The 87,950-nt window shown below is 59.2% G+C and carries 76 protein-coding genes and 1 tRNA gene; 52 read left to right on the top strand and 25 right to left on the bottom strand.

Features of this window, described 5'->3' with window-relative positions; translation table 11 throughout:
- Nucleotides 1-5,245, bottom strand: a 5,245-nt coding sequence (locus tag H7698_RS14770) for a retention module-containing protein (RefSeq protein WP_194691858.1), incomplete at its 3' end; no start/stop codon positions are given.
- Nucleotides 5,246-5,984: 739 nt separating this feature from the next.
- Between H7698_RS14770 and H7698_RS14765 the strand changes: the two genes are divergently transcribed.
- The 10 genes from H7698_RS14765 (at nt 5,985) to H7698_RS14720 (ending at nt 19,810) form a co-directional block, all read left to right on the top strand.
- Nucleotides 5,985-8,141, top strand: coding sequence for a type I secretion system permease/ATPase (locus H7698_RS14765; RefSeq protein WP_162440960.1), 2,157 nt, complete (start codon nt 5,985-5,987; stop codon nt 8,139-8,141).
- The gene (locus tag H7698_RS14760; protein WP_162440961.1) at nt 8,131-9,498 is read left to right on the top strand and encodes an HlyD family type I secretion periplasmic adaptor subunit; all 1,368 of its coding nucleotides are present in this window, start codon (nt 8,131-8,133) and stop codon (nt 9,496-9,498) included. The genes H7698_RS14765 and H7698_RS14760 overlap by 11 nt, the downstream gene beginning before the upstream one ends.
- Before the next feature lie 239 nt (nt 9,499-9,737).
- The gene (locus tag H7698_RS14755; protein WP_194691857.1) at nt 9,738-10,658 is read left to right on the top strand and encodes a LysR family transcriptional regulator; all 921 of its coding nucleotides are present in this window, start codon (nt 9,738-9,740) and stop codon (nt 10,656-10,658) included.
- Between the two features lie 231 nt (nt 10,659-10,889).
- The gene (locus H7698_RS14750) at nt 10,890-12,416 is read left to right on the top strand and encodes an MFS transporter (RefSeq protein WP_194691856.1); all 1,527 of its coding nucleotides are present in this window, start codon (nt 10,890-10,892) and stop codon (nt 12,414-12,416) included.
- 26 nt (nt 12,417-12,442) lie between these two features.
- Complete coding sequence (locus H7698_RS14745; protein WP_194691855.1) at nt 12,443-13,507, top strand: HlyD family secretion protein; 1,065 nt, start codon at nt 12,443-12,445, stop codon at nt 13,505-13,507.
- Nucleotides 13,504-14,982 carry an efflux transporter outer membrane subunit gene (locus H7698_RS14740; protein WP_235992848.1) on the top strand — a complete coding sequence of 493 codons (1,479 nt, stop codon included), beginning with the start codon at nt 13,504-13,506 and terminating at the stop codon, nt 14,980-14,982. The genes H7698_RS14745 and H7698_RS14740 overlap by 4 nt, the downstream gene beginning before the upstream one ends.
- A 48-nt stretch (nt 14,983-15,030) precedes the next feature.
- Nucleotides 15,031-15,657, top strand: a complete 627-nt coding sequence (locus tag H7698_RS14735; protein WP_162440855.1) for a hypothetical protein — start codon at nt 15,031-15,033, stop codon at nt 15,655-15,657.
- A 124-nt stretch (nt 15,658-15,781) separates the two neighbouring features.
- Nucleotides 15,782-16,291: a sigma-70 family RNA polymerase sigma factor gene (locus H7698_RS14730; protein ID WP_194691854.1), complete on the top strand. Its 510-nt coding sequence runs from the start codon at nt 15,782-15,784 to the stop codon at nt 16,289-16,291.
- Nucleotides 16,288-17,244 carry a FecR domain-containing protein gene (locus tag H7698_RS14725; RefSeq protein ID WP_194691853.1) on the top strand — a complete coding sequence of 319 codons (957 nt, stop codon included), beginning with the start codon at nt 16,288-16,290 and terminating at the stop codon, nt 17,242-17,244. The genes H7698_RS14730 and H7698_RS14725 overlap by 4 nt, the downstream gene beginning before the upstream one ends.
- Before the next feature lie 100 nt (nt 17,245-17,344).
- Nucleotides 17,345-19,810 (top strand): TonB-dependent siderophore receptor, encoded by a 2,466-nt coding sequence (locus H7698_RS14720; RefSeq protein WP_194691851.1) that lies wholly within the window; start codon nt 17,345-17,347, stop codon nt 19,808-19,810.
- A 59-nt stretch (nt 19,811-19,869) separates the two neighbouring features.
- Here H7698_RS14720 and H7698_RS14715 read toward each other — a convergent pair whose 3' ends face one another.
- Nucleotides 19,870-20,628 carry a slipin family protein gene (locus H7698_RS14715; RefSeq protein WP_162440859.1) on the bottom strand — a complete coding sequence of 253 codons (759 nt, stop codon included), beginning with the start codon at nt 20,626-20,628 and terminating at the stop codon, nt 19,870-19,872.
- A 2-nt stretch (nt 20,629-20,630) separates the two neighbouring features.
- Nucleotides 20,631-21,164, bottom strand: a complete 534-nt coding sequence (locus H7698_RS14710; protein ID WP_194691850.1) for an NfeD family protein — start codon at nt 21,162-21,164, stop codon at nt 20,631-20,633.
- A gap of 198 nt (nt 21,165-21,362) precedes the next feature.
- Between H7698_RS14710 and H7698_RS14705 the strand changes: the two genes are divergently transcribed.
- The 9 genes from H7698_RS14705 (at nt 21,363) to H7698_RS14665 (ending at nt 30,164) form a co-directional block, all read left to right on the top strand.
- Entirely contained in the window at nt 21,363-21,824 is a 462-nt protein-coding gene (locus tag H7698_RS14705; RefSeq protein WP_162440861.1) for an aminoacyl-tRNA deacylase, read from the top strand.
- Nucleotides 21,825-21,977: 153 nt separating this feature from the next.
- Nucleotides 21,978-22,223: a DUF2789 domain-containing protein gene (locus H7698_RS14700; protein ID WP_194691849.1), complete on the top strand. Its 246-nt coding sequence runs from the start codon at nt 21,978-21,980 to the stop codon at nt 22,221-22,223.
- A 366-nt stretch (nt 22,224-22,589) separates the two neighbouring features.
- Entirely contained in the window at nt 22,590-23,018 is a 429-nt protein-coding gene (locus tag H7698_RS14695) for a MarR family winged helix-turn-helix transcriptional regulator (RefSeq protein WP_194691848.1), read from the top strand.
- On the top strand, nt 23,015-25,087 hold the full coding sequence (locus tag H7698_RS14690; protein ID WP_194691846.1) for an FUSC family protein: 2,073 nt from the start codon (nt 23,015-23,017) through the stop codon (nt 25,085-25,087). The genes H7698_RS14695 and H7698_RS14690 overlap by 4 nt, the downstream gene beginning before the upstream one ends.
- Complete coding sequence (locus H7698_RS14685) at nt 25,084-25,293, top strand: DUF1656 domain-containing protein (RefSeq protein ID WP_045059488.1); 210 nt, start codon at nt 25,084-25,086, stop codon at nt 25,291-25,293. Before H7698_RS14690 ends, H7698_RS14685 begins: the two co-directional genes overlap by 4 nt.
- Nucleotides 25,290-26,174, top strand: a complete 885-nt coding sequence (locus H7698_RS14680) for an efflux RND transporter periplasmic adaptor subunit (protein WP_162440865.1) — start codon at nt 25,290-25,292, stop codon at nt 26,172-26,174. The genes H7698_RS14685 and H7698_RS14680 overlap by 4 nt, the downstream gene beginning before the upstream one ends.
- Entirely contained in the window at nt 26,171-27,619 is a 1,449-nt protein-coding gene (locus H7698_RS14675) for an efflux transporter outer membrane subunit (protein ID WP_194691844.1), read from the top strand. Before H7698_RS14680 ends, H7698_RS14675 begins: the two co-directional genes overlap by 4 nt.
- Before the next feature lie 93 nt (nt 27,620-27,712).
- Nucleotides 27,713-28,348 carry an NADH:ubiquinone oxidoreductase subunit N gene (locus tag H7698_RS14670; RefSeq protein ID WP_162440362.1) on the top strand — a complete coding sequence of 212 codons (636 nt, stop codon included), beginning with the start codon at nt 27,713-27,715 and terminating at the stop codon, nt 28,346-28,348.
- Nucleotides 28,349-28,652: 304 nt separating this feature from the next.
- On the top strand, nt 28,653-30,164 hold the full coding sequence (locus tag H7698_RS14665) for a YdgA family protein (RefSeq protein ID WP_194691843.1): 1,512 nt from the start codon (nt 28,653-28,655) through the stop codon (nt 30,162-30,164).
- 82 nt (nt 30,165-30,246) lie between these two features.
- On the opposite strand, the gene H7698_RS14660 is transcribed toward H7698_RS14665, so the two are convergent.
- A complete protein-coding gene (locus tag H7698_RS14660) occupies nt 30,247-30,600 on the bottom strand; it encodes a DUF6124 family protein (protein WP_194691842.1) in 354 nt (117 codons plus the stop codon).
- Between the two features lie 769 nt (nt 30,601-31,369).
- Between H7698_RS14660 and H7698_RS31360 the strand changes: the two genes are divergently transcribed.
- Entirely contained in the window at nt 31,370-32,485 is a 1,116-nt protein-coding gene (locus H7698_RS31360) for an RHS repeat-associated core domain-containing protein (RefSeq protein ID WP_235992846.1), read from the top strand.
- Between the two features lie 154 nt (nt 32,486-32,639).
- Here H7698_RS31360 and H7698_RS14650 read toward each other — a convergent pair whose 3' ends face one another.
- On the bottom strand, nt 32,640-34,169 hold the full coding sequence (locus H7698_RS14650; RefSeq protein ID WP_194691840.1) for an FAD-dependent oxidoreductase: 1,530 nt from the start codon (nt 34,167-34,169) through the stop codon (nt 32,640-32,642).
- 139 nt (nt 34,170-34,308) lie between these two features.
- Between H7698_RS14650 and H7698_RS14645 the strand changes: the two genes are divergently transcribed.
- The 6 genes from H7698_RS14645 to H7698_RS14620 all read left to right on the top strand — a co-directional run bounded on the left by H7698_RS14645 (nt 34,309) and on the right by H7698_RS14620 (nt 38,351).
- A complete protein-coding gene (locus tag H7698_RS14645) occupies nt 34,309-34,869 on the top strand; it encodes a YbhB/YbcL family Raf kinase inhibitor-like protein (RefSeq protein WP_194691838.1) in 561 nt (186 codons plus the stop codon).
- An 87-nt stretch (nt 34,870-34,956) separates the two neighbouring features.
- On the top strand, nt 34,957-36,645 hold the full coding sequence (locus H7698_RS14640; RefSeq protein WP_194691837.1) for a vWA domain-containing protein: 1,689 nt from the start codon (nt 34,957-34,959) through the stop codon (nt 36,643-36,645).
- A gap of 1 nt (nt 36,646) precedes the next feature.
- Entirely contained in the window at nt 36,647-37,213 is a 567-nt protein-coding gene (locus H7698_RS14635; RefSeq protein WP_194691835.1) for an RNA polymerase sigma factor, read from the top strand.
- Nucleotides 37,210-37,842 carry a hypothetical protein gene (locus H7698_RS14630; protein ID WP_194691834.1) on the top strand — a complete coding sequence of 211 codons (633 nt, stop codon included), beginning with the start codon at nt 37,210-37,212 and terminating at the stop codon, nt 37,840-37,842. Before H7698_RS14635 ends, H7698_RS14630 begins: the two co-directional genes overlap by 4 nt.
- A gap of 21 nt (nt 37,843-37,863) precedes the next feature.
- Complete coding sequence (locus H7698_RS14625; RefSeq protein ID WP_235992873.1) at nt 37,864-38,136, top strand: hypothetical protein; 273 nt, start codon at nt 37,864-37,866, stop codon at nt 38,134-38,136.
- A complete protein-coding gene (locus H7698_RS14620; protein ID WP_194691833.1) occupies nt 38,133-38,351 on the top strand; it encodes a prevent-host-death protein in 219 nt (72 codons plus the stop codon). The genes H7698_RS14625 and H7698_RS14620 overlap by 4 nt, the downstream gene beginning before the upstream one ends.
- A 107-nt stretch (nt 38,352-38,458) precedes the next feature.
- Here the strand turns inward: H7698_RS14620 and H7698_RS14615 are convergent.
- Nucleotides 38,459-38,535 (bottom strand) — tRNA-Arg (locus tag H7698_RS14615).
- A gap of 348 nt (nt 38,536-38,883) precedes the next feature.
- Here H7698_RS14615 and gabD point away from each other — a divergent pair.
- From gabD to H7698_RS14600, 3 genes are all read left to right on the top strand, one after another.
- On the top strand, nt 38,884-40,326 hold the full coding sequence (gene gabD, locus H7698_RS14610) for an NADP-dependent succinate-semialdehyde dehydrogenase (protein ID WP_162440352.1): 1,443 nt from the start codon (nt 38,884-38,886) through the stop codon (nt 40,324-40,326).
- A 186-nt stretch (nt 40,327-40,512) separates the two neighbouring features.
- Nucleotides 40,513-41,790 carry a 4-aminobutyrate--2-oxoglutarate transaminase gene (gene gabT, locus H7698_RS14605; protein ID WP_162440351.1) on the top strand — a complete coding sequence of 426 codons (1,278 nt, stop codon included), beginning with the start codon at nt 40,513-40,515 and terminating at the stop codon, nt 41,788-41,790.
- 142 nt (nt 41,791-41,932) lie between these two features.
- On the top strand, nt 41,933-43,147 hold the full coding sequence (locus H7698_RS14600; RefSeq protein WP_162440350.1) for an HDOD domain-containing protein: 1,215 nt from the start codon (nt 41,933-41,935) through the stop codon (nt 43,145-43,147).
- A 28-nt stretch (nt 43,148-43,175) separates the two neighbouring features.
- Here the strand turns inward: H7698_RS14600 and H7698_RS14595 are convergent, their stop codons facing one another.
- Together H7698_RS14595 and desA are read right to left on the bottom strand one after the other, a co-directional pair.
- Nucleotides 43,176-44,165, bottom strand: coding sequence for a GGDEF domain-containing protein (locus tag H7698_RS14595; RefSeq protein WP_194691831.1), 990 nt, complete (start codon nt 44,163-44,165; stop codon nt 43,176-43,178).
- Between the two features lie 187 nt (nt 44,166-44,352).
- A complete protein-coding gene (desA, locus tag H7698_RS14590) occupies nt 44,353-45,537 on the bottom strand; it encodes a delta-9 fatty acid desaturase DesA (protein WP_162440348.1) in 1,185 nt (394 codons plus the stop codon).
- Nucleotides 45,538-45,684: 147 nt separating this feature from the next.
- Between desA and dibA the strand changes: the two genes are divergently transcribed.
- The 6 genes from dibA to H7698_RS14560 all read left to right on the top strand — a co-directional run bounded on the left by dibA (nt 45,685) and on the right by H7698_RS14560 (nt 51,955).
- Nucleotides 45,685-47,604 carry a phosphodiesterase DibA gene (gene dibA, locus H7698_RS14585; protein ID WP_194691829.1) on the top strand — a complete coding sequence of 640 codons (1,920 nt, stop codon included), beginning with the start codon at nt 45,685-45,687 and terminating at the stop codon, nt 47,602-47,604.
- A gap of 233 nt (nt 47,605-47,837) precedes the next feature.
- Nucleotides 47,838-48,020, top strand: a complete 183-nt coding sequence (gene oscA / locus H7698_RS14580) for a sulfur starvation response protein OscA (RefSeq protein ID WP_022643503.1) — start codon at nt 47,838-47,840, stop codon at nt 48,018-48,020.
- A gap of 157 nt (nt 48,021-48,177) precedes the next feature.
- Nucleotides 48,178-49,191: a sulfate ABC transporter substrate-binding protein gene (locus H7698_RS14575; protein WP_194691828.1), complete on the top strand. Its 1,014-nt coding sequence runs from the start codon at nt 48,178-48,180 to the stop codon at nt 49,189-49,191.
- Nucleotides 49,192-49,261: 70 nt separating this feature from the next.
- Nucleotides 49,262-50,080, top strand: a complete 819-nt coding sequence (gene cysT, locus H7698_RS14570; RefSeq protein WP_162440345.1) for a sulfate ABC transporter permease subunit CysT — start codon at nt 49,262-49,264, stop codon at nt 50,078-50,080.
- Nucleotides 50,081-50,092: 12 nt separating this feature from the next.
- Nucleotides 50,093-50,962 (top strand): sulfate ABC transporter permease subunit CysW, encoded by an 870-nt coding sequence (gene cysW / locus H7698_RS14565; protein WP_162440344.1) that lies wholly within the window; start codon nt 50,093-50,095, stop codon nt 50,960-50,962.
- Nucleotides 50,963-50,965: 3 nt separating this feature from the next.
- Nucleotides 50,966-51,955 (top strand): sulfate/molybdate ABC transporter ATP-binding protein, encoded by a 990-nt coding sequence (locus H7698_RS14560; protein ID WP_162440343.1) that lies wholly within the window; start codon nt 50,966-50,968, stop codon nt 51,953-51,955.
- Nucleotides 51,956-52,071: 116 nt separating this feature from the next.
- Here the strand turns inward: H7698_RS14560 and H7698_RS14555 are convergent, their stop codons facing one another.
- Nucleotides 52,072-52,593, bottom strand: a complete 522-nt coding sequence (locus tag H7698_RS14555) for an Mpo1 family 2-hydroxy fatty acid dioxygenase (RefSeq protein WP_162440342.1) — start codon at nt 52,591-52,593, stop codon at nt 52,072-52,074.
- An 84-nt stretch (nt 52,594-52,677) separates the two neighbouring features.
- Between H7698_RS14555 and H7698_RS14550 the strand changes: the two genes are divergently transcribed.
- Both H7698_RS14550 and H7698_RS14545 read left to right on the top strand, forming a co-directional pair.
- Nucleotides 52,678-53,364: a Crp/Fnr family transcriptional regulator gene (locus H7698_RS14550; RefSeq protein ID WP_194691825.1), complete on the top strand. Its 687-nt coding sequence runs from the start codon at nt 52,678-52,680 to the stop codon at nt 53,362-53,364.
- 57 nt (nt 53,365-53,421) lie between these two features.
- Nucleotides 53,422-53,787: a response regulator gene (locus H7698_RS14545; protein ID WP_162440340.1), complete on the top strand. Its 366-nt coding sequence runs from the start codon at nt 53,422-53,424 to the stop codon at nt 53,785-53,787.
- A gap of 154 nt (nt 53,788-53,941) precedes the next feature.
- Here the strand turns inward: H7698_RS14545 and H7698_RS14540 are convergent, their stop codons facing one another.
- Nucleotides 53,942-54,946 (bottom strand): AraC family transcriptional regulator, encoded by a 1,005-nt coding sequence (locus H7698_RS14540; protein ID WP_194691824.1) that lies wholly within the window; start codon nt 54,944-54,946, stop codon nt 53,942-53,944.
- Between the two features lie 100 nt (nt 54,947-55,046).
- Here H7698_RS14540 and H7698_RS14535 point away from each other — a divergent pair, with 100 nt between their 5' ends.
- Nucleotides 55,047-56,120: a fatty acid desaturase gene (locus H7698_RS14535; RefSeq protein ID WP_194691823.1), complete on the top strand. Its 1,074-nt coding sequence runs from the start codon at nt 55,047-55,049 to the stop codon at nt 56,118-56,120.
- A gap of 107 nt (nt 56,121-56,227) precedes the next feature.
- Here H7698_RS14535 and H7698_RS14530 read toward each other — a convergent pair whose 3' ends face one another.
- Nucleotides 56,228-57,148 (bottom strand): LysR family transcriptional regulator, encoded by a 921-nt coding sequence (locus tag H7698_RS14530; RefSeq protein WP_194691822.1) that lies wholly within the window; start codon nt 57,146-57,148, stop codon nt 56,228-56,230.
- A gap of 461 nt (nt 57,149-57,609) precedes the next feature.
- Here H7698_RS14530 and H7698_RS14525 point away from each other — a divergent pair, with 461 nt between their 5' ends.
- The 3 genes from H7698_RS14525 to H7698_RS14515 are packed head-to-tail and all read left to right on the top strand — an operon-like array spanning nt 57,610 to nt 59,592.
- Complete coding sequence (locus H7698_RS14525; RefSeq protein WP_194691819.1) at nt 57,610-58,419, top strand: energy transducer TonB; 810 nt, start codon at nt 57,610-57,612, stop codon at nt 58,417-58,419.
- Between the two features lie 44 nt (nt 58,420-58,463).
- A complete protein-coding gene (locus tag H7698_RS14520) occupies nt 58,464-59,189 on the top strand; it encodes a MotA/TolQ/ExbB proton channel family protein (protein WP_194691818.1) in 726 nt (241 codons plus the stop codon).
- Nucleotide 59,190: 1 nt separating this feature from the next.
- Nucleotides 59,191-59,592 (top strand): ExbD/TolR family protein, encoded by a 402-nt coding sequence (locus tag H7698_RS14515; protein WP_162441151.1) that lies wholly within the window; start codon nt 59,191-59,193, stop codon nt 59,590-59,592.
- Nucleotides 59,593-59,681: 89 nt separating this feature from the next.
- Here H7698_RS14515 and H7698_RS14510 read toward each other — a convergent pair whose 3' ends face one another.
- Nucleotides 59,682-60,500: an IclR family transcriptional regulator gene (locus H7698_RS14510; protein WP_194691817.1), complete on the bottom strand. Its 819-nt coding sequence runs from the start codon at nt 60,498-60,500 to the stop codon at nt 59,682-59,684.
- A gap of 370 nt (nt 60,501-60,870) precedes the next feature.
- Here H7698_RS14510 and H7698_RS14505 point away from each other — a divergent pair, with 370 nt between their 5' ends.
- The 8 genes from H7698_RS14505 to H7698_RS14470 all read left to right on the top strand — a co-directional run bounded on the left by H7698_RS14505 (nt 60,871) and on the right by H7698_RS14470 (nt 68,985).
- The gene (locus H7698_RS14505; RefSeq protein WP_194691816.1) at nt 60,871-61,629 is read left to right on the top strand and encodes an ABC transporter substrate-binding protein; all 759 of its coding nucleotides are present in this window, start codon (nt 60,871-60,873) and stop codon (nt 61,627-61,629) included.
- A gap of 72 nt (nt 61,630-61,701) precedes the next feature.
- The gene (locus tag H7698_RS14500) at nt 61,702-62,361 is read left to right on the top strand and encodes an amino acid ABC transporter permease (RefSeq protein ID WP_162441148.1); all 660 of its coding nucleotides are present in this window, start codon (nt 61,702-61,704) and stop codon (nt 62,359-62,361) included.
- The gene (locus H7698_RS14495) at nt 62,358-63,089 is read left to right on the top strand and encodes an amino acid ABC transporter ATP-binding protein (RefSeq protein WP_162441147.1); all 732 of its coding nucleotides are present in this window, start codon (nt 62,358-62,360) and stop codon (nt 63,087-63,089) included. Before H7698_RS14500 ends, H7698_RS14495 begins: the two co-directional genes overlap by 4 nt.
- Nucleotides 63,090-63,155: 66 nt before the next feature.
- Nucleotides 63,156-64,439 (top strand): NAD(P)/FAD-dependent oxidoreductase, encoded by a 1,284-nt coding sequence (locus tag H7698_RS14490; RefSeq protein WP_194691815.1) that lies wholly within the window; start codon nt 63,156-63,158, stop codon nt 64,437-64,439.
- Nucleotides 64,440-64,608: 169 nt separating this feature from the next.
- Complete coding sequence (locus tag H7698_RS14485) at nt 64,609-65,190, top strand: alpha/beta hydrolase (RefSeq protein WP_194691814.1); 582 nt, start codon at nt 64,609-64,611, stop codon at nt 65,188-65,190.
- A gap of 68 nt (nt 65,191-65,258) precedes the next feature.
- Nucleotides 65,259-66,191 carry a sigma 54-interacting transcriptional regulator gene (locus H7698_RS14480; protein WP_194691813.1) on the top strand — a complete coding sequence of 311 codons (933 nt, stop codon included), beginning with the start codon at nt 65,259-65,261 and terminating at the stop codon, nt 66,189-66,191.
- A gap of 296 nt (nt 66,192-66,487) precedes the next feature.
- Nucleotides 66,488-67,270 carry a MetQ/NlpA family ABC transporter substrate-binding protein gene (locus H7698_RS14475; protein WP_162437060.1) on the top strand — a complete coding sequence of 261 codons (783 nt, stop codon included), beginning with the start codon at nt 66,488-66,490 and terminating at the stop codon, nt 67,268-67,270.
- Nucleotides 67,271-67,902: 632 nt separating this feature from the next.
- Nucleotides 67,903-68,985 carry an RHS repeat-associated core domain-containing protein gene (locus tag H7698_RS14470; protein ID WP_194691812.1) on the top strand — a complete coding sequence of 361 codons (1,083 nt, stop codon included), beginning with the start codon at nt 67,903-67,905 and terminating at the stop codon, nt 68,983-68,985.
- Between the two features lie 17 nt (nt 68,986-69,002).
- On the opposite strand, the gene H7698_RS14465 is transcribed toward H7698_RS14470, so the two are convergent.
- Nucleotides 69,003-70,163, bottom strand: coding sequence for an AAA family ATPase (locus tag H7698_RS14465; RefSeq protein ID WP_194691811.1), 1,161 nt, complete (start codon nt 70,161-70,163; stop codon nt 69,003-69,005).
- A gap of 329 nt (nt 70,164-70,492) precedes the next feature.
- On the opposite strand from H7698_RS14465, the gene H7698_RS14460 reads away from it, so the two are divergent.
- Genes H7698_RS14460 through H7698_RS14450 form a run of 3 tightly spaced genes read left to right on the top strand, consistent with a single transcriptional unit; the run spans nt 70,493 to nt 75,710 of the window.
- The gene (locus H7698_RS14460) at nt 70,493-71,596 is read left to right on the top strand and encodes an efflux RND transporter periplasmic adaptor subunit (protein WP_194691810.1); all 1,104 of its coding nucleotides are present in this window, start codon (nt 70,493-70,495) and stop codon (nt 71,594-71,596) included.
- Nucleotides 71,593-72,660, top strand: a complete 1,068-nt coding sequence (locus H7698_RS14455; RefSeq protein WP_194691809.1) for an efflux RND transporter periplasmic adaptor subunit — start codon at nt 71,593-71,595, stop codon at nt 72,658-72,660. The genes H7698_RS14460 and H7698_RS14455 overlap by 4 nt, the downstream gene beginning before the upstream one ends.
- A complete protein-coding gene (locus tag H7698_RS14450; protein ID WP_162437055.1) occupies nt 72,657-75,710 on the top strand; it encodes an efflux RND transporter permease subunit in 3,054 nt (1,017 codons plus the stop codon). Before H7698_RS14455 ends, H7698_RS14450 begins: the two co-directional genes overlap by 4 nt.
- Before the next feature lie 114 nt (nt 75,711-75,824).
- On the opposite strand, the gene H7698_RS14445 is transcribed toward H7698_RS14450, so the two are convergent.
- The 12 genes from H7698_RS14445 to tcyJ form a co-directional block, all read right to left on the bottom strand.
- Nucleotides 75,825-76,454: a class I SAM-dependent methyltransferase gene (locus H7698_RS14445; RefSeq protein ID WP_162437054.1), complete on the bottom strand. Its 630-nt coding sequence runs from the start codon at nt 76,452-76,454 to the stop codon at nt 75,825-75,827.
- Nucleotides 76,455-76,644: 190 nt separating this feature from the next.
- The gene (locus tag H7698_RS14440) at nt 76,645-76,995 is read right to left on the bottom strand and encodes a DUF6124 family protein (RefSeq protein ID WP_194691808.1); all 351 of its coding nucleotides are present in this window, start codon (nt 76,993-76,995) and stop codon (nt 76,645-76,647) included.
- A gap of 458 nt (nt 76,996-77,453) precedes the next feature.
- Nucleotides 77,454-78,098 (bottom strand): methionine ABC transporter permease, encoded by a 645-nt coding sequence (locus H7698_RS14435; protein WP_154852881.1) that lies wholly within the window; start codon nt 78,096-78,098, stop codon nt 77,454-77,456.
- Nucleotides 78,088-79,209, bottom strand: a complete 1,122-nt coding sequence (locus H7698_RS14430) for a methionine ABC transporter ATP-binding protein (protein WP_194691807.1) — start codon at nt 79,207-79,209, stop codon at nt 78,088-78,090. Before H7698_RS14430 ends, H7698_RS14435 begins: the two co-directional genes overlap by 11 nt.
- Nucleotides 79,210-79,211: 2 nt before the next feature.
- Nucleotides 79,212-80,021, bottom strand: a complete 810-nt coding sequence (locus H7698_RS14425) for a MetQ/NlpA family ABC transporter substrate-binding protein (protein ID WP_194691806.1) — start codon at nt 80,019-80,021, stop codon at nt 79,212-79,214.
- Between the two features lie 128 nt (nt 80,022-80,149).
- On the bottom strand, nt 80,150-81,508 hold the full coding sequence (locus H7698_RS14420) for an LLM class flavin-dependent oxidoreductase (RefSeq protein WP_194691805.1): 1,359 nt from the start codon (nt 81,506-81,508) through the stop codon (nt 80,150-80,152).
- Complete coding sequence (locus H7698_RS14415; RefSeq protein ID WP_194691804.1) at nt 81,508-82,701, bottom strand: SfnB family sulfur acquisition oxidoreductase; 1,194 nt, start codon at nt 82,699-82,701, stop codon at nt 81,508-81,510. Before H7698_RS14415 ends, H7698_RS14420 begins: the two co-directional genes overlap by 1 nt.
- 37 nt (nt 82,702-82,738) lie before the next feature.
- Nucleotides 82,739-83,980, bottom strand: coding sequence for an SfnB family sulfur acquisition oxidoreductase (locus tag H7698_RS14410; protein WP_194691803.1), 1,242 nt, complete (start codon nt 83,978-83,980; stop codon nt 82,739-82,741).
- Nucleotides 83,981-84,365: 385 nt separating this feature from the next.
- Complete coding sequence (locus tag H7698_RS14405; RefSeq protein ID WP_194691802.1) at nt 84,366-85,109, bottom strand: hypothetical protein; 744 nt, start codon at nt 85,107-85,109, stop codon at nt 84,366-84,368.
- Nucleotides 85,110-85,587: 478 nt separating this feature from the next.
- Nucleotides 85,588-86,343: an L-cystine ABC transporter ATP-binding protein TcyN gene (tcyN, locus tag H7698_RS14400; RefSeq protein WP_194691801.1), complete on the bottom strand. Its 756-nt coding sequence runs from the start codon at nt 86,341-86,343 to the stop codon at nt 85,588-85,590.
- 3 nt (nt 86,344-86,346) lie between these two features.
- Nucleotides 86,347-87,012, bottom strand: a complete 666-nt coding sequence (gene tcyL, locus H7698_RS14395) for a cystine ABC transporter permease (protein WP_010464804.1) — start codon at nt 87,010-87,012, stop codon at nt 86,347-86,349.
- On the bottom strand, nt 87,012-87,806 hold the full coding sequence (gene tcyJ, locus H7698_RS14390; protein WP_194691800.1) for a cystine ABC transporter substrate-binding protein: 795 nt from the start codon (nt 87,804-87,806) through the stop codon (nt 87,012-87,014). Before tcyJ ends, tcyL begins: the two co-directional genes overlap by 1 nt.
- Between the last annotated feature and the right edge of the window lie 144 nt (nt 87,807-87,950).

Genomic DNA, 87,950 nt, shown 5'->3' with positions numbered 1-87,950 from the left:
GAACGGTGACAACCGTGCCGTCAGTCAGGGTGAACGACAGTTCACCGTGATTGTTGATCGGCAAGCCGGCGGCGTTGGTCAGGGTCACGGTGTAAGTGATCTGACCGCCTTCCGCGACGGTGGTTTTATCGGCGGTCAGGGTCGCAACCACTTCGCTCGGGGTGTCACTAACGACTACCGAACCTGGGTTACCAATCACCAGATTTTCCAGCGCGGTGCCACCGGAGGTGACATTGCTAACGCCCAGCACAACGGTTTCGCCGTCTTTGTAGACGTCATCACCTTGTGCGGTCAGCGAGTGCACTTTCGAGGTTTCGCCGGCGGCGAAGGTCACGGTCTGGCCGTTGCTCAACGTCACGGTCAGCGGCACCAACTGTGCCTTGTCCAGCGTGATGGTGAAGCTCGGTGCCTGGTTTTCCAGGACCGGACCATTGCCAACAATGCTGATGTTGACCGGATCATTTTGACCCGATGGTTCGTCAGTAACGGTGGTTTTCAGCGAGTTCTGACCCAAGGTCAGTTGCTCGAAGTTGCCCGCACCTTCGACACTTTCCAGTTTGTTAACGATCGTCGGTTGACCACCGACCAGGATGTCATCCGGGGCGGTAATGGTGAACGAACCGGAAGTACCGTTAGCTGGGACGGTGACAACCGTGCCGTCAGTCAGGGTGAACGACAGTTCACCGTGGTTATTGATCGGCAAGCCGGCGGCGTTGGTCAGGGTCACGGTGTAAGTGATCTGCCCACCTTCATTCACGGTGGTTTTATCCGCCGTCAGGGTCGCAACCACTTCGCTGAGCGTATCGCCGATAACCACAGTCGCCGGATTACCCAGGACCAGATTCTCCAGCGCCTTGCCATTGGCAGTCGCGCCGCTAACGCCCAGCTCAACGCTGCTGCCGTCTTTATAAACGTCGTCGCCTTGAGCAGGCAGGGCGTAAGTGGTCTGCAATGCACCCGCAGAGATGACCACGGTTTGGCCATTGCTCAAGGTCACGGTCAAGTCGTGATCAAGTTTTTGATCGACCTTGATGGTGAAGGTCGGTGCTGCGTTTTCCAGCACGTCGCCAGCGCTTTCGATGGTGACGGTGACCTTGTCGCCTTCACCAGCCGGTTGATCAGTGACGGTGGTGGTCAGGGTTTGCTGATCAAGCGTCAGCTGTTCAAACTTCTCACCGCCGGTAACAGACTCCAGCTTGTTGACCAGCGAAGGCTGGCCGCCAGTGAATATGTCGTTGACCGTTGCGATGGTGGCCGAGCCGCTGGTGCCATTGGCTGGAACCGTGATAGTCGTGCCATCGGTGAGCTTGAAGGTCAGCTCGCCGTGGTTGTTGATCGGCAAGCCTGCAGTGTTGGTCAGGGTCACGGTATAGGTGACCTGGCCACCCTCAACGACCGAGGTCTTGTCGACGGTCAGTGTCGCGATCACCTCGCTGGTGGTATCGCCAATGGTCACTTCGGCTTCTTTGCCGATCACCAGGTTCTCGAAGGATTTCCCTTCTACCGCTGCATCCGTGATGCCCAGCTTGATGGTCTCGCCATCTTTGTAAACGTCGTCGCCCTGAGCAGGCAGCGTGTAATTGGTTTCTGTAGCACCTGCCGCGATGGTTACCGTCTGGCCGTTGCTCAGCGTTACCGTCAGATCGTGATCGAGTTTCTGATCAACTTTGATGGTAAAGGTCGGTGCTGCGTTTTCCAGTACGTCGCCAGCGCTTTCGATGGTCACGGTGACAGTATCGATGCGGTCGGTAATGGTCGTAACAGCAGGCGTGGTGCTCGGCACCAGGTTCTCAAAATTGCCGCCAGTCGCGCCGGTGATCGTGGTGCTGACAGTGCTGCCGTTCACATAAACGTCATTCGCCGGGGTCTCGACCACGACAGTGCCAGTGGTCTGGCCAGCGCCAATGGTAATGACCGAGCCGTTGCTCAAGGTCACGGTCACCGGCGTGCCGGCTGGGTTGGTCAAAGTCGCGGTGTAAGTGATCGGACCGCCTTCAACCACGGTTCCGGTTGAGGTAAGGGTCAGGCCGGTCGTGTCCTGCGAATCGGTGATGGTTGTTACTGCAGGCGTAGTGCTCGGCACCAGATTTTCAAAATTGCCGCCAGTCGCGCCGGTGATCGTGGTGCTGACAGTGCTGCCGTTCACATAAACGTCATTCGCCGGAGTCTCGACCACGACGGTGCCAGTGGTCTGGCCAGCGCCGATGGTGATGACTGAGCCATTGCTCAAGGTCACGGTCACCGGAGTGCCGGCAGGGTTGGTCAGGGTCGCGGTGTAGGTGATCGGGCCGCCTTCAACGACAGTACCGGTCGACGTAAGGGTCAGGCCCGTTGCGTCCTGCGAATCGGTAATGGTCGTAACAGCAGGCGTGGTGCTCGGCACCAGATTCTCAAAATTGCCGCCAGTCGCGCCCGTAATCGTGGTGCTGACGGTGCTGCCATTTACATAAACGTCATTCGCCGGCGTCTCGACCACGACGGTGCCAGTGGTCTGGCCAGCGCCGATGGTGATGACCGAGCCGTTGCTCAAGGTCACAGTCACCGGAGTGCCAGCAGGGTTGGTCAGGGTTGCGGTGTAGGTGATCGGACCGCCTTCAACCACGGTTCCGGTCGAAGTAAGCGTCAGGCCCGTTGCGTCCTGCGAATCGGTAATGGTCGTAACAGCAGGCGTGGTGCTCGGCACCAGATTCTCAAAATTGCCGCCAGTCGCACCGGTGATCGTGGTGCTGACAGTGCTGCCGTTTACATAAACATCATTGGCCGGAGTCTCGACCACGACGGTGCCGGTGGTCTGGCCAGCGCCGATGGTGATGACTGAGCCATTGCTCAAGGTCACGGTCACCGGCGTGCCGGCAGGGTTGGTCAGGGTCGCGGTGTAAGTGATCGGGCCGCCCTCAACCACAGTACCGGTCGAAGTGAGGGTCAGGCCCGTTGCGTCCTGCGAATCGGTAATGGTCGTAACAGCAGGCGTGGTGCTCGGCACCAGATTCTCAAAATTGCCGCCAGTCGCACCAGTGATCGTGGTGCTGACAGTGCTGCCATTTACATAAACGTCATTGGCCGGGGTCTCGACCACGACGGTGCCAGTGGTCTGGCCAGCGCCGATGGTGATGACCGAGCCGTTGCTCAAGGTCACAGTCACCGGAGTGCCAGCAGGGTTGGTCAGGGTTGCGGTGTAAGTGATCGGACCGCCTTCAACCACGGTTCCGGTCGACGTAAGGGTCAGGCCCGTTGCGTCCTGCGAATCGGTAATGGTCGTAACAGCAGGCGTGGTGCTCGGCACCAGGTTTTCAAAGTTGCCGCCAGTCGCACCGGTGATCGTGGTGCTGACGGTGCTGCCATTTACATAAACGTCATTGGCCGGCGTCTCGACCACGACGGTGCCAGTGGTCTGGCCAGCGCCGATGGTGATGACCGAGCCGTTGCTCAAGGTCACAGTCACCGGAGTGCCAGCAGGGTTGGTCAGGGTCGCGGTGTAGGTGATCGGGCCGCCTTCAACGACAGTCGAACCTGCAGTGAGTGTGACGGTAGTGGTATCGACCGAGTCGGTGATCGTGGTAACAGCAGGCGTAGTGCTCGGCACCAGATTTTCAAAATTGCCGCCAGTCGCACCGGTGATCGTGGTGCTGACGGTGCTGCCATTTACATAAACGTCATTGGCCGGCGTCTCGACCACGACGGTGCCAGTGGTCTGGCCAGCGCCGATGGTGATGACCGAGCCGTTGCTCAAGGTCACAGTCACCGGAGTGCCAGCAGGGTTGGTCAGGGTCGCGGTGTAAGTGATCGGTCCGCCTTCAACCACGGTTCCGGTCGAAGTAAGCGTCAGGCCGGTTGTGTCCTGCGAATCGGTAATGGTCGTAACAGCAGGCGTGGTGCTCGGCACCAGGTTCTCAAAATTGCCGCCAGTCGCGCCGGTGATCGTGGTGCTGACAGTGCTGCCGTTCACATAAACGTCATTCGCCGGGGTCTCGACCACGACGGTGCCAGTGGTCTGGCCAGCGCCAATGGTAATGACCGAGCCGTTGCTCAAGGTCACAGTCACCGGAGTGCCAGCAGGGTTGGTCAGGGTCGCGGTGTAGGTGATCGGGCCGCCTTCAACCACAGTGCCGGTTGAAGTGAGAGTCAGGCCGGTCGTGTCTTGCGAATCGGTGATCGTGGTGACCGCTGGCGTGGTGCTCGGCACCAGATTTTCAAAATTGCCGCCAGTCGCGCCGGTGATCGTGGTGCTGACAGTGCTGCCGTTCACATAAACGTCATTCGCCGGAGTCTCGACCACGACGGTGCCGGTGGTCTGGCCAGCGCCGATGGTGATGACCGAGCCGTTGCTCAAGGTCACGGTCACCGGCGTCTGGGCCGGGTTGGTCAGGGACGCGGTGTAGGTAATCGGGCCGCCTTCAACAACAGTCGGGCCGGCGGTCAGCGTGACGGTGGTGGTATCGACGGTGTCAGTGACCTGGGTTACCGCTGGAGCGGTCGGAGGTACCACTGTCATCCCGCCGCCGGTAGTGCCGGTGACGGTGACTTCGATTTGGCTCGGGTCGTTATAAACAGTGTCGTTGGGCGCGAGTGGCACATTTACGGTGCCAGTGGTTTGTCCCGCAGCAACGATGATGACCGCACCATTGGACAGCGTAATGGTCAGGTCACTCAGAGGCGCCTGGCTCAGGTTCGCGGTGTAGACCAGTACGCCGCCAGCCTCGGTAATGGTCGGGGTTGCGCTGAGGCTCAGCGTCGAGGTGAGGGGGGCGTCGACAATCGCGTTGTTGTTCGTGTTCTGGGTGTTAGTGGTCAGGGGCACAGCGCCGAAACCCGCGGTTGGGAAGCCAACGGTCGGGTCGACCCGGCCAGCCGTTGCATCGAGCATCACGAAGCTATGACCACCGCCCGCTGCGCCGCCTTGGCCTGAGGCTGTCGGGCCGGCTGCGGTGGCTTCGAGGTCTTTAGTCGGGTCAGCGCCGGCGACGATGGCCTGCTGCAGTTCTTCAACCGATGGCGCTGCTTGTGCGGTGGCTTCTGCCAGGTCGGTGCTGGAGTCCGGAGCGCTGCCGCTCCATTGAGTGTCGCGGCCCAGGTCCAGGGTCCGGCCGTCGGCCAGTTCGAGCGTGACAGCGCCTGCCACACCTGTGTCTACCTGGTCGCCAACAAACAGCCGGTCGCCTTCAACGAGTACACGACGGATGCCCTCTGGGGACACCACGAAAACTTGACCAACAATGCTTTTGACGATGGCAACAACACTGCTCATTGAAGACTCTCCGGGTGTCACGTTCAGTAGACTTCCATGGACCTGAAGGCATTGTTGCCAATCAGTCTGGACGCTCTTTCCTACAATAATAGTTACTACTTTGACGCTTTTTTGCGTCAATATTCTGGCTATATTTTTTGGCTATAAACTATATGCCAAACTATTGACCATGTGGCTGCCATCCTAAACAATCGCCCCAGTAATGTCACATTGATATTCGGCAGTCGAAGGGGGTCGAACCGTGTGATCCAGTACCCATTTTGTACTTTCCGACAAACGGTCGTTTGTCTGCTCAGGATTCGCTGTGGTTGCAGGTTTTGCAGTGATTCAGGACAACAAAATGGCAAATATTCAAACTGCGGATTTCCGTGGATCCGGTCCCGGGCATTTTCCCCGGTCGCACGTTTCGCATCATTTTGATCGGGGATGGACGTTGACGATTGCACGCAGATTCTCAGTCGCGGCGCATGTCGTTCATGTGCGCTGAACGAAGTTTTCGCCGGGTATGCGGCGTGTCTCGCAGCCATGTGTCAACAAACCGTGATCTGCGTGGATCAGAAACATTCAGTTATTTACTCAATACCGAATCAAGGCGACCATGGGCGAGTTGCTCAAGAGCCAGGGAGTGGTCGCACCGTTGGCATCCGTCGTGCAGAACGACGTGAAGCCAAAGGTCTAACTGCCCGGTATGAATTGAGCAGAACCTTTATTGTTCAATCGTCAGCCAAGAGTGCCGAGCGTGGAATCAGAAGTCAGTCGAGTTCATCTCATCCATGATCCACGCGCGTTGCATGACGATCCGCTGCTGGACGGTCTGCTAGCCCTTTGCACGCTGCATCAAAAGCCAGCCAGCGCTGCGATGTTGACCACCGGTTTGCCATTGCCAAAGCAGCGGCTGAGCGTCGAGTTGCTGCCACGTGCCGCCGCTCGCGCAGGTCTGCAAGGGCGGGTACTGGTGCGCAAACTCGAGCAGATTCCAGAAATTGCGATGCCGGCGTTACTGCTGCTCAAGGATGGTCGCAGCGCAGTGTTGCTTGGCTGGCAAGGTGAAGACCAGGCCCGTCTACTGCTCAGCGAAAGTGACGGTGGCGAAAGCCTCGTCAGTCGCGAGTTGCTGGCCGACGACTACATTGGCAAAGTCTTCTTCGCACAGCCTCAGCATAAATTCGACGTCAATCACGGCACGCTGATCCCGCGCGCACGGTCGTGGTTCCGTGACACCCTCAAGCGCTCGCGCTGGCTGTATGCCGACGCCATCGCTGCCAGTTTCCTGATCAACATCATCGCCATGGCCGCGCCATTGTTCGTGATGAACGTCTATGACCGCGTGGTGCCCAACCAGGCCGAATCGACCCTGTGGGTCTTGGCCATCGGTATCACCGGCGCTTATTTTTTCGACCTGATCCTCAAAAGCCTGCGCAGTCTGTGCCTGGACCTGGCCGGGAAGAAAACCGACCTGATCATTTCGGCGACGCTGTTCGAGCGCATCGTCGGCATGTCGATGAAGTACCGCCCGGCCCGGGTCGGCAGCTTTGCCCAGAACATCCATGAGTTTCAGAGCCTGCGCGATTTCCTCGCGTCGCTGACTCTCACCAGCCTGATCGACTTGCCGTTTACGCTCCTGATCTTCCTGGTCATCGCGATCCTCGGCGGGCATCTGGTATGGATTCCGATGTTGGCGTTCCCGATTGCCCTGTTGATTGGCTACGCGCTGCAGAAGCCGCTGGTAGCCACCATGGAGCGCACCATGGCCCTGGGCGCCGAGCGTCAGTCGAGTCTGATCGAAACACTTGCCGGCCTCGACGCGGTAAAGGTCAACAACGCCGAGAGCGAGCGCCAGTATCAGTGGGAGCAGACCATCGGCACCCTCAGCCGCCTCGAGTTGCGGGTAAAAATGCTGTCCGGCCTGGCGATGAACATCACCTTGCTGATTCAGCAATTGGCCGGTGTGATCATGATCGTCTTCGGCGTGTACCAGATCATCGCCGGTAACTTGAGCATGGGCGGCCTGATCGCCTGTTACATGCTCAGCGGCCGCGCACTCAGCCCGCTGGCGTCGTTGTCCGGCCTGCTGACCCGCTATCAGCAAGCCCGGGTCACCATGACCTCGGTCGACCAGATGATGGAGTTGCCGCAGGAGCGCAATTTTGAAGAGCGCCCGCTGAGCCGCAAGGTCCTGCAAGGTGGCATCGAATGCCGTCAGATGAACTTCACCTACCCGGATCAGCAGAATCCGGCGCTCAAAAACATCAACCTGATCATCAAGCCCGGCGAAAAAATCGGCATCATCGGTCGCAGTGGCTCGGGTAAAAGTTCGCTCGCCAAACTGGTCGTGGGCCTTTATCAGCCGGACGAAGGCGCGTTGTTGGTGGATGGCGTCGACATTCGTCAGATAGACGTCAGCGAACTGCGACACAACATCGGCTACGTGCCTCAGGACATCCAGCTGCTCGCCGGCAGCCTGCGCGACAACCTGGTCTCGGGTGCGCGTTACGTCGAGGACGAAATGGTGCTGCAAGCCGCTGAACTGGCCGGCGTGCACGAATTCGCCCGTCTGCACCCGCAAGGCTACGAGCTTCAGGTGGGCGAGCGTGGGCAGAACCTGTCCGGCGGTCAGCGCCAGAACGTCGCGCTGGCCCGTGCACTCTTGCTCAACCCGCCGATCCTGCTGCTCGACGAACCGACCAGCGCCATGGATAACACCGGTGAAGAACGCCTCAAGCAACGCCTCGCTGCAGTGATTGAAAACAAGACCGTCGTACTGGTGACGCACCGTGCGTCGCTGTTGTCTCTGGTCGATCGCCTGATCGTCATCGACCGTGGACAGATACTCGCCGATGGCCCGAAAGCTGTGGTGATGGAAGCATTGAAAAAGGGGCAGATCAGTGTTGCTTAAGTCCGGGGTCAAAGGTTCCATTCGCCGTTATTTCAAGGGCACCGATTCACTGCATGGCCAGCCACTTCCCGAGGTCAATAAAGCCCTCATTGAAGACGCGCCACGGGTGGTGCGGCTGACAATCTGGGCAATCATCGGCTTCTTTCTGTTCCTGATGCTGTGGGCCAACTTTGCGGTGATCGATGAAGTCACCAAGGGCGACGGCAAGGCGATCCCGTCGTCGAAGATCCAGAAAATCCAGAACCTTGAAGGCGGTATCGTCTCTGAGCTGTTCGTCTCGGAAGGGCAGATTGTTGAGGCGGGTGCGCCGCTGATTCGCCTGGACGACACCCGCTTCGCATCCAACGTGGGCGAGACCGAAGCCGATCGGCTTTCGATGTTGCTGCGAGTGGAGCGCCTGAGCGCCGAAGTGGACGACCGTCCGCTGAATTTCCCCGCTGACGTGCTGAAAGCCGTTCCTGGCCAGGCCGCCAGCGAAGAGTCGCTGTACATCAGCCGCCGTCAGCAATTGCGCGATGAAATCGGTGGGTTGCAGGAGCAGTTGATCCAGCGTCAGCAGGAATTGCGCGAGTTCACCTCCAAGCAGTCCCAGTACCGCAACGGCCTGGCCTTGCAGCGCCAGGAGATCAACATGTCCGAGCCGTTGGTGGCTCAGGGCGCGGTATCGCCAGTCGAAGTGTTGCGCCTCAAGCGCGCCGAAGTTGAAACCCGTGGACAGCTCGACGCCACCACCCTGGCGATCCCGCGGGCAGAATCGGCGATCAAGGAAGTGGCGCGCAAGATCGACGAAACCCGTGGCAAATTCCGCAGTGAAGCGCTGACTCAGCTCAATGAAGCACGCACCGACCTGAACAAGGCCCAGGCCACCGGCAGCGCACTGTCTGACCGTGTCAGCCGGACCCTGGTGACATCGCCCGTGCGTGGCATCGTCAACAAGTTGCTGGTGAATACCATCGGTGGCGTGATCCAGCCGGGCAGTGATCTGGTCGAAATCGTACCTCTGGACGACACCTTGCTGGTGGAAGCAAAGATTCGTCCGCAAGACATCGCTTTCCTGCACCCAGGGCAAGAGGCGACGGTGAAATTCACCGCGTATGACTACACCATCTATGGCGGGTTGAAGGCCAAGCTCGAGCAAATCGGTGCGGACACCATCACCGATGAAGACAAGAAAACCACCTACTACGTCATCAAGCTGCGTACCGATCGCAGCCATTTGGGGACGGATGAGAAGCCGTTGCTGATCATTCCGGGGATGGTGGCTTCGGTGGATATCATTACCGGCAAGAAGACGGTTCTCAGCTATTTGCTGAAGCCGATTATCCGGGCGCGGGCTGAGGCTTTGCACGAGCGGTAGTCTTCGGTCGGGCTGATGGCCTCATCGCGAGCAAGCTTTGCACCCACGGGCGACACTTTTCCCTGAAGGAGCAAGTTCGCTCCCTCAGGGTGTCGAGTAGTACACAGAACCGGCCTCCGCTGAGGCCTCCGTGGGAGCAAGACTTGCCCGCGAAGGGGGCAGACCTGCCTTTACATCAGGCACGAGATGTTTGCTAGCATTGCGTCAGCATCAATCCTGATCACTGAAGAGTGCCTGACATGCAGCTCCCGGACATGAACCTTCTGGTCGCCCTCGACGCGCTGCTCGACGAGGGCAGTGTGGTGGGTGCTGCGCGGCGGATGAATTTGAGCCCGGCGGCGATGAGCCGGACCCTGACGCGCATTCGTGAAGCCATTGGTGATCCGATTCTGGTGCGTGCCGGTCGTGGTCTGGTGCCGACCCCCAAGGCGCTGGCGTTGCGCGAGCAGGTGCGCGATGTCGTGGAGCAAGCGTCGCTGCTGTTTCGCTCCGCCGATGACGTGGATCTGGGCAGCTTGCGCCGGCGTTTCAGCATTCGGGCCAACGATTTTTTCGTGGGCGTCTATGGCGGCAAGCTGTTTGACACCATGGAGCGCCAGGCCCCGCAGTGTGAATTGCGCTTTGTCCCCGAGGGCGATGGGGACGACGAAGCTTTGCGCGAAGGCCGCATCGACTTGAGTGTCAGCAACAACCGCCCAGTGATGCCAGAGGTGAAGGTGCAGAACCTCTTCGCCACTCACTTTGTCGGACTCGTGCGCGAGGATCATCCGCTGTTCGAAGAAGAAATTACCGCCGAACGCTATGCCGGGTTTTCCCATATCAGCATGTCTCGTCGCGGAATAGCGCGCGGTCCCATCGATACGGCGCTCAATGCCTTGGGGCTGGAGCGCCGGGTGGCCGTGATTGCGCCGAGTTTTCATGCGGCGATGTTTGCGTTGCCTGATTCCGATTTGATCCTGCCGGTGCCCAAGGAGGCGCTGTTGAGCGTCCGTCGGCTGGGCCTGAAGCTGCGATCGTTCACCCTGCCGATTCCGCTGCCGACCATCATGCTGACCCAGGCCTGGCACCCGCGATTTGACAAGGACCCGGCACATCGCTGGATGCGCGAAACCTTGAAGTCCTGCTGCGACGAAACGTGGCTGGCTGCGCAACCTGCTTGAGATTTATCCCCGATCCTGTAGGAGTGAGCCTGCTCGCGATAGCGGTCTATCAGTCACCTCCATGCTGTCAGGGGCCATCGCTATCGCGTGCAGACTCGCTCCCTCAAGGACCCCAGGATCTGGACAACCATTACTGCACCAAACGCACTTATAACCTGCCGATAAGTTGATTTTCGTCAGCACTCACACTTCTTAAAATGCTCCGGTATTCAATCCCGGAGCCTGCAGTACATGACTTCCCTCACGGTCTCGGCACCGCTTGCCACGGCCGCTGCCTCGCCGCCGGTGTTCGGTCCGCGAATCATCATTGGCCTCGTTGGCGTGCTGATTGCCGTGCTGGTATCTGGCCTCAACGAGATGGTCACCAAAGTGGCCCTGGCCGACATTCGTGGCGCGATGGGCATCGGCTATGACGAAGGCACCTGGCTGGTCGCCAGTTACACCGCGACCTCGGTGGCGGCCATGGCGTTCGCCCCCTGGTGTTCAGTCACGTTTTCCCTGCGGCGGTTCACCCTCTGCGCCATCAGCGTTTTCACTCTCTTGGGCGTGCTCTGCCCATTGGCCCCCAATTACGAAAGCCTGCTGGTGATGCGCACGTTGCAGGGCCTGGCGGGTGGCGCGTTGCCGCCAATGTTGATGACCGTTGCGCTGCGCTTTTTACCCGCCAACGTGAAGCTGTACGGCCTGGCGGATTATGCCCTGACGGCGACATTCGGCCCTGGCCTGGGTACGCCGCTGGCCGGGCTATGGACCGAGTATGTGAGCTGGCACTGGACGTTCTGGCAAATCATCGCGCCGTGTCTGCTGGCAATGCTGGCGGTGGCGTACGGCTTGCCCCAGGACCCGCTGCGCCTGGAGCGTTTCAAGCAATTCAACTGGCGCGGCTTGCTCCTGGGTTTTCCCGCAATCTGCATGCTGGTGATCGGGATCCTGCAAGGCAATCGGCTGGACTGGTTCGAGTCGAGCCTGATCTGTGCATTGCTCGGTGGCGGGTCACTGCTGCTGGTGCTGTTTCTGATCAATGAATGGTCGCAGCCGATTCCTTTTTTCAAGATGCAAATGCTCGGCATCCGCAACCTGTCATTCGCCTTGCTGACCCTTGCCGGCGTTTTGGTGGTGCTGCTGGCGGTCATCATCATTCCGTCCAGCTATCTGGCGCAGGTGCAGGGTTACCGCCCGGTGCAGACCGCCCCGATCACGTTGCTGGCAGCGCTGCCCCAGTTGATCGCACTGCCTTTGGTGGCGGCGCTATGTAATTTGCGCCGGGTTGATTGTCGCTGGGTGCTGGGCATTGGCCTGAGCATGCTGGCGCTGTCCTGCGTGGGCGGTTCGCAGCTGACTTCCGTGTGGATTCGCGATGATTTCTACGTGCTGCAACTGCTGCAGATCTTCGGCCAGCCCATGGCTGTTTTACCGCTGTTGATGCTTTCCACCGGCAGCATCAGTCCAATGGAAGGGCCCTACGCTTCGGCCTGGTTCAACACCGTGAAAGGCCTGTCGGCGGTGATCGCAACCGGTGTGATCGAGGCGCTGACCACCGCACGGCTGCATTTTCACTCGACGATGCTGGTCGATCGCCTCGGCAACTCTCCTTGGGTGGACGGCGATAGTGAGGGGCTTGCTCACAGGCTGCACGAACAGGCCGTGGTGCTGACCGCATCGGATCTTTACCTGTGCATGGCTGGCGTTGCACTCGCGATGATCCTGTTGATTTTCTGGCTGCCGACGCGGGTTTATCCGCCCCGTGCGCCGATCTGAATGCTCCACTGAAACAGAAGGTTTTTATGACAACTCAATCCAGAAAAAAAGTGGCCATTGGCGTCGCCGCGGTGGTCGCCGTTGGCGTGTTGATCTGCGTGTTGGTGCCCGGTCTTTTCGGCAAGCGCACGCAGCAGAGCACCAATGACGCCTTTGTCTCGGCGGACTTCACCCTTGTGGCGCCTCGCGTTGCCGGGTTCATCAAGGAAGTGCTGGTGGAAGACAACCAGCAGGTCAAGGCCGGGCAGTTGCTGGCGCTGATTGACGACCGGGATTTGCGCGCCGCTGCGCAGGCCGCCGATGCCGAAACACTGGTCGCCCGGGCTCAGTTGCAAAACGCCCGAGCGACGCTGGAGCGTCAGACGTCGGTGATCGCTCAGGCACAAGCGACTGTCGTCTCTGCCAAGGCTGAAATGGCTTTCGCCGATCATGAATTGAACCGCTACAACCACCTCGCCGGTGTGGGCGCTGGCACGGTGCAAAACGCTCAGCAAGCCCGGACCCGTATCGATCAGGCCACCGCGCGGTTGGCCAATGCGACTGCGGTATTGGCGGCGGAACGCAAGCAAGTCGATATCCTCACCGCCCAGCGCGACGCGGCGGACGGCGGGCTTAAACGTGCGCAAGCGGCGTTGGAAATGGCCAGCTACGAGCTATCTTACACGCGCATCGTCGCGCCGCAGGACGGCATGGTCGGCGAGCGGGCGGTTCGGGTTGGAGCGTATGTCACGCCGGGCAGCAAAATTCTGGCCGTGGTGCCGTTGGAGCAGGCGTATGTGGTGGCCAATTTCCAGGAAACTCAATTGGCTGACGTGCAAGCGGGGCAGAGCGTTCAGGTGCTTGTCGACAGCCTCGATGGTCAGGCCCTGAGGGGGCGTGTCGAGAGCATCGCGCCGGCTACGGGCGTGACCTTTGCGTCGATCAAACCGGATAACGCGACCGGGAATTTCACCAAGGTTGTGCAGCGAATCCCGGTGAAGATCGTGCTCGATCCGGGTCAGCCATTGGCCGAGCGGCTGCGGGTGGGAATGTCGGTGGAGGCGAGTATTGATACTGTCGGTGCCGACAAGCATGAGGTAGCGCAGCGATGAACAGCAGCCACCACTTGCCCCCTTGCCACAAGGTCTGCGTTCGCTCAATCGCATTTGTGCTGAGCTTGTCGTCGTTGAGCGCCTGCACCGTCGGCCCCGATTTCCAAAAACCACAGCCACAACAGATCGCCGAATGGTCAGCACCACAGAAAGCCGCCGCCAGCCAGGCCATTGCTGAACCCATGGACGAACGCTGGTGGGACGTCTTCCACGACCCCAAACTTTCGGCCCTGACCCAGCGCGCCTTGACCGATAACCTCGACCTCAAACTCGCCAGCAGCCGCTTGCAGCAAAGCCGCGCAGCACGTCAGGTAATCACTGCCGAGCGCTATCCGAACACTGCCGCCACGGGCAGTTACGGGCGCAAACGCAACAGCGGCGAAGGCCTGAGCGACCCGTCCGGACACAATGGCGACTCGGCGTTCAACCTGTGGGACGCCGGCTTCTCCGCGTCCTGGGAACTGGATTTCTGGGGGCGTGTACGGCGCGAGACCGAAGCCGCCGATGCCACGCTCGAAGTCGCCGAAAACGACCGTCGCGGCGTATTGCTGTCGGTCCTTGCCGAAACCGCCCAGGACTACATTCAACTGCGTGGCGTGCAAAGCACTCGCGCAGTCACCGAGCAGAATCTCGATGTCGCTCGCCACAGCCTGAAGCTTTCACAGTTGCGCCTCGCCGACGGTGTTGCCACGGACCTGGATGTCGCTGAAGCCGCCGCGCAAGTTGCCGCTATCGAATCCCGCCTGCCGGCGCTTGAGCAGCGCCAGTCGCAGCTGATCAACGCGCTCAGCTTGTTGATGGGTGAACCGCCGCACGCGCTGTCCGTTGAGTTATCCACCGATGCGCCGGTGCCGCAAACGCCGCCTCAAATCGCTATTGGCCTGCCATCGCAACTGGCCGAGCGTCGCCCTGACATCCGCCAGGCCGAAGCGCGCCTGCATGCCGCCACCGCGAACATCGGTGTGGCCAAGGGGGATTTTTATCCGCGGATTACCTTGTCCGGCAACGTGGGCTCCCAAGCCATGCAACTCAGCGATTTAGGTTCCTGGGGGTCGCGTGCCTTTGGCATCGGCCCGCAATTCAGCCTGCCGCTGTTCGATGGCGGGCGCCTGCGTGGCGTGCTTAACCTGCGTGAAGCGCAGCAACAGGAAGCCGCCATCGCCTACCAACAAACCGTGTTGCGCGCCTGGCATGAAATCGACGATCAGCTGAGCGCCTTCAACGCCAGCCAACGGCGCCGCGACAGCCTCGCCGAAGCCGTGCGCCAGAACCAGATCGCACTGAGCACCGCGCAACATCAATACGTGGAAGGCGTCGTCGATTTCGTCAACGTCCTCACCGTGCAAGGGGCATTGCTGGCCACGCAGGAACAGTGGGTAGAGAGCTCGACCGGCGTGTCGTTGGCGATGGTCGGTTTGTACAAGGCGTTGGGCGGGGGATGGGAATCGGTGTATCCGCTGGCGGTGCAGCGTTGAGTGAAAGGAGGTGGAGCTGTTTTGTAGGATGTGTCTTGATTTATTTTTGTGGGAATTATTGATCTCTTCGAGCGATTAGCATCTTCTCCCCTGTTCTTTGACGATAAATACGCTCCTATGACTGCCGACCCGTATGCGACTCCGACCTCTGAGCTGTCAAACACTACGACCTGCAATCCCGCTTTTTATGTGGTGAGCAAAAGCAAATTCGCGCTGTTGTTCGTATCTACTTGTGGCTTTTATTTACCTTATTGGTTTTACAAAAACTGGAAGCAACAGCGGGCAGCCGGCAACAACGTCCTGCCTTTATTGCGTACGATTTTCGGGGTCTTTTTCATTTACTCCCTACTCGTCAGAATCGACCGGAAGATCAGGGCCTCAGATCGTCAGTTGCGCTGGTTTCCGAGAAGTCTCGCCGTCGGTGTAATCACAATCGCGTGCGTGGGTATTGCGAGAGCATGGGTGCCTGATTTTCGTATCAGCTTTGCAATAAGCCTTACGGTTGTACTTCTGCAAACGTGCTTCTTGCTGCGTGTGCAAGGGGCAATCAATTTTTCTGAAAATGACCCGGATGGCACGAGCAATTCCTCGCTCACTTTCTCTAATTGGGTGTGGGTTGCGCTGGGTTTATGCATATGGGGACTGTCGATTTTCGCTTTGTATCTCCAGTTGTAGAATGTGGCGTTTCACGTGAAATGGATTCGTTGCCTTGGCGGCATAGCCGCTGATCAATGTCGTTTTGCCAGTCGCTGCGTAAAGTGTAATGATAATTGCTATCAATCACGCACGTAGACCTCCCATGGACGCAACAACTGACGGCAACGATTCGATTCATCGTCTTTACCGCGATAACCATGGCTGGTTGCAAGGCTGGTTGCGTAAGCGCCTGGGTGATCGTGAGCATGCGGCGGATGTGGCGCAGGAGACGTTCCTGCGCCTGCTGGTGTCGGGGCGCTTGCCCGGTCCGCAGGAGAGTCGCAGCTACCTCGCGCAGATTGCCCGCAACCTGGTGATCGACCAGTGGCGGCGTCTGCGCATCGAGCGCGCTTATCTGGAGAGCATCGCGCATCTGCCGGAGCCCGAATCGCCGTCGCTCGAAACCCGGGCCTTGATCCTTGAAACGCTGACCCAGATCGATGCGATGCTCGATCGCATGCCGGATAACGTGCGCCAGGCTTTTCTGCTCTCGCAATTCGAAGGGCTGAGTTATGCGCAAATTGCCGAGCGGCTCGGGGTTACCGTCAGCTCGGTGCAGAAGTACATGACCCGCGCGATCCTGGCCTGCTATCAACTGGTCTACGAATCATGAACCGCGCCCACGATGCGCCCATCGAGCCTGCCATCGTCGAGCAAGCCAGTGAATGGTTGATGCTGCACTGGGGCGGCGACCTGGATGCAGAAAAGCGTCAGGCCTTCACGCTTTGGCAGCAGGCCCATCCGGAACACCGCCGCGCCTGGCAGCGATTGCAGCAGTTGCAGGAAACCTTCGGCGCGGTGCCGGCCGGTCGTGCACGGGCCGTACTGCGCGATAGCCCTGATCCACAGCGCCGCGCCGCCTTGAAGATGCTGGGCCTTCTACTGGTTGCCGGTGGCAGCGGCTATCTGCTGCAGAACCAGGTGTCCTGGCGCGCAACCTTTGCCGAACACCGCACCGCCACCGGCGAGATTCGCCACATGACCTTGAGCGACGGCACCCGGCTCGACCTCAACAGCAACAGTGCGATTGACCTGCGTTTTACTGCGCAAGAGCGCCGGATAAAGCTGATCCGGGGCGAGATTCTGCTCACCAGCGGAAACGACCCCGTCCGCCCATTGATCGTGGAAACCGCCAGTGGGGATGTCCAGGCATTGGGAACACGGTTCTCTGTACGTGAAATGGACGACGGCGCCCGTGTCGAACTGTATGAAGGCCAACTGCGCATCAGCCCTCGGCATGCAGCGCCGGTGCTGATTAGTGCAGGCAACAGCGTATGGTTCAGCGCCAATGGCACCGACCCGATGAAGCCTGCGAACCCGAACGGCAGCAGTTGGAGCCAAGGGCGTCTGGTGGCCGAGCGTCAGCCGCTGGGTCGGTTCCTGGCCGAGCTGGCGCGTTATCGACCGGGCTGGATTCGCTGCGATGACACGGTCTCGCACTTGCTGCTGACCGGCGTTTTTCCACTCGACAACACAGACACCGTCCTGGCCGCTCTCGAACGCACATTGCCCGTGCGGGTCGAGTCGGTGACCCGTTATTGGGTGACGGTGAAACGCCGCGTCTGATATCTAAAAAAAATTTAAGAAGCGCTTGTCCGGTTTTCATGCCCCGTCCGGGATACCTCTTGAAAGCAAATCAAGAAGCATTCTCATGGGGAGTTCCGGAATGCCACATCATCCGACACAGACGTTTTTTCCGTTCAATGGCGTATTGCGCCGCGGCGTGTTCGCCACTTTGCTGGCCACCACGCCACTGCTGCCGAACCTGGCCTGGGCGGATGGCGCCAGCGTGAGTCAGGTGCGTCAGTACAGCATCGCTGCGGGTAATCTCGATCAGGTTCTGAATCGTTTTGCCAGTGACGCGGGAATTCTGCTGTCGGTGGATGCGCAACTCACCGAGGGCAAGCGCAGCACCGGACTACAGGGGCGTTTCGACGTGGCCCAAGGGCTTGAACGGGTGCTCGCCGGCAGTGGCTTGCAGGCTGTCTACGCCCAAGGCGGCTGGTCATTGCAGCCGATCGCGGGAGGCGGTCCATTGCAACTGGGCGCCACACGCGTCAGCGCTACCGAGGCGGTTGAAAATGCCTGGGGCCCGGTCGACGGCATCGTCGCCAAGCGCAGCGCCACCGGCACCAAGACCGATGCGGCGTTGGTGGAAATTCCGCAAACCATCAACGTCGTCACCGCCGCCGAGATCAGTTCCCGTAGCGCCCAAAGCGTGACCGAAGCCCTGCGCTACACGCCGGGCATTACCGGTGGTGGCTTTTCCGACCGCGTGAAGATTTTCGATAAGCCGACGTCGCGAGGGTTCTCGCCTACGCCGATTTACCTCGATGGCTTGCACCTGCCTTATGGCGGCGGCAGTACCGGTGGCGCGCTGCAAATCGAGCCCTACTCGCTGGAGCGTATCGAGGTACTCAAAGGCCCGGCGTCGGTGCTGTACGGCCAGAATCAGCCCGGCGGTATCGTGAATCTGGTCAGTAAGCGTCCGACCGAAACCGCCTTGCATCAAATCAAATTCGAGGCCGGCAGCTACGACCATAAAAGCGCTGCCATCGACCTCGGTGGCCCGCTCGACGATGAAGGCAAGTTTCTCTACCGCCTGACCGCGCTGGCCAACGACAGCAACGATGAGATCGACTATGTCGAGGAAAAACGCCAGTTCATCGCCCCCAGTTTCACCTGGCGTCCGAGTGAAGACACCAGCCTGACGCTCTTTGCCCAGTACCAGAAAGACAAGGGCGTTCCCGAAGCGCAGGGGCTTCCGGCCGTGGGCACGTTGTTCGATAACCCCAATGGCAAGATCGACCGCGACCTGTTCCTCGGTGAGCCCGACGTCAACGATTACCACCGTGAGCAATACGCGTTCGGCTACGAGTTTTCCCATCGGCTGAACGACGTCTGGACCCTGAAACAGAACGCGCGCTACGCACGGGTCAATGACCACTACACCGCGCCGCTGCATGGCTACCGGTTCGTCACCAACCCGATCACCGGGCAAAACGACCAGCGTTACCAGACTCGCTACGGCGTGGACTGGCAACAGGACAACAAAGTCTTCGGTGTGGATAACATTGCCCAGGCCGAGTTCGACACCGGTCCGTTCAGCCACACGGCAATCGTCGGGCTGGATTACTACCACTTCAATTCGAAATTCGACGGTCTGTATGACTACAACCCGCCGATCATCGACTTGTTCACACCGACCTATGGTCAGCCACTGAATTTCGGCAACAACTACCGCTGGGACAACACCATCACCCAGACCGGGTTGTACGCCCAGGATCAGATCAAGCTGGATCAGTGGGTGTTTGTCCTCGGCGGCCGCTATGACTGGGCCGAGACCGACAACAAGCAACCACTGAGCGGTGCTCACACCAGCAGCAAGGATGAGAAATTTACCGGGCGCGGTGGCATCGTCTACCTGTTCGATAACGGCCTGGCGCCTTTCATCAGCTACTCGGAATCGTTCCTGCCGCTCAGCGGCACTAACGTGCAGGGCAAGGCGTTCGACCCTTCTACCGGCAAGCAGTACGAGGCGGGCGTGAAATACCAACCGCCGGGGCAGAACAGTTTCGTGCAGATTTCCGCTTACGAACTGGAGCAGGAAAATATCCTGACCACCGACCTCGGCAACCCCGGGTTCAGCAATCAAAGCGGTGCGATTCGCTCCAAGGGCGTCGAGTTTGAAGCCAAGGCAGAGCTCACCGAAGCGCTGGACGTGATTGCCTCGGCGTCGCGCAACGACATCAAATACACCAAGGACAACGATGGTCGCAAAGGCCGTCATCCGGCGGGCAATCCGCCGCTGACCGCCGCGCTTTGGGTTAATTACACGGTGCTCGGCGATACGCCATTGGCAGGGGTCGGTGCAGGCGTTGGCGCACGTTATGCCCGAGGCAGCTATGGCGATGACTACGAGGGCGCATTTCAGATTGATTCTTACACGGTTTACGACGCTAGCCTGACGTATCACCTGGGAATGTCCGCCTTCAAACTGAAAGGCGTGAAACTGGCGCTGAACGTGAAAAACCTCGCTGACAAGGAATACGTCGCCAGTTGCCGCAGCCAATGGGATTGCTATTACGGGGATGGACGGACGGTGGTGTCGAGCGTGAGTTACGACTGGTAAGTCGCGCTAGTACCGTGGCGAGGGAGCAAGCTCCCTCGCCACAAATGTGCATTTCTTCTTCACGGTTTCGACGACAGATCCGCCATGCCCTTGAGCAATTCGATGGGCAATGGGAAGACAATGGTTGAACTCTTGTCCCCGGCAATCGAACTCAGCGTCTGCATGTAGCGCAATTGCATGGCACCTGGCTGACGGCCCAGCATTTCGGCCGCCTGCATGAGTTTTTCCGAGGCCTGCAATTCGCCTTCGGCATGAATGACTTTCGCCCGGCGTTCGCGCTCGGCTTCGGCTTGCTTGGCGATGGCGCGGACCATCGATTCGTTGAGGTCGACGTGCTTGATTTCGACATTGGCGACCTTGATGCCCCAGGCGTCGGTCTGGGCGTCGAGCACTTGCTGGATGTCGATGTTCAATCGTTCGCGCTCGGCCAGCAATTCATCCAGTTCATGTTTGCCCAGGACCGCGCGCAACGTGGTCTGCGCCAATTGGCTGGTGGCCATGAGGAAATCTTCGACCTGAATGATTGCCTTCTGCGGATCGAGAACACGGAAATACAGCACGGCGTTGACCTTGACCGACACGTTGTCGCGGGTGATCACGTCCTGGGGCGGCACATCGAGCACCACGGTGCGCAGATCGACGCGAACCATCTGCTGGACCACCGGGATCAGCAGGATCAGACCGGGCCCCTTGACCTGCCAGAAACGGCCGAGCTGGAAGACCACACCGCGTTCGTATTCGCGCAGGATGCGAAAGGTCGAACCCGCCAGTGCAATCAGCAACAGCAGCAGCGCGGCAAAACCCAATTGCAGGCCCATGACTATTCTCCAGGCGGTGCCGCGTCAGCCGCGGCGACTTGCAGCAGTAATCCCTTGCGCGCCACCACTCGCACACGTTGCCCCGGTTGCAGCGGTGTGGCGCTGAGTACTTGCCACTGTTCGCCTTGCAGGTGCACCCATCCGGTCAAGGCATTGCCAGCCTGTAATGAAGTGACCGGGGTGACGCTACCAATCAGCCCGGCATCGCCACTGACGTTGTGGCGCGGTCGGGTTTTCAGGGCTTGGATCAGCAGGAAGATCAGCAGCAGCGCACTGACCAATCCCAGGCCGATCATCAACGGCACGGGCACGTCAGTGTTGGTCAGGATCACCGCGCCGATCACGAACATCACAATGCCGCCCAGACCGATCACGCCATAGTTGGGCAAGGCCGCTTCGGCAATCAGAAACGCGATGCCAAAGACGATCAACCAGGCGCCCATCGGGTTGGGCACCAACAGCACAACCGGATCCGCCGCGAGAGCGGAACCGCTCACGGCCAAAAACAGCGCAACGGCACAACAACGGGTAATCACGTGACCCTCCGGGAGAGTCGTCAGGTGGCTCTGTATTCAGTTTAGTCGAGGCTCGGGTTGTATGAATTTTGCTCAGTTGCCGGCTGCGTTCCAGTGGGCAGATTTCCCGCGCGATGGTCCAGGCCCGCCTAGACTTTCAAGGGAGAGACGGGTTTAACCACCGTCCGCCGATCTTCATTGCGGACACCGAGGTGCATCATGCGTATGGCAAGAACCGTGCAGAGCAGCCTGGAAAAAGCCAACTGCGAATTTGACATCGTCACCCACCCTCACTCGGCCAGCAGCCTCGAAACGGCGCGGGTCGCGGGCATTCCTGCCGAACGGGTAGCCAAATCGGTGATCCTCGACGACCACCACGGTCATTACCTGATGGCGGTACTGCCAGCGAGCCGTCATCTGGACCTGAGCAAAGTGCGCGGCAGCGGCGAATGGCAGATCACCCGGGAAAGCACTTTGGCGCATCTGTTCAACGACTGTGAGCGTGGGGCAGTGCCGGCGCTGGGTGAATCCTACGGGCTGGACATGGTCATTGACCCGCTGCTGACCCGGCAGAAAGACATCTACCTGGAGGCCGGCAACCACAACAACTTGCTGCACATGAGCATGCCGGAGTTTCTGAAAATGGTGCCGCATGCTGAAGTGTGCGAGCTGAGTCATTGAGGTTTACGGCGTCAGTGGAATCGCCATCGCGGGCAAGTCAGGTCGCCGCATCGCACGCTCCCACATGCACCTCGATTTCTGTGGGAGCATGGCTTGCCCGCGATTGACTGCGCAGCAGTCACCTCCCAATCGATTCATTTCCAAGGAGCCAACATGGAATCCCCAACGCACAGCCTCCCATCCCTGTTCAAACAACTCGGCCTGGAAAACGACCCGGTCAGCATCGACCAATTCATCGCCACTCACTCGCCACTCAAACCAGAACTGCACCTGGCAGACGCGTTCTTCTGGAGTGAAAGCCAGGCAGCATTTTTGCGTGACGAGATACTCGAAGACGCGGATTGGGCGGAGGTGGTGGATCAGTTGAATGTGTTGTTGAGGAAGGGGCGAGGTGTGTGACGGGCTAGAGCCCGTCTAAGGGAAAAACGGCGTTCGATATCTTCGTGGCTGATACCTTGCCCTTCCAGCATCGATAACTGCGCTATTGCCACTTTTTCCTGCAAAAAGCTTCTGTATTCATCCTCCGATGGAGAATGCAGGTCATTGCCTGAATTCGAACAAGAAAGATCAGTCATTAGTAATCCCAGGTCGGAATATTGGGCAATTTTTCCGACTTTACATCGAGGCAGGCGACAAACAGCACGTGTTCTTCAGCGGTAAATTGTTTCAAAACTTGACCGCCTTTCCCTTCAAATGCGATATTGATAGTTAGCAAACTAACAGTGTGTGCATTCCCTCGTGCCGAAGAACCTCGACGCTCTCCAGATGAACATCAGCAGTGCCATGGTGGTGGCCGCCAGGCATTGGCGGAAGATCTGCCAGACCACGCTGGTCAATTATGGAATCTCCGAAGCCTGCGCCGTCCCGTTGTTGATGATCGGGCGTCTGGGGGAGGGTGTGCGGCAGGTCACGGTGGCGCAGGCAGCGGGGATGGAAAGTCCTTCGCTGGTGCGTTTGCTCGATCAGCTTTGCCATTCTGGCTATGTGTGCCGAACCGCCGACGCCCATGATCGCCGCGCCAAATGTTTGAGCCTCACCGAGCGTGGGCGGGAGCTGGTACAGGCGGTCGAAATTGAGCTGGTGCGCCTGCGCCACGAAGTACTCGAAGGGATCGACCAGAGTGATCTGGAAGCGACGCTGCGAGTGCTGAGAGCCTTTGAAGGCGCGAATGCGCCGTCGGTGGTCGCCTCTTGAACGGATTTTTTACCGGCATGCCCCCAGCACGGGACTGGTTCTACGGTGTGCGCACGTTTGCGGCGTCGATGATCGCGCTGTACATCGCCATGCTCATGCAAATGCCTCGTCCGTATTGGGCGATGGCCACGGTTTATATCGTCTCCAGCCCGTTCGTCGGCCCTACCAGTTCCAAGGCGCTGTACCGAGCCATTGGTACTTTTCTCGGGGCAATGGCGGCAGTGTTTTTCGTGCCGATGTTCGTTCAGAGCCCTTATGTGCTGGTGGTCGTCATCGCCTTGTGGACCGGAACGCTGCTGTTCCTGTCCCTGCACCTGCGCACCGCCAATAGCTATGCGCTAATGCTCGCCGGCTACACCTTGCCGCTGATCGCCCTGCCGGTGGTGGATAACCCGCTTGCGGTGTGGGACGTGGCCGAGGCGCGCACGGAAGAGATCTTTCTGGGCATCGCCGTCGCGGCGGTGATGGGTGCCATGTTCTGGCCGCGAAGGCTGGCGCCGGTGTTCAACGATTCGGTGAGCAAATGGTTTACCGATGCCTCGACCTACAGCCTGCGGTTTCTCAGCCGGAACGTGCAGCCGGATGAAGTCAGCGCATTGCGCTCCTCGATGGTGACCACCTTCAACTCCCTGGAATTGATGATCGGCCAGTTGCCCCATGAAGGCGCGCGGCCTCAGACCGTGCGCAATACCAAAGAGCTGCGCGGGCGGATGATTCACCTGTTGCCGGTCATCGACGCCCTCGACGACGCGCTGTATGCCCTTGAACGGCGTACGCCCGAGCTGGTGGCCAGGTTCGCTCCGTTGCTCGCCGCGACCACCGAATGGCTCGACCATAAAGACGCCGACCTCAACCGTTGGCAGGCGCTGAAACATCAGCTCGAAGCCCTGCAGCCGAGTGCCGATGAGCTGGAAGATCGCAAGCAGTTGCTGTTCTCCAACGCGATCTATCGCCTCGGTGAGTGGATTGATTTGTGGCAGGACTGTCGCAGCCTGCAATACGCCATCCAGTGCGAAAGCCAGGACAGCTGGCGCGCGGTGTACCGCCACTGGCGTCTGGGTCGCCTGTCGCCGTTCCTGGATCGCGGGCTGATGCTGTATTCGGCGGCGTCCACTGTCACCGCGATCATCGTGGCCTCGGTGTTGTGGATTTTGCTGGGCTGGACCGACGGCGGCAGTGCGGTGATTCTCGCGGCGGTGGCGTGCAGCTTCTTCGCCTCGATGGACGACCCGGCGCCGCAGATTTACCGGTTCTTTTTCTGGACGGCGATGTCGGTCGTGTTCGCCAGCCTCTATCTGTTTCTGGTCCTGCCCAACCTGCATGACTTCCCGATGCTGGTGCTGGCCTTTGCGGTGCCGTTCATTTGCATCGGCACCCTGACGGTCAAGCCGCAGTTCTATTTGGGCATGCTGCTGACGCTGGTCAACACCTCGTCCTTCATCAGCATTCAGGGCGCTTACGACGCGGACTTCCTGAGCTTCGCCAACTCCAATCTGGCCGGCCCCGTCGGTTTGCTGTTTGCTTTTGTCTGGACCCTGATCGTCCGTCCGTTCGGTGCGGAACTGGCGGCCAAACGCCTGACCCGTTTCAGCTGGCGCGACATCGTCAGCCTCACCGAACCGGCCACGCTGTCCGAGCATCGTCACCTGGGTGTGCAGATGCTCGATCGCCTGATGCAGCACCTGCCGCGACTGGCCATCATCGGCCAGGACACTGGTATTGCGCTGCGTGAAGTGCGCGTGGCGCTGAACCTGCTCGACCTGCTGGCCTACACGCCGCGCGTCACCGGTGTGCCGCAAACGCTGCTGCATCAGGTGGTGGCCGAGGTCGGCGAATACTTCAAGGCCTGCCTCAAGGCTGGTGAACGTCTGCCGGCGTCGAGTGCTTTGTTGATGACCCTCGACCGCACCCGTCGTGCACTCAACACCGAGTGCGATGACGGCGCGCGACTGCACTTGCTGCATGCCTTGAGCGGGCTGCGCCTGGCGTTGTTGCCGGGGGTGGAATTTGTCGGCACGGGCGAACTCGAAGAACCGCTTCCCCATGGCATCGATGGAGCGCCTTTATGATCGGTGATCTGGATATCAGCGGAGTGTTCCTGCCTACGCTGCTGGTGCTGATGGGCATTACGTATGTGATTTTCCTGCTGGTGCACGGGCTGCTGACGCGTCTGCACTTTTACCGTCTGGTCTGGCACCGGGCATTGTTTAACGTGGCTCTCTACGCCCTGCTCCTCGGCGCCGTGGATTCACTCAGTCGATACCTGATGACATGAAAAAACCTTTTTTGACTATCGGTCGCGTGGTCCTGACCCTGCTGATCGTAACCTTCGCTGTCGTCGTGGTCTGGCGCATGGTGATGTACTACATGTTTGCCCCGTGGACCCGGGACGGGCACATCCGCGCCGACATCGTGCAGATCGCACCGGACGTGTCCGGGCTGATCCAGACCGTGGAAGTGCGCGACAACCAGTTGGTGAAACGGGGTCAGGTGCTGTTCAGCATCGATCAGGACCGTTTCAAACTGGCGTTGCGCCAGGCCAAGGCCGCTGTGGCCGACCGCCAGGAAACCCTGGCTCAGGCGCAACGCGAGCACAAGCGTAACCGTGGCCTGGGCAACCTGGTGCCTGGCGAGCAACTGGAAGAAAGCCAGTCCCGCGTAGCCCGCGCCGAAGTGGCCCTGATGGAAGCTCAGGTGGCGGTGGACAGCGCCCAGCTCAACCTGGATCGCTCGACCATTCGCAGCCCGGTGGACGGCTATGTCAACGATCGCGCCCCGCGCACCCAGGAGTTCGTCACGGCCGGACGTCCGGTGTTGTCGGTGGTCGACAGCAATTCTTTTCACATCGACGGGTATTTCGAAGAGACCAAACTGGACGGCATTCACGTCGGTCAGAGCGTCGATATTCGGGTCGTGGGCGACCGTGCTCGTTTGCGTGGGCACGTCGAAAGCATCGTGGCGGGTATTGAAGACCGTGACCGCAGCAGCGGCAGTAACCTGCTGCCCAACGTCAATCCGGCGTTCAGCTGGGTGCGGCTGGCCCAGCGGATTCCGGTACGAATTGCCTTCGACGACGTGCCGGCAGATTTCCGCATGATCGCCGGGCGGACCGCGACGGTGTCGATCATCGACGATCAGCAGGAGCCCGCGAAATGAGCAGGGCCTCAGGTTTGGCGGTCGCCGGATTAGGCCTGTTGCTGTCAGCGTGTCAGGTGGTCGGGCCGGATTACCATTTGCCTGACGAAGCCGCGGTGCACCGTGATGATTTTCAGGGTGAGCTGGCGGTGAACGACAAGAACGTTGTTTCGGCGCCGGTGCCCAGTGATTGGTGGCGGTTGTACAAAGACCCGCGCCTCGATCAGTTGGTCCAGCAAGCCATGGCCACCAATACCGATTTACGCGTCGCCGCGGCCAGTCTTTTAAGGGCGCGAGCTCAAGTCGACGAAGCCGAAGCGGCCGGGGGCTGGAGTGGTGGCGTGAAGATCGGCGCCCAGCGTTTGCAGGAGTCCGGCGAAGCGTTTCTGCTGCCGGAAAAAGTGCCCGTGGCCAACGTTGGCGACATCGGCATTACCACCTCGTATCAGTTCGACCTGTTCGGCACGTTGCAGCGCGGTATCGAGGCGGCGAAAGCCAATGCCGATGCGACACAAGCCGCAGCCGATACCGCACGAATCACCCTGGTGGCCGACGTCGTTCGGGCTTATACCCAGGTTTGCGCGGCCAATGAAGAGCGGGAAATCGCCCAGCATTCCCTCGACTTGCAGGCCCAGGGCACCACGTTGATCCAGCGGTTGCGCGACGCCGGGCGTGGCGATGAAACCCAGGTCACTCGCTCGCAAACCCAGTTCAAATCCCTGCGCGCCGAGATGCCGCGTTATGAGGCTGCGCGCCAGGCCGGCTTGTTCCGTCTGTCGATGCTGTTGGCCAAACCGGTGGACCAGCTGCCGGCCGGCACCGCCACCTGCGCCGAACTGCCGAAAATTGCCCAGCTGTTGCCGGTGGGCGACGGCGCGACCTTGCTCAAGCGCCGCCCCGATGTACGCCAGGCCGAACGCAGACTCGCCGCCGCGACCGCCGGTATCGGCATTGCCACCGGCGAGTTGTACCCGGACATCAGCATCGGCGCGTCCGTCGGTACCGTCGGCATTCTGGAAAACCTTGGCAAGCCGGCCACCAATCGCTGGGGTTTCGGTCCATTGCTGACCTGGACCGTCCCGTCCAATGGCTCACGGGCGCGCATTCGTGAGGCCGAAGCGACAACCCAAGGCTCGCTGGCGCATTTCGATGGCGTGGTGCTCAACGCCATCCGCGAGACCCAGACCGGTCTGGCCCAGTATTCGGCATTGCTGCAACGACGCGATGCCCTCGCCGATGCCGAGCAATCCGCGCAACAGGCGGCAGACCAGACCCACCGCTTCTTCCAGGCCGGCCGCGCGTCATTCCTGGCGGACTTGCAGGCCACCCGGACCTACACCGATGTGCGGGCACAACTGGCTGCCGCCAACACTCAAGTCGCCATGAGCCAGATCGATTTGTTCCTCGCATTGGGTGGCGGTTGGGAAAGCGGACGAACGCAAGGCTCGAACGCCAGCAAACCCTGAGGCCGTTGCTATGCTTTGATTGTTGGGCTGACGCGCCACGAGCCACGCCAGTCCACTGATCAAGGCTCGCGTTGGTCATGGGGATTAAAAATAATGAAAAACCCTTATGCTCCCGGCTTCTGGTGCGCTATTGCCGCGCTGGTCCTGCTGTCGGCCACTTATTTCTACGGCATCATGCTGGCCCACCAGATCGACAAGGCTCTGGTGTTCCTCGACAGCGCCTCGGCGCTGATTGCGGTGTTGGCCATTGTGGTCGTCGCCTGGGCTTCGGTTCAGGGCACCCGAATCAAGAAAAGACACCTCGAACAAGGCAAAACCCTGGTGCTCATCTGGGACACCAAGGTGGCGTTGCGGCGGGTGGAAACGGTGTTCGACCGTTATTTCTGGGGCAGCTACTGGCAACCGGGGCGCACGTTTCAGGAAGTCATGGGCGAACTGACCGGCACGCCGCTGGAAAAAAGCCTCGAAGCCTTGAAGAAGCAATGCCTGGCACTGGACAGGCAAGTCGCTGACGAAGGGCGGCACTGGCTCAACAATGCCCGTGAACTCTCCGACGTCGCCACCGCCATGGCCCGCGAACGTTATCAACTGGACTTCTGCGACCCGCGCGCGGACGTGACGGGCGGGGCGGTGATCAATCGGGATTTTGAGGTGCTGGTCTATACGTGGACCGCGCGGCTGAAAAGCTTTGATCATCAGCTGGATGAGATAGAGGTTCAGTATTCCTGAGTCAGGCCCCACTCCCCTGTAGGAGCTAAGCTTGCTCGCCATTGCGAATACACCTTCACCATCAAAGTGATTGAAAATCGCCATCGAGAGCAAGCTTTGCTCCTGCAGCGATGGCGATTTCATGTGTGCCGAAACTCTCACTCCCCTCGCACGGTCCCATAGACACTCTTTCACCTTTAATCATTGGGTCGCCCGGCGTGGCCGGTGCTAATCTCCATCCCACTTTCAGCGCAGTCGTATCCATAGCCCGGCACGGGTTCAGGGAAGACGGCCACACCTTCAAATCACGGACATTGGGTAATTCATGAATAAATCAGCAGGCGTGCTTCTTGGAATTGTCGTGGCCATCGGTGCAATCAGCGCCGGCGGTGCCTGGTACACCGGAACCAAACTGGAAGGTGTGCTGAACAGCTCGATCGCTGATGCCAACAAAGAACTGCAAGCGGCGCTGGTCGGCTCCAACGGCACTGCCTCGCTGGAGCTGGTTTCGCTGGAACGCAACGTCTTCAGCAGCACCGCCCACTATCGCCTCAAGGGCGAAGGCGAGATGTTCGGTGAGGCGCCGGTTGAATTGCTGTTCGTAGACCGTATCGAACACGGTCCGCTGCCGTTCTCGCGACTCGTGTCTCTGAAGTGGCTGCCGGTCATGGCCACCAGTCATTACGAATTGGAAAAGACGCCGCTCACCGAGAAGTGGTTCGCGGCGGCCAAGGACAAATCCCCGCTCACCGGCGTGGTCAACATCGGCTATGACAAGGCCACCAACGGCACGCTGCAATTGCTGCCGCTGGACGTGGCGCTGGACGACAAGTCCCACCTGAAATTTTCCGGTCTGAACATGGATGTCGCTGCCAGCGCGCAGGCGCAAAAGGTCAAGGCCGACGGGTACATGGACAGCCTGACCCTGAGCACAGTGGCTGAAGATCAGACCCCGGTGAAAGTCGAGATGAACGGCCTGACCTTCGCCAGCAACCTGACCAAGAGCACGTACGGTTACTACACCGGCGAAAACACGGTCGAACTGACCGACAGCAAGACCACTTTCGGCGCCAAGCAGTCGATCCTGGGCGTGAAGAAATTCGAAATGAAGAACAAGACCGAAGAATCGGGCACCAGCGCTTCGGGGCGTGCCGATTACAAGGTGGGCGAAGTGTCCTTGAACGGCAAGACCATCGGCTCCGCGCAGATGGCCATGAGCCTGAAGAACCTCGATATTCCGGCAACGATGTCGTTGATGCAGATCTACCAGAGCAAACTGCAACCGTACGAGAAAGCCGCCGCTGAAGCTGCCGCCGCCGGTGAACCCGCGCCAGAACTGGTCCTGACCCCGGCTGAAGAAGCACAGGTCAAAACCGGTCTGGAAAAACTGCTGGCTGCCGGCCCGCAGGTGGCACTGGAAAACCTGTCGCTCAACACCGCCAACGGCGAAAGCCGCGCCAACCTGGTGCTCGACCTGACCAAGCCGCAATCCATGGACTTGCCGGCAGATCAGCTGACCCGCCAACTGATTGCCCTGCTGGACGTCAATGTTCAGGTCTCCAAGCCGATGCTCGTTGACCTGTTCACCGTGCAGTCGCAAATCGACGGTCAGACCGACGCCAAGCTCATTGCCGATCAAGCCACTGCCACTGCCGACATGTTCAGCAGCATGGCGGTCGGTTCGCAGTTTGCGAAACTGGACGGCAACAACATCGTCAGCAAATTGCACTACGCCAATAATCAGGTCGAATTCAACGGCCAGAAAATGACCGTGGAAGAATTCATCGGCTTCCTGATGAGTAAAGTGGGCGGTCCTGGCGAAGTCGAAGTCCAGTAAACCTGCAGCCCCCAAAAAAACGCCCGGCCTCTGAACACTGCAGACGCCGGGCGTTTTGCTGTCCGGGTTTTGCGCCAGTTTTTTACTTGATCGCCGACGGTTCGAACCGATCCAGCGCTCGATTGACTGTCAGCTCGCTCAGCATGATCACCTGCGCAATGCCCAACAGCGCATTACGCGACGTCCCTTCCAGATGATCCGCCAGATCAGTGGCCATCACATTGGCCGACGCGAGTGACTCGCAGGCATAAGCCAGCAGGGTTTCGGTATCGGCCTCGGGGTTGACGGTGAAGAGGGTGCAACGTTTGCGCGGGGTGGCTTTAATGTCGGCGAACGAGGGGGTGCGCTCGGGTGCTGAATGGCAGGGATTTGAATCGGGATCGCGGGAGGGCTCTACCGGGTCGGCGCCTGGCGGATTTGGTGTTGGTTTGACCATGATTTTCATTTCCTGATGGTGCTGCCACTCCTCGCTACTAATACAAGGGGTGGCGGCTGTACGCAGGTTAGTAGACCGGGGAAATGAAGAAAGCCGGCGCGCCCAAGGACGCCCTACGCACAGCCACCATCAAGTTCAGGTATGGAAATACCTACAAGACAGACGCCTGTGCACCCTTCAAATACCACGGGCTACTAAACCCGATCACTGCGAATCAGTGACCCGGCTGAAGTTACCGACCCGCCCCAAGGCGCACAAGCCGGCGGATTCTGGCGTACCTGTAGGCATCCACGCAAGGTGATGTAGCTTTCAAGAAGTGAAGCTGACGGCGATTAAACAGGGCCATCTAAAACGAAACTCAGCAAGCCCAAAGCCATATCCCAGCCAGACAGAAAACCCCAACAAACACGGTCAAACTGTAGGAGCGAGCCTGCTCGCGATGGGGCCAGAACAGCCCACACAAATCACAAAAACCTGACTAAAGCACACCAGCCCCGGGATATTTCCCACACCTTCAGCAGAAACATCCTCCCCTGTAGGAGCTGCCGCAGGCTGTGATCTTTTGATCTTGAAAGGCAAAAGATCGCAGCCTCGTTTCACTCGACAGCTCCAGGAGCGAGCCTGATCGCGATGCAAACAGACCATTGCAATCAGGCTCGCACACTCGATTTGCGGCACTGTGACCCTAGCAGTTCTGTTAGTACCCAATACCCGCGAAATGCACCACAGTAAAACCCTGAACCGACGCACCATTCAGGGAGCCCGCCCCATGCCATCCAACCGCGAAACCCTGCTCTGCCGCTACCGCTACGACCCACTGGATCGCCTCACCGATTCCGCGTTGTCTGTTACAGAGCAGGTGAGCATCCAGCGCTTTTACCAAAAAAACCGCCTCGCCACTGAGGTTCAAGGCGTGGTGCAGCGCTCGATCATGCAGCACGACGATCAACTGCTGGCGCAACAAAATCGCCAGACCGGCGCCGAAGCAACAACCCGACTACTCGCCACCGACCAACAGCGCTCGGTGTTGAACGTGTTGGACGCAACCCCGCCCAATCCCCTCGCCTATACAGCGTATGGCCACCGCCCATCCGAAAGCGGCTTACTCAGCCTGCTCGGATTCAACGGCGAACGCCCGGACCCGGTGACCGGGTGTTATTTGTTGGGTAATGGCTATCGGGCGTTCAACCCGGTGTTGATGCGGTTTAACAGTCCGGACAGTTGGAGTCCGTTCGGAATGGGTGGTTTGAATGCGTATGCTTATTGTGACGGGGACCCGGTAAATCAGGATGATCGGACTGGGCATTTTGGGAATCCGTGGAAAGGTTTGTTGAATTTATTTGGCAGAACTTCGCGTATGACTCGAGCCGATCAAGCATACAAATTTGCAAAACAGACAACCCAGGAAGGACTTTCTGCAAGAGCGCCTGTGGCAGCACCCGAACCGGTATCCGCTTCTATTTATTCGAGTGCAGGCGCGCAAAGCTCTTCAGGACGGCCATCATCCGGGTACGAAAGCGTACGATCGTATAACAGTGTCGGCACTTCTGTAGCCCCATCCACTCCTCATAGATCGCCACCAATAAACGCTCAAGCTGACTCCGTTAGTCCAGTGTGGTATTCCGAAAGAATGCCTACTGGAAGGCGTTCCGTAGATATTCAAGATTGGGTTAACCAGACACGGAACGTTCCAACTGAGATACCACTCCCACTGCGTGTGCAGTCGGTATCAATGTTTACCTTGGCAATACAAGATGCCGGTCATCGTATAGGTCGTAACATCAGAATGAATACTAGACTATATCAAGAAGGTATTTTCCCAGTGCCATTGGAGGACTTACGAGGTAAGTATCGTGACAAGTACATGTCGATAAAGAAAAGTTGAGCCAAATTGTTAATGTAAAAACGGGTAAAAGGTGGCTAAGAAGGCGATTTTTTGCCCTTTTCTCGCCTCATTGCTACCTGTGTCTTTTTTGTGTTGGTCATGGCCCTATTACGAGCAAGGTTCCATAAAGACAGATCGAGCAGTGTCGAAGTGGTCACCCCACATCCCGAATCAACCGCCACGCCTCATCCACCGACAACGGCTGCTTCATCCGCTCGGCAAGCATCGCCATCGCCCGCTCTTCATCGCACGCCACCGCTGCCGCCACCACGCCGTTCTTGCCAAACAACCCGATAAACGGCGGATGGTTCGGATCGCCTTTGAACTCGACTTCATCCCACGTCTCGGCATGACCGAGGTAGTCGTAGTTTTTGCCGAAATGCCAGGTCCAGAAATACGGCACGTCGAGGTAATGCTCGTCGCCACCCAGCATGTTCGCCGCGGCGATGCGCGCGTGTTGCTGGGCCAGACGCCAGTGCTCGATTCGCTGTGGCTGGCCGTTGAGCGGGAAGGTGGCGATGTCGCCGACCGCCCAAAGTCCGTCCGCCACGCGCATGCCGCCGTCGACTTTGAGCGATTGATCCTTTTCCTTTGGCAAATCACTGAACACTTCAGTAGCGGGTTTGACACCAATCCCCACCAGCACCAGATCTGCGGGCAACCGCTGACCGGTGTCCAGATGCACGGCTTCAACTTTTGCACTGCCTTCGATGTGCGTGGCTTCGCCTTCGGTCTGAAAGCGCACGCCGTTTGCTTCGTGCCGGGCACGGATGGCCTTGCCGACGGTGTCGCCGAATTGAGCGGCGAAGGGCACGGCATGTCGGGCGAGCACGGTCACGTCCATGCCGTATTGACGCAGTGCCCCCGCAGATTCCAGGGCAATGAAACTGTCGCCGATGATCACGGCTTTCTGGCCTGGTGTTGCCGTTTTCAGGATCTCCTGCGCGTGCTGTTTGGAGCGCAGCAAAAAGACCTGTGGCAAATCGGCGCCAGGCAGCTTGAGCGAGTTGGGTGTGCCTCCGGTGGCGAGCAATGCAGCGTCGTAGGTCAGGGACTGGCCGTCCTTGAGTTGGAGGGATTTGTTCGGGGCATCAAGGTGGGCGACTTCACCGGTGATTCGTTCGATGCGTTGCTCGCGGTAAAACTGTTCATCGCGCAGCGGTGGGATTTCTTCCGGTGGCATCTCTCCGCCGATCACGAATTTGCTCAGTACCGTACGGTCGTAACCCGCGTCGGTTTCTCGATCGATCAACAGGATTCGACCGCCGAAACCCTTTTCCCTCAACGCTGCAGCGCCCGCCGTGCCTGCGGCCCCCGCGCCAATGATCACAAATGTCCGATCATCGTCCGCAGGCGGAGTATGGGCGTCCGGCAGTGCCCGATCATCCACCCAGACTTCGTCGTCGCGCACTTCCACCGGATAGCGTTTCAGGCTGTCGAGCGAGGGCGGTTCACACAGGGCACCGTCTTCGATCCGATACGCCGCTTTATGCCACGGGCAAATCAACCGCCCGTTGCACACCGCGCCTTCTGCCAGCGGTGCGCCAGCGTGAGGGCATTCACCCTGATAGGCGCGGATTTGATCGCCGAACCGCAGCAAAACAATGTTCGTCTCCGCAATCTGGACCTCCAGGCCGTGGTGTTCAGGCACATCGGCGAAACGGGCGGCGCGGTGCAGGGTCATCATCGCTCTCCGGGCAGTCATTTCAGTTAAGAGTTAATTGCCGATCACGAGGTTCAGCCAAATCCCCCTGCCACGGCACGAACGGTACAGCTATAGTGCGCAAGCCGACGACGGCCCCATCCGCACAAGGTGCTCCGGAATGACCCGATTGACCTCTCTGTCCCCTTGGCTGGCGGCCCTTGCAGTCGCCTTCTGCGTGCAGTTTCCGGCACAGGCCCAGGAGCGTTTCACCCTGAACATTCCAGGTGTCACCGACGATCGACTCTTCACGGCTGCCGCCGCCAGCGATGCCGAAGGGTGTGGCGGTCACAATCTTTCTCCAGCGCTGAACTGGAACGCCGGCCCACCAGGCACGCTCAGCTATGCGATCGTCATGCACGACCCGGATGGTCAGAAAGGCCAGGGCGTCGATCACTGGGTGCATTACGGGATCAAGGCCAACACCCATCAAATCGCTGCGGGTACAGGCGCCAAGCCTGGCCTCGAAGGCGTGGGTGGCACCAACAGCAAAGGCACCACGTCCTACGTCGGTCCTTGCCCGCCGATCGGCGACAGCGCGCATCACTACATCATCCAGCTCTATGCCCTGGACCTCGCTCCGGATGCCTTGCCCGCCGGCCTGACACGTGTGCAACTGCTGGAAAAAATCAAAGGTCATGTGCTCAGGAACAGCAGCGTGGTGCGGCGTTATCACCGCTGAAGTTTTTTTCGGATGACTTAACCCGAACTGACCGGGCTGCCCGTCTCAGAGGATGAATGGATCATTATTCTCCTGAGGTCAGCCCCCATGTCCCTTCCTCTGCATTTCCTTCGCCCGGCCGCCCAGGGTTTCGCCGCCGGCTTATTGCTGTCGATTGCCGGATGTGGCGCTTCGTCCAAAACGGAACCGGCGCGTGTTTCCGTGTCGGCGCCGGCTCAAGCCGAGTTGAAGACAGAGGCGCTGGCGCTGGGTGACGCCACAATGGCCAAGCGCGCTGTTCGCGCGGCACCGTTTGCACCGATGCCTGAAGCGCCCCCATCGGGCTACCAGGATGAGCAGCGCGAGCAGTATGAAAATCTTGCTGATAACCCGATCCACAGTGTTGCCCAGGCACCGGTGTCGACCTTCAGCGCCGACGTCGATACTGGCGCTTATGCCAACGTCCGCCGCTTGCTCAATCAGGGGCGGCTGCCACCCGAAGGCGCGGTGCGACTCGAAGAAATGGTCAATTACTTTCCCTACGATTACGCCCTGCCCACGGACGGTTCGCCCTTTGGCGTGACCACCGAACTGGCACCCTCACCGTGGAACCCGCAGACGCGTTTGTTGCGGATCGGTATCAAAGCGTCGGACCGCGCGGTAGCGGAGCTGGCCCCGGCGAACCTGGTGTTTCTGGTCGATGTATCGGGCTCCATGGACCGCCGCGAAGGTTTGCCGCTGGTTAAAAGCACCCTGAAATTGCTGGTCGACCAGTTGCGCGAACAGGATCGCGTGTCGCTGGTGGTGTATGCCGGCGAATCCCGGGTGGTGCTGGAACCAACTTCCGGACGGGAAAAAGCGAAAATTCGCACAGCCATCGATCAATTGTCGGCGGGCGGTTCGACGGCTGGCGCGTCCGGCATCGAGCTGGCCTATCAATTGGCGCAACAGGCCTTCATCCCCAAAGGCATCAACCGCATCCTGCTGGCCACGGACGGTGACTTCAACGTCGGTGTCAGCGACTTCGACAGTCTCAAACAAATGGCTGTGGATAAACGCAAAACGGGAGTCTCCCTGACCACCTTGGGTTTTGGTGTGGATAACTACAATGAGCACTTGATGGAGCAACTGGCCGATGCCGGCGATGGGAACTATGCCTACATCGATAACCTGCGCGAGGCGCGCAAAGTGCTGGTGGATCAGCTTGGCTCGACCCTCGCCGTCGTGGCAAAAAACGTGAAGCTGCAAGTGGAGTTCAATCCGGCGCAAGTCAGCGAATATCGGCTGTTGGGTTATGAGAATCGCGCGTTGAAACGTGAGGATTTCAGCAATGACAAGGTCGATGCCGGTGAGATCGGTGCAGGGCATACGGTGACGGCCTTGTATGAAATTGTTCCGAAGGGTGAGAAGGGTTGGCTTGAGCCGTTGCGTTATGGCGACTCCACCGTCGCCAACTCCGGGAGTTCAGATGAATTGGCGATGCTGCGTGTGCGATATCAGTTGCCGGAAGGTGGGAACAGTCGCCTGATCGAGCGGCCGATTGCGGCGGGTTCGGAAGGCAAAGCCAGCGACGACTTGCGATTCGCGGCGGCCGTGGCGGCGTTTTCTCAACAGCTCAAGGATGGACGTTACACCGGCACTTTCAGTTTGAAGGACACCGAGGTGCTGGCGCGGGGTGCCAGGGGGGATGACCGTTTTGGCCTGCGCGCGGAATTCGTGCAGTTGGTGGAACTGGCGCAGAGCCTTCAACTTCCCGCTACCGCGGGCCAGCAGGCGCAGATAGGAGGCAACCACTGACATGTCTGCATCCGAACCGAGCGACGAATCCCTGCTGGCCCGATATCGCTCGGGTGACGGGCCGGCGTTCGAGATCTTGTACGCCCGTCATCGACAGGGGCTTTATCGGTTCCTGCTCGGGCTCAGCGGCAAATCCGAGCTGGCCGAAGAGGTTTATCAAGACACCTGGCTCAGCCTGATCCGCAGCACCAGTCAGCCACAAGGTCGGGCGAATTTTCGTACATGGCTGTATCAGATCGCCCGCAACCGACTGATTGATCATTGGCGTAAACACGGCATCCGCAACCCGTTGCACGACAGCTATGACGAACAGGTGCATGCCTTGAGCGACGACTCTGCCGACCCCGAGCAACTGCTGAGCCTGAGCCGCGACAGCCAGCGCCTGGAAAACGCGCTGCACACCTTGCCCGCGGACCAGCGCGAAGTCTTCCTGCTGCGCGCACACGGCGATCTCGACTTGCCGCAGATCGCCACCCTTACCGAAGCCCCGCTGGAAACCGTTAAAAGCCGCTTGCGTTACGCCCAGCAAAAACTGCGTCGGCTGCTGGCCGAGGAGGTACTGACATGACTGACGCCCGTCCTACACCGGAAGAGGAAGTGGTGAAGCACTTTCGAGAACACGCCAGCGGCGAGCCATCCGCGCATCTGGATGCCTTCATCCTGTCCGCTGCACGCCGTGAAACGCCGACGCCGAAACCCTCTGTTTGGCAACGCTGGGTACAAGCCTGCCAAAAACCCCGTTGGCAAGTGGCCTTCGCCAGCCTGGTCGGCGTCGCGCTGATGCTGGCGCTGGTCCAACGCACGCCCGAGCACGCGCCAACCTACGATTCCACCCCGGCACCCAAAACCTCGTCTTTTGCGGCCAGGAAAGAATCCGCAGAAGCGCCGGCATCACTTGCCCGCTCAATGGCTGCCCCGGCCGGCGCGAAGCCCGCGCCTGCACCTGCAGCACCCATGGCCGATGTTGCCGCCCCGGCCCAGAGCGAATCGGTCCATGCTGAAATGGCCGATGAAGCGAAGGTCAGCAAAACGCCAGGGGCGGCTCCGTCGAAGTTTATCGACGACCAATTACGTGAAGTGATTCGCCTGCAAAAGGCCGGTCAAACCAAAGCAGCCGACGACCTGATGACGACATTGCACAAACGCTTTCCCAAGGAAAACCTCGCCCCTCGACTCAAGGAGCTGCAGAAACACTAAGTGGCTGGGGCGGTCGACCATTTGGCAACGAGACCCGAAAGCGCGCACTATCGGCCTATAGCCGATGCGTTGGAGGAAGCCATGGCGAAAAAAATCGACCGCATCGCCCAAATGCTCAACTGCCCGGTCAAGGGCGAGGAATTACGGCGAGCAGTGACTGAGAGTCGCAAAGAGTTTCTGTTGGCGCAGGAAAAGGAACAGGCCCTTCTGGCGGATGACCTTGATGACGAGGTGTTCGAAGAGGAGGAGGGCGATGATGAGGAATATGACGAGTTTGATTGGACGACTGAATGAAAAAACCGAATTCGCAGTTTGTTGCAGTTCTTGGCCATAGCCGCTCAGCTGGTCAGTGTTTGCAGCAGGTTTTTGACCCGGTTCAGGCCGACGAAGTAGTTATGGCTATTGCAGCAAGCCGTGATGATCCTCGCCCCGCTGTTGCTGCCGCAACCGTATTTGACGAGCTTGAAATGCTTTTTGAGGGCATCGAAGCGAAGCAACGCGGTTCATAGGAAACACCGCCCAGCCTTGAAAAAGGTGAAATTATTATTCAGGACGCGACAACACCCACAAAAAAGCCCCAGACCCTAAGGCCTGAGGCTTTTTCGTTTCTACTATATGGTGCACCAGGCGGGATTCGAACCCACGACCACTGCCTTCGGAGGGCAGTACTCTATCCAGCTGAGCTACTGGTGCAAGCGGGCGCCATGATACTCATATGCACTGCACGCGTCCATGCTGCTGAATCGCCTGCGTTTTTCGCGCGCTGAACGGCTGTTCGCTACGTTGATCAGAAAAAACAGGCGAATATGGCGTTTTCGTTCTTTTTTTCGAACAACCTATTGTCCTTTACCCCCTTTGATCCTAGGATTCGTTTGAGATTTCAAACGCTCTTGTCTGGGTGCTGAACCGCACGAGTTCGATCCGTGCGCTATTTATGTGCTTCAGCCCGGTGAATGATTTCCCTGACGGCAGCCTCCAAGGCGCCTTTCTACAATCATAATTCGCTCCGCGCTGGTCGCGGTGCTGTTAAGGAAAGCCGACATGCAGCTTAAAGACACCCAGTTGTTCCGCCAGCAAGCCTTCATCGATGGCGCTTGGGTTGATGCGGACAATGGTCAGACGATCAAGGTCAATAACCCGGCAACGGGCGAAATTCTGGGCACTGTGCCGAAAATGGGCGCTGCCGAAACCCGTCGTGCAATCGAAGCCGCTGACAAAGCGCTGCCGGCCTGGCGTGCACTGACCGCCAAGGATCGGGCGAACAAGCTGCGTCGCTGGTTCGAACTGATCATCGAGAACCAGGATGACCTGGCTCGCTTGATGACACTGGAGCAAGGCAAGCCATTGGCCGAAGCCAAGGGCGAGATCGTTTACGCCGCTTCCTTTATCGAGTGGTTCGCTGAAGAAGCCAAGCGCATCTACGGTGATGTGATTCCTGGTCACCAACCCGACAAGCGCCTGATCGTGATCAAGCAGCCAATCGGTGTGACCGCTGCTATTACGCCGTGGAACTTCCCGGCCGCGATGATCACCCGTAAAGCCGGCCCGGCACTCGCCGCGGGTTGCACCATGGTGCTCAAGCCGGCTTCGCAAACTCCATTCTCCGCGTTCGCGTTGGCTGAACTGGCTCAGCGTGCCGGCATTCCTGCCGGTGTGTTCAGCGTTGTGTCCGGCAGCGCCGGCGACATCGGCAGCGAGCTGACCAGCAACCCGATCGTGCGCAAACTGTCCTTCACTGGCTCGACCGAAATCGGTCGTCAGCTGATGGCTGAATGCGCCAAGGACATCAAGAAAGTGTCCCTGGAATTGGGCGGTAACGCGCCGTTCATCGTGTTCGACGACGCGGACCTGGATAAGGCCGTTGAAGGCGCGATCATTTCCAAATACCGCAACAATGGCCAGACCTGCGTCTGCGCCAACCGTCTGTACATCCAGGATTCGGTCTACGACGCGTTCGCCGAGAAGCTGAAAGTGGCTGTGTCCAAACTCAAGATCGGCAACGGTCTGGAAGACGGCACCACCACGGGTCCGCTGATCGATGAAAAAGCCGTTGCCAAGGTGCAAGAGCACATCGCTGATGCCGTCAGCAAAGGCGCGACCGTGCTGTCCGGTGGCAAGAGCATGGAAGGCAACTTCTTCGAACCGACCATCCTGACCAACGTGCCAAACAACGCAGCCGTGGCCAAGGAAGAAACCTTTGGTCCGTTGGCGCCGCTGTTCCGTTTCAAAGACGAAGCCGACGTGATCGCGATGTCGAACGACACCGAGTTTGGTCTGGCGTCGTACTTCTATGCCCGTGACCTGGGTCGTGTGTTCCGTGTGGCTGAAGCCCTGGAATACGGCATGGTCGGCGTCAACACCGGGTTGATCTCCAACGAAGTCGCGCCGTTCGGCGGCATCAAGGCGTCGGGCCTGGGCCGTGAAGGCTCCAAGTACGGCATCGAAGATTACCTGGAAATCAAATACCTCTGCCTGGGCATCTAAGCTCGGAAGACGGGAACTGCAGTAAGCGCAAAGGGCACGAGAGCGCTGCTCCTTTGCGCGTTTCAACCGAAATTTTCTCGGTGGCCGGGAAAGCTGTGGCAGTCGATCATCGCATGCTGCCGTAGTTGCCTCCCCGCCGCTTTATCCTTGAGCTACGCCGACCGATGAGCGGCGAATGAGGAATGTATGAGCAAGACTAACGCTTCTTTGATGAAACGCCGCGAAGCCGCTGTACCGCGTGGTGTTGGCCAGATTCATCCGATCTTCGCCGAGTCCGCGAAGAACGCCACCGTGACCGACGTTGAAGGTCGCGAGTTCATCGACTTCGCCGGCGGTATCGCCGTGCTGAACACCGGCCACGTGCACCCTAAAATCATCGCCGCCGTGACAGAGCAGCTGAACAAGCTGACTCACACCTGCTTCCAGGTGTTGGCGTACGAACCGTACGTAGAGCTGTGCGAGAAAATCAACGCCAAGGTGCCAGGTGATTTCGACAAGAAAACCCTGTTGGTCACCACCGGTTCCGAAGCGGTAGAAAACGCTGTGAAGATCGCCCGTGCCGCCACTGGCCGTGCTGGCGTGATCGCCTTCACTGGCGCGTACCACGGTCGCACCATGATGACCCTGGGCCTGACCGGTAAAGTCGTCCCTTACTCGGCTGGCATGGGTTTGATGCCTGGCGGCGTGTTCCGCGCGTTGTACCCGAACGAACTGCACGGTGTGAGCGTCGACGATTCGATCGCCAGCATCGAACGCATCTTCAAGAACGACGCCGAGCCGCGTGATATCGCTGCGATCATCATCGAGCCGGTTCAGGGCGAAGGCGGTTTCTACGTCGCGCCTAAAGAGTTCATGAAGCGTCTGCGCGCCCTGTGCGACCAGCACGGCATCCTGTTGATCGCTGACGAAGTACAGACCGGCGCTGGCCGTACTGGCACCTTCTTCGCGATGGAGCAGATGGGCGTTAGCGCTGACCTGACCACGTTCGCCAAATCCATCGCTGGCGGCTTCCCGCTCGCCGGTGTGTGCGGCAAGGCTGAATACATGGACGCCATTGCTCCAGGCGGCCTGGGCGGTACCTACGCCGGTAGCCCGATCGCTTGCGCCGCGGCCCTGGCCGTGATGGAAGTGTTCGAAGAAGAGCAACTGCTGGATCGCTGCAAGGCAGTCGGCGAGCGTCTGGTGACTGGCCTTAAAGCTATCCAGGCCAAGTACCCGGTGATCGGCGAAGTTCGTGCCCTGGGCGCAATGATCGCCGTCGAGCTGTTCGTTGATGGCGACAGCCACAAGCCGAACGCCGCTGCTGTGGCATCGGTCGTGGCCAAGGCGCGCGACAAGGGCCTGATCCTGCTGTCCTGCGGTACTTACGGCAACGTTCTGCGTGTACTCGTACCGCTGACCTCGCCCGACGAGCAATTGGACAAAGGTCTGGCAATCATCGAAGAGTGCTTCTCGGAGCTTTGATCTAAAGTGCTCGTATGAAAGTGTGAGCTGATCAACAAAAAAACCCGCTTTGGCGGGTTTTTTTGTGTCCGTGAATCACAACGTGCTGTATCGAATGGCCAGCATTGAACTAAGGTGCGAGCATCGTCTTCGGAGCGTACAGATGACTGTTGTAGTTTTGCCTGCGGCACCGCGTGTGCTAATTGCCGAGGCCGATCCCTGGTCCCGCGATCTGCTCAAGCAGGTGTTGTTGAATGTTCGGTGCGACGCACGGCTTGACCTGTGCGCTAACGGTCAGGAAGCGCTGCACCTGTTGTCGCAGAACCCTTACGACCTGGTGATTGCCGATTGGGAGCTGCCCGGCGTCGATGGTTTGAATGTCTTGCGCAGTATTCGCCAGCGTAAACGCAATCCGCCGCTGCCGTTCATTCTGATGAGCAACCGTAATGACAGCGTCAGCGTGCGCGAGGCGTTGCCTTTGGCACCCTCGGCGTATCTGACCAAGCCCCTGAACATGGAGAGCCTGACCCAGCGTCTGCAGGCGTTTCTGTTGAACGTGGGTGAAGAAGTCTTGTGCGAAGCACCGACACTGGCGCCGGGCATGACCTTGTCGGTGTACCTGGAGCGCCGTCGTGAGCAGGCCGATGGCGCGCCTTTGATGACCGACGTGGAATTGGCAGTCAAACGCAGCCTCAATCCCACGGGTCTCGATCTGACGGCGCTGCACGACGAAACCAGAACGGATCCGCAAGTCACCGCCGTGTTGATCGCTGCCGCCAACAGCGCCGCCCAGCACAAAGGCGCACCCGTGCAGACCCTGCTGGAAGCGCTGCATCGTCTTGGTACCGGACAAAGCATGAACCTGATTCTGGGGTTGGCCCTCAAGCGAAGCGCCCGGCTCAGTGATCCGTGTCTGGCGGACTACGCCGAGCGCTATTGGGAGCTGTCGCTGCACACCGCTGAATACGCACGGACCCTGGCGCGGTTGCTGGACCTGGATCAGGAACGCTGTTATTGCGCCGGCATGCTGCATCGCCTGGGTGATCTGGCGTTGCTGCGGTGCCTGCAGGAATGGAAGCAGTCTGGCGGTGCGCTGGATGACCTGGAGGAGGTTGGCGAGGCGCTGGCTGAATTCGGGGCGGCCTACGGATCGGCATTGCGAACCCGCTGGCGTCTGCCATTGGAGCTGCGAGAGCTGATTGCGGCGGTCTACCAGTTCGGTGGCGGGGTTTATTCGCGCGAAGCGCTGGTGATGAACATGGCGGCGCAATTGGCGCGGCTGGGCGAGCACGAGGGGCTTGAGGCGTTAGCCAAGAGCCGGACGGCGCGCTTGCTGAAGATAGGGCTGCCGGAATTGATGCGGTTGCGTAAAAAGTAAATATCGATGGAAATTCCTGTGGGTGCCGTCAGCCGGTGATTATCCGGTTCTTACCCTGTCGCTTCGCCTCATACATCGCCGCATCCGCCCGCGCATACAGGTCGTCGAGGCTTTCATCTTCGGCCATCAGGCTGGTCAGCCCCTGGCTGATGGTGATGCCGAAAGTTTGATCGTCGTGGCTGAAATTCAGCTGTTGAATCTCCCGTTGCAGACGCTCGGCTACCAGCAACGCCACCGCTGGTTCGCAGCCGGGAAATACGGCCGCGAACTCTTCTCCGCCAATGCGCCCGAACACGTCCCCACGGCGTAGCGCCGCGCGACCGCACTCGGCGATACGTTGCAGCACGTTATCGCCTTCCTGATGGCCGTAGGTGTCGTTGATGGCTTTGAAGTCATCGATGTCCAGCATCAGGAACGACAGCGGGGTGCCTTGCTCGCGTGCCTTTTCGAACTCGCGGTTAGCGCATTCGAAAAAGTACCGGCGGTTGCTGCTTTCCGTTAAATCGTCGGTGGTGGCCAGACGCTGCAGCTCGGTTTCCAGCTGCTTCTTTTCCGTGATGTCTTCGGCAATGCCGACAATGATCACGGGCTGCCCTGGCTCGGCCTGACGGTTCATGAAGCACTTGTCACTCAGCCAGCGTACCTGGCCATCGGCGGTGATGATTCGATACTCACGGTCTTCAACGGCGCCTTTTTCGAGCACTTCGGCCAGGCTGCGCTCGGCATGCTCCAGATCGTCGGGGTAAACGCTGTCACGCCACTGGTGATAGTCCGACAGCAGCAGGTCGCTGGATCGGCCAGATATTCGTTCGTAGGCAGGGCTGACGTAGAGCACCTGACGGGTTTCCCAGTTGAACGCCCAGAGCACGGCATTGACGCTCACGAGCAGGGAATTGAGCAGCTGTTCGCGCTCGCTAAGCCGGGCGACTTCGCCTCGGGCACGCATCAGCGCCATGAGTGTTTGCGCGGCCTCGGGCCACTGGGGAGCGGATGAGTCTTGTAGTTTTTTATCGACCATCGACACAAATCTCAAAGCGTGCCGCGAGTCGACAGCGGCCACAACGAAGCCCGCCAGGGTGGCGAAGTGTTTGTGAGATAGGGGATTTGGAGGTTAGTTCCCGGGTTGCGCAGGAGAGAGAGTGGCTCCCGCCGGGCGGTAAGGGCGACGCGTTCTCGATAAAAACGCGTCGCCCTATTGGCAGCGGTCAGGCAGTGGTTGGCCGCAGGGAGTAGGTTTTCAGCTGGTTGGCGAAGTCGCGCAGGGAATGGATTCCGCTGGCTTCGGCTTCGTGGATCCAGTCCTTGATGGCGGCCAGCATGTCATGACCGTTTGAGCTGGTCTTGACCCAGATCTGCTGCAAGGCCAGGCGTTTCTCGTAGATGACCTTCAGCGCCTGACTGTGCTCGAGCATGTTCTGGATGCGCACGTGGTGTTTGTCATCCAGCAGGCTGGTTTCCCGCGAGAGCAGGCGTTTGGCCCGATGGAACTGGTGGCGGACCGAATGATCGGCTCTTTCGAGCTCTTGCTTGACCAGTGGTGCGATCACCAACTTGCGGTACTGGGCCATGATCTGGAAGCGGTTGTTGAGAATCGCCATCGCAGTGTCCATGTCCAGATTGCCTTTACCTTCAACGCGGTGGGCAATCGGTGCGACCCGCTGGACCTTGGCCAGGCGCAGGAAGCTGAAGACTTGAATCCAGGCCCAGCCGAGATCGAATTCCCACTTCTTCACGGACAGTTTTGCCGAGTTGGGGTAGGTGTGATGGTTGTTGTGCAACTCTTCGCCGCCGATCAGGATGCCCCACGGTACGAGGTTGGTCGCTGCGTCGCGGCATTCGAAGTTGCGGTAGCCAATGGCATGGCCCAGGCCATTGACAACGCCGGCAGCCCAGACCGGGATCCACATCATCTGGATGGCCCAGATGGTGATGCCGATGGTGCCGAACAGCAGCAGGTCGATGACGCCCATGATCGCCACACCCAAGAGCGGAAAGCGGCTATAAAGGTTGCGCTCGATCCAGTCTTCGGGGCAGTTCTTGCCGTAGATGCGCAAGGTCTCGGGGTTTTCCGCTTCGGCGCGGTACAGCTCGGCGCCTTTGCGAAGCACGGTGGACAAACCTTTGACGACCGGGCTGTGCGGGTCATCGACGGTTTCGCATTTGGCGTGGTGCTTGCGGTGGATGGCTGTCCACTCGCGGGTGTTCTGCGCCGTGGTCAACCACAGCCAGAAGCGGAAGAAATGTTTCAGGCCGGCATTGAGCTCCAGGGAGCGATGGGCTGAATAGCGGTGCAGATAGACCGTGACGCCGATGATTGTGACGTGGGTCATCAGCAGAGTGACTGCCACCAGTGACCAGGGCGACAAGCCAAGAAAACCTTCGTACCACATAGGCTGTAGGGCCCTCGATAAATAAAAAAATAGCCGATGCATTATCACTAAGCCCACAGATAAAACCAGTCGCCCTTTCAGATAAGAGTGGCTGGATGTGTCTTTGCTCTATAATTCGAACCCTTTTGTAGGGACATGGACGGTCGAATGTCTGCCACCACTCGCGATGCCTTGCGTGCAGCGCTGCTTTACCTGTTGCTGTCTGTTGTCTGGCTGGGATTCAGTGGTTATTTATTAAACAGTTTCTTCGATAGCTCCACCGAACGCTTGCAGTGGCAACTGATCAACGGTTACGCCTGGGTTGTGCTCAGTGCCGGGTTGATTTTCTTTGCCCGGGCGCGATTGTTACGTTGTCTGGGGATCGATGTGCAACTCCGCGAGCGGCTTGCAGAGCGCGAGCATTTGCGACAGGCCGCTGCGGTTTTTGATTGCACACGTGAGGGTGTGCTGGTCACCAATGACAAAGGGCTGATCGTTCATGTGAACCGCGCCTTCATGGACATCACCGGATACCAGCGTGAAGAAGTGATGGGCCAGCCACCCAGCCTGTTCAAATCCGGTCGTCATCCACCGGCGTTCTACCAGGCGATGTTCGGGACCCTCAGCAGCAACGACGAGTGGAGCGGCGAGATCTGGAACCGCCGAAAAAGTGGCGAAATTTATCCGCAATGGCAGACCATTCGCATCCTTCGTGACGACCAAGGCCAAGTGAGTCAGTACGTGGCGGTGTTTTCCGACATCAGTGCGATCAAGAACTCCGAGCACGAGCTCACACACCTGGCCCACCACGATCCCCTGACCGACCTGCCCAATCGCCTGTTGTTCACCGACCGCGCCGAGCAGGCCCTGGCTTCGGCGCAAACTCATAAGCGCGGTTGCGCCTTGCTGCTGATCGATCTGGATCACTTCAAAATGATCAACGACAGCCTCGGTCATACCATGGGCGACCAGTTGCTCAAGGCCGTGGCTGACCGCTTGCGAGCGATGTTCGGGCCGGGAATCACGTTGGCGAGACTGGGGGGTGACGAATTTGCCGTACTCGCCGAAAGCTGTCCGCAATTGGTTCACGCTGCCGCACTCGCGCAAAAAATCCTGGATGGCCTCAAGGAGCCGTTCCATCTCGACGGCAATCAGCTTTTTATCAACGCCAGCGTCGGGATCAGTCTGTTCCCTGGCGACGCCTTGAGTGCCGAGCAATTACTGCACAATGCCGATTCGGCGCTGTTCAAGGCCAAAAGCGCCGGTCGCGACAACTACGCCCTCTACACCGAAGAGCTCACCGCCCAGGCCCAACAGCGGGTCGAGACCGCGTTCGAATTGCGCCGTGCACTGGAGCAGAAAGAGTTGCGGGTGTATTACCAGCCGGTTTACGACTTCAAGACCCGTCGCCTGGTTGGCGTCGAGGCACTGGTGCGCTGGGAGCATCCGCAGCGCGGGCTGGTGTCCCCTGCGGAGTTCATCCCCATTGCCGAGCGCACCGGGCTGATCGCCGAAATCGATGCCTGGGTCATGCGCGAAGCCTGTCAGCAGATGTGTGAGTGGCAGCAGGCGGGCGTGGCGTTGTCGTTTGTCGCAGTGAATGTGTCTTCACGCCTGTTCGCTCGCCGCGAGCTGTATCAGCAGGTGGCGCAAGTGTTGCGCGACACCGGGTTGGACCCCGCCTATCTGGAGATCGAAGTCACTGAAAGCGCCGTCATGGACGACCCGGAAGTCGCGCTGGAACAGATGCATCGATTACGCGAGCTGGGCGTGCGGTTGGCCATCGATGACTTCGGTACCGGGTACTCGTCGCTGCTGCGGCTCAAGCGCCTGCCGGTGCAGAAGCTGAAAATCGACCAGGGCTTCGTCGCCGGATTGCCATGGGATGAGGACGATGCAGCCATCGTGCGGGTGATCATTGCGCTGGCCCAGAGCATGGGCATGCAGGTTCACGCCGAAGGGATCGAACAAGTCGAACAAGCGGTTTTCCTTGTCGAGCACGATTGCGATCTGGGGCAAGGCTACTGGTTTGGACGCCCCGTGCCGGCGGAAAAACTGCAGTGGAAACACACGCCCGTCATCCGTTAGATCGCAGTTCGCGTTGCATGCAGACCCCTGTAGGCGCTGCCGCAGCCTGCGATCTTTGGTCTTTTCCCCCGCGTTCCCACCCGCAAATCCTCGCACTCTCAAATAATCACTTCTGGTTATATAAACATTCTTAAATAGTATTTTTAAGAATATCAGCACCTATCTACTATTGGCCTCACGCCGCAAGCAGTGCCGCCACTGCCAGGCAACCTCTCAGTCGAAGGAGCAGCACCATGAGCGCATCCCTACGTAGCGTTGACGGCCAGGACGAAGCAACCATCTTGCGCGAGATCCAGAGCGCACTGCGTGACCTGCGTTTCGGAGCGGTGGAAATCACCGTGCACAACGCTCAAGTCGTGCAGATCGAACGCAAGGAAAAATTCCGTTTGCAGCAGCCTGGCAACAAACCGAGCTGACGCAAAAGATCAAAAGTTCGCAGCCTGCGGCAGCACCTACAGATAGACGCATTGCCCCTGTAGGAGCTGCCGAAGGCTGCGATCTTTGAACGGCACCGCGATTCCAGAAACCCATAAGAAAAAGCCAACACATTTCAGAATTCCAGGAGCTTTCACCATGTCGTCGATTCGTCATTTCGCTTTGGCCGCCCTGGCCAGTGCCCTTTTTGCTGGCTCCGCGGTTGCCAAGGACTACGAACTGCTCAACGTGTCGTACGACCCGACCCGTGAGCTGTATCAGGACTACAACGCCGAATTCGTCAGGTTCTGGCAGGCAGATCACGCCGGCGACAACGTGAAAATCCAGCAGTCCCACGGTGGTTCGGGCAAGCAAGGCCGCGCTGTGATCGACGGGCTGCGTGCTGACGTAGTGACCCTGGCACTGGCCGGCGACATCGACGAAATCGCCAAGCTCGGCAAATCCCTGCCAGCCGATTGGCAGAAGCGTCTGCCGGAAGCGAGCACGCCCTACACCTCGACCATCGTGTTCCTGGTGCGCAAGGGCAACCCTAAAGGCATCAAGGATTGGGGCGACCTGGTCAAGAACGACGTATCGGTCATCACACCCAACCCGAAAACCTCCGGTGGTGCACGCTGGAACTTCCTCGCAGCCTGGGCCTATGGCCTGAAAGCCAACGGCGGCAATGAAGCCAAGGCCAAAGAATACGTACAGACCTTGTTCAAGCACGTTCCAGTGCTGGACACCGGTGCTCGCGGTTCGACCATTACCTTCGTCAACAACGGTCAGGGTGACGTGTTGCTGGCCTGGGAAAACGAGGCGTTCCTGGCGCTGAAAGAAGACGGCGGGGCCGACAAGTTCGAGATCGTCGTGCCTTCGCTGTCGATCCTCGCTGAGCCTCCCGTCGCTGTAGTCGACAAAAACGCCGAGAAAAAGGGCAACGAGCAGATCGCCGAAGCGTACCTCAAGCACCTGTACAGCCCTGCCGGTCAGGAAATCGCGGCGAAGAACTTCTATCGTCCACGTGACAAGGACGTGGCCGCCAAGTACTCCAAGCAGTTCCCGACCCTGGATCTGGTGACCATCGACAAGGACTTCGGCGGCTGGAAAACAGCGCAACCGAAATTCTTTAATGATGGTGGCGTGTTCGACCAGATTTATCAGGCGCAGTAATCTCTAATAGGTCATAAATGAGCCCCGATTTTACCGTCGGGGCTTTGTGCGTTCTCAACCAGGGACTTTTATGTCGCGTCGTATCTCCCCCGTCATACCCGGCTTCGGGCTGACGCTGGGCTACACCTTGGTGTACCTCAGCCTGATTGTGCTTATTCCGCTGGCGGCGATGTTCATCCATGCCGCTCAACTTACCTGGGATCAGTTCTGGGCAATCATTTCGGCGCCTCGCGTGCTGGCGGCAATGAAGCTCAGCTTCGGCACCGCGCTGTATGCCGCGATCATCAACGGTGTCATCGGCACGCTGTTGGCCTGGGTGCTGGTGCGCTACACCTTCCCGGGTCGCAAGATCATCGATGCGATGATCGATCTGCCCTTCGCATTGCCCACTGCTGTGGCCGGTATCGCGTTGACCGCGCTGTACGCGCCGAATGGCTGGGTTGGCCAGTTTGCGGCGGACCTGGGGTTCAAGATCGCCTACACCCCCATCGGCATCACGCTCGCACTGACGTTTGTGACGCTTCCATTCGTGGTACGTACCGTACAGCCAGTATTGGCCGATATCCCGCGTGAAGTGGAGGAGGCGGCGGCGTGCCTGGGTGCCAAACCGTTACAGGTTTTCCGCCATATCCTCGTGCCCGCACTCTTGCCCGCTTGGCTGACAGGGTTCGCGCTGGCCTTTGCTCGCGGGGTTGGCGAGTACGGTTCGGTGATTTTCATCGCGGGCAACATGCCGATGAAAACCGAGATTCTGCCGTTGCTGATCATGGTCAAACTCGACCAGTACGATTACACCGGCGCCACGTCCATTGGCGTACTGATGCTGGTGGTTTCCTTTGTCCTGTTGCTGCTGATCAACTTGCTGCAGCGGCGCATCGAAACCCCATAAGGAGGCGCACACATGTCCCAATCGTCTATTGCTGCTGCTTCCTCCAACGCTGCCCGCCGTGGCAGCGCCAGTTCACGCCGCATCCTCATCGGCCTTGGCTGGCTGGTTTTTGCACTCTTCCTGCTGTTGCCGCTGGTAATCGTTGTGTCCCAAGGGCTGAAACTCGGGATTGGCGCGTTCTTCACCGCGATCTTTGAGCCGGATGCGATTTCCGCACTGAAGCTCACGCTGATCGCCGTCGCGATTTCGGTGCCCTTGAATGTGGTGTTCGGTGTCAGCGCGGCGTGGTGCGTCAGTAAGTACTCGTTCCGCGGCAAGAGCATGCTGGTCACCCTGATCGACCTGCCGTTCTCGGTATCGCCGGTGATCGCGGGCCTGGTCTATGTGTTGATGTTCGGCGCCCAGGGTCTGTTCGGACCGTGGTTGCAGGATCACGATATCCAGATCGTCTTCGCCTTGCCGGGCATCGTATTGGCCACGATCTTCGTTACTGTGCCGTTCGTGGCGCGTGAACTGATCCCGCTGATGCAGGAACAGGGCACTCAGGAAGAAGAGGCCGCGCGCCTGCTCGGTGCCAATGGCTGGCAGATGTTCTGGCACATCACCGTTCCCAACATCAAATGGGGCCTGATTTATGGCGTGGTGCTGTGTACAGCGCGGGCCATGGGTGAGTTCGGTGCGGTGTCGGTGGTTTCCGGGCACATTCGCGGGGTGACCAACACCTTGCCGTTGCACGTCGAGATCCTCTACAACGAATACAACCACGTGGCCGCGTTCGCGGTAGCGAGCCTGTTGCTGATCATGGCGCTCTTCATCCTGCTGCTGAAGCAGTGGAGCGAAAACCGTATTAACCGCCTGCGCGCCAGCGCCGCGGAGGAATAATTCATGTCGATCGAAGTGCGTAACGTCAGCAAGAATTTCAATGCGTTCAAGGCGCTGGACAACATCAGCCTGGACATTCATAGCGGCGAACTCGTCGCGCTGCTTGGTCCGTCGGGTTGCGGCAAGACCACGCTGCTGCGGATTATCGCCGGCCTGGAAACGCCGGATCAGGGCAACATCGTGTTCCACGGCGAGGACGTTTCGGGCCACGACGTGCGTGATCGCAACGTCGGTTTCGTGTTCCAGCACTACGCGCTGTTCCGTCACATGACGGTGTTCGACAACGTCGCGTTCGGCCTGCGCATGAAACCGAAAAACCAGCGCCCAAGCGAAAGCCAGATCGCGGTGAAGGTTCACGAACTGCTGAACATGGTGCAGCTGGACTGGCTGTCCGATCGTTACCCGGAACAGCTCTCCGGTGGTCAGCGCCAACGTATTGCGTTGGCTCGCGCCCTGGCGGTTGAGCCCAAAGTGCTGCTGCTCGACGAACCTTTCGGCGCCCTTGACGCCAAGGTCCGTAAAGAGCTGCGTCGCTGGTTGGCGCGCCTGCACGAAGACATCAACCTGACGTCGGTGTTCGTGACCCACGACCAGGAAGAAGCCATGGAAGTGGCCGACCGCATCGTGGTGATGAACAAGGGTGTGATCGAGCAGATCGGTTCACCGGGCGACGTTTACGAGAACCCGGCCAGCGATTTCGTTTATCACTTCCTGGGCGATTCGAACCGATTGCACCTGGGCGAGGACAACCACGTGTTGTTCCGTCCGCACGAAGTGTCGCTGTCGCGCCATGAACTGGAAGATCACCATGCGGCCGAAGTGCGGGATATCCGTCCGTTGGGCGCAACGACCCGGGTGACACTGAAGGTCGAAGGCCAGAGCGAGTTGATCGAAGCTGAGGTGGTTAAGGATCACGACAGCCTGACCGGATTGGCGAAGGGCGAAACCTTGTTCTTCAAGCCGAAGGTCTGGCAGAAAGTCGCCAACATTTAAAATCAAAAGATCGCAGCCTGCGGCAGCTCCTACAGGGTTTTCGGTTGGTCACAGATTTTGTGTTCAACACCAATCAACTGTAGAAGCTGCCGCAGGCTGCGATCTTTTAAAGCGGCCTAAGCCGCCGCGTTTTTCTGACGCAGACGCACCCCACCCGCCCGCGCCTCGATCTGATCTTTCAGGTCATGTCGCATCCCCAGCAAAAATGCCAGTTCGGCCACCACAAACAGCGGCCCGACAATCAGCCCCGTCACGTCATCGACAAACGCCGGCTTGCGTCCTTCGTAGTGATGGCCAACGAACTGAATCGCCCAGCCCACCACGAACATCGCCACGCCACTGCTCAACCACACCAGAGTGCTTTGCTGCGCCAACACGTGGCCGGCCCAGACACACAGCCCGAGGAGCACCGTCATCAAGACCCCGAGGCGCAGTTCCAGGCGCAGGTAGAACCAGGCCGATGCCAGCGATACCAGTACCGCCGGCGACAGCCAGCCTCCCGCCCATTGCGGCCGGGACAGCAATACCGCCACTGCGACCACAATCAACGGAATGCCGATGAAGTGACTGGCGATGTTTCTCGGATCACGGTGATAGGCGGCATATTGACTGAGGTGGTCAACCAGGCTTTTTTTCATTGTTATTCCTCCTGTAGGGTGCTTGATCATGACCCGGGTTCATCTTTCGCTCTGTCAGCCAGGCGACAATCTCAAGGAGTTTTCATGGACATGCAGGTCTGGCGTTCGCGCCTGATGAGCGGCCAATGGTTCAGTCATCTACCTGCGTCCTTACAGGATAGTCTGCTGTCCGCCGCCAGGTTGCGAAGCTTGTCGCCGGGGCAGCGATTGTTCAAACGCGGCGATCCGCCCTGCGGTTTGTACGCCGTGCTCGAAGGGGCCGTGCGCATCGGTGCCGTCAACGAGCAGGGGAAGGAGGCACTGCTGAGTCTGGTCGAGCAACCTCACTGGTTCGGCGAAATCTGCCTGTTCGATGGGCAGGCGCGGACCCATGATGCGTTTTCTCTGGGCCAGTGCACCCTGCTGCACATCCCGCAAACCGCGCTGCTGGCCTTGCTCGACGAACAGCCGGTGTACTGGCGACAACTGGCATTGTTGATGAGCCAGAAACTGCGCCTGACCTTCATCAACCTTGAACAACTGAGCCTGATGCCGGCACCGGCGCGCCTGGCGCACCGCTTGCTGATGATTGCCGACAGCTACGGTGAGCTCAATCCTCCACGCCGCGTACTGCAGCTCCCGCAAGACCAGCTGGCTTCCATGTTGTCGTTATCACGCCAGACCACCAATCAACTCCTCAAGGACTTGCAGGGACAGGGGATCGTGAACCTGAAGTACGGCGAGATCGAGATTCTCGACGCCGGTCGGTTGCGGGCATTGGCGATCTTTTAAAGGTGGGCTTTGTCCACAAAGGCGCCTAGCCTGTGCAGACGACAATCGAGGTGTGCCATGCGTGTGCTGTTAGTAGAAGACGAGCCGGAGACCGCCAAACTCCTGGCCAACGGCCTTGGCGAAGCCAGTTATTCCGTCGATGTGGCGCTGAACGGGATGGACGGTCGCCGCTTCATCGAGTCCGGCGAATACGACTTGATCATCCTTGATGTGATGCTCCCCGGGCTTAACGGCTGGCAGTTGCAGCAACAGGTCCGCAAGCTGGGCGCGACGCCGGTACTGTTTCTCACCACAAAGGACGGCATCGAGGATCGCCTGCGCGGGCTGGAGCTGCATGAAGACGATTACCTGCTCAAGCCGTTTACCGTGAGCGAGCTGGTGGCTCGGGTGCGCAAGTTGTTGCGGCGGGATCGAGGGCGATAAGTATTTTTGCGGTGGTTGAGCTGGCCTCATCGCGAGCAGGCTCGCTCCCACAGGGATCTCGGCCAGCCACCTATTTTGTGTTCGCTAACGATCAAATGTGGGAGCGAGCCTGCTCGCGATGAAGCCGGTCCAGGCAACCCACCTCCCGGATCTGTCACCGCACCCCATCCCGAAACTGCCCCGGCGTCATCCCTGTCCAGCGCTTGAACGCCCGACTGAAACTGCTCGTATCCGCAAACCCCAACAAATAACTGATTTCACTCAGCGAGCATTGCGGGTCCCGCAAATGCAGCAACGCCAGGTTCTCGCGGCTTTCATTGAGCAGCGTATCGAACCGACACCCTTCATCCGCCAGGTGCCGCTGCAGGCTGCGCAAACTCAGATGCAGGGCTTTGGCTATGTGCTCGGCACTGGGCTCGCCCTCGGGCAACTGCTCTTCAATCGCGTCGCGCACCTTGCGTTCCCAGGTCAGCGGTTTGAGTTGCGCCAGGGTGCGCTTGAGCACGGTTTCGTTGTGCTCGGCCAGTTCCGGGTTGGCATCGTCCAGGTGGCTGTCGAAATCCACCAGGGAAAATTCCAGTCGATCTTCGTCCGCGGCAAAGTACACCGGGGAGCGAAAGACCTTGTGCCATTGGTGCGCGTCCGCAGGTTCCGGGCGCCTCAGGTACACCGCCAGCGGAGCATATTCGCGACCCAGGCGATTGCGGCAGGTGCGCACGTAAATCGCGGTGAAGGCGTCGATGGCTTCATACGCCGGCGCCGGATTGCCGGGCGGAATCTTCAGGCGAAAGCGATAGCGATCTTCGGTGCGGGTCAATTCGAGCTCAAGGGCGTCGCTGACCACCTGGTGATAGCGCACGATACGTTCGAACACCTCGCGCAAACTGCCGCTGGCCACCAGCGCATACCCGAGCGCGTGAAAGGTGGTCGGGCTGACAAAGCGCGACACCCGCAAGCCAATCGCCGGGTCGCCGCTGACCTGCACAGCGATTTCCCACAGACGCGTGGTGCCTGACAACGGGTAACGGGCGTTAGGGTCGTCCATCAACTGCGGGTCGAGCCCCGCCTGTTGACACAGGACGGTGCTGTCCAGCCCCAATGCATCGAGTTGCTTGCGCAGGGCGCGGGTCCAGCTGGCGAGGGAGGTCGGTTCAGTCATGCTGATTGGCGCTTCCGGTCAACAGGTTGGCGTTCACGGCTACCACCTTGCGAGGGTCCGCAGGGCAGGATGCGAACATCAATAACCAGAGGATGGAAGCATGGACCGTACTTCTGCAAGTCCCCAGCGACTGAATGCATCTCAACGATCAGCGCATATTCGCGAAGTGGTGCTGGCCAAGGGCGTCGAACTGCGTCAGCGCTACCCGATTCTCAACCATCAGGACGCGTTGGGCGCGGGCATTCTGGCGTTCGCGCTGGCCGGCATGATCGGTTCGGCGGCGCTCTATATCAACGGTTACATGGCCTGGTGGGTGTGCCTGTTGCTAAACGCGTTCTTCGCGTCCCTGACCCACGAGCTCGAGCACGACCTGATACATAGCATGTACTTCCGCAAAAAACGCGTGCCGCACAACCTGATGATGGGCCTGGTCTGGCTGGCGCGGCCAAGTACGATCAACCCGTGGATCCGCCGCCATCTGCACCTCAATCACCACAAGGTGTCCGGCACGGAGGCCGACATGGAGGAGCGGGCAATCACCAACGGCGAGCCTTGGGGTTTTGCGCGATTCCTGATGATCGGCGACAACATCATGTCGGCGTTGATTCGCATGCTGCGGGCCAAAACCTGGACGCATAAATTCAGCATCATCAAACGCACGCTGAAGGTGTACGCACCGCTGGCGTTGATGCACTGGGGCGTGTGGTACGTGTTTCTCGGGTTTCATGCCGCCAACGGTGTCGCGCATCTGCTGGGGGCGCCGATTGAATGGTCGGCGACCACGCTGTCAGTGATGCAGGTGATCGATATCGCCGCCGTCGTGATCATCGGCCCGAACGTTCTGCGCACGTTCTGCTTGCACTTCGTCAGTTCCAACATGCACTACTACGGTGATGTGGAACCGGGCAATGTGATTCAACAGACCCAGGTGCTGAACCCATGGTGGATGTGGCCGTTGCAGGCGTTCTGCTTCAACTTTGGCAGCAGCCACGGGATCCACCATTTTGTGGTGAAGGAACCGTTTTACATCCGCCAGATGACCGTGCCGGTGGCGCATAAAATCATGCGCGAGATGGGCGTTCGGTTTAATGATTTCGGGACGTTTGGGCGGGCGAACCGGTTTGTTCGCAAGGAAGAAATTCAGGGGCAGAGCGTGGAGGGTGTGCGGGTCTGATGGCCTCATCGCCAACAGGCTGGCCCCCACAGTGGGTCGGTGGTGAACACAAAATCCGTGCACAACCGAGATCCACTGTAGGAGTGAGCCTGCTCGCGATAGCGATCCTAAACCGCAACACTCATCTCCTGCTTATCCACCGCTACCAACGTCTCAATCATCGCTCTCGCCGCCGGCGACAACCGAAATCCCGTCCGACTCACAATCCCGCACCGTACATTCATGGTCTCAATGTTCTGCGGCAGATTGCGCCAGTGCAGCAGCACCAGAGCCCCTTTGGCGATGTCCTCGACAAACGCCTCCTGAGTGCCCACGCCAATGGCGTCCGATTGCAGCACGATCTTCACCAGCGCCGGAAAATACTCGGTTTCGATACTCGGAGAAAAATCGGTTCGCCCGCTGAGGTTCGCCAACAGCTTGCGAACGCCCGGCGGGATCAGCGTGGTCGCCAGCGGGTAGTCGAACATGTCGTTGGTCGACAGGCTCTCCTTCGCCAACAACGGATGACCCGGTCTGCAGAAGAACACCCCTCGCCTGGGCGTCAGTGCCTGAGTCTGGAAGTTGGGGTCGGCTTCGAAATGTCGGATGTCCGCGATGAAGAATTCGATCTCCTCGCGGCTCAGCGCACGGCTGAGTTTTTCCCAACTATCCACCTGGAAACAGGTGCGCACTTTCGGGTGAGCATGGATGAATTGCGCCACCGCATCCGGCACCAGCTTGACCGCCGGCGCCGGGCCGCAGCCAAAACGCAATTCGCCGGCGTCGAGCTTGGTCATCTGCGTGACTTGCGCACTCAACAGCGCGGCGCCCTGCACCAGCGTCAACGCATGTTGCAGCACTACCTGGCCCTCGGGTGTCGGGCGCAGCTCCTTGTTGCCCCGGTCCACCAGCACGCAGCCGAACTCTTGCTCAAGCCCCTGAATACTGCGGCTGAACGCCGGTTGAGTAATGCCCATGGCGTCGGCCGCGCGGACAAAACTGCGGTGCTCGTTGAGGGCGATGAAGTAACGCAACTGGCGAAGATCCATATGCTTTTCCGGCATCCTGAGAATAGCTCGAAGGCATCTGCGACGAGGAGTGCTGGAGGTTTAAATGCAAGCGCTTATTCCGTCAACGAGGCATCTGCACATTTATTAGATCTGTATTGAATATAGATAGAGCGTTGTTTCGATGTGCCGGAACCGTAAGCATTGGTGGCTCGTGTGGCCAGAAGACTGCGTGTGCAAAAACACCCAGGAATCCATGCCTGCCGTGAATATTTTCCATGCCGCAAAAGCATGCGTTGTCAGCCTCATGGCCAGACCCCTTGAAGGATAAGGGCCCCAGAGAATCGAACATTTTTCATATTCGTTTTAGGTCTATCCATAACCTCAAAGATTACTTTCAGAGATAAGCGTCTAGCCCAATGATTCACCTATCGATACGTCGTACGGGGGATGTCGGGTCCGGCCTATCGGGTTATTCGCAAAGAGACCGCAGGAGTAAATCAATGGGTAATGTCCAGACCGCCGCCAGCGCACAAGAGGTGCTGTGGCGCCAGGGGCCGGGTGGCGAGTTGGTCGACCTCGGCCGGGTACATCGCGTGCCGTTGGGGCAGCTGCGTTTGCAGCGTGCGCCCAAGGGCATTCTCAGTCGCCGGGAAACGATTCTGCTGGGTGTGCTGGCGCTGCTGGTACACGGTGCGGTGATCTATTGGGTCAACCAACAGCCGACCGCCGTGTTGCCGATCGTGCCGCCGGAAATTCCACCGATGACCATCGAGTTTTCGCAACCGGCACCGCCGGTTGTCGAGCCTCCACCACCGGAGCCTGTTCAGCCCGTGGTCGAGCCACCGCCGCCGGTGGAGGACGAACTGGCGGTAAAACCGCCGCCGCCAAAACCGATTCCCAAGCCGAAACCGGTCGCCAAACTTGTTCCAAAACCGGTGCCCAAAGCCGTTGAGAAACCGCCAGCACCACCACAACCGGCCGCGCCTGTTGCCGCTCCAGCGCCACCCGCTCCACCCGCGCCTGCTCCAGTGACACCGGCCTCGGCCAACGCCGGCTACCTGAAAAACCCTGCGCCGCAATACCCGTCGTTGGCCCAGCGACGCGGTTGGGAAGGGACGGTGTTGTTACGGGTCCATGTGCTCGCCAGCGGCAAGCCGGGCGAGATTCAGATTCAGAAAAGCAGCGGTCGCGAGGCCCTCGACGATGCCGCCCTGAGCGCGGTGAAGCGCTGGAGTTTTGTGCCCGCCAAGCAGGGTGATGTCGCCCAGGACGGCTGGGTCAGCGTGCCCATCGATTTCAAAATTCATTAAACAGAAACCTATTTCACGCGAAACGTTTACACGAGGAATCCACCATGACGTTACTGGCATCTCCACTTGAATCCATCGAAAGCGCGGTGATCTGGCTGCTGGTGGTTTTTTCCGTTGCGACCTGGGGACTGGCGTTGCTCAAGGGCGTGCAGTTCGGCCGTCTGAAAGCTCAGGATCGCAAGTTTCATAAAAAGTTTTGGGCTGCATCGAGTCTGGATTCGGCGGCGGAATTGGCTGAAACCCAGCCAGGCGCTGCGGCGCGGGTGGCGCAAGCCGGCTACGCGGCAATCCAGGTCGGTGAAGCGCCACACGCGGCGGATTTGAGCCAGGCGATCAATCATCAGGATCGCCTCGAGCGAGCCTTGCGTCAGCAGATCGTGCGGGAGCGCCGTTCGCTGGAAACCGGATTGGCAGTGGTCGCCAGTATTGGCAGTACGTCGCCGTTCATTGGGTTGTTCGGCACGGTGTGGGGAATCATGGAAGCGTTGAAGGGTATCAGCGCGGCAGGCTCGGCGAGTCTGGAAACGGTCGCCGGACCGATTGGTGCTGCACTCGTCGCCACGGGTGTGGGGATCGCGGTCGCGGTGCCGGCAGTGCTGGTTTACAACTACTTTTTGCGTCGTCTGAAACTGACGGCGGCGGACCTGGATGACTTCGCCCATGACTTCTACAGCCTGGCGCAGAAGAGTTCGTTCCGCGTGCTGATTCACCCGACGGCGCATAAAACCGCGGCCTCGGGCAACGCGCAAAAAGTGAAGGAGGCGTCCTGATATGGCCTTCTCCACGCAAGACAGTGACGAGGTACTGAGCGAGATAAACGTGACACCGCTGGTGGACGTCATGCTGGTGCTGCTGGTGGTGTTCATCGTCACCGCACCGCTGCTGACCAATGCTATACCGATCAACTTGCCCAAGACCGAAGCCGTGGCGCCGGTCGAGCAGAAGGATCCGCTGGTGGTGAGCATCGACGGGGCCGGGAAACTGTTTATCAACAAGGATGAAATCCAGCCGGACCTGCTGGAGTTCAACCTCAAGTCGGCGAAGGCCAAGGACCCGCAGGTGCGCGTGCAATTGCAGGCGGACGACGGAGTGAATTATGGCGAAGTGGCGCGAGCCATGGCGTCGATCGAGCGGGCAGGCATTACCAAGTTGTCGGTGATTACCGCGCGTTAAAAAATGTCGTTTTTCCGGGGCCGTCTCCTTGGCAGGGTGCGGCCCTTTTTTTATCTCTTCGCCAGACCTGGCGGGTGGCTGGGTCGTCGTTACGGCTGTTCGATGTTCGGGCCGAGGAATGAATTCAGCGGCCGTTGGGTGGGTGGCGTGGTTGAGATCAATCGTGCCGTGTCCTGCATCATCGGGACGAAGCGCGACACCGCTTTCTTGAGTGTCCACTTCGACACCGGCAAGGACATCTGCAGGCTGGCGACCACCTGGTGATTGAGGTCGAACACCGGTACGGCCAGCGCAAGGTCGCCTCGGTAATATTCCTCATTGCAGTACGCGTAACCTTCCTCTCGCGCCAGTTGCAGGCGGCCGAGCAGTTCTTGCAAATCGACAACGGTGTTGGGCGTAAAGCGAATCCGCTGGGTGCTTTCCAGGATTTCGATGGCGTGCTCTTCAGGCAACGACGAGAGATAGGCGCGTCCGGTTGAAGAGCAATACATTGGAATGCGACGCCCCACCGGCATGTGCACCAACAGGCGCGTGGGGCTTGGAAACCGGCCGATGTAGATCATGTCCGTCCCCACCGGCTCCGCGAGGTTGACCGTTTCTCCCGCGTTTCGATTCAGGTCGAGGAGGTAGGGGTTGGCCCGGTCCAGCAGCGAGTGCGACTGCAAGTAGTGACAGCCTGCATCCAGGGTGCGCGACGATAACGAATAGCGCTTGCTGACCGGGTCTTTGATCAACAGGCCAAGGGCCTCCAGCGTGAAGGCGAATCGCTGCGCAGCGCTACGGCTGATGCCGGCAGCTACGGCGATCTCCGGCAGACTCATCGACGCATGCTGCGGATCGAAGGCATCCAGCACCGCGATTCCGGTGGCGAGAGATTGCACATAGAGCGTCGATTCTGAAGGGTTCATGGGTGGTCCGTGGCTTGGCGACAACGCCGTCCGATTGTCAGTGGAAAGAAACTGCATCGCGATAAGAAGCGACCGTATAGCGATAGAAGAAGTGCGTCAAGTCGCCGCTAAATCCTTCGTGAAGCCTCCCCGATAAAGATCTTCCATCCCGTATATGCGGTTCCATATGAAACCTGTGGGTTGTGGATATCTCCCTGAGCCCTCGCATTTTTGACTATTGACGCTAATGCGTTGCTGATGCAGGATCGAATCTGCATGCAATACATGCATATCGCTATGCGATAAGGCTAGAGGCTTGATATTCCGTGCTGACCGATCTTCGTCGGTACGGTCCGCGCGCTACCAGAGGCGGTTCACAAGGGGATTCCACATGCTGCACAAAACAATAAAATCGTTGGTCGCCGTCGTTTCCACCGTTGCCTTGCTGTCGACCGCGCACGCTGAAATGCCAGTGCTGAAGGTCGGTGCCACACCCAGCGCGGTGCCGTTCAACTTCCTTGATCCGCAGAGCAACACGCTCAAAGGCCTGATGATCGACATCGCCGATGCCGTCGGTAAAGAGGTCGGCTTTACCCCCGAAATCATGCCGATTCCGTTTACGTCCCTCGTCCCCGCCTTGCAAACCGGCAAGATCCAGATCATTGCCTCCGCGTTCGCCCGCACGCCGGCCCGCGCCGAAGTGGTCGACTTTTCCAGCATCGTCGTGAGCTATGGCGAGGGCTTGATCGTCCCCGCCAAGGACACCACGGCCTACCTCAGTTTTGCGGACCTCAACGGCAAGGTCATCGGCGTGCAGGTCGGTACGTCTTATGTCGAACCGATCACGGCGGTGGGTGGCTTCAAGGAAGTGAAGCTCTACGACACCATGGCCGACATGGTTCGCGACATTGCCCTTGGTCGCCTGGACGCTGCGTTCGGTGACGGTCCGGTCGTCGCTTATCAGGTACGCCAGGTCGGCGCGAAGGTGCGTCTGGTCGACACCTATAAATCGGTCATCGCCACCGACATTGCGTTGGCGGTGAAGAAGGGTGACAGCGAGACCCTCGCGAAGCTCAACGCAGCCATCGACAAGCTCCGCCAGGACGGCACATTGCGCACCATTCTTGCGAAGTGGGCCGTCGCCTCCTGATCGTTTTTTCTCCCAACCCGCACGCGGTCCCTGAGTCCGGGATGGCGCGTGCACACGCTCCGGAGGTTGCTGATGTTCGATTCCTTCCTGACTGATGCGGTGGACTACCTGCCCATGCTGTTGCAGGGCGCACTGACCACCATCTACATCACCGTTACCGCGCTGGTGATCGCTACCGTGCTTGGCTTGTTCTGGGCCCTGTTGCGGGTGAGCGGTATCGCGCCGCTTGCGCATGCCAGCCGCGTGCTGACCAACGTTATCCGAGGCATCCCGATCATCGTGGTGCTGTTCTACATGTACTTCGTGATCCCGGAAATCGGCATCAGCCTGACCGCGTTTCAGGCCGGTTCCCTGGGCCTGGGCATCGCCTATTCCTCGTACATGGCCGAAGTGTTTCGCGCCGGCATCGATGCCGTGGATGTCGGGCAGTTCGAGGCCGCCCAGTCGATTGGCATGTCACGCGCGAAGTTGATGCGCCGGGTGGTGCTGCCGCAAGCGTTGCGCATCGCCTTGCCGCCCTATGGCAACAACGTGGTGATGATGCTCAAGGACTCTTCCCAAACCGCTGTCATCACCGTGGTCGAGCTGTCGATGCAAAGCAAACTGATCGCTGCCGCCACCTTCCAGAGTTCGACGGTCTTTACCCTTGTCGCGCTGATGTACCTCGCGATGAGCTTGCCAATGATGTTTGCGATCGGCCGTCTCGAAAAACGCATGGGGACCCAGAAATGATCAAGATCGAGAACCTGAGCAAGTCATTCGGCACCCACCATGTGCTAAGCGGTATCAACGCTGAAATCAACGCTGGCGAAGTGGTGTGCCTGATCGGACCTTCGGGCTCCGGCAAGTCCACGCTGCTGCGCTGCATCAATGGCCTTGAGCGCTATGAGGCCGGCAGCGTGACGGTCGAAGGCCTGCGGGTAGACGCGGCGCGATCGGACATTCGCCAGGTGCGGCAACGTGTCGGGATGGTGTTCCAGCGATTCAATCTGTTCCCCCATCGCACGGCGCTCGAGAACGTGATCGAAGGTCCGGTGTATGTGAAAGGCGAGGATCCCCGCGAGGCCACCGAGCGGGGCCGCGAGCTGCTCGCCAGCGTAGGCCTCGCGGAAAAATTCGAGCACTTCCCTCATCAGTTGTCGGGGGGCCAGCAGCAGCGCGTCGCCATTGCCCGCGCGTTGGCCATGCAACCCGAAGCCATCCTGTTTGACGAACCGACCTCGGCGCTTGACCCGGAACTGGTCGGCGAGGTGTTGGCGGTGATGCGCGGGCTGGCCGAGAAAGGCATGACCATGATCATCGTCACCCACGAGATGGGCTTCGCCCGCGACGTCTCCGACCGCGTGCTGTTTCTCGATGGCGGACGCATTGCCGAGCAAGGGCCGTCCAGAGAGGTATTGACTGCACCGAGCAATGAACGGATGCGCGATTTCCTGCGCCGAGTCACGCACGCCAGTTAAGCCGCAACGCGGCACTTGCCGTCTCCGTACCTGCAGACCCGTATAGGCTTTTTCATGACAGCGAATATGCACTTCCCAACGTCCACGCTGTGGGCGGCGACCACTGCTGCACGTCGCACCACACCTCCGATCACCGGGCCCCTGAACGTCGATGTCGCCGTGATCGGTGGCGGCTTCACCGGCTTGTCCGCCGCGCTCCATCTTGCTGAGTCGGGTGTCCACGTCGCCCTGTTCGAGGCGTCCGAAATCGCCCACCGGGCCTCCGGTCGAAACGGCGGTCAAGTGGTGCCGGGCTTTAAACCGACACCGCAGGCGCTGATCAAACGGTTTGGCGCCGAGACCGCGACGCGCATGATGCGGTTTGGGTATCGCAGTGCTGATGAGCTGTTCGAGCTTGTCGAGCGTCACAAGATTGATTGTTCGCCGACCCGCGATGGCTGGATCCAGGGCGCATTCTCCGAAGCATCGGCGCGGTATCTCCAGACGCGGGCACGGGCTATCAACCATCACGGCGGGGACGCCCTTTACCTTGACCGTGACGCGATGGCCGAGGCGACCGGATCGGCATTCTGGCCGGCCGGCCTGCTCGAGCGGCGTGCCGGCGCGGTGCATCCGCTGGCCTATGCTCGCGGGCTCGCAGACGCTGCTCTCGCTTGCGGTGCAGCCATTCATGAGCACTCGCACGTCAGTGCAATGACGCCCGTGGCAGGCGGCGTCGAGCTGACCGTGAATGGCCATCAGGTTCGTGCAAAGCAGGTGATCCTGGCCACGGATGCATACACCGACCGGCTGTGGCCTGCCGTTGCGCAATCCTATGTCACGGTGTCGAGCGCGCAGATTGCGACCGACCCTCTTCCGGTGGCCTTGCGCGAGCGCATCATGGCGCGCGGAGCGGGCGTGTCCGAGACACGCAAAATCACCTACTACTGCCGTATCGATCCGGACGGACGATTCGTCATCGGCGGCCGCGGGCATTCTGCCGACACGCTTGATCCCTCCACACGCGCGCAACTCATCGCGGCGGCCATCGAGCGCTTTCCAGAACTGGCGGGCGTGGCCTGGGTGCACGGCTGGGCGTGCCGGGTGGGCATGACCATTGATGATTTGCCACGCTTGCACCGACTGGCGGATGGCGTGTGGACGGCCTTCGGTTATTGCGGTCGCGGTGTGGCGATGGGAACGGCGCTGGGACGTGTGCTCGCACAGGCCGTACAGGGTTGCGATGAGGCGCAACTGGAATTTCCCGTGACACCGGTCTCCCGCCTGCCGTTGTACCCGGCCCGTCAACTGGGTGCTGCACTGGCGATCAGTTGGTACCGATTGCGGGATTCGCTCGGGTATCCCGCCTGAATCAACGCTTGCCTTGGTGAATCTCAGCCTGTCGCGGCGGCTTCAGGCTGGGATTTCTTGATTCTCATATTCTTTATAGATCTTAATAAATAGCTTCTTATTCCTTAACGGATATAAATTCGCTCCCTATACTCGCCCAGGAACAGACACGCAGCAGGAGAGCTCCCCCATGCGCAACGAATCAATTCGCTACCTGATTGTGCCGGGCTGGCAAGGATCGCCAGAAGATCATTGGCAAAGCCACTGGCAGAACAGTTTGCCGAATAGCGCCCGGGTGGAGCAGGCCGACTGGCTGACCCCGCGTCGTGAAGATTGGGTGGCCGCGCTGGCTGAAGCGATTGCCGCGGACAGCACGCCGGTCATCCTGATCGCCCATAGCCTGGGTTGCATCACCGTTGCCCATTGGGCCGCCACCGCGCCCGTGCAATTTCTGCGTCAGGTGCGCGGTGCCTTGCTGGTCGCGCCAGCGGACGTCGAGCGTCCAGCCTGCGCACCGGCCTTGCGCAACTTTGCGCCGATTCCTGTGGACCTTTTGCCCTTCCCGAGCCAGGTCGTCAGCTCCGATAACGACAGCGCCGTCAGCGCAACGCGAGCACTGGAGCTGGCGCGAAACTGGGGGGCTGAGGCGGGGATTCTGGCGGGGGCGGGGCACATCAACGTGAAGTCCGGTCACCAGCGTTGGGAGCAGGGTTTTGCATACCTCTATCGCCTGCAAAACCGCATGGAACATCACGCTCTGCGTCGCGCCTGAATTTTTCTTTTTTCGCTTTCTTTTTGAATAGGCCCCCGCCTCCCGGCGGTTTTGGGCGGGAGTCTGCCATGAGCTTTGAAACCTACGGTCAGCCGCTGCTGACCTTTCCCGACGCCGAGAAAAGCCCCCTGAGCATCCGCGCCAAAGCGCTGGTGTTCGTCGATCCGCGCTCGCGGCAGTTGCGCCAGGACCTGGAGAATCTGGCACCGCGCGCCATCAGCGTATTGATCCGCGGCGAAACCGGCAGCGGCAAGGAATTGCTCGCGCGTCATATCCACCGTGCAAGCGATCGTGGTGGTTTGTTCGTGTCGGTCAATTGCGGTGCGATCAGCCCGACTTATGCCGACGCCGAGTTGTTCGGCTATGCCGCGGGTAGCTACAGCGGTGCGGCGAGCAGTCGAGCTGGATGGTTTGGTTCGGCCAATGGCGGCACGCTGTATCTGGACGAGATCGGTGACCTGCCGCTGCCGATTCAGATCAAGTTGCTCGCGGCCCTGGAAAATCATGAAGTCACCCGCGTCGGCGCCCATCAGCCGAGCCCGGTGGATGTACGTCTGGTCGCGGCCACCAGCATTGATCTGGCGCAGGCCGTGGCTGCCGGAAAATTCAATGAACGTCTTTATCATTACCTCAGCGAAGGCCAACTCGAACTGCCAGCGTTGCGCGAACGGGTGGGCGATATTCTGTCGCTGTCCGAGTATTTTCTCGGCATCTACAGCCAGCGGCTGGACCTGCCCGTGCCGCTGATCAGCGAGGCGGCGCAGCAGGTGCTGGAACAGCACTCCTGGCCAGGCAACACCCGAGAGCTGGAAAACGTCATTCACTTTGCGCTGTTGGTCAGCACTGGCGACGAGATTTTGCCTGAGCATCTGAATTTGCCGTCGGTGCCTGCGCCTCTCGAGCACATTGAGCAGGAGGTGGCTCGGCTTATTAAGAACGGCTCCCCTTCAGAACGATCCGGATTGAGGCACTTGTTCGAGCGCCTTGCGCTGATTGTGTAGCAGCTGCCGAAGGCTGCGTTCGATTGCGCAGTAATCGTAAAACGGCACAACAAGGTATTACTGAAAGACCGCAGCGCTGGATTTGCGGCCGCAGCGCGCCCGACCGCAGCCTTCGGCAGCTGCTACAAAGGCCTGCTCGTCTGTATGAACAAAATGGAATATGAAAGTGAATAAAAGATATTGTTCGGGAATAAAAAATCCCGGTATTGTCCGCGTCACGCCAGCGATAGCACTTCACTGGCACCTCACTTGAAGCCGTCGTCGATGACGACCGTGATTTTCGATAAGGACACTGCATGAAAAAGGTTCTGTTGTTCACCGCATTGGCGGCTGCCCTGACCGCGGGCTTGGCCCAGGCTGGCGAAAAACTGGTAGTAGCGGCGACTCCGGTTCCCCACGCCGAGATTCTTGAACTGATCAAACCAACCCTCGCCAAAGAAGGCGTGGACCTGGAAATCAAAGTATTCACCGACTACGTTCAGCCGAACGTTCAGGTTGACCAGAAGCGTCTGGACGCCAACTACTTCCAGACCCTGCCGTACCTGAACAGCTTCAACGAAGGTAAAGGCACCAATCTGGTGACCGTCATTGGCGTTCACGTAGAACCGTTCGGCGGCTACTCCAAGAAAGTCAAAACCCTGGCTGAGCTCAAAGACGGCGCGACCATCGCCATCCCGAACGAAGGCAGCAACAGCGGCCGTGCCCTGATCCTGCTGCAGAAGGCTGGGCTGATCGAGTTGAAAGACCCGAAAAACGCTTTGGCGACTCCGAAAGACATCGCCAAGAACCCGCACAACTTCAAGTTCAAAGAACTTGAGTCGGCCATGCTGCCGCGTGTTCTGGACCAGGTCGACCTGGACATGATCAACACCAACTACGCGCTGGAAGCAGGTCTGAACCCGGCTAAAGACGCGCTGATCATCGAAGGTGCCGATTCGCCTTACGTGAACTTCCTGGTGGCACGTCCGGACAACAAGGACAGCGTTGCCATCCAGAAACTGGCCAAGGCGTTGACCAGTCCTGAAGTGAAGGCTTTCATCGAGAAGAAATACAGCGGTGCGGTACTGCCGGCGTTCTGATTGATGCGGTAAACCCTTCACGGTTTCAAGCGCCGACGGCTGATACACCGTCGGCGTTTTTTATTTGGGCGTGAGCCTGCTCGCGAAGCCTTGTAGCTGCGGCCGAGGCACGAGGCTACGTTGCGGGCCTTGGGGCTGCTCCGCAGCCCGACGCAGCCTCGCAGGCTCGGCAGCTGCTACAGAAAGCTACGCGAGCACATTGAGAGTTTTTTGCCCCTGGAGGCTTAGGCCGTCTTGGCTTTCAACGCCTTGCGCAACGCCAGCAGCAGCTTCAATAGATCTTGTGTGTCCATTGGCTGCGGCGTTTTTTCATCTGCCATTTTTCGCTTCCTTGTGAAGGTTCGGCCGGGAGTCTGGCCAAAAGATGTCCATCCCTGAAGACTCCTACCGAAAAAGAGATGCTTCCTACAACGCTAGGGGAAATAGTAGACGCTGAAAGTAGGAATGAGTGCGCCTGTACGACGCGCTCCGTGCGCAAGGAGTCGAATGAGAACACCCAGCCTGAGAGCGAGATTTCGAGGTCGGGAAGTGGCAGGGCTTAAGGGCGTGGCCTGGGGTACCTGGCATTTCTGTCAGGTGCCCAGTCCCTCAGGTTCGGTGCAAACTAGACATTCGAGCAGGAGGTTTCGCACATGACATCGTTACCCGCTGATGTGTGTCGGTATCGTTACGACGCACTGGATCTACTCACAGGTTCAGAAACCGCTGGGCAGGCAAGTCTCCAACGTTTCTACCGTCACCAGCATCTAGTGACGGAGCTGCAAGGACAGTCCAGCCATTCCGTGTTCCAGCAGGGTGAGCAACTGCTCGCCATGCAATCGCGCGAGGACGACGGCAGCCTCGAGTGCCAACTGCTGGCCACTGATCAACAACGCTCCGTTTTGCAATTGTTGGATTCGATGGGGTCGTCGCCGCAGATCTACACCCCTTATGGTCATCATTCGGCCGAAAGTGGTCTGAGCAGCCTTCTCGGCTTTAACGGCGAACGCCGCGACCAGCTGACTGGACATTATCTGCTGGGGAACGGGCATCGGGCGTTCAACCCGGTGCTGATGCGTTTCAACAGCCCTGACCGGTTGAGTCCGTTTGGTCGGGGCGGGTTGAACCCGTATGCGTATTGTCTGGGGGATCCGGTGAATTTCAGTGATTCGACGGGGCGGTTTGCCGATATTGCCCGGTTGCTCACAAGTGTCATGAGTGTGTCGAATACGGGACTGGGCATGTCTCGGGCCATCCCTGCCTTTAACTTGGCCAAGGATGCCTTGAGATTGGGTGCAGTGAGGAAACTACCTGCGCGACAGGCCTTTGCAGCAGTAAGCACAGTCTCGGCCAGTGGAGCGATACTCGCCACAGGGATGGTTGGGGTTGCCAGTGCCGTTGCGGCAATCGCCAAGGAACCTGAGGCAGCCACAATACTGGGGTATGTGGCTTTAGGGCTGACAGCGTTTGCGATAACGTCGAGAGTGGGGACTTACTGGTCTGTGAGCAAACCAGGGACTGAAGCTGCCTTGAAAAGTTTTGTGCAGAACAAGGGGCAGGCGACACCGCCCTCGGCTCCACCGCCATCACCAGGTACGTTCAGTTCAGCCCCGGTGACCGTGGGCGGGAAACGAACATACGACAAAATGCATGAACTGGACTTTGATCGGCCAATTCTGGAGGCCAGACGCCAGCGGGAACTCTTGAAATCGAATAAAAAAATTCGTAGGGCCTAGAGTCCTATCAAAAAGCCCTAATCCGGCCAATACCACGCCGGCTCATCCAGCACCCGCTGCCCGACAATCCCGGTCTGGCCCAGCGTCTTTTCCAGCACGACGCAATTGCACTCAGGCGCTTGCTGCAACGCCGAAATCAACCGCCGAGCATGGGACACCACCCACACCTGGCACTGCTCGGACGCCCGAATAATCAATCGTGCCAGTGCTGGCAACAGGTCCGGATGCAGACTGGTTTCCGGTTCGTTCAGCACCATCAGCGATGGCGGTCTCGGCGTCAGCAATGCGGCCACCAGCAATAAATAGCGCAACGTTCCGTCAGACAATTCGGCCGCCGATAACGGTCGCAACAACCCTTCCTGATAAAACTCGATGGCAAACCGCCCCCCTTGCAGCGGTGCGATGTTCAATCTCGCGCCGGGAAACGCATCGCTGACGGCCGCTTGCAAGGCGTCGGGATCACCGATTTCACGAATGGTCTGCAACGCCGCCGCCAGATCACGACCGTCGTGGTGCAACACCGGTGTGCGCGTGCCCAATTGCGGTTGGCGAACCGGCGCGTCGGCATCGCTGCGAAAGTGATCATAAAAGCGCCAGCGACGAATGAATTCACGCAGCTGCGAGACTTCCGCCGTGGTGCGAAAACTGCCGACCTGATCGAACAGGCTGTCGAAATTCGGCGTGTGCTGGGCGAGTACTTCCCAGCCTCGACCGTCGCGGACGCGAATCATCGGCCCGGCGCGATCCACAAGCAGGCTGGCGGGACGGTAGAACGGGCCAGACCAGATGCATTCCTTTTTGATTTCAGGATCGAGGTAGAACTCAGTACGGGTTGGTACCGGCAAGCCCAGTGCAATCGAATAGCTGAAGTCCTCGCCTGCAAACCCCAGGCGCAGGCGTTTTGGGCCGTGTTGCACGTTTGCCTGGACCGGTACTTCGCCGTTGCGCATGCGCCGGGAGATGTTCTCCGGACCGGCCCAAAAGGTTGAATCCAGCCCACCCTCTCGAGCCAATGCATTGACCACACCGCCCTGAGCGGTTTCCGCCAGCAGGCGCAACGCTCGATAGAGGTTGGATTTGCCACTGCCGTTGGGGCCGGTAATGAGGTTCAGGCGCCCCAGCGGGATGACCAGTTTGTTGATCGAGCGATAATTGGCCACTGCGAGAGTTTTAAGCATTGAGAAGCTTCCAGCTGCGTGGTGCACCAGTTTGCCTTATTGTCCGCAACACGGTGATACCTGTAGCACCCGCTGCGCCACGATCCCTGTAGCAGCCCGGCTTGCACGGTCCGCCTGTTGCACCGCGAGTACTGATTTTACGACTGCTTCGCAGCCGAACGCAGGCTTCGCCAGCTGCTACAGGACCGCGACATGATTCCGGTAGGGGTTGCCCTGAGATTATGATGTTATCGCTTTATTTGGCGGGCATCAGAGGTGCCTGTTGAACCCTGTTCTAAGCTCACAGTCGTATCGAGAATCGCACGCCTGTTCAACGCAAAGGAGTCTGCATGGCTGGTCCCGGATTGAAACTAGTGGTTGGGTTGAGCCTCCTGGCTTTGCTGACCGCCTGCGGCGAAAAAAAACAGGTTGAAAAGGAACGTCCGCGGGTGTTCGTGCAAGAGGTCAAGCTGGCCGATTACGCGGCGACGGTGACCCTCACGGGCGATGTCCAGGCGCGGGTTCAGACCGAATTGTCGTTTCGTGTCGGGGGCAAGATTATTCAGCGCATGGTCGATGTCGGTGATCGTGTGTCGGCCAAGCAAGTGCTGGCCAAGCTTGATCCCAAAGACCTGCAAACCAATGTCGACTCGGCGCAGGCCCAGGTCACCGCCGAACAGGCCCGGGTCACACAGACCGCCGCGTCCTTTGTCCGCCAGCAAAAACTCCTGCCCAAGGGTTACACCAGCCAAAGCGAATACGATTCTGCCCAAGCCGCCTTGCGCAGCAGCCAAAGCGCGCTGACGGCCGCCAAGGCGCAACTGGCCAATGCCCGCGAGCAACTGAGCTACACCTCGCTGATTGCCGACGCGCCGGGCGTGATTACCGCGCGCCAGGCTGAAGTCGGCCAGGTGGTACAGGCTACGGTGCCGATTTTCAGCCTGGCCCGGGATGGCGAGCGCGACGCCGTATTCAACATCTACGAGTCGCTGCTGGCCGAGGCGCCGGAAGATAAAACAGTGGTTGTGAGCTTGCTCGACAATCCGGCCATCAAAACCACCGGCACCGTCCGCGAGATTACCCCGGCTGTATCTGCGCAGACCGGCACGGTACAAGTCAAAGTTTCACTCAGCAGTTTGCCGGAGGGCATGCAACTGGGCTCAGTGGTGAGCGCCACCGCGAAGACGCCGGGCAAATCCGCCGTCGTCCTGCCGTGGTCAGCCCTGACCAAAAACATCAGCGAACCCGCCGTGTGGCGGGTAGACGGCGAAGGCAAAGCCGAACTGCATACCGTCACCGTCGGCCGTTACCTCACCGGTAAAGTCGTCATCAGCGGCGGCTTGAACGCCGGCGACAAAGTGATCATCGCCGGCGGCCAGTTACTGCACCCCGGTGTAAAAGTGGAAGTGGCCGAAAACACATACAAGGATCTGGAAGTGGGGAATCAGCCATGAAGCGCCTATGGCTGGTTTTAGCCGCTGTCATGCTGGCGGCCTGCTCGAAAAAAGAGCCGCCACCGGAGCCGATACGCCCTGTGCTGTCGATCAAGGTCCTGGCCCTGGACGAAGAAAACCTCGGCCGATTCGCCGGCAGTATCCAGGCGCGTTATGAAAGCAATGTCGGGTTCCGCGTGCCGGGGCGCATTGCTCGTCGTGTCGTCGATGTGGGCGCCGAGGTCGAGAAGGGCGCCTTGCTAGCCACCCTTGATCCCACGGATCAGCAGAACCAGTTGCGTTCTGCCCAGGGCGATCTGGCGAAAATCCAGGCGCAATTCATCAACGCCCAGGCCAATGCCCGACGCCAGCAGGAACTGTTCAATCGTGGTGTGGGCGCCCAGGCGCAACTGGACGCTGCCCAGACCGACCTGAAAACCACCCAGGCCTCCCTCGATCAAGCCAAGGCCGCGGTCGGCCAGGCCAAGGATCAACTGGGCTACGTCGAACTGCGCACCGATCACAAGGCTATCGTCACCGCGTGGAATGCCGAAGCCGGGCAAGTCGTCACGGCCGGCCAGCAAGTCGTGACCCTGGCGCAGCCGGACATCAAGGAAGCGGTGATCGACCTGCCGGACACCCTGGTTGATCAGTTGCCGGCGGACGTGGTGTTCCAGGTCGCCGCGCAACTGGACCCGAGCATCACCACCACCGCCATCATTCGAGAAATCGAGCCTCAGGCACAGAGCGCGACCCGCACTCGCCGGGCACGCCTGACGCTGACGGATACACCACCGGGCTTTCGCCTCGGCACGGCCATCAGCGTGACCCTCAGTTCGGCGATCAAGCCGCGCATTGAATTGCCCGTTACCGCGTTGCAGGAAGCGGAAGGCAAGCAGCGAATCTGGGTGATCGATGCACAAACCCAAACCGTTTCCCCGCGAGACGTTCGTTTGATCAGCCGCACAGATGACACCGTGGTGCTGGCGGATGGCGTGAAGTCTGGCGAGCGCGTGGTCAGCGCCGGCGTGAACAGCCTGAAACCAGGGCAAAAAGTGAAAATCGACGAGGAAAGCCCACAATGAAAGGGAGTTTCAATTTATCCGAATGGGCCCTCAAACATCAGTCGTTTGTCTGGTATTTGATGTTCGTCGCGCTGTTGATGGGTGTGTTCTCGTACATGAACCTGGGCCGCGAGGAAGACCCGTCGTTCACCATCAAGACCATGGTTATCCAGACCCGCTGGCCGGGCGCAACCCAGGAAGAGACCCTCAAGCAGGTCACTGACCGCATCGAGAAAAAACTCGAAGAGCTCGACTCCCTCGACTACGTGAAAAGCTACACCCGACCCGGCGAATCCACCGTGTTCGTCTATTTGCGCGACACCACCAGTGCCGAGGACATCCCGGAAATCTGGTACCAGGTGCGCAAGAAGATCAACGACATTCGCGGTGATTTCCCTCAAGGCTTGCAAGGGCCGGGGTTCAACGACGAGTTCGGTGACGTGTATGGCTCGGTCTACGCCTTCACGGCGGATGGCATGTCGCTGCGCCAGCTACGCGATTACGTCGAACAGGTCCGGGCAGAGATCCGTGATGTGCCGGGGCTGGGCAAGGTCGAGATGATCGGCGAGCAGGACGAAGTGATCTACCTGAACTTCTCCACGCGCAAACTTGCCGCCCTGGGGCTGGATCAGCGCCAGGTGGTGCAAAGCCTGCAATCCCAGAATGCGGTGACCCCGGCCGGGGTGATCGAGGCAGGTCCCGAGCGGATTTCGGTGCGCACATCGGGTCAGTTCGAGTCTGAAAAAGACCTGGCCAACGTCAATCTGAAGCTCAACGATCGCTTCTATCGCCTGGCGGACATCGCTGAAATCAGCCGTGGCTATGTCGATCCGTCGACGCCTGAATTTCGCTTCAACGGCCAGACCGCCATCGGCCTGGCCATCGCGATGAAGAAGGGCGGCAACATCCAGGAGTTCGGCAAGGCCTTGCATCAACGCATGGAAGAGCTGACTGCCGACTTGCCGGTGGGCGTGGGCGTGCACAGCGTTTCCGACCAGGCCGAAGTGGTGGAAAAAGCCGTCGGCGGTTTCACCAGCGCGTTGTTCGAAGCCGTGGTCATCGTCTTGATCGTCAGCTTCATCAGCCTTGGCGTGCGTGCCGGGCTGGTGGTGGCGTGCTCGATCCCGCTGGTGCTGGCGATGGTGTTTGTGTTCATGGAATACAGCGGCATCACCATGCAGCGGATCTCGCTCGGCGCGCTGATCATCGCCCTCGGTCTGCTGGTGGACGACGCGATGATCACGGTGGAGATGATGGTCACGCGCCTGGAGATGGGCGAAACCAAGGAGCAGGCGGCGACGTTCGCCTACACCTCGACCGCCTTCCCGATGCTCACCGGTACGCTGGTGACCGTCGCCGGTTTCGTGCCGATTGGCCTCAACGCGAGCTCGGCGGGTGAATACACCTTCACGCTGTTTGCGGTGATCGCGGTGGCTATGTTGGTGTCATGGGTGGTCGCGGTGTTGTTTGCCCCGGTGATCGGTGTGCACATCCTCAGCGCCAACGTGAAGCCGCACAATGCAGAGCCTGGCCGCGTGGGGCGGGCGTTCAACGGCGGCATGCTGTGGGCGATGCGCAATCGCTGGTGGGCCATCGGCATCACGATTGCGCTGTTCGTGGCGTCGGTGTTTTCCATGCAATTCGTGCAGAACCAGTTCTTCCCGTCGTCGGACCGCCCGGAAATTCTTGTCGACTTGAACCTGCCGCAAAACGCCTCGATTGCCGAAACCCGCAAGGCCGTGAACAAGCTCGAGGAAACGCTCAAGGGCGATCCGGACATCGTGCGCTGGAGCACCTACATTGGCGAAGGTGCGATCCGTTTCTACCTGCCCCTCGACCAGCAATTGCAAAACCCGTACTACGCGCAACTGATCATCGTCAGCAAAGGCCTGGAGTCGCGAGAGGCCCTGAGCCAGCGCTTGCGTGAGCGTCTGCGCAAAGAATTCGTCGGCATCGGCAGCTACGTCCAGGCGCTGGAAATGGGTCCGCCCGTGGGTCGGCCTATTCAGTACCGGGTCAGTGGCAAGGACATCGATCAAGTGCGCAAGCACGCCATTGCATTGGCGACCGAGCTGGATAAGAACGCTCACATCGGCGAGATCATTTACGACTGGAACGAGCCGGGCAAAGTTCTGCGGATCGACATCGCCCAGGACAAGGCACGGCAACTGGGGCTGTCGTCGGAAGACGTGGCCAACCTGATGAACAGCATCGTCGTCGGCGCGCCGGTGACGCAGGTGGATGACGATATCTATCTGATCAACGTCGTCGGCCGTGCGGTGGATGCCGAGCGCGGAACTCCGCAAACTTTGCAGAACCTGCAGATCGTCACGCCGGGCGGGACGTCGATTCCGCTGTTGTCATTCGCCACCGTGCGCTATGAACTCGAACAGCCGCTGGTGTGGCGTCGAGACCGCAAACCGACCATCACCATCAAGGCTGCCGTGCGTGACGAGATTCAGCCGACTGACCTGGTGAAACAACTCAAGCCGGCCATCGACCAGTTCGCCGCTACTCTGCCAGTGGGCTACAAGGTCGCCACTGGCGGTACGGTTGAGGAAAGCGGCAAGGCCCAGGGGCCGATCGCCAAGGTCGTGCCACTGATGCTGTTCCTGATGGCGACCTTCCTGATGATCCAGCTGCACAGTGTGCAGAAGCTGTTCCTGGTGGCCAGCGTCGCGCCGCTCGGGTTGATTGGCGTGGTGCTGGCGCTGATCCCGACGGGCACGCCTATGGGCTTCGTGGCGATCCTGGGGATTCTGGCGCTGATCGGCATCATCATCCGCAACTCGGTGATTCTGGTGACGCAGATCGAAGCGTTCGAGAAGGACGGTTATTCACCGTGGGAGTCGGTGGTGCAAGCCACGGAACATCGACGCAGGCCGATCTTGCTGACGGCGGCGGCGGCGAGTCTGGGGATGATCCCGATTGCCCGGGAAGTGTTCTGGGGGCCAATGGCCTACGCGATGATTGGCGGGATTATTATCGCGACCTTGCTGACGCTGCTGTTTTTGCCGGCGCTGTATGTGGCCTGGTACAAGATTCGGGAACCGAAGAAAGAAGTGCAGTAAGGCGAGCGCTTCGCGCTCATCGCGGGCAAGTCACGCTCCCACAGATGACCGCGTCGTCCAGACGGACGCGGTTTTCTGTAGGAGCAAGCTTGCTCGCGATGGCGTCCTGCCTGACTACACCGGCTTACGCCAGACACTTGCCAACCAAGGCTGCTGCTCCCGCGGCAATCCGGCTGGCCGATAGTAATGCTCCAGCTCGACAAACCCCGCCTCGGTCAACAGCGCCTGCCACGCCTGCAAGTCGTGATACGCGCCATAACGCGGCCCGTTCCAGCCTTCCTGGTTTTCGCCACGGGGATTGGAACTGAACAACACGCCACCCGGCTTCAACGTACCGTGCAACTGCTTCAGCACCCGAGGCAATTCCTGGCGCGGGATATGAAACAGTACGGCGTTGGCAAAAATGCCGTCGAAGCGTTGGTCTGGCAGATCCAGCTTGAGAAAGTCTTGCTGCAAGACTTCACAGCCACTGTCTTCACGCGCCATCTGCGCGAACTTCTCTGAGCCATCAAGCCCGACTGCGGTATGACCCAGGCGTGTGAAGGTTTGCAAATCGCGCCCCGGACCGCAGCCGAAGTCGAGGATATTGAACGGTGCCTTCCCCTGAATATGCCGCAGCAGTGCATCGATGTTCTGGCTGACATCGTGATCACGCGTCCCTTCACGAAAGCCTTCGGCCACCGAGTTGTAATGGCCCAAGGTCGTGGAGGTGATTTTTTCGAGGTCGTCCGGGGTTTGTTTCATGGTGGGCTGCGCGGGTGATGTGAGTGTGCCGAATATACGCCATGAAGCCGGTGCCTGCAGCGCAGTCAATCGCGAGCAGGCTCACTCCCACAGTGGATCGCGTGGTACACACATTTCGTGTCCGCTGACGATCTATTGTAGGAGTGAGCCTGCTCGCGATGGCGGTCTCAACAATCACCAAAAACCTGAATCAGTCCTCGGCGTCCTTCATCCCCAGGCAATCAATCGACCGATCCACCATGGCTTTGGCGATCTCCAGCAAATGCCAGATGGAAAACACCATGGCCCTGTCGGCGCCTTTGAGATGGTCCCCGCACTGGTACGCCGTGACCGAAGCGCAACGCAGCAAATCAGCGATATAAAGTTGGGTGTCTTCGAAGCTCACGTCGTTGCTGACGTTGTAGAACCGTAGCTCATCCGGTGCAGAGGGTTGTTCGCCGGTCAGGTAGAAATCGATCGCACGATAGAGCGCGGAGCGATCTCTGAGTCTTTCATCGTTTTTGGTTTTATTGGAGGGTGGATCAGGGACTGGTTTTTTCATCTGTGTTGCTCCTATTGCTACGTGGGAGCCGACACTTCTCGCCTACTAAACGATGGGTGGCAGCTGTGCGCGGGTTAGTAGGCCGGTCAATAGGAAACCCGGTGCATCCGAAGATGCCCCACGCACAGCTACCATATTCAGCACCCGGCAAAGTTGCCGGGCATGAGTATTAGAACGCTATGCACCTATTGATCCGGGCTACTAAACCCGATCACTGATGAGCAGTGACGGACGGAGGTTAGGCACGGAATTCTGCAGGCGCAAGCGTGCGAAATAATCTAGGAAACGTCCTGCAAAGGGAAGGGATTTGCTATGTAGGAGCGCTGATTTTTCTGTGAGAAAACGGCAGTTTTTGTAGTGGGTTTCCTACAGCAAAGATCGCAGCCTTCGGCAGCGCCTACAGTGGATCGGTGGACACCTGTAGGCGCTGCCGAAGGCTGCGATCTTTTGATCTTGATTCAGCGTTTGTTAAGACCCCGCGCCAATCGATCCCCACCCAGCTGGATAATCGCCACCAACACCACCAGCAACACGATCACCGTCAGCATGATCTGGCTATCGAATCGCTGATAGCCGTACCGATACGCAATGTCCCCCAGCCCACCAGCACCAATCGCTCCCGCCATGGCCGAGGAGTTGATCATGGTGACCAGGGTAATGGTGAAACCGCCGACAATCCCCGGCAGCGCTTCCGGCAACAGCACATGCCAGACGATGTGCCAGCGCCGGCATCCCATCGCCTGTGCTGCTTCGATGAGCCCATGATCGACCTCACGCAAGCTGACCTCGGCGATACGCGCAAAGAACGGTGTAGCGGCGATGGTCAGGGGGACCACCGCTGCCCACACGCCATAGGTGGTGCCGACGATCAGGCGAGTGAACGGGATCAGCGCCACCATCAGAATCAGAAACGGTATAGATCGAAACAGGTTCACGAACGCACCCAGTGCGCGGTTCAGCGCGGGTGCTTCGTAGATGCCGCCCTTGGAACTGGTGACCAGAATCACCGCCAGCGGTATGCCCGCCAGTAACGCAATCAGCGATGACACGCCAACCATCAGGAAAGTGTCGATGAAGCCCTGCAGCAAGCGATCAAACCACATAACCCAACACCTCCACCTGTTGTGCCCATTGGCCGGCACGCTGGCGCAGTTCTTCCGCGCTCAAAGATGAACCCGTCACCGCCAACAGCAGTTGTCCAAGCGCATGCCCCTGAATCCGCTCCACGCCACCTTGCAGCAGCCGCACGCGACCGCCAAGGGCACTGAACAACGCGGCCAGATCGGGTTCGTCGGTGGCGCTACCGGTGAATTGCAGGCGCAATACGACGGCGGCATCCTGCTTGGGAGGCTGCGCGTGCAAGCGGCTTTGCAGCTCTTGCGGCAGTGCGTGCTGCAATGGCGCGAGCAAGGTCTTGCTGACCTCATGCTGCGGGTCGCCGAACACTTCCCAGACTGGCCCTTGCTCGACGATCCGACCGTGCTCAAGCACCACGACCCGGTCACAGATATCGCGGATGACCGCCATTTCGTGAGTGATCAGCACGATGGTCAGGCCGAGCCGTTGGTTGATCTCGCGCAGCAGCCCGAGGATCGATTGCGTGGTCTCCGGGTCGAGCGCTGAAGTGGCTTCGTCGCACAACAGAATCGCCGGGTCGTGGACCAGCGCGCGAGCGATGCCGACGCGTTGTTTCTGGCCGCCGGAGAGCTGCGCCGGATAGGCCTTGTGTTTGCCTTCAAGCCCCACCAGTTCCAGTAATTCACGTACTTTCTGCTCGCGTTTTTCCTTCGGGACACCCGCCACTTTCAGCGGCAATTCGACGTTCTGCCAAACCGTCTTGGCCGACATCAAATTGAAATGCTGAAAGATCATGCCGATGCGTCGACGCAGCGCGACCAAGCGGTCTTCATCGAACTCGCCAATGTCCACCTGATCGATCAACACGCGACCGCTGCTCGGCTGTTCAAGTCGGTTGATGGTGCGGATCAGCGACGACTTGCCGGCGCCGCTGCGACCGATGATGCCGAACACTTCGCCGCGCTGAATCGCCAGGTCGATGCCGTGCAGGGCGGCGACCGGACCTTGCTGGCCGTTGTAGGTTTTGCCCAGGCCGATAAAACGCACATGAGCGCGGTTCAGGTCAGGATGCAGTTCGGCTTTTTGGGCCTGACGTTGCTCTGGAATTTCCAGTCGCAGTTGCGTGGCAGCTGTCATTCTCAGCTTTCCCAACCGGCTTGGTAGAGCTTGCCGTGGGCTTTATCCAGCGCAGCGCGAACCGCCGGCGAATGCTGGTAAATGTCGACGAATTTGATAAGGCGAGGATCGGTTTTGCTCTTGGGCTGAATCACGAACTGGATCACGTATTCCTTGTGATCGAGGCCATCGAACAGCAGGGCAGAGCCGGCATCGAAGGTATTGGACAAGCGAATGTAGGCCGGGTAGCCCTGCACCAGATCGGCGTCGTCATAAGCGCGCACCAGTTGCACGGCTTCAACCTGGAGAATTTTGATTTTCTTTGGGTTGCTGACGATGTCTTCTTCGGTGGCCTTGTAGCCCACACCGGGTTTGAGCGTGATCAGGCCGGACTTGGCCAGGAGCTGCAGGCCGCGGCCGCTGTTGATCGGGTCATTGGCGATGGCGACGGTAGCGCCCTCTGGCAGCTCGTCGAAGCTTTTGTATTTCTTCGAATACAGGCCGACGTTGTTGATGATCCCCGGAGCAAACGGCACCAGGTCAAAACCGGCGGCGGCCTTGGCGTTTTCCAGGAACGGGATGTGCTGGAAGTAATTCACGTCGATGTCGCCGGCAGCGAGGCTGACGTTGGGGGCGATCCAGTCGCTGAACTCAACCAGTTCAACCTTCAGGCCTTGTTTGTTGGCTTCTTCGACGGCCGCTTCCAGAGGAATCGCGAAGGCGGCGGTGGTGCCGACCTTGAGCGTCGGGTCGGCGGCGAAGGTAGCGGAGCTGAAGAGGCCGAGGGCCAGGGCCAGTGCTTTGACTGGGTGAGAGAGAAGTTTCTTGGTCATGATGAGATTTCCAGTCAGTGCATCAAATTTTTGGTGTTTGTTCGGATCTCATCGCGGGCAAGCCCGCTCCCACAGTGTTCTCGGCTGTTCACACAATCCCTGTGGGAGCGGGCTTGCCCGCGATGCTTTTAACGGCGGAACGCCGAACCCGTATGTTGCTCAGGCAAATGCGCCCCTTCGTGAAACAGCTTTTCCCTGAAGGAGCCGTTGTCATAAGCGGTCTTGTACGACCCTCGGCGCTGCAATTCCGGGATCACCCGCTCAATGAAATCCACATAGCTTTCCGGCGTGACGATGCGCGTGAGGTTAAAGCCGTCCAGACCGGTTTCGGCGATCCACGATTCCAGCTCATCCGCCACTTGCTCAGGCGAGCCCACCACGGTGATGTAACGACCGCCGAGGGCGTGTTGCTCCAGCAATTTGCGGCGGGTCCAGTCGTTGTTCTGCAGATTCTTGGTCGCGGACTGGATGGCGTTGCTCTTCACGTACTGGATCGGCTCGTCGATCTCGTACTCGGAAAAATCGATCCCGGTCGAGGCCGAGAAATGCGCCACGCCGGCTTCGGCGCTGGCGTAGCTCAGGTACTCGGCATGCTTGGCCCAAGCGAGCTCTTCGGTGGCGCCGACAATTACGTTCAGCCCCATGAACACCTTGATGTCCTCAGGGTTTCGACCGGCTTCAACGGCGCTGGCGCGCACCTTGTCCACCTGAACTTTGGTCGATGGTTTGTTCTGGCCGCTGATGAACACACACTCGGCGTGACGCCCGGCGAACAACAATCCACGGTCCGAGCTGCCGGCCTGGAACAGCACCGGCGTGCGTTGCGGCGACGGTTCGCAAAGGTGATAGCCCTCGACCTGATAGAACTCGCCCTTGTGCTCGACCTTGTGCACCTTTTCCGGCTGCGCATAGATTCGCTGCTGCGGATCGTTGAGCACCGCGCCGTTTTCCCAACTGCCTTCCCAGAGTTTGTAGAGCACTTCGAGGTACTCGTCAGCCTGGTCATAGCGGCGGTCGTGTTCGACCTGTTCACTCAGGCCCATCGCCTTGGCGGCACTGTCGAGGTAACCGGTGACGATGTTCCAGCCCACTCGACCGCGACTCAGGTGATCGAGTGTCGACATGCGTCGGGCGAACAGATACGGCGGCTCGTAGGTAAGGTTGGCGGTGAGGCCGAAACCAAGGTTTCGGGTCACGGCGGCCATGGCCGACACCAGGAGCAGCGGGTCGTTGACCGGCAGCTGGATCGACTCTTTGAGCGGCACATCCACCGCGTTCTGGTAGACGTCATACACCCCGACGATGTCGGCGATGAACAACCCGTCAAAGAGTCCGCGCTCCAGCAGTTGCGCCAGTTCGGTCCAGTATTCGATGGTTTTGTATTGAGTGGAGTTGTCCCGTGGATGCGTCCACAGGCCATGGTTGATGTGACCGATGCAGTTCATGTTGAACGCGTTGAGCAGGATTTTCTTCTTGCTGGCGCTCATCAGATGGTCCCCCGCAGTGGCGGTTTTTCATCGTTGAGGTAGTAGTTGCCCACAGCGTGGTACTTCCAGCGCACCGGGTCGTGCAGCGTGTGCACGCGCGCGTTGCGCCAATGGCGATCCAGACCGTGTTCGATCAGGGTCGCCTGGCTGCCAGCCAGTTCAAACAGCGTGCTGCCCGCGGCGAGGGAGATTTCGGTACTGATGGCGCGGGCCTCGGCGATGGCAATGGACGCCGCCGCGACGGTCTCGGCGTTGGTGTCGGCCTGGGCCTTGTCGAGGTATTCGCCAGCACGTTCAAGCAAGGCTTCAGTGGCATGCAGACGGATGCTCAGGTGGCCGAAGCTCTTGAGGGTCAGCGGGTCTTCGGTGGCTTTCTCATGGGTAGCATCAATCCACGGCCGTGTTTTGGTGCGCACGAAGTGCAGGGCATCTTCATACGCCGCGCGGGCGATGCCGGTGTCGATGGCGGCATGAAGAATCTGCGCCAACGGGCCAACCGGTGTCGGACGTTCGAAAGCGCTTTGAAAAGGGATCACGTCTTCGGCCCCGACGTAGACGTCTTCGAACACCACCGAGCCGCTGCCCGTGGTGCGCTGGCCAAAGCCGCTCCAGTCGTCGATGACCGTCAGGCCTTTGCTGTTGCGCGGCACAAACGCCAGTTGCTGCACGCCGTTTTCATCAATGACTGACGTCGGGATGCGTTGGGCGTAGATGGCACCGGTGGCGTAGAACTTGCGGCCGTTGATGCGATAACCATCGCTTTCGCGGGTCAGGCGGGTGACACGGTCGTGGGCGGTTTTGGTGCCCAGTTCTGCCAGGGCATTGCCGAAGCGCTGACCGGCCAGGACTTCGGCGTACAGGCGTTTTTTCTGCTCGGCACTGCCATTCACTCGCAGCACTTCGAGGGCGTAGAAATGGTTTTGGGGGATCTGTCCGAGAGAGCCGTCTGCCTGCGCGATCAAGGCGATGACCTTGGCCAGGGTGACGTTTGAAACGCCCGCGCCACCGTATTCCTTTGGCACGCTGATACCCCATAGGCCCGAGCGGGAAAACACTTCCAGCTCCGGATGTGGCAAACGGCGTTCGCGGTCGCGCAGGGCGCTGTCGCGTTTGAAGTCATCGGCCAGGTCACTGGCGACGATCAGAGCTTGCTCATCGCTGGTTATGACCGCGACGTGGTGAGAAAGAGGCATGTGCTTCTCCAGAGATCTGGTCAAAAGTGTCTGGTCGTTAAATCCAGGAATGACGAGCGGGCAACGTGCCGTTCAAGTGATACGTGCCAACAGCGTGATACTTCCAGCGCACCGGATCGTGCAGCGTGTGCACGCGGGCGTTACGCCAGTGACGGTCGAGATTGAATTCGGCGAGGGTGGCGCGGCTGCCGGCGAGTTCGAAGAGCTTTTCGCTGGCCAGCAACGAGATTTCGGTGGTCAGCACTTTGGCTTCGGCCACGGCAATCGAGGCGCGGGCAGCGGACTCGGCAGTGAGCGGCGCGGCGTTGACCTGGTCGAGCACTTGCCCGGCCTTGCGCAGTAGAGCTTCAGCCGCGTGCAGTTCAATTTTCAGTTTGCCGATGTCGGCGATGACATAGAGGTCGTCGCTGGCCCGTTCAACATTGGCGTCGATCCATGGCCGTGCACGGGTCTTCACGAATTCGATGGCGTCGTCGATTGCGCCTCGGGCAATGCCGGCGTCGATAGCCGCTTGAATCAGCTGTGAGACGGCACCCTGGATGTTTGGCTTGTCATTGATCGTCCAGTTATCCACCACCAGTTCGGCGTCGACCCGCACGTTGTTGAGCAAGACGGTGCCGCTGGCAGTGGTGCGTTGGCCAAAACCCGACCAGTCATCAACGATGCGCAAACCGGGCGTGCCACGGCGGACGAAGGCCATTACCTGCTTGCCGTCATCGTTCAGCGCTTTGACGGCGACCCAATGAGCGAACAACGCGCCGGTGGAATAGAACTTCTGGCCATTGATCACGAAACCATCGCCGTCGGCGGTGATTTGCGCTTTCAGTTCGAGGGTGTTTTTGGTGCCGCGCTCCGGGCCTGCATTGCCGATGCGCCAGCCTTCAAGCACGCTTTTGAACAGCCGTTTTTTCTGCGCTTCGGTCGCGCTGCCGAGCACTAGATTGAGGATGCCAAACTGGTTTTGCGGGATCTGCCCCAAGGCCGGATCAGCCGCGGAAATGATCGCGAAGACTTCAGCAAGGGTGACGAATGAAACCTGTGGACCGCCGTATTCGCGCGGGATGGCGATGCTGCCCAGGCCGCTGCGGGTGAATTGTTCGACTTCCGACCACGGCAGCTTGCGCTGCTGGTCACGTTTGGCCGCTTGCAGGCGAGCGACCTGTGCCAGCTCATGGGCGGCCTTGATGGCTTGAGCATCGTTGCGCAAGACCTGCGCGGGCAACAACAACGGGGCGATATCCAGATCACTCTGGACAAGTGCGTCTGCCAGACTGGACATCAGCGCCACTCCTTGGCTGCACGCAATGCCCTGGCGATCTGCACTGGGGTGATTGTGTTCCGGACCATACCTACCTCACATCTCATGGAAACGCCGCGGGAAAGGCGGCGAACGAAAACAAGAATGTCCGGTGGTCCGGTTCATATACCCTAAACATGTATAAAAAATTAATAAACTAACTTTTAGGAATATGCATAGAAGGGTGTTGTGGGGGAAGACAGATACCCTGTGTAGCAGCTGGCGACCTGTGGCGAGGGGATTCATCCCCGTTCGGCTGCGCAGCAGTCGTAAAGATTTTGGGGCCGCTGCGCGACCCAGCGGGGATGAATCCCCTCGCCACAGATCGCCAGCTGGTAAAGGGATTGGGGTGAGTTGCAGAGGGGGCTCAGCGCTTTGCTCGCTTCAGCGGTACTTTGAGGTAGGCGTTGGCGCAGCCGATCTTCAGCCTGCGCACTGGCGCCCAGCGAGAGTTGTTGCCTGCCCGGTCGAGGACGCAATACGTTACTTCCAGTCGCAGATCCTCGCCCGCTTCGAGAATGATCGCCGAAGGTACCCAAACCCGAATCGGCTGTCCGATATCACAGGGTTTTAGCCTGGGCAGATCCATTCGAGCGTCCCCCCAACGCAGAGTGATCTCGTCGTCGACGTCCATGTTCAGGTACGGCTCAATGGTCAACGGCACGCCGCGTTTTATCTGCCTCGAATTGACGCCCTTTCGTTGAATAGCCTCGGGGAGGTTAACCAGCGCCAGATTCTGGTTTTCATCGCCGCACACCGGTGGTGGCTGTCCGCCTGGGCAATCCAGTTTGACGTGTACCTGCATGGCGGGCGACAGGGCCGGTTCCTGACCGATCTGCATGACCCGGTAGCGAACGCTCGAAGCGCCACTGGCAATAAAGCTTTCCGGTACTCGCAGGCTGACGGTCTTGCACACGTCCCTGGCAGCCAACACTTTGGACGCCACGTAGCAGTCATCCCAGAACAGTTCGATCAGATCGCCTTTATCCATGCCGGCGTATGGCGCGACGTCGATCAGCAGGTGCGCCGCCGAGCTGATGTTGATGCTGTCCTTGTCTGATTGCGCCAGCGTCGGCACCGCCAATTGAAGTGTGGTCGAGATGCTTTTCATGGATTCTCCTTGAAGTCTTGCAACGAATTCCGTTTCTGAAAAAAAACGCGGATGTCGAACAGCAAAACCGTTCATTACTTGAAGTTAAAATAATGATTGAGTGTGATGAGTGTCGTCCGTAGTCACAGATAAAAGTGCGGATGAATGACTGTCAATAGAGTGAGTTAGTTAAGTTGGCGAGCGCGTGTTATTCAGAAGGTTCCTACGTGCAGGAGGCAGTAAGCCCCATGGTGCTGTCGAATATTGCTCAATAAATGCTGGGTTTTACTGCGCTGTTTAGCGATAGCGACAGCTAAGCACTGCTTGAGTATTAAGCATACTGGCGAAGGCAAAATGGTTTCTACGGGCTATATATGTACCGCGCGCTTCGACAAAAAAGTTGTAGGGCAGGCAGTGATATTTAATTGAGCGAAGAGGGTGTTTATAGAAGGGGAGGGGGACTTCCATCCGTGGAAGTTAAACCGTATTGCGGGGGTGTTTAGTGGTGTGTGTTGTTTGTAAACTTGCTGAGGAACTGTTTCGTCCGCTCTTCTTTAGGGTTGGCAAACAACGCCTTGGCTTCACCTTGCTCGACGATCACTCCTTTGTCGAAAAACACCACGCGATTGGCCACGTCCCGGGCAAAGCTCATTTCGTGGGTGACGATCACCATGGTGCGTTTCTCTTCAGCCAGGCTGCGGATAGTTGCCAGCACTTCACCCACCAGCTCCGGATCGAGGGCCGAGGTAGGCTCGTCGAACAGAATGACTTCCGGCTCCATGGCCAATGCCCGGGCGATCGCCACGCGCTGTTGCTGGCCGCCTGAAAGACGTCGCGGATACGCGTCCTCCTTGCCCGCCAACCCGACTCGGGCCAACAGTTTTTTGCCCAGGGCAATGGCATCGGCGCGGGGGATCTTTTTCACCACGATCGGCCCCTCGATCACGTTTTCCAGGGCCGTGCGATGGGGGAACAGATTGAAGCTCTGGAACACGAAACCCACGTGCTGACGCAAGCGGCGCACCAGGCTTTGCTGCTGGTTCAGTGGTCGGCTGCCATCGATTTCGATGTCACCAACCTTGATCCGGCCGCTGGTGGGTTCTTCCAGAAAATTCAGGCAGCGCAGGAAGGTGGTTTTACCCGAGCCGCTGGGCCCGATAATGGCCACAACCTCGCCTTCCTTTACTTCCAGATCGATGCCATTGAGCACCACTTGACCCTTGAACTGCTTTGTCAGTTTTTCCACGACAATCATGGGTCAGGACTCCTGGTCGTGCCGATTGACCCGCTCTTCCAACTTGTTCTGCAGGTGCGACAACACCGTGGCCAGAATCCAGTAGATCAGTGCGGCGGCAAGGTACATGGTGAACACTTCGAAGGTGCGTGCTGTGATCAGCTGCGCCTGGCGGAACAACTCCGGCACCTGGATGGTGGCGGCCAGCGCGGTGTCCTTGACCAGCGAAATGAAGCTGTTGCCAAGCGGCGGCAATGCGGTGCGCATTGCCTGCGGGATGATGGCCCGTCGCAGGGTTTGCGCTCGGGTCATGCCGATGCTGGCGGCAGCTTCCCACTGGCCGCGCTCGATTGAGCTGATCGCGGACCGGAGGATTTCACAGGCGTAAGCGGCCATGTTCAGCGAGAAGCCGATCAGGGCCGCCGGCAGCGGATCGAGTTCCATGCCCAATTGCGGCAAGCCGTAATAGATCACGAACAGTTGCACCAGCAACGGCGTGCCGCGAAAAAACGACACGTAGATGCGGGCGATCCAGCTCACCAGCTTGAAGCGCGACAGGCGCATCAGTGCCAGGCCGAAGCCCAGCATGAGGCCGAAAAACATCCCGCCCAGGCTCAAGATGACCGTGTAGTAGGCCCCCTTGAGCAGGAAAGGCAGGGAATCCAGTGCGAGTTGGAAAGCTTCTTCCATTATTGAGTGACGTCAGCGCTGAAGTATTTCTCCGAGAGCTTTTTCAGCGTACCGTCTGCGCGCAGCTTGTCGATGGCCTTGTTCACTGCGGCCAGCAGCTCAGGCTCGCCTTTGCGCAGGGCAATACCGGCTTCCTGGCGGGAGAACGCTTCTCCGGCGGCGACAGTGTCCTTGGCCTTCTTGGCGTATTCCAGTGCGGCGAGACGGTCGATCAGGATGGCGTCGATACGGCCTACGCGCAGGTCCTGGAACTTGGTCGGATCATCGTCATAGGTCTTGATAATGGCTTTAGGCTGGTTCTCCTTGAGCCATTGCTCATAGTTGGTGCCCAGGCCTACACCGACTTTCTTGCCATCCAGATCGGCGGCGGTCTTGATGGTGTCTTTGTTCTTGGTCAGAACAAGCGCCTGAATACCGGAGACGGTGTAAGGCTCGGAGAAGTCGTACTTCTTCTTGCGCTCTTCGGAAATGGTCACTTGGTTGATCACCGCGTCCAGACGCTTGGATTCCAGTGCCGCGAGGATGCCATCCCATTTGGTCGGTTGCAGTTTCACTTTCACGCCCAGCTCTTTGGCCAGGGCTTCGGAGAACTCGACTTCGAAGCCGGCCAGTTTGCCGTCGGCGTCGACGAAGCTGAACGGTGGGTAGGTGCCTTCCAGGCCGACGTTGATCACGCCGGCGGTTTTGATTTTTTGCAGTTGCTCACCGGCAACGGCCTGACCGATCAGACCGGCGCTCAGCGCCAGGCCCAGCGAACCTACCAGCAGATTTCGACGTAGTGCGGAAAAATTCATGACAAGCCCCTGTGTTTTCTTATGGAAGACGTAGTGAGAAGGTTGGCAAATTCGGGATTTAAACGTCTGCGATATCCTGCCCTAAAGCAGCATATTCGTCTCGTTGCAAATTCGCCTGCGGCGCGACTATATGATGGCTTTCTT

The sequence above is a fragment of the Pseudomonas sp. p50(2008) genome, assembly GCF_015351605.1.
In the GTDB taxonomy this organism is placed as follows: Bacteria; Pseudomonadota; Gammaproteobacteria; order Pseudomonadales; family Pseudomonadaceae; genus Aquipseudomonas.
The sequence above is the reverse complement of the archived record's forward strand: the minus strand, read 5'-3'. Positions and strand labels throughout refer to the sequence as shown.

Excerpts from the sequence above, each read along its gene's own strand:
- H7698_RS14755 (WP_194691857.1), top strand. The coding sequence starts at position 9,738 with ATGCAGCTCCCGGACATGAACCTTCTGGTCGCCCTCGACGCGCTGCTC.
- H7698_RS14750 (WP_194691856.1), top strand. The coding sequence starts at position 10,890 with ATGACTTCCCTCACGGTCTCGGCACCGCTTGCCACGGCCGCTGCCTCG.
- H7698_RS14745 (WP_194691855.1), top strand. The coding sequence starts at position 12,443 with ATGACAACTCAATCCAGAAAAAAAGTGGCCATTGGCGTCGCCGCGGTG.
- H7698_RS14740 (WP_235992848.1), top strand. The coding sequence starts at position 13,504 with ATGAACAGCAGCCACCACTTGCCCCCTTGCCACAAGGTCTGCGTTCGC.
- H7698_RS14730 (WP_194691854.1), top strand. The coding sequence starts at position 15,782 with ATGGACGCAACAACTGACGGCAACGATTCGATTCATCGTCTTTACCGC.
- H7698_RS14725 (WP_194691853.1), top strand. The coding sequence starts at position 16,288 with ATGAACCGCGCCCACGATGCGCCCATCGAGCCTGCCATCGTCGAGCAA.
- H7698_RS14720 (WP_194691851.1), top strand. The coding sequence starts at position 17,345 with ATGCCACATCATCCGACACAGACGTTTTTTCCGTTCAATGGCGTATTG.
- H7698_RS14715 (WP_162440859.1), bottom strand. The coding sequence starts at position 20,628 with ATGGGCCTGCAATTGGGTTTTGCCGCGCTGCTGCTGTTGCTGATTGCA.
- H7698_RS14705 (WP_162440861.1), top strand. The coding sequence starts at position 21,363 with ATGCGTATGGCAAGAACCGTGCAGAGCAGCCTGGAAAAAGCCAACTGC.
- H7698_RS14700 (WP_194691849.1), top strand. The coding sequence starts at position 21,978 with ATGGAATCCCCAACGCACAGCCTCCCATCCCTGTTCAAACAACTCGGC.
- H7698_RS14695 (WP_194691848.1), top strand. The coding sequence starts at position 22,590 with ATGAACATCAGCAGTGCCATGGTGGTGGCCGCCAGGCATTGGCGGAAG.
- H7698_RS14685 (WP_045059488.1), top strand. The coding sequence starts at position 25,084 with ATGATCGGTGATCTGGATATCAGCGGAGTGTTCCTGCCTACGCTGCTG.
- H7698_RS14680 (WP_162440865.1), top strand. The coding sequence starts at position 25,290 with ATGAAAAAACCTTTTTTGACTATCGGTCGCGTGGTCCTGACCCTGCTG.
- H7698_RS14675 (WP_194691844.1), top strand. The coding sequence starts at position 26,171 with ATGAGCAGGGCCTCAGGTTTGGCGGTCGCCGGATTAGGCCTGTTGCTG.
- H7698_RS14670 (WP_162440362.1), top strand. The coding sequence starts at position 27,713 with ATGAAAAACCCTTATGCTCCCGGCTTCTGGTGCGCTATTGCCGCGCTG.
- H7698_RS14665 (WP_194691843.1), top strand. The coding sequence starts at position 28,653 with ATGAATAAATCAGCAGGCGTGCTTCTTGGAATTGTCGTGGCCATCGGT.
- H7698_RS14660 (WP_194691842.1), bottom strand. The coding sequence starts at position 30,600 with ATGGTCAAACCAACACCAAATCCGCCAGGCGCCGACCCGGTAGAGCCC.
- H7698_RS31360 (WP_235992846.1), top strand. The coding sequence starts at position 31,370 with ATGCCATCCAACCGCGAAACCCTGCTCTGCCGCTACCGCTACGACCCA.
- H7698_RS14650 (WP_194691840.1), bottom strand. The coding sequence starts at position 34,169 with ATGACCCTGCACCGCGCCGCCCGTTTCGCCGATGTGCCTGAACACCAC.
- H7698_RS14645 (WP_194691838.1), top strand. The coding sequence starts at position 34,309 with ATGACCCGATTGACCTCTCTGTCCCCTTGGCTGGCGGCCCTTGCAGTC.
- H7698_RS14640 (WP_194691837.1), top strand. The coding sequence starts at position 34,957 with ATGTCCCTTCCTCTGCATTTCCTTCGCCCGGCCGCCCAGGGTTTCGCC.
- H7698_RS14635 (WP_194691835.1), top strand. The coding sequence starts at position 36,647 with ATGTCTGCATCCGAACCGAGCGACGAATCCCTGCTGGCCCGATATCGC.
- H7698_RS14630 (WP_194691834.1), top strand. The coding sequence starts at position 37,210 with ATGACTGACGCCCGTCCTACACCGGAAGAGGAAGTGGTGAAGCACTTT.
- H7698_RS14620 (WP_194691833.1), top strand. The coding sequence starts at position 38,133 with ATGAAAAAACCGAATTCGCAGTTTGTTGCAGTTCTTGGCCATAGCCGC.
- gabD (WP_162440352.1), top strand. The coding sequence starts at position 38,884 with ATGCAGCTTAAAGACACCCAGTTGTTCCGCCAGCAAGCCTTCATCGAT.
- gabT (WP_162440351.1), top strand. The coding sequence starts at position 40,513 with ATGAGCAAGACTAACGCTTCTTTGATGAAACGCCGCGAAGCCGCTGTA.
- H7698_RS14600 (WP_162440350.1), top strand. The coding sequence starts at position 41,933 with ATGACTGTTGTAGTTTTGCCTGCGGCACCGCGTGTGCTAATTGCCGAG.
- H7698_RS14595 (WP_194691831.1), bottom strand. The coding sequence starts at position 44,165 with ATGGTCGATAAAAAACTACAAGACTCATCCGCTCCCCAGTGGCCCGAG.
- desA (WP_162440348.1), bottom strand. The coding sequence starts at position 45,537 with ATGTGGTACGAAGGTTTTCTTGGCTTGTCGCCCTGGTCACTGGTGGCA.
- dibA (WP_194691829.1), top strand. The coding sequence starts at position 45,685 with ATGTCTGCCACCACTCGCGATGCCTTGCGTGCAGCGCTGCTTTACCTG.
- oscA (WP_022643503.1), top strand. The coding sequence starts at position 47,838 with ATGAGCGCATCCCTACGTAGCGTTGACGGCCAGGACGAAGCAACCATC.
- H7698_RS14575 (WP_194691828.1), top strand. The coding sequence starts at position 48,178 with ATGTCGTCGATTCGTCATTTCGCTTTGGCCGCCCTGGCCAGTGCCCTT.
- cysT (WP_162440345.1), top strand. The coding sequence starts at position 49,262 with ATGTCGCGTCGTATCTCCCCCGTCATACCCGGCTTCGGGCTGACGCTG.
- cysW (WP_162440344.1), top strand. The coding sequence starts at position 50,093 with ATGTCCCAATCGTCTATTGCTGCTGCTTCCTCCAACGCTGCCCGCCGT.
- H7698_RS14560 (WP_162440343.1), top strand. The coding sequence starts at position 50,966 with ATGTCGATCGAAGTGCGTAACGTCAGCAAGAATTTCAATGCGTTCAAG.
- H7698_RS14555 (WP_162440342.1), bottom strand. The coding sequence starts at position 52,593 with ATGAAAAAAAGCCTGGTTGACCACCTCAGTCAATATGCCGCCTATCAC.
- H7698_RS14550 (WP_194691825.1), top strand. The coding sequence starts at position 52,678 with ATGGACATGCAGGTCTGGCGTTCGCGCCTGATGAGCGGCCAATGGTTC.
- H7698_RS14545 (WP_162440340.1), top strand. The coding sequence starts at position 53,422 with ATGCGTGTGCTGTTAGTAGAAGACGAGCCGGAGACCGCCAAACTCCTG.
- H7698_RS14540 (WP_194691824.1), bottom strand. The coding sequence starts at position 54,946 with ATGACTGAACCGACCTCCCTCGCCAGCTGGACCCGCGCCCTGCGCAAG.
- H7698_RS14535 (WP_194691823.1), top strand. The coding sequence starts at position 55,047 with ATGGACCGTACTTCTGCAAGTCCCCAGCGACTGAATGCATCTCAACGA.
- H7698_RS14530 (WP_194691822.1), bottom strand. The coding sequence starts at position 57,148 with ATGGATCTTCGCCAGTTGCGTTACTTCATCGCCCTCAACGAGCACCGC.
- H7698_RS14525 (WP_194691819.1), top strand. The coding sequence starts at position 57,610 with ATGGGTAATGTCCAGACCGCCGCCAGCGCACAAGAGGTGCTGTGGCGC.
- H7698_RS14520 (WP_194691818.1), top strand. The coding sequence starts at position 58,464 with ATGACGTTACTGGCATCTCCACTTGAATCCATCGAAAGCGCGGTGATC.
- H7698_RS14515 (WP_162441151.1), top strand. The coding sequence starts at position 59,191 with ATGGCCTTCTCCACGCAAGACAGTGACGAGGTACTGAGCGAGATAAAC.
- H7698_RS14510 (WP_194691817.1), bottom strand. The coding sequence starts at position 60,500 with ATGAACCCTTCAGAATCGACGCTCTATGTGCAATCTCTCGCCACCGGA.
- H7698_RS14505 (WP_194691816.1), top strand. The coding sequence starts at position 60,871 with ATGCTGCACAAAACAATAAAATCGTTGGTCGCCGTCGTTTCCACCGTT.
- H7698_RS14500 (WP_162441148.1), top strand. The coding sequence starts at position 61,702 with ATGTTCGATTCCTTCCTGACTGATGCGGTGGACTACCTGCCCATGCTG.
- H7698_RS14495 (WP_162441147.1), top strand. The coding sequence starts at position 62,358 with ATGATCAAGATCGAGAACCTGAGCAAGTCATTCGGCACCCACCATGTG.
- H7698_RS14490 (WP_194691815.1), top strand. The coding sequence starts at position 63,156 with ATGCACTTCCCAACGTCCACGCTGTGGGCGGCGACCACTGCTGCACGT.
- H7698_RS14485 (WP_194691814.1), top strand. The coding sequence starts at position 64,609 with ATGCGCAACGAATCAATTCGCTACCTGATTGTGCCGGGCTGGCAAGGA.
- H7698_RS14480 (WP_194691813.1), top strand. The coding sequence starts at position 65,259 with ATGAGCTTTGAAACCTACGGTCAGCCGCTGCTGACCTTTCCCGACGCC.
- H7698_RS14475 (WP_162437060.1), top strand. The coding sequence starts at position 66,488 with ATGAAAAAGGTTCTGTTGTTCACCGCATTGGCGGCTGCCCTGACCGCG.
- H7698_RS14470 (WP_194691812.1), top strand. The coding sequence starts at position 67,903 with ATGACATCGTTACCCGCTGATGTGTGTCGGTATCGTTACGACGCACTG.
- H7698_RS14465 (WP_194691811.1), bottom strand. The coding sequence starts at position 70,163 with ATGCTTAAAACTCTCGCAGTGGCCAATTATCGCTCGATCAACAAACTG.
- H7698_RS14460 (WP_194691810.1), top strand. The coding sequence starts at position 70,493 with ATGGCTGGTCCCGGATTGAAACTAGTGGTTGGGTTGAGCCTCCTGGCT.
- H7698_RS14455 (WP_194691809.1), top strand. The coding sequence starts at position 71,593 with ATGAAGCGCCTATGGCTGGTTTTAGCCGCTGTCATGCTGGCGGCCTGC.
- H7698_RS14450 (WP_162437055.1), top strand. The coding sequence starts at position 72,657 with ATGAAAGGGAGTTTCAATTTATCCGAATGGGCCCTCAAACATCAGTCG.
- H7698_RS14445 (WP_162437054.1), bottom strand. The coding sequence starts at position 76,454 with ATGAAACAAACCCCGGACGACCTCGAAAAAATCACCTCCACGACCTTG.
- H7698_RS14440 (WP_194691808.1), bottom strand. The coding sequence starts at position 76,995 with ATGAAAAAACCAGTCCCTGATCCACCCTCCAATAAAACCAAAAACGAT.
- H7698_RS14435 (WP_154852881.1), bottom strand. The coding sequence starts at position 78,098 with ATGTGGTTTGATCGCTTGCTGCAGGGCTTCATCGACACTTTCCTGATG.
- H7698_RS14430 (WP_194691807.1), bottom strand. The coding sequence starts at position 79,209 with ATGACAGCTGCCACGCAACTGCGACTGGAAATTCCAGAGCAACGTCAG.
- H7698_RS14425 (WP_194691806.1), bottom strand. The coding sequence starts at position 80,021 with ATGACCAAGAAACTTCTCTCTCACCCAGTCAAAGCACTGGCCCTGGCC.
- H7698_RS14420 (WP_194691805.1), bottom strand. The coding sequence starts at position 81,508 with ATGAGCGCCAGCAAGAAGAAAATCCTGCTCAACGCGTTCAACATGAAC.
- H7698_RS14415 (WP_194691804.1), bottom strand. The coding sequence starts at position 82,701 with ATGCCTCTTTCTCACCACGTCGCGGTCATAACCAGCGATGAGCAAGCT.
- H7698_RS14410 (WP_194691803.1), bottom strand. The coding sequence starts at position 83,980 with ATGTCCAGTCTGGCAGACGCACTTGTCCAGAGTGATCTGGATATCGCC.
- H7698_RS14405 (WP_194691802.1), bottom strand. The coding sequence starts at position 85,109 with ATGAAAAGCATCTCGACCACACTTCAATTGGCGGTGCCGACGCTGGCG.
- tcyN (WP_194691801.1), bottom strand. The coding sequence starts at position 86,343 with ATGATTGTCGTGGAAAAACTGACAAAGCAGTTCAAGGGTCAAGTGGTG.
- tcyL (WP_010464804.1), bottom strand. The coding sequence starts at position 87,012 with ATGGAAGAAGCTTTCCAACTCGCACTGGATTCCCTGCCTTTCCTGCTC.
- tcyJ (WP_194691800.1), bottom strand. The coding sequence starts at position 87,806 with ATGAATTTTTCCGCACTACGTCGAAATCTGCTGGTAGGTTCGCTGGGC.